The organism is Streptoverticillium olivoreticuli subsp. olivoreticuli, from assembly GCF_003391135.1.
GTDB lineage: Bacteria > Actinomycetota > Actinomycetes > Streptomycetales > Streptomycetaceae > Streptomyces > Streptomyces blastmyceticus.
This window is the reverse complement of sequence record NZ_CP031455.1, coordinates 741,821-857,163: the sequence shown is the minus strand read 5'-3', so window position 1 is coordinate 857,163 and position 115,343 is coordinate 741,821. Positions and strand designations below refer to the sequence as shown.

The 115,343-nt window shown below is 70.2% G+C and carries 90 protein-coding genes and 2 pseudogenes (2 of these 92 running past the window's edge); 45 read left to right on the top strand and 47 right to left on the bottom strand.

The annotated features are described in order from the left end of the window. The 6 genes from DXZ73_RS03780 to DXZ73_RS03760 all read left to right on the top strand — a co-directional run. A protein-coding gene (locus DXZ73_RS03780; RefSeq protein ID WP_116209611.1) for a cytochrome P450 crosses the window boundary here: on the top strand, positions 1-52 show its 3' end. It extends 1,274 nt beyond the left edge of the window; only the last 52 of its 1,326 coding nucleotides appear in the window; its start codon lies beyond the left edge, outside the window; its stop codon occupies positions 50-52. Then, the gene (locus DXZ73_RS03775; RefSeq protein ID WP_116209610.1) at positions 49-1,689 is read left to right on the top strand and encodes a PfaD family polyunsaturated fatty acid/polyketide biosynthesis protein; all 1,641 of its coding nucleotides are present in this window, start codon (positions 49-51) and stop codon (positions 1,687-1,689) included. The genes DXZ73_RS03780 and DXZ73_RS03775 overlap by 4 nt, the downstream gene beginning before the upstream one ends. 71 nt (positions 1,690-1,760) lie before the next feature. After that, on the top strand, positions 1,761-7,904 hold the full coding sequence (locus tag DXZ73_RS40025; RefSeq protein ID WP_116209609.1) for a type I polyketide synthase: 6,144 nt from the start codon (positions 1,761-1,763) through the stop codon (positions 7,902-7,904). After that, positions 7,894-14,052 carry a beta-ketoacyl synthase N-terminal-like domain-containing protein gene (locus DXZ73_RS03765; RefSeq protein ID WP_116209608.1) on the top strand — a complete coding sequence of 2,053 codons (6,159 nt, stop codon included), beginning with the start codon at positions 7,894-7,896 and terminating at the stop codon, positions 14,050-14,052. Before DXZ73_RS40025 ends, DXZ73_RS03765 begins: the two co-directional genes overlap by 11 nt. A 106-nt stretch (positions 14,053-14,158) precedes the next feature. Continuing rightward, positions 14,159-14,362: a hypothetical protein gene (locus DXZ73_RS37870; protein WP_162890011.1), complete on the top strand. Its 204-nt coding sequence runs from the start codon at positions 14,159-14,161 to the stop codon at positions 14,360-14,362. A 378-nt stretch (positions 14,363-14,740) separates the two neighbouring features. Next, positions 14,741-15,484: a hypothetical protein gene (locus DXZ73_RS03760; protein ID WP_116209607.1), complete on the top strand. Its 744-nt coding sequence runs from the start codon at positions 14,741-14,743 to the stop codon at positions 15,482-15,484. A gap of 116 nt (positions 15,485-15,600) precedes the next feature. Here the strand turns inward: DXZ73_RS03760 and DXZ73_RS03755 are convergent, their stop codons facing one another. The 8 genes from DXZ73_RS03755 to nadE all read right to left on the bottom strand — a co-directional run bounded on the left by DXZ73_RS03755 (position 15,601) and on the right by nadE (position 21,489). After that, positions 15,601-16,107, bottom strand: a complete 507-nt coding sequence (locus DXZ73_RS03755) for a carboxymuconolactone decarboxylase family protein (protein ID WP_116209606.1) — start codon at positions 16,105-16,107, stop codon at positions 15,601-15,603. 163 nt (positions 16,108-16,270) lie between these two features. Beyond that, entirely contained in the window at positions 16,271-16,675 is a 405-nt protein-coding gene (locus DXZ73_RS03750; RefSeq protein ID WP_116209605.1) for a septal ring lytic transglycosylase RlpA family protein, read from the bottom strand. A gap of 67 nt (positions 16,676-16,742) precedes the next feature. Beyond that, positions 16,743-17,450 (bottom strand): polysaccharide deacetylase family protein, encoded by a 708-nt coding sequence (locus tag DXZ73_RS03745; RefSeq protein ID WP_116209604.1) that lies wholly within the window; start codon positions 17,448-17,450, stop codon positions 16,743-16,745. A gap of 197 nt (positions 17,451-17,647) precedes the next feature. After that, a complete protein-coding gene (locus DXZ73_RS03740) occupies positions 17,648-18,817 on the bottom strand; it encodes a serine hydrolase domain-containing protein (RefSeq protein WP_116209603.1) in 1,170 nt (389 codons plus the stop codon). Between the two features lie 220 nt (positions 18,818-19,037). Then, a complete protein-coding gene (locus DXZ73_RS03735; RefSeq protein WP_116209602.1) occupies positions 19,038-19,382 on the bottom strand; it encodes a hypothetical protein in 345 nt (114 codons plus the stop codon). Further along, positions 19,379-19,993, bottom strand: coding sequence for an RNA polymerase sigma factor (locus DXZ73_RS03730; RefSeq protein WP_116209601.1), 615 nt, complete (start codon positions 19,991-19,993; stop codon positions 19,379-19,381). The genes DXZ73_RS03735 and DXZ73_RS03730 overlap by 4 nt, the downstream gene beginning before the upstream one ends. Positions 19,994-20,068: 75 nt before the next feature. Then, positions 20,069-20,380, bottom strand: coding sequence for a hypothetical protein (locus DXZ73_RS03725; RefSeq protein WP_116209600.1), 312 nt, complete (start codon positions 20,378-20,380; stop codon positions 20,069-20,071). A gap of 278 nt (positions 20,381-20,658) precedes the next feature. Beyond that, on the bottom strand, positions 20,659-21,489 hold the full coding sequence (gene nadE / locus DXZ73_RS03720) for an ammonia-dependent NAD(+) synthetase (RefSeq protein ID WP_116209599.1): 831 nt from the start codon (positions 21,487-21,489) through the stop codon (positions 20,659-20,661). Positions 21,490-21,674: 185 nt separating this feature from the next. Here nadE and DXZ73_RS03715 point away from each other — a divergent pair, with 185 nt between their 5' ends. Both DXZ73_RS03715 and DXZ73_RS03710 read left to right on the top strand, forming a co-directional pair. Further along, positions 21,675-21,911, top strand: coding sequence for a hypothetical protein (locus DXZ73_RS03715; RefSeq protein ID WP_162890010.1), 237 nt, complete (start codon positions 21,675-21,677; stop codon positions 21,909-21,911). A 30-nt stretch (positions 21,912-21,941) separates the two neighbouring features. After that, a pseudogene (locus tag DXZ73_RS03710) lies at positions 21,942-22,295 on the top strand (DNA polymerase beta superfamily protein); the annotation flags it as partial. 92 nt (positions 22,296-22,387) lie between these two features. Here DXZ73_RS03710 and DXZ73_RS03705 read toward each other — a convergent pair. Next, positions 22,388-22,699: a putative quinol monooxygenase gene (locus DXZ73_RS03705; protein WP_116209597.1), complete on the bottom strand. Its 312-nt coding sequence runs from the start codon at positions 22,697-22,699 to the stop codon at positions 22,388-22,390. A gap of 292 nt (positions 22,700-22,991) precedes the next feature. Between DXZ73_RS03705 and DXZ73_RS03700 the strand changes: the two genes are divergently transcribed. Together DXZ73_RS03700 and DXZ73_RS03695 are read left to right on the top strand one after the other, a co-directional pair. Then, entirely contained in the window at positions 22,992-24,497 is a 1,506-nt protein-coding gene (locus DXZ73_RS03700; protein ID WP_116209596.1) for an RICIN domain-containing protein, read from the top strand. 240 nt (positions 24,498-24,737) lie between these two features. Further along, the gene (locus tag DXZ73_RS03695; RefSeq protein WP_116209595.1) at positions 24,738-25,955 is read left to right on the top strand and encodes a basic secretory protein-like protein; all 1,218 of its coding nucleotides are present in this window, start codon (positions 24,738-24,740) and stop codon (positions 25,953-25,955) included. Positions 25,956-26,108: 153 nt separating this feature from the next. On the opposite strand, the gene DXZ73_RS03690 is transcribed toward DXZ73_RS03695, so the two are convergent. From DXZ73_RS03690 to DXZ73_RS03680, 3 genes are read right to left on the bottom strand one after another with little or no spacing between them, the layout of a single operon-like run. Further along, positions 26,109-27,173 (bottom strand): FecCD family ABC transporter permease, encoded by a 1,065-nt coding sequence (locus DXZ73_RS03690; RefSeq protein ID WP_116209594.1) that lies wholly within the window; start codon positions 27,171-27,173, stop codon positions 26,109-26,111. Continuing rightward, positions 27,170-28,228, bottom strand: a complete 1,059-nt coding sequence (locus DXZ73_RS03685; RefSeq protein WP_116215394.1) for an iron ABC transporter permease — start codon at positions 28,226-28,228, stop codon at positions 27,170-27,172. Before DXZ73_RS03685 ends, DXZ73_RS03690 begins: the two co-directional genes overlap by 4 nt. Before the next feature lie 11 nt (positions 28,229-28,239). Further along, a complete protein-coding gene (locus DXZ73_RS03680; RefSeq protein ID WP_116209593.1) occupies positions 28,240-29,313 on the bottom strand; it encodes an iron-siderophore ABC transporter substrate-binding protein in 1,074 nt (357 codons plus the stop codon). A 187-nt stretch (positions 29,314-29,500) separates the two neighbouring features. Here DXZ73_RS03680 and DXZ73_RS03675 point away from each other — a divergent pair, with 187 nt between their 5' ends. The 3 genes from DXZ73_RS03675 to DXZ73_RS03665 are packed head-to-tail and all read left to right on the top strand — an operon-like array spanning position 29,501 to position 30,826. Then, entirely contained in the window at positions 29,501-29,947 is a 447-nt protein-coding gene (locus tag DXZ73_RS03675) for an SRPBCC domain-containing protein (protein ID WP_116209592.1), read from the top strand. Beyond that, on the top strand, positions 29,944-30,297 hold the full coding sequence (locus tag DXZ73_RS03670; RefSeq protein ID WP_116209591.1) for an ArsR/SmtB family transcription factor: 354 nt from the start codon (positions 29,944-29,946) through the stop codon (positions 30,295-30,297). The genes DXZ73_RS03675 and DXZ73_RS03670 overlap by 4 nt, the downstream gene beginning before the upstream one ends. A gap of 58 nt (positions 30,298-30,355) precedes the next feature. Then, entirely contained in the window at positions 30,356-30,826 is a 471-nt protein-coding gene (locus tag DXZ73_RS03665; protein ID WP_116209590.1) for an SRPBCC domain-containing protein, read from the top strand. Positions 30,827-30,872: 46 nt separating this feature from the next. On the opposite strand, the gene efeB is transcribed toward DXZ73_RS03665, so the two are convergent. Both efeB and efeU read right to left on the bottom strand, forming a co-directional pair. Next, positions 30,873-32,150 carry an iron uptake transporter deferrochelatase/peroxidase subunit gene (efeB, locus tag DXZ73_RS03660; protein ID WP_116209589.1) on the bottom strand — a complete coding sequence of 426 codons (1,278 nt, stop codon included), beginning with the start codon at positions 32,148-32,150 and terminating at the stop codon, positions 30,873-30,875. A gap of 41 nt (positions 32,151-32,191) precedes the next feature. Continuing rightward, positions 32,192-34,264 (bottom strand): iron uptake transporter permease EfeU, encoded by a 2,073-nt coding sequence (gene efeU / locus DXZ73_RS03655; RefSeq protein WP_116209588.1) that lies wholly within the window; start codon positions 34,262-34,264, stop codon positions 32,192-32,194. 748 nt (positions 34,265-35,012) lie between these two features. On the opposite strand from efeU, the gene DXZ73_RS03650 reads away from it, so the two are divergent. Further along, entirely contained in the window at positions 35,013-36,230 is a 1,218-nt protein-coding gene (locus DXZ73_RS03650) for an MFS transporter (protein WP_162890009.1), read from the top strand. A gap of 370 nt (positions 36,231-36,600) precedes the next feature. Here DXZ73_RS03650 and DXZ73_RS03640 read toward each other — a convergent pair whose 3' ends face one another. The 9 genes from DXZ73_RS03640 to DXZ73_RS03600 all read right to left on the bottom strand — a co-directional run bounded on the left by DXZ73_RS03640 (position 36,601) and on the right by DXZ73_RS03600 (position 47,478). Next, positions 36,601-37,218, bottom strand: coding sequence for a class I SAM-dependent methyltransferase (locus DXZ73_RS03640; protein WP_116209586.1), 618 nt, complete (start codon positions 37,216-37,218; stop codon positions 36,601-36,603). A 57-nt stretch (positions 37,219-37,275) separates the two neighbouring features. Then, complete coding sequence (locus tag DXZ73_RS03635) at positions 37,276-39,165, bottom strand: hypothetical protein (protein WP_116209585.1); 1,890 nt, start codon at positions 39,163-39,165, stop codon at positions 37,276-37,278. Positions 39,166-39,318: 153 nt separating this feature from the next. Further along, positions 39,319-40,563: an MFS transporter gene (locus tag DXZ73_RS03630; RefSeq protein ID WP_116209584.1), complete on the bottom strand. Its 1,245-nt coding sequence runs from the start codon at positions 40,561-40,563 to the stop codon at positions 39,319-39,321. Between the two features lie 63 nt (positions 40,564-40,626). Further along, positions 40,627-41,910 (bottom strand): ATP-grasp domain-containing protein, encoded by a 1,284-nt coding sequence (locus DXZ73_RS03625; RefSeq protein WP_240351141.1) that lies wholly within the window; start codon positions 41,908-41,910, stop codon positions 40,627-40,629. After that, positions 41,907-43,085, bottom strand: a complete 1,179-nt coding sequence (locus tag DXZ73_RS03620) for a DegT/DnrJ/EryC1/StrS family aminotransferase (protein WP_116209583.1) — start codon at positions 43,083-43,085, stop codon at positions 41,907-41,909. The genes DXZ73_RS03625 and DXZ73_RS03620 overlap by 4 nt, the downstream gene beginning before the upstream one ends. Further along, positions 43,082-44,239 (bottom strand): arginine 2,3-aminomutase, encoded by a 1,158-nt coding sequence (gene blsG / locus DXZ73_RS03615; RefSeq protein WP_116209582.1) that lies wholly within the window; start codon positions 44,237-44,239, stop codon positions 43,082-43,084. The genes DXZ73_RS03620 and blsG overlap by 4 nt, the downstream gene beginning before the upstream one ends. Positions 44,240-44,295: 56 nt before the next feature. Then, positions 44,296-45,201, bottom strand: coding sequence for a CGA synthase-related protein (gene blsF / locus DXZ73_RS03610; protein ID WP_240351139.1), 906 nt, complete (start codon positions 45,199-45,201; stop codon positions 44,296-44,298). Positions 45,202-45,221: 20 nt separating this feature from the next. After that, the gene (blsE, locus tag DXZ73_RS03605) at positions 45,222-46,211 is read right to left on the bottom strand and encodes a cytosylglucuronate decarboxylase (RefSeq protein WP_116209580.1); all 990 of its coding nucleotides are present in this window, start codon (positions 46,209-46,211) and stop codon (positions 45,222-45,224) included. Between the two features lie 73 nt (positions 46,212-46,284). Further along, the gene (locus DXZ73_RS03600) at positions 46,285-47,478 is read right to left on the bottom strand and encodes a hydroxymethylcytosylglucuronate/cytosylglucuronate synthase (protein WP_240351137.1); all 1,194 of its coding nucleotides are present in this window, start codon (positions 47,476-47,478) and stop codon (positions 46,285-46,287) included. Between the two features lie 570 nt (positions 47,479-48,048). On the opposite strand from DXZ73_RS03600, the gene DXZ73_RS03595 reads away from it, so the two are divergent. The 3 genes from DXZ73_RS03595 to DXZ73_RS03585 all read left to right on the top strand — a co-directional run bounded on the left by DXZ73_RS03595 (position 48,049) and on the right by DXZ73_RS03585 (position 52,268). After that, positions 48,049-49,671 carry a M48 family metalloprotease gene (locus tag DXZ73_RS03595; protein ID WP_116209578.1) on the top strand — a complete coding sequence of 541 codons (1,623 nt, stop codon included), beginning with the start codon at positions 48,049-48,051 and terminating at the stop codon, positions 49,669-49,671. A 54-nt stretch (positions 49,672-49,725) separates the two neighbouring features. Next, positions 49,726-50,787 (top strand): DUF4034 domain-containing protein, encoded by a 1,062-nt coding sequence (locus DXZ73_RS03590; RefSeq protein WP_116209577.1) that lies wholly within the window; start codon positions 49,726-49,728, stop codon positions 50,785-50,787. Positions 50,788-50,981: 194 nt separating this feature from the next. Beyond that, on the top strand, positions 50,982-52,268 hold the full coding sequence (locus tag DXZ73_RS03585) for a condensation domain-containing protein (protein ID WP_116215392.1): 1,287 nt from the start codon (positions 50,982-50,984) through the stop codon (positions 52,266-52,268). Between the two features lie 28 nt (positions 52,269-52,296). Here the strand turns inward: DXZ73_RS03585 and DXZ73_RS03580 are convergent, their stop codons facing one another. After that, entirely contained in the window at positions 52,297-53,316 is a 1,020-nt protein-coding gene (locus DXZ73_RS03580) for a helix-turn-helix domain-containing protein (protein WP_162890008.1), read from the bottom strand. Positions 53,317-53,472: 156 nt separating this feature from the next. Between DXZ73_RS03580 and DXZ73_RS03575 the strand changes: the two genes are divergently transcribed. From DXZ73_RS03575 to DXZ73_RS03550, 6 genes are all read left to right on the top strand, one after another. Beyond that, complete coding sequence (locus DXZ73_RS03575; RefSeq protein WP_116209576.1) at positions 53,473-54,744, top strand: MFS transporter; 1,272 nt, start codon at positions 53,473-53,475, stop codon at positions 54,742-54,744. 309 nt (positions 54,745-55,053) lie between these two features. Beyond that, positions 55,054-56,088, top strand: coding sequence for a TauD/TfdA family dioxygenase (locus DXZ73_RS03570; RefSeq protein ID WP_116209575.1), 1,035 nt, complete (start codon positions 55,054-55,056; stop codon positions 56,086-56,088). Further along, complete coding sequence (locus tag DXZ73_RS03565) at positions 56,085-57,950, top strand: non-ribosomal peptide synthetase (RefSeq protein ID WP_116209574.1); 1,866 nt, start codon at positions 56,085-56,087, stop codon at positions 57,948-57,950. The genes DXZ73_RS03570 and DXZ73_RS03565 overlap by 4 nt, the downstream gene beginning before the upstream one ends. 87 nt (positions 57,951-58,037) lie before the next feature. Beyond that, complete coding sequence (locus DXZ73_RS03560) at positions 58,038-58,814, top strand: thioesterase II family protein (protein WP_116209573.1); 777 nt, start codon at positions 58,038-58,040, stop codon at positions 58,812-58,814. A 57-nt stretch (positions 58,815-58,871) separates the two neighbouring features. Beyond that, entirely contained in the window at positions 58,872-59,072 is a 201-nt protein-coding gene (locus DXZ73_RS03555) for an MbtH family protein (RefSeq protein ID WP_116209572.1), read from the top strand. 28 nt (positions 59,073-59,100) lie between these two features. Beyond that, complete coding sequence (locus DXZ73_RS03550) at positions 59,101-66,774, top strand: non-ribosomal peptide synthetase (protein WP_116209571.1); 7,674 nt, start codon at positions 59,101-59,103, stop codon at positions 66,772-66,774. Between the two features lie 561 nt (positions 66,775-67,335). Here the strand turns inward: DXZ73_RS03550 and DXZ73_RS03545 are convergent. After that, positions 67,336-68,715, bottom strand: coding sequence for a hypothetical protein (locus DXZ73_RS03545; RefSeq protein WP_116209570.1), 1,380 nt, complete (start codon positions 68,713-68,715; stop codon positions 67,336-67,338). Between the two features lie 191 nt (positions 68,716-68,906). Between DXZ73_RS03545 and DXZ73_RS40020 the strand changes: the two genes are divergently transcribed. From DXZ73_RS40020 to DXZ73_RS40015, 6 genes are all read left to right on the top strand, one after another. After that, positions 68,907-69,032: a hypothetical protein gene (locus tag DXZ73_RS40020; RefSeq protein WP_275898567.1), complete on the top strand. Its 126-nt coding sequence runs from the start codon at positions 68,907-68,909 to the stop codon at positions 69,030-69,032. A 94-nt stretch (positions 69,033-69,126) separates the two neighbouring features. Then, positions 69,127-70,953, top strand: coding sequence for an albusnodin/ikarugamycin family macrolactam cyclase (locus tag DXZ73_RS03540; protein WP_116209569.1), 1,827 nt, complete (start codon positions 69,127-69,129; stop codon positions 70,951-70,953). Next, positions 70,940-71,224, top strand: coding sequence for a PqqD family peptide modification chaperone (locus DXZ73_RS03535; protein ID WP_116209568.1), 285 nt, complete (start codon positions 70,940-70,942; stop codon positions 71,222-71,224). Before DXZ73_RS03540 ends, DXZ73_RS03535 begins: the two co-directional genes overlap by 14 nt. Then, the gene (locus DXZ73_RS03530) at positions 71,221-71,643 is read left to right on the top strand and encodes a lasso peptide biosynthesis B2 protein (protein ID WP_240351134.1); all 423 of its coding nucleotides are present in this window, start codon (positions 71,221-71,223) and stop codon (positions 71,641-71,643) included. Before DXZ73_RS03535 ends, DXZ73_RS03530 begins: the two co-directional genes overlap by 4 nt. A 92-nt stretch (positions 71,644-71,735) precedes the next feature. Then, a complete protein-coding gene (locus tag DXZ73_RS03525; protein ID WP_116209567.1) occupies positions 71,736-72,773 on the top strand; it encodes a protein-L-isoaspartate O-methyltransferase family protein in 1,038 nt (345 codons plus the stop codon). A gap of 76 nt (positions 72,774-72,849) precedes the next feature. Continuing rightward, entirely contained in the window at positions 72,850-72,975 is a 126-nt protein-coding gene (locus DXZ73_RS40015; protein ID WP_275898566.1) for a hypothetical protein, read from the top strand. Positions 72,976-73,027: 52 nt separating this feature from the next. On the opposite strand, the gene DXZ73_RS03520 is transcribed toward DXZ73_RS40015, so the two are convergent. The 6 genes from DXZ73_RS03520 to DXZ73_RS03500 all read right to left on the bottom strand — a co-directional run bounded on the left by DXZ73_RS03520 (position 73,028) and on the right by DXZ73_RS03500 (position 79,888). Then, positions 73,028-74,374 carry a cytochrome P450 gene (locus tag DXZ73_RS03520; protein ID WP_116209566.1) on the bottom strand — a complete coding sequence of 449 codons (1,347 nt, stop codon included), beginning with the start codon at positions 74,372-74,374 and terminating at the stop codon, positions 73,028-73,030. Then, entirely contained in the window at positions 74,358-75,554 is a 1,197-nt protein-coding gene (locus DXZ73_RS03515; RefSeq protein WP_162890006.1) for an acyltransferase family protein, read from the bottom strand. Before DXZ73_RS03515 ends, DXZ73_RS03520 begins: the two co-directional genes overlap by 17 nt. A 29-nt stretch (positions 75,555-75,583) precedes the next feature. Then, positions 75,584-76,582 (bottom strand): terpene synthase family protein, encoded by a 999-nt coding sequence (locus DXZ73_RS37865; RefSeq protein WP_162890005.1) that lies wholly within the window; start codon positions 76,580-76,582, stop codon positions 75,584-75,586. Between the two features lie 36 nt (positions 76,583-76,618). Next, the gene (locus DXZ73_RS03510) at positions 76,619-78,007 is read right to left on the bottom strand and encodes an FAD-dependent oxidoreductase (protein WP_116209565.1); all 1,389 of its coding nucleotides are present in this window, start codon (positions 78,005-78,007) and stop codon (positions 76,619-76,621) included. Positions 78,008-78,026: 19 nt separating this feature from the next. Continuing rightward, positions 78,027-78,779, bottom strand: a complete 753-nt coding sequence (locus DXZ73_RS39185) for a hypothetical protein (RefSeq protein ID WP_240351683.1) — start codon at positions 78,777-78,779, stop codon at positions 78,027-78,029. A 200-nt stretch (positions 78,780-78,979) separates the two neighbouring features. Next, positions 78,980-79,888 carry a hypothetical protein gene (locus DXZ73_RS03500; RefSeq protein ID WP_116209564.1) on the bottom strand — a complete coding sequence of 303 codons (909 nt, stop codon included), beginning with the start codon at positions 79,886-79,888 and terminating at the stop codon, positions 78,980-78,982. Positions 79,889-80,051: 163 nt separating this feature from the next. Here DXZ73_RS03500 and DXZ73_RS03495 point away from each other — a divergent pair, with 163 nt between their 5' ends. Further along, positions 80,052-80,435 (top strand): VOC family protein, encoded by a 384-nt coding sequence (locus DXZ73_RS03495; protein ID WP_116209563.1) that lies wholly within the window; start codon positions 80,052-80,054, stop codon positions 80,433-80,435. 59 nt (positions 80,436-80,494) lie between these two features. On the opposite strand, the gene DXZ73_RS03490 is transcribed toward DXZ73_RS03495, so the two are convergent. From DXZ73_RS03490 to DXZ73_RS03470, 5 genes are all read right to left on the bottom strand, one after another. Then, entirely contained in the window at positions 80,495-81,688 is a 1,194-nt protein-coding gene (locus DXZ73_RS03490; protein ID WP_116209562.1) for an FAD-dependent monooxygenase, read from the bottom strand. Continuing rightward, positions 81,685-82,542 carry an SDR family NAD(P)-dependent oxidoreductase gene (locus DXZ73_RS03485; RefSeq protein ID WP_162890004.1) on the bottom strand — a complete coding sequence of 286 codons (858 nt, stop codon included), beginning with the start codon at positions 82,540-82,542 and terminating at the stop codon, positions 81,685-81,687. Before DXZ73_RS03485 ends, DXZ73_RS03490 begins: the two co-directional genes overlap by 4 nt. Beyond that, positions 82,539-84,104 (bottom strand): class I adenylate-forming enzyme family protein, encoded by a 1,566-nt coding sequence (locus DXZ73_RS03480; RefSeq protein WP_116209560.1) that lies wholly within the window; start codon positions 84,102-84,104, stop codon positions 82,539-82,541. The genes DXZ73_RS03485 and DXZ73_RS03480 overlap by 4 nt, the downstream gene beginning before the upstream one ends. Before the next feature lie 217 nt (positions 84,105-84,321). After that, complete coding sequence (locus DXZ73_RS03475) at positions 84,322-87,258, bottom strand: FAD-binding and (Fe-S)-binding domain-containing protein (RefSeq protein WP_116209559.1); 2,937 nt, start codon at positions 87,256-87,258, stop codon at positions 84,322-84,324. 57 nt (positions 87,259-87,315) lie between these two features. Then, positions 87,316-88,482 carry a pyridoxal-phosphate-dependent aminotransferase family protein gene (locus DXZ73_RS03470; protein ID WP_116209558.1) on the bottom strand — a complete coding sequence of 389 codons (1,167 nt, stop codon included), beginning with the start codon at positions 88,480-88,482 and terminating at the stop codon, positions 87,316-87,318. A gap of 97 nt (positions 88,483-88,579) precedes the next feature. On the opposite strand from DXZ73_RS03470, the gene DXZ73_RS03465 reads away from it, so the two are divergent. Further along, the gene (locus DXZ73_RS03465; RefSeq protein WP_116209557.1) at positions 88,580-89,353 is read left to right on the top strand and encodes an IclR family transcriptional regulator; all 774 of its coding nucleotides are present in this window, start codon (positions 88,580-88,582) and stop codon (positions 89,351-89,353) included. Between the two features lie 197 nt (positions 89,354-89,550). Further along, a complete protein-coding gene (locus DXZ73_RS03460) occupies positions 89,551-91,341 on the top strand; it encodes an L-lactate permease (protein ID WP_116209556.1) in 1,791 nt (596 codons plus the stop codon). A 212-nt stretch (positions 91,342-91,553) separates the two neighbouring features. On the opposite strand, the gene DXZ73_RS03455 is transcribed toward DXZ73_RS03460, so the two are convergent. After that, a complete protein-coding gene (locus DXZ73_RS03455; protein ID WP_116209555.1) occupies positions 91,554-92,417 on the bottom strand; it encodes an SDR family NAD(P)-dependent oxidoreductase in 864 nt (287 codons plus the stop codon). Between the two features lie 58 nt (positions 92,418-92,475). Between DXZ73_RS03455 and DXZ73_RS03450 the strand changes: the two genes are divergently transcribed. Continuing rightward, positions 92,476-93,195, top strand: a complete 720-nt coding sequence (locus DXZ73_RS03450; RefSeq protein ID WP_116209554.1) for a TetR/AcrR family transcriptional regulator — start codon at positions 92,476-92,478, stop codon at positions 93,193-93,195. A gap of 141 nt (positions 93,196-93,336) precedes the next feature. Here DXZ73_RS03450 and DXZ73_RS03445 read toward each other — a convergent pair whose 3' ends face one another. Further along, positions 93,337-94,137, bottom strand: a complete 801-nt coding sequence (locus tag DXZ73_RS03445) for a hypothetical protein (protein ID WP_116209553.1) — start codon at positions 94,135-94,137, stop codon at positions 93,337-93,339. Positions 94,138-94,285: 148 nt separating this feature from the next. Between DXZ73_RS03445 and DXZ73_RS40250 the strand changes: the two genes are divergently transcribed. The 4 genes from DXZ73_RS40250 (at position 94,286) to DXZ73_RS03425 (ending at position 99,513) form a co-directional block, all read left to right on the top strand. After that, positions 94,286-95,776, top strand: a complete 1,491-nt coding sequence (locus tag DXZ73_RS40250; RefSeq protein ID WP_116209552.1) for a methyltransferase domain-containing protein — start codon at positions 94,286-94,288, stop codon at positions 95,774-95,776. Positions 95,777-95,787: 11 nt separating this feature from the next. Continuing rightward, positions 95,788-96,657, top strand: coding sequence for an SAM-dependent methyltransferase (locus DXZ73_RS03435; RefSeq protein ID WP_116209551.1), 870 nt, complete (start codon positions 95,788-95,790; stop codon positions 96,655-96,657). Between the two features lie 31 nt (positions 96,658-96,688). Continuing rightward, the gene (locus tag DXZ73_RS03430; protein WP_116209550.1) at positions 96,689-97,945 is read left to right on the top strand and encodes a cytochrome P450; all 1,257 of its coding nucleotides are present in this window, start codon (positions 96,689-96,691) and stop codon (positions 97,943-97,945) included. 344 nt (positions 97,946-98,289) lie between these two features. Beyond that, positions 98,290-99,513, top strand: a complete 1,224-nt coding sequence (locus tag DXZ73_RS03425; protein WP_162890003.1) for a glycosyltransferase — start codon at positions 98,290-98,292, stop codon at positions 99,511-99,513. A 147-nt stretch (positions 99,514-99,660) separates the two neighbouring features. Here DXZ73_RS03425 and DXZ73_RS03420 read toward each other — a convergent pair whose 3' ends face one another. Then, positions 99,661-100,041 carry a YybH family protein gene (locus tag DXZ73_RS03420; RefSeq protein ID WP_116209548.1) on the bottom strand — a complete coding sequence of 127 codons (381 nt, stop codon included), beginning with the start codon at positions 100,039-100,041 and terminating at the stop codon, positions 99,661-99,663. 138 nt (positions 100,042-100,179) lie between these two features. Between DXZ73_RS03420 and DXZ73_RS03415 the strand changes: the two genes are divergently transcribed. Further along, positions 100,180-101,103, top strand: coding sequence for a helix-turn-helix domain-containing protein (locus DXZ73_RS03415; RefSeq protein WP_116209547.1), 924 nt, complete (start codon positions 100,180-100,182; stop codon positions 101,101-101,103). Positions 101,104-101,189: 86 nt separating this feature from the next. Here DXZ73_RS03415 and DXZ73_RS03410 read toward each other — a convergent pair whose 3' ends face one another. From DXZ73_RS03410 to DXZ73_RS03390, 5 genes are all read right to left on the bottom strand, one after another. Further along, the gene (locus tag DXZ73_RS03410; RefSeq protein WP_116209546.1) at positions 101,190-102,050 is read right to left on the bottom strand and encodes a geranyl diphosphate 2-C-methyltransferase; all 861 of its coding nucleotides are present in this window, start codon (positions 102,048-102,050) and stop codon (positions 101,190-101,192) included. 27 nt (positions 102,051-102,077) lie between these two features. Next, entirely contained in the window at positions 102,078-103,265 is a 1,188-nt protein-coding gene (locus DXZ73_RS03405; protein WP_116209545.1) for a family 2 encapsulin nanocompartment cargo protein terpene cyclase, read from the bottom strand. Positions 103,266-103,315: 50 nt separating this feature from the next. Next, positions 103,316-104,731, bottom strand: coding sequence for a family 2B encapsulin nanocompartment shell protein (locus tag DXZ73_RS03400; RefSeq protein WP_116209544.1), 1,416 nt, complete (start codon positions 104,729-104,731; stop codon positions 103,316-103,318). 426 nt (positions 104,732-105,157) lie between these two features. After that, a complete protein-coding gene (locus tag DXZ73_RS03395; RefSeq protein ID WP_116209543.1) occupies positions 105,158-105,598 on the bottom strand; it encodes a nuclear transport factor 2 family protein in 441 nt (146 codons plus the stop codon). 2 nt (positions 105,599-105,600) lie between these two features. Further along, on the bottom strand, positions 105,601-106,455 hold the full coding sequence (locus DXZ73_RS03390) for an NmrA family NAD(P)-binding protein (protein ID WP_116209542.1): 855 nt from the start codon (positions 106,453-106,455) through the stop codon (positions 105,601-105,603). A gap of 111 nt (positions 106,456-106,566) precedes the next feature. On the opposite strand from DXZ73_RS03390, the gene DXZ73_RS03385 reads away from it, so the two are divergent. The 3 genes and pseudogenes from DXZ73_RS03385 to DXZ73_RS40505 all read left to right on the top strand — a co-directional run. Further along, positions 106,567-107,505: an AraC family transcriptional regulator gene (locus tag DXZ73_RS03385; protein WP_116209541.1), complete on the top strand. Its 939-nt coding sequence runs from the start codon at positions 106,567-106,569 to the stop codon at positions 107,503-107,505. A 123-nt stretch (positions 107,506-107,628) separates the two neighbouring features. Continuing rightward, entirely contained in the window at positions 107,629-108,390 is a 762-nt protein-coding gene (locus DXZ73_RS03380) for a hypothetical protein (protein WP_240351131.1), read from the top strand. A gap of 71 nt (positions 108,391-108,461) precedes the next feature. Continuing rightward, positions 108,462-108,615, top strand: a pseudogene (locus DXZ73_RS40505) (IS982 family transposase); the annotation flags it as partial. A 21-nt stretch (positions 108,616-108,636) separates the two neighbouring features. On the opposite strand, the gene DXZ73_RS03370 reads toward DXZ73_RS40505, so the two are convergent. Continuing rightward, entirely contained in the window at positions 108,637-109,014 is a 378-nt protein-coding gene (locus DXZ73_RS03370) for an Imm32 family immunity protein (protein WP_116209540.1), read from the bottom strand. A 253-nt stretch (positions 109,015-109,267) separates the two neighbouring features. Here DXZ73_RS03370 and DXZ73_RS03365 point away from each other — a divergent pair, with 253 nt between their 5' ends. Genes DXZ73_RS03365 through DXZ73_RS03355 form a run of 3 tightly spaced genes read left to right on the top strand, consistent with a single transcriptional unit; the run spans position 109,268 to position 112,917 of the window. After that, a complete protein-coding gene (locus tag DXZ73_RS03365; RefSeq protein ID WP_116209539.1) occupies positions 109,268-110,809 on the top strand; it encodes an alpha/beta fold hydrolase in 1,542 nt (513 codons plus the stop codon). A 45-nt stretch (positions 110,810-110,854) separates the two neighbouring features. Then, positions 110,855-111,553 carry a response regulator transcription factor gene (locus DXZ73_RS03360; RefSeq protein WP_116209538.1) on the top strand — a complete coding sequence of 233 codons (699 nt, stop codon included), beginning with the start codon at positions 110,855-110,857 and terminating at the stop codon, positions 111,551-111,553. Then, the gene (locus DXZ73_RS03355; RefSeq protein ID WP_116209537.1) at positions 111,550-112,917 is read left to right on the top strand and encodes a HAMP domain-containing sensor histidine kinase; all 1,368 of its coding nucleotides are present in this window, start codon (positions 111,550-111,552) and stop codon (positions 112,915-112,917) included. Before DXZ73_RS03360 ends, DXZ73_RS03355 begins: the two co-directional genes overlap by 4 nt. Before the next feature lie 109 nt (positions 112,918-113,026). Here the strand turns inward: DXZ73_RS03355 and DXZ73_RS03350 are convergent, their stop codons facing one another. Continuing rightward, positions 113,027-113,479, bottom strand: a complete 453-nt coding sequence (locus DXZ73_RS03350) for a winged helix-turn-helix transcriptional regulator (RefSeq protein ID WP_116209536.1) — start codon at positions 113,477-113,479, stop codon at positions 113,027-113,029. Between the two features lie 96 nt (positions 113,480-113,575). On the opposite strand from DXZ73_RS03350, the gene DXZ73_RS03345 reads away from it, so the two are divergent. Then, complete coding sequence (locus tag DXZ73_RS03345) at positions 113,576-114,820, top strand: MFS transporter (protein WP_205519095.1); 1,245 nt, start codon at positions 113,576-113,578, stop codon at positions 114,818-114,820. A 125-nt stretch (positions 114,821-114,945) separates the two neighbouring features. Here DXZ73_RS03345 and DXZ73_RS03340 read toward each other — a convergent pair whose 3' ends face one another. After that, positions 114,946-115,343, bottom strand: the final stretch of a protein-coding gene (locus tag DXZ73_RS03340; protein WP_116209535.1) for a cytochrome P450. The gene runs 808 nt beyond the window's last position; 398 of the gene's 1,206 nt are visible here — the last part of the coding sequence; its start codon lies beyond the right edge, outside the window; its stop codon occupies positions 114,946-114,948.

Sequence of the window (115,343 nt, the reverse complement as noted above, 5' to 3'; positions counted from 1 at the left end):
GGGATCGCCGGTCGCAGTCCCCGCTCCGCCCGTCGCGCAGGACACGGCATGACGACCGTCGGCCCGTCCAGGGCCGCCCTCGCTGCCGTCCCCCTCGCGCGGTGGTACGCGGGCGACCGTCCCGCCGCCTGGTCACCGGAAGAGATCCTGGGGGTGGCGGCCCGCGTCAGGGAAACCGTCCACCTTGTGAGCGCCCCGGCCGCGCCGGGTGTCGGAGTCGCCGTCGGTGGTTCCACGGCCCCGGCCGTCGGCGGACAGCAGGGGCTGCCTCTGCTGGGCACCTTGCCACCGCTCTACCCGGAGTGGCTCGGCGACCGCTCCTTCGGCGAGGCGCACGGTGTGCGATTCCCCTACGTCGCAGGGGAGATGGCCAACGGCATCGCCACCGTGGCCATGGTGTCCGCCATGGCCCGGGCCGGCATGCTCGGTTTCTTCGGCGCGGCCGGACTGGATCCGGCACGCGTGGAACAGGCGGTGGCCGACCTGGCCGCCGGGCTCGCGGGGCACACCAACTGGGGCATCAACCTGATCCACTCACCGGGCGAACCCGCGCTGGAGGAACGGGTCGCCGACATCGCGTTGCGCCACCGCGTGCCGGCCGTCTCCGCCTCGGCGTTCATGGGCCTCACCCCCGCGGTGGTCCGTGTCGCCGCCAGCGGGCTGCGCCGTGGTCCGCAGGGCCGGATCCTGCGCGGGGCGCGCCTGTTCGCCAAGGTGTCGCGGCCCGAGGTCGCGGGGCCCTTCATGTCACCCGCCCCCGCCCACCTGCTGCGCGCTCTCCTGGACCGGGGACAGCTGACCGCGTCCGAGGCCGAGCTGGCGGCCCGGGTGCCGGTCGCGGAGGACGTCACCGTCGAGGCGGACAGCGGCGGGCACACCGACAACCGGCCGCTGGCGGTCCTCCTGCCGGCCATGCTGGCCCTGCGGGACGAACTCACCGTCGCGCACGGCTACGACCGCGGCATCAGGGTCGGGGCGGCGGGTGGGCTGGGCACACCCACCGCGGTGGCCGCGGCCTTCGCACTGGGCGCGGCGTACGTGGTCACCGGCTCCGTCAACCAGGCCACGCGAGAGGCGGGCCTGTCGGACGACGCCAAGCGGATGCTCGCACGGGCCGACGTCGCCGACGTGACCATGGCACCGGCCGCCGACATGTTCGAGCTGGGGGTGAAGCTCCAGGTCCTCAGCCGGGGCACGTTCTTCGCCCCGCGCTCGGCCCGGCTCTACGAGCTCTACAGGGACTACGAGAGCTGGGACGACGTCCCTCCCTCGCAACGGGCCAAGGTCGAACAGGACGTCCTGCGCACCTCTTTCGGGACCGTGTGGGACGAGACCCGGAGGTTCTGGGAAGAACGGGACCCATCCCAGGTGACACGGGCCGAGCGCGACGCCCGGCACCGCATGGCCCTGGTCTTCCGCTGGTACCTGGGCATGTCGAGCCGCTGGGCGGTCTCGGGACGGACCGAGCGCCGCGCCGACTACCAGATCTGGTGCGGGCCGGCCATGGGCGCCTTCAACCGCTGGGCGGCGCACAGCTTCCTGGCCGAACCCGGCCGACGCGACGTGGTCCAGATCGCACTGAACTTCCTCGAGGGCGCGGCCGTCATCACCCGGGCCCACCAACTGCGCAGCTACGGCGTCCCCGTCCCCGCGGCCGCCTTCGTCCCCCGGCCCCGACGGCTCGCCTAGACCTGCCCGGCGCAGCAGAGCCCGCCGTGTGCCCCGACTGTCCGCCCCGCTCCGCAACGGAAGGACGTACCATGCCAGATGAGCCACTTCCGGGCGGCAGAGTGCCTGTCGCGGTCGTCGGCCTCGGCGCCCTGCTGCCGGACGCCCGCGACGTCGAGCAGAGCTGGCGGCTGATTCTCGACCGCCGCGACCTCATGCGGGACATCCCCCCGACCCGATGGCTGATCGACGACTACTACCACCCCGTACCGGGCACACCGGAGAAGGTCTACACCCGGCGAGGAGCGTTCCTCCCCAAGGTGGACTTCGACCCCTTGGCCTATGGCATCCCACCGCAGACCCTCGCCTCGACGGACACCGCCCAACTGCTGGCGCTGCTGGTGGCCGACCAGGTCCTGCGGGATGCCGCCGACGGCCGTGCCGTCCGTCCGCCCGGCGACCGGGTCGCCGTGATCCTCGGCGCGGCCGCACTGAACCTGCTCGTGGAGTCCAACGCCCGCGCCCAGCGCCCGGTCTGGCTCAAGGCCCTGCGCGAGCACGGCCTGCCGGAGGCGGAGGCCCAGGCGGTGAGCGACCGGATCGCGGCGCACTACCGAGACCAGGACGAGGACACCTTTCCCGGCCTGCTCGGAAACGTCGTCGCCGGGCGCATCGCGAGCCACTTCGACCTGCACGGCACGAACCACACCACGGACGCGGCATGCGCCAGCTCGCTGGCCGCCCTGTCCACGGCACTGGACGAACTCTCTCTCGGCCGCGCCGACCTGGTGATCGGCGGGGGCGTCGACGTGTCGAACGACATCGGCATGTTCAGCTGCTTCACCGCGACCCCGGCACTGTCCCCGACACAGGAATGCCGCCCCTTCTCGGAGGACGCCGACGGCACCATGCTCGGCGAAGCAGTCGTGATGTTCGCGCTCAAGCGGCTGGCGGACGCCGAACGCGACAGGGATGGCGTGTACGCGGTCATCCGCGGCCTGGGCAGCTCCTCGGACGGACGCGGCGCCGCGATCTACGCACCGAGGGCGCAAGGACAGGTCATGGCCCTGCGCCGGGCCTACGAGGAGGCGGGCTACACACCCGACAGCGTGGAACTCGTCGAGGCCCACGGAACCGGCACCAAGGCGGGTGACCTGGCAGAGTTCACCGCCCTGCGGGAGGTTTTCGAGACGCCCGGCCGCGCCGACCGGCAATGGTGCGCGCTGGGATCGATCAAGTCCCAGATCGGTCATACCAAATGCGCGGCAGGGGCGGTCGGACTGCTCAAGGCCGTCCTCGCCCTGCACCACAAGGTACTGCCGCCGACCATCAAGGCCGAGCGCCCCCATTCCGGCCTGGAGATGGAGAACAGCCCGTTCTATCTCAACAGCGTCACCCGCCCCTGGGTCCGCGCGGCCGCCGGGGCGCCACGGCGTGCGGCCGTCTCCAGCTTCGGATTCGGCGGCAGCAACTTCCACGTCACGCTCGAGGAACACCTGCCGTCCGGGAACGGCCGGGACGGCGCCGAAGCCCGGCCCCGGCTGCGCACCGCCCCGACCGAACTCTTCCTCCTCGGCGCCGACACCGCCGACGGCCTGCGCGAGAGTATCGAGGAGCTGCGGCGGGCCGCGGACGCCGACAGCGCGTCCGCGGAGCGCGGATTCGCCGCCCTGGCCCGCCGCAGCCAGGAAGGCTTCCGGCCCGGCGCCGACCGGCGGCTCGCGGTGATCGCCGCCGATGCCCCGGCACTCGCCGAGCGCCTCGACCGGGCCGCGGACGCGCTGCGTGCGGGGGAGAGCCCCTCCTCGCCGCAACTGCACTTCGGCAAGGGGTCGGCCGAGCCGGGCCGTCTCGCCCTCCTGTTCCCCGGCCAGGGGTCCCAGTACGTGGGCATGGGCGGCGACTTGGCGGCACACCACCCCGAGGCACTGGCGGTCTGGGACGCGCACGGTGGCCCCGGCCATGACGGGACGCCCCTGCACCGCGTGGTCTTCCCGCCGCCCGTGCCCCGGCAACAACGCGCCGCGCAGCAGGAGCTGCTCACCGCCACTGAGTGGGCACAACCGGCCATCGCCGCGCACAGCGTCGCGCTCCTGGCCCTGCTGGACGACTTCGGCCTCCGACCGGACTGCGTCGCAGGCCACAGCCTCGGCGAGCTCACCGCCCTGCACGCGGCAGGCGCCTACGACGCGGAAACGCTCATGCACCTGGCCCGATGCCGGGGCGAGGCGATGCGCGCCGCCGCAGCGGTGACCCCAGGCGCGATGCTGATGGTCCAGGCGGGGGAGCACGAGACCCGTGACGCCCTGGAGAAGGCCGATGTGCCGGACGTGTGGATCGCCAACCTCAACACCCCCCGGCAGACGGTCGTCTCCGGCACGGCCGGAGCGATCGCGGCGGTGGCCGGCCGGATGGCCGCGTCCGGCATCGCCACCATGCCGCTGGCCACGTCAGCCGCCTTCCACAGCCCCCTCGTCGCGGCCGCCCGCGACCCCTTCGCCGGGACCCTGACCGGCATCGGTGTCACGGCGCCCCACCTGGAGGTCTTCTCCAACACCGATGCCGCCCCCTACCCCGACGACCCCGAGCGGATCCGTACCCGTCTGGCCCGTCATCTGGCCGAACCCGTGCGGTTCGTGGACCAGATCGAGGCCATGTACGCGGCAGGGGTACGGACCTTCGTCGAGACGGGACCGGACTCCACCCTCACCGGCCTCGTGAACCGGATCCTCGGCGACCGCCCCCACCTGGCCGTCCCCCTCGACCGCCGTGGCACTCACGGGGTGACGGCGTTCCAGGAGGCTCTGGCCCGCCTCGCCGTCCATGGGATCGCTCTGGACTTCGATCCCTACTGGCGGCACTACGCCCTGCCCCGGCCCCCGGAGGAGAAGCGACGGCGCGGCATGACCGTACAGATCGACGGCGGCAACCTCGGGCGGCGCTACCCGCCGCAGGCGGCAGCCGGGCTGGAGGGGGCAGCCTGGCTGACACGCCCGCACGCACCCGCCCGAGCCGACTCGGCCGCGATGTTTCCCGGGGGCGATATCACAGCCCCGCCGCGGACAGTGCCACCTGCACCGCCCGCGTCGGCGGTTCCGCCTGAACCGGCCGTACCACCCGGACCATCCGTATCCTCCGTGCCACCCACACCCCCACTGCTGATGCCACCCGCGTCACCCATGCCGCCCGCACCGACCGTGCCGCCACCCTTGATGCCCGCCCCGGCCGGGTACGGCCTCCCCGCGGACGCCGGGCAGGACGGCCGGGTGGCCGAGATCGAGGAGGCCCAGCGTCAGACCGTCGACGCCCATGCCGTCTATCTGCGGTCGGTGAGCGAGGCCCACATGGCCTTTCTGAAGATGTCCGAGATGTCCTTCGCGGCTCTCGTCGGCTCTCCCGATGCCGTGATGCCGCAACAGACCGGTGACGTCGGCCATGTGTCCGGCACCGAGGCACCAGTCCTTCGGCAGCCGGAGAACATCATGGTTCCGGCACCCTCCGCAGCCGAACTCGTGACCGCTCCCGCCGGTGCGTACGCCCCCGCACCGTCTCCGGTGGAGCTCGACCTCGCCCGGCTCGAGGAGACCTTGCTGGAGGTGGTGGCCGAACGGACGGGTTATCCGGTCGATATGCTCGATCTGGACATGGAGCTGGAGTCCGAGCTGGGCATCGACTCCATCAAACGCGTGGAAATCCTCTCTCTGCTGCGCCAGCGCGTGGGGGAGTTGCCCGAGGCTCAGGGAGATCCCGCGGAACTGGTCTCCCTACGGACGCTCCGGCAGGTCGTCGACAAACTGAGGTCCCTGGCTGACGGCCCGGAGCCGGCCCTGCCGCAGGCACAGGAGTCGGCATCCGGCCGCCCTGCCCTGACGGCAGGGCCGGCTTCCTCCACTCTCGGGCGTTACACGCTGCGCACCGTGCCCGTACCGCCGAGCGGGCTGGGAATGCCCGGGTTGGGAGAAGCGCCTCTGCAGGTGGTCGACGGAGGATCCGGTCTCGCCGCCCTCGTGGCCGAGCGTCTGAACGCGCGGGGAGTACCGGCCGAAACGGTCGATGCTCCCACTCCTCGGACGCGGGCGGTACTGCTTCTGGGCGGTCTCGCCGAGGACCTCACCCGCGATGCCATGCTGGACGTCCAGCGCAAGGCCTTCATCGCTGCGCGCCTGGTGGCCCCGTGCTTCACGGAAGAGGGCGGCGTCTTCGTCACCGTGCAGGACACCGGGGGCGACTTCGGTGTGGGGGGAAGCCACGGTGAACGGGCCTGGCTCGGCGGCCTGGTGGCCCTTGTCCGGACGCTCGCCGGGGAATGGCCCAAGGCCGTGCTCAAGGCCGTCGACTGCGCCCGTTCCGGGCGTTCACCGCAGGCCGTGGCCGATGCCGTAGTCGATGAACTGCTCCATGGGGGGCCGCTGTTGGAAGTGGGGCTGCCCGCGGACGGCAGCAGGGTGACCACGCTGGCTGTCCCGGCCGCAGCGTTCCCGGTGCCGGGCCCCGAGGCCGATGGCCCGGGCCCGGACGACGTCCTCGTCGTCACTGGCGGGGCTCGCGGTGTGACCGCCGCCGCGGTGACCGCGCTCGCCCGGGCCCGCAAGCCGCACCTCGCCCTGCTGGGCCGCACCGAACTGGCGGAAGAACCACCGGGACTGCCGTCCGAAGCGGACGAACCCGGCCTCGTACGGGCCCTCGCCGAGCGGAACACGGCCGACGCGCCTGCCGCCCTCGCACAGCAGGCCCGCCGTATTCTCGCCGTCCGTGAGATCAGGGCGACCCTCGCCGCGATCGAGGAGGCCGGCGCACCCGTGCGCTACATCCCGGCCGACACCCGCGACCCCGATGCCGTCCGCGCCGCACTGGACTCCGTCCGCACCGAGTGGGGACCGGTGACCGGCATCGTCCACGGCGCCGGCGTGCTGGCGGACAAGCGCGTCGCCGACAAGACCGACCAACAATTCGACGAGGTCTTCGGCACCAAGACAGCTGGGCTGCGCACCCTCCTGGACGCGACAATGGCCGACCCCCTGCGGTTCATCTGCCTGTTCTCGTCCGTGGCGGGCCGTTTCGGCAACCCGGGGCAGAGCGACTACGCGATGGCCAACGAGACGCTCGACCACGTGGCCGCCGCCGAGGCGGCCGCCCGCCCCGGCTGCCGGGTCAGTGCCCTGGCATGGGGCCCCTGGCAGGGCGGCATGGTCACCCCCGTACTGGCGGACCACTTCGCGTCGGCCGGAGTGCCCCTGCTGAGCATTCCGGCCGGAGCACAGGCCTTCGTCGAGGAGATGACCCACTCGGGCGAGGACAGCCGCGTTCTCCTCATGGCTGCGCCTGCTCCGGGCTCCGCACATGAGAAACACCCCACCGCACTTCCACCACCCGGCCTGCGGCACGCTCAGCCCGCCCGGGCCCGTATCACCCCGGCGATCCACCCACAGCTGGCCCACCACAGCATCCACGGCAGGACGGTCCTGCCCCTGGCCCAGACCCTGGAATGGATCCTCGCGGCCGCTCACAACTGGATCCCCGGGGCCGCTGCCCTGACGCTGCGAGACGTCCGGGTGCTGCAACCCGCCACCTGGGACGGAGCGGGGAATCAGGACAAGGAGTTCACCCTCCACGGCACGAGCCACGCACACAGGCACGACTCGCTGGACGTGGAGGTGCGCTGGGCCACGGACCGTCTGCACTGCGGCGCACGCGCCGAGGCGGACGACAACCCGGTGGGCGAAACCTGGATCGCTGCTACGGACGTGCCCATCGACCTGCCGACCTGGGAGCAGGGCGGGATCTACGGCGACCACCTGCTCTTCCACGGCCCGATGATGCGCGCGCTCGCGAGCATCGAGGGGATGGGCCCGGCCGGCGCCCGGGGCACCCTCGCCGGCGTGACCGCGCTGGGCTGGCCAGGAGACAGCTGGCAGACCGACCCGGCCGCCCTCGACGGTGCCCTGCAACTCGCCGCGCTCTGGGCACGTGAAGTCCACGGAGACGCCGCCTTCCCGATGGCCGTCGGCGCTTTTCACCGCCACCGCCGGGGCCCCGCGCAGTCCCCCCTCACCTGCACCGTCCTGCCCGTCCGTACCGAGGGCACCCGCGCTCGGTGTCATCTGCGGCTGACGTACCAGGACGGCACTCCGTTCGCCGACCTGCTCGATGTCGAGTTGATCCAACGACCGGACAAACCGCCCACGTTCCAGGGAGAGGACGAGGACGACGGGAGGCGGGACACGGATGTCCTTTGAACCCATCGCCGTCGTGGGGCGGGGCTGCGTCCTGCCCGACGCGCTGAGCCCGGAGGCGTTCTGGCGGAACGTCACCGCCCGCCGGGTCAGCCTCGGCCCGGTCCCGCAGGACCGCTGGGGGGTGCCCACGATCTCCGCGCCCGACAACCCGGGGCGCGCCAACCCCGGCATCGGCGGGGTCGTCCGCGGCTTCGAGGAAGCCTTCGACCCCACCGGATACACCCTCGCCCCCTCGGAGATCCTGAGGCTGGACCCCCTCTTCCAGTGGGTCCTGCACGCAGGACGGCAGGCCCTGGTCGAGGCCGGGCACCCCGCCACCGCAACGCCCCGTGTCGGCCTGGTGCTCGGCAATCTCTCCTACCCCTCGACCGCCGCCGCCCGCCACACCGAGCACGTGTGGCTCTCGGCCCAGGAGCCCCCGGTACGCGACGCCCTGCTGGCATCGGTTCCGCCCCGTCCGCACGCCTTCAACCGCTTCAACTCCGGACTGCCGTCCCTGCTCGCCGCCCGCGCACTGGGGCTGGAGGGCGGCGCGTACGCCCTGGACGCGGCGTGTGCCACATCGTTGTACGCCATCAAGCTCGCCTGCGACCGGCTCCACGACGGGTCGGCGGACCTGATGCTGGCGGGCGCGGTGAGCCGTTGCGATATCCCGCTCATCCACGGTGGGTTCGCGGTGATGGGCGCACTCAGCCCGACCGGGCGCAGCCGGCCGTTCCATCGGGAAGCCGACGGACTGGTCCCGGCCGAGGGCGCCGCCCTGATCGCGCTCATGCGGCTCTCCGATGCCCTGGCCCAGGGGCGGCAGGTGCTCGCGGTGGTGCGCGGCATCGGGCTCGGCAACGACGGCCGTTCCTCCGGGCTGATCGCCCCTGACGCCGACGGTCAGGAACGCGCCATGCGCGCGGCCTACGCCTCGGCGGGCGTTCCGCCGGAGTCCGTGGGGCTGCTGGAGTGCCACGCCACCGGAACGACCGTCGGCGACGCCGTCGAGGTCCGCTCGACCGGGAGGGTCTTCGCCGCCCGCCGCGCCCTGCCGGCCGGTTCGGTGAAGGCCAACGTCGGCCATCTGCTGACCGCGGCGGGTGCGGCGGCGGTGCTCAAAGCGATCGCCGCGCTCGGAGCGGGCGTGCGGCCGGCACCCCCGCACGACGGTACCCCCACGACACTCGAGGGCGGGCCCCTCCGGTTGCTCACGGAACACGAGGACTGGCCCGGACCGCGCAGGGCCGCGGTGAGCGCGTTCGGGTTCGGCGGCACCAACGCCCACCTCGTCCTCGACGCCTGGGACGCACACGCCGCGCCGCCCCCTCCCGTTCCGGCCGTGCGGGCGCAGGAGGTTCCCGTCGCCGTGGTCGCGCTCGCCGTGCGGGTCGGGCGGGACGGTGGCACCGAGGACTTCGTCACCGCGGTGTGCACGGGGCGGTCGGCTCGGGAGCAGCGCGACACCGTCGAACTCGCCCTGGAGGGACTGCGGTTCCCGCCCGTGGACCTGCGGGAGACCCTGCCCCAGCAACTGCTGATCCTCGACGCCGCGCGCGAGGCAGCCCGTGGGGTGACCCTGCCGCCGTTGCGTACGGCCGTCGTCATCGGGGCAGGTGTCGACCCGCAGGTGGGCCGACACGTCGCGCGGCGGCGCATCGACACCCTCTGGGAGCGCTCCGGACTGCCCCTGCCGCCCGGCCCGCCGACCGGGCTCTCGGACGCCTTCACCCCTCCGGGCACCGCGGCCGGGGTGTTGGGCGCGATGATGAACATCGTAGCCAACCGCATCAACAGCCAACTCGACCTGGGCGGACCAGGCTTCACCGTATCGGCCGAGGAGGATTCCGGCACCGCTGCCCTCGGCCTGGCTGCCCGCTTCCTGCGGGCGGACGAGGCGGACGCCGTGATCGTCGGAGCGGCCGACCTCGCGCACGACCCCGTGCACCGGGCAGCCCTGCGGGACCTCGGCGTGGACCGGGAACCGGGAGACGCCGCGGTCGTCCTCGTCCTCAAACGCCTGCCGGACGCACAGCGGGCGGGGGAACCGGTCCTGGCGCTCCTGGACGAAACCGGCGGTGGCCCGTCGGACCTGCGGGTGAGCACAGTTCCCCCGGACGGCGCGACGGACTGCTGCGACAACTCCGCGCTGTTCGGCACCCCCCACGCCGCCGGCGGCCTGCTGGCCGTCGCGACCGCCGTCACCGCCCTGCGTTACGACGTCCGACCACGGCCGGGGCGGTTCGCCGACCTCGCGGCAGGGCTGCGCACGGCCGAGGCCGTCGTCCCGGTCCTGGAGAGCCCGCAACGGCGCGTCCGGCTGCGCACCGCCCGCCTGGTCGCCGCGCCCGCCCGGCGCGACGGCCAGGTCGCCTTCGTGTACACCAACGGCTCGGCCGCCTACCCGAATATGGGCAGGGAGCTGACGCTCGCCCTCCCGGACCTCGCCGAAGCCGCCCGACGGCGCTGCGACACCGGTGGTACCCCCTGGCCGCCACCGGACTTCGCGGACACCGATGTGCTCGGAAGGATCTGGGCCACCACTCGGCTCGCCGCCCTGCACACGATCATCACCCGGTACGTGCTCGGCCTGCGACCCGACGCGGCCATCGGCTACTCCTCGGGGGAAACCTCCGCGCTGGTCGCCCTGGAAGCATGGCCCGACGCCGCGGCCCTGGCCGAGGACGCCCGGCGCAGCACGCTGTTCACCCACGAGGTGGCGGGTGAGTTCCGGGCGATCCGCCGGGCCTGGCAGGACAAGGGCATCACCGGGCGCCGCTGGCGCAACTACCTTGTCACCGCACAGGTGGAGCGGGTTCGGGAGGTTGTCGCCGACGAGCCGGCCGTGCACCTGATGGCGATCAACGCCCCCGGTGTCTGCGTCATCGGCGGAGAGGAGCGCGCCTGTGCCGCCGTCGTGCGGGACCACTTCCCCCACGACTCGATCCGGCTCGACTACGACATCGCCGCTCATGCCCCGGAACTTGAGATGGTCCGCGAAGCGTGGCACAGGTTGCACTGTCGGCCCACCGCGCCGGTCCCGGGCGTCCGCTTCTACCGCGGCGACACCGCCGAACCGTACCTCCCGACCCAGGAGAGCGCAGCTGACGCTGTCACCGGACAGGCCTTGGGGACCGTCGATTTCCCGGCGGTGATCGAACGGGCCTATGCCGACGGCGTCCGCGTCTTCATCGAGCACGGCCCCCGCTCCCTGTGCACCGAATGGATCAGCCGCATCCTCGACGGGCGGGAACACCTGGCGGTGGCGCTCGACGAACCCGGCGGGCGCGCCGAGCACCGCCTGCGCCGGTCGGTGGAGCGCCTGGCGGCAGCCGGGCTCTGCGACCCCGCACCGCTACTGCGCCGGCTCGGCCCGGTGGACACCGACGCGCCGTCGGTAATGCGGGTGTTGCGTGTGCCCGCACATCCCCCCGCCGTCCGGCTGCCCGTGCCGGGCCGTCTCGTCACCGTGCTGGAGCCGGCACCGGCCTTGTCTTCGGTGGGCCACGAGCCTCCCTCGACCGGGCAGCAGTCAGCCGCGCCGCTGACCGTCCCGCCGGTGGATGCCCGCGCCGCAGCCATCGCACGGCACCGGACCAGGGTCACCGTTCTCCACACGCAGTACCTCACGGAGCAGGCCACCTTGCACCAGCGCTACCTCCACGGACGGCAGCTGATGACGGGCGGCCCGACGTGCACCGCGCCCGACCAGCCCGGCACACCACCCCCGTCTCGGCAACCCGGGCTGCCCGGACCGAAGTTCGACCGGGCCCAGCTGGAACGGCTGGCGGACGGCCCCGTCTCCGCGCTCCTCGGACCGCTGTTCACGCCCCAAGACAACTACCGCCGTCAGACCAGGCTCCCGGGACCGCCGCTCCTGCTGGTCGACCGCGTCACGGGAATCGACGCCCAACCGGGGTCGATGGGAACGGGCACCATCTGGACCGAGACCGACCTCACTCCCGACCGCTGGTTCCTCGACGCCACCGGGCGCATCCCGGGCGCCCTCCTGATGGAAGCCGGACAAGCCGACCTGCTCCTGATCAGCTGGCTCGGCATCGATCTGCTCAACCGGGGCGAACGTGTCTACCGCCTGCTCGGCTGCGAAGCCACCTACCACGGCACCGCGCCCGGCCTGGGACAGACCCTGCGCTACGCGATCCATGTCGATGGCCACGCCGAACACCTCGGCACCCGGCTCTTCTTCTTCCACTACGACTGCTTCGTCGGTGACCGGCTCATCGTCAGCCTCCGCAATGGACAGGCGGGATTCTTCACCGACGCCGAGCTCGCCGCGGCCGACGGCATCCGATGGGCCCCGGGCGAGACCATTTCCCCGGACCTGCCCTTCGACCCCGTAGACCCTCCCCCCACCGCTCGGCGGTTCGACGCCGAGGCCGTCCGGGCCTTCGCCGACGGAAGGCCCTACGACTGCTTCGGGCCCGCCTGGAAGGCCACCCGCTCCCACGTGCGGACACCCCGCATCGACAGCGGCCGACTCCTGTTCATCGACGAAGTCACCGCCTTCGAACCGACCGGAGGAGCAAAAGGCCGCGGATACCTGCGAGCGGAAATCCGCATCCACCCCGACTCCTGGTACTTCGAGGGCCACTTCAAGAACGACCCCGTCCTGCCCGGCACCCTGATGATGCACGGCGCCCAGCAGGCCATGGCCTTCCACCTGGCCGCGCTCGGACTGACCATCCACCACGACGGAGCACGCTTCGAGCCGGTACCCGGCATCACCGGCCGGTCCCGCTGCCGCGGCCAGGCCACCCCCACCAGCCGGCACATGGTCTACGAGGTCCACGTCGGCGGCCTGCGCGCCGGACCCGAGCCCGAACTCCACGCCGAGGTCATGGTCAGCGTGGACGGCGTCCACGCCTTCCACGGCCAGAACCTGGCACTGCGCCTGGTGCGCGACGCCCCGCTGGAGCACTGGCAGCACCTGGGACCACACCGCGAACAGACCACCGGCGTACACCTCGAACCCCGGCAGCTCGGCGGCCTCGCAGGCCACCGCGAACCCCGCCCGGTGGCCACGGAGAACGGCTTCGCCTTCGGCTACCCCTCCCTGCTCGCCTGCGCGTGGGGAAGCCCCAGCCAGGCATTCGGTCCCCCGGCCTCCGTCCTGGACAAGGCCGCTACCGTCATCCGCCTGCCGAGCCCGCCTTACCACTTCATGAGCCGGATCGCGTCCATCGACGCGACCCTGGACGACCCACGGCCGGGCAGCACGATCGTCGCCGAGTACGACGTACCGCAGGACGTCTGGTACTTCGAGCAGAACGGCACCCCCGTGATGCCCTACGCCGTCCTGATGGAAGTGGCACTGCAGCCCTGCGGCTGGCTCGCCGTCCGCACCACCGACCGCTCCATCGCCGCCGGCCCCCGGCTCGTCTTCCGCAACCTCGACGGCACTTGCAGGCTGCACACCAACGTACGACCGGGCGTACGAACGCTGCGCACCAGAGTCGAGCTGACCGGCTCAGCACGACACGGGGACACCACGATCGTCTCCTTCACCGTCGACTGCACCGCCGACGGGGCGCCCTTGATGACCCTGACCTCGACCTTCGGCTTCTTCCCGCAGACCGCGCTCGCCCGGCAGACCGGGATTCCCTCCGAGGACGAGGAACGCGCTCAGTGGAGTCGGCCCAGTGAATACCGCGCCGACCTCACGGTGGACCGCGACCCTGGCGGCCCTCGACTGCCCGGCCGGATGCTGCGGATGCTGGACCGCGTCACCGGCTACTGGCCCGGCGCCGGCCCGGCCGGACTGGGCAGACTGCGAGCGGAGAAGCCGGTCGACCCCGGCGCGTGGTTCTTCAAGGCCCACTTCTTCATGGACCCGGTCCAGCCCGGCTCCCTGGGCGTGGAGGCCATGGCCCAGCTCCTGCAGTTCCACCTCCTGAACACGGCCTCCGACGCCCCGGCCGCGAGTGCCACCCTCGAACCGCTGACGGCGGGGGAGTTCACCTGGCGCTATCGGGGCCAGGTCGTGCCCACTGACGGCCTGGTCACCGTCGGCATCGACATCGTTGAGGAGGGCGAGGACGCACAGGGGCGGTATGCGCTGGCCGACGGCTGGCTTTGGGTGGACGACCGCCGCATCTACCGGGTACGACGGTTGGGCATGCGCCTGGGGCGTGGGCACCCGGCGTGAGCCGGGGCGCGCATGGCGGAGCACTCCCCTCCAAGCGCCCGTACAGCCCCTGGGCAGGCGTTTCGATGACCAGTCGGCCGGAGAGCCTCTCTCCGAGCATCTCCAGGTGGCAATCGCCGTCATCACTCTCAGGAGGCCCGCCATCAACAACATCCGTCGCGTCATCGCTGCAGTAGCAGCAGGCATCATGTTCTCCCTCGGGAGCGTGGTCGCGGCCGCGCCCGCCCATGCCGACAACGAACTGCCGAGCTTTGTCTGCGCGGTTGTAGGAACGATCTATGTCCCGGCAAAACCCCAAGGATGCCCATAAAGAGCTGACCGCCTTGCCCTGATGCCTGCAGCTGTGCACAGTGCGGCGGGGCCCGTCGGCCGGGAGCCGGCGGGCCCCGCCGCACTGTGCTGCCGGGACCCGGATGGGCAGACGACCGTTACGCACTCCTGTCTCCGCAGCCTTCCGAATGATCGACCGGCCTCCTCGACGTGTGCGAGTCGGGCTCTCGTACGGCTTGGCCGGAACCGCACTCCGACCGCTCGGCCCAGCGGCACAAGGATGCTTCCCAGTACAACAAAATGCGAGCGGGTGCGTTAATCGCCAAGGGAAGGGCGGTTGTTGGTCATGGGGAGATCACTGAGACGTGCTGTACGCGGCGCCGTGGTGCTGGCGTTCACATGTGCGGGAGCGCTGGTGATGTCGCCGACCGGGGCGTCGGCGGTGGCGGCGCCGAGTGGCTGCAGCATGGACTACGGGGTGCAGGGGGTGGCGAGCGTTCCGTTGGGCAGTCCGCTCTCCGTGCCCCGCGCCGATGGCCGGGTCGATCAGTTCCAGATGTTCCTCGACGCGACCGCGACACAGGGCCTGTCCTTCGTGTGGCACCGTGCGCAGGACGAGCCCGGTGGCGCCTACGGGGAATGGGAGCGGGTCAGCGCAGGGACTGTCGGCCCCAAGGCCGACTATGTCAACGCGATCGAGAACGCCGCGGGCGGGCTTGAGCTGTTCTGGCTCGATCACGGCGGATTCTGCCACTCCGTGCAGGGCCCGGAGGGTGGCGAGTGGTCCACGCCCGAGGGTTTCGGTTTGCACCCTGCCCCGTACCACGGCTTCCTGACGCTCTTCAAGAGGTCGAACGGGACGCTCATCGCCATGGCGTCCTCCACCCTGTGGGACCGCAGTATGGAATCGCGGACCCAGCTGAGCTCCGACGGCGTCTGGAAGCCCGCGGAGTCCATGGGCAAGGTGCCCGAAGCAAGCGTCGGACTGAGCCAGCCGAACACCGTCACCGAACTGGCCGACAAACGGCTGAAGGTGACCGCACACGAGTGGAATCGCAGTGACCGTACGTGGCAGACCACCGAGGTGGCGCCCAATGACGGGTTTCCGAGCGGGTGGTGGTCGGGGCGGTGGCAGCTGTGCGCCACCGCTCAGTGCGACTGACCGCGCCCATCGCGCCATGGGGACGGCCGGGGACTCGACGGAACGCCAAGTCTCCCGGCCACCGCTCCTGACCTACTGCCTGGGCAAGCCCTGAGGACCGGCTTGCCCAGGTGGTCCTACTTCCAGGGATCGGTGAACGACCGGCCGGGGACCGGCTTGGCGATGAGCGCGATGGGGATGAAGAAGTTGACCTGCCCGATCGCGATCATCAAAGTGGCGAGCGCCTTGTCGTCATAGTGCTCGGCGACCAGGGCGTACAGCTCGTCGGAAACCCTCTCGCCGTGTGCGGACGGCTGGAGCACGGCTTCCACCAGTGCCAGCGCGGCACGCTCGGCACCGGTGAAGTACGGCGCGTCCTGCCAGGACGAGACCGCCGTGATCCGGTCTTCCGTCTCCCCGGCCTTGCGCAGGAAACCCGTGTGCAGAACGGTCAGGTAGGTGCTGCCGACGATCTGGCCGGCCCGCAGTTGGACCAGGCTGATCGTGGCCCGCGGCACCGACCGGTTGCCGGTGGCCTTGAACAGTGCCGCCGACACCTCCGCCAGCTCGGGCACGAGCTCCAGCGGGTCATCGGCCATCCGCGGCGCCATCGGAATCTCAGCAGTGATCGAACGTGCTTCCATCGTCATCTCCCTATGGGCTTGCATGTTGCTGTCACTGCAATGACGGATGGCGACGCAGAAGTGTGACCGCTGCACGACAATCACTGGAAAGAGTGAGCATCGGTGCAACCGGCAGGCCTCAGGCCCGGCGGTCATGGACCGCCGGGCCTGTCCGCTACGGGCGTCAGTCGTCGAGGACTTCGAGGGTCACGGCGGCGAGCCCCCGGTCGGTGTCCGCGATCCGGCTGAACGCGCCCCTGGTCAGATCGATACAGCGGCTCGTGTCCGTCGGGCCCCGGTCGTTGACTCTCACGGTGACCGATTCCCCGTTGTCGGTGTTGGTGACGCGGACCTCGGTGCCGAACGGCAGGTCACGGCTGGCCGCGGCCATCGCCTCGGGGTCGAACGGCTCCCCGCTGGCGGTGGGCCAGTTGTCGGGGATCTCGCCGGGGGCCCCGTACCAGGAGGCGGTGCAGCTCTGCGGGTCACTGCTGCTGTTCGCGTGTGCCGGGACGGCGACGGCGGACGCCAGGCCCGCGGCGAGCGCGACGGTGGCAAGAGCGCGGCTGAGCTTCTTCTTGGAATGCATCACGGAATTCACCTATCTCGAAGTGTCGGGAAATGCGGATCGGTTGGACCGCTGTGGAGCGGCCTGATCAGCCGAGCACGGCCGGGAGATCATCGGTGTAGCCGTTGTTGGCGAGATCGGACAGGATATTGCCCATCGCCTCGACACTCTGACTGCGGTCGTTCTCCTCGGAGCCGTCGTGCATGAGGATCACGCCGCCGCCCTGGAATTCCTTCTTGTAGTTCTGGAAAATCCCGTCGACACCCGGCAGCCTCCAGTCCTCGGTGTCCACGGACCAGCCGACCGGCTGCATGCCCTGGCTCGCGGCGTACTGCGTGGCGTCCTGGGTGAAACCGCCTTCCGGCGCCCGGTAGTAGTTGATCGGCGCGCCGGGCGCCGCCGCGTGGATCGCGTCCGAGGCCTCCTGGATGGCGGCACGCTGCTGGTCCGGGCTCTGCGTGCTGGGATTCACGTGGTGCATGGAGTGGTTGCAGAGGCTGTGGCCCTCGTCGACGATCCGCTTGATCAGGTCCGGATACTGGCGCGCGTGGTCGCCGATGACACAGAACGTGGCCTTCACCTCGCGGTCCTTCAGCAGATCGAGGACCTGATTCGTCCATGTGGGACTGGGCCCGTCATCGATCGTGAGGGCGAACGTCTGGCTCCCCGCTCCCGCGGAGGTGGCCTTCACCACATCGGGCGTCGCCGCCGAGGCGGTTCCGGGCGCCGCCACGAATATGGCGCCCACGGCGGCCGCGATGCTCAGGCCCTTGAGCGCTGCACTGATCGTTCTCATGCTTTTCTCCCTTTGCGGCGTGGAATGCGGACGGGATCGCGAACCGGGTGCCGACGGAATTTCCGGCCGCGCTCTTCACGGCTCGCAACTTCCGCAGCAGGAACGCCCGTCCGACCGACAGGGAGACAATGCAAGAGGCGGATCAACGGCCCATGAACTCCGGATTGATGGGATCAATTCCCACGTCGCACCCGGGTTCAGCGGCACAAGGCGGTGTCCACAGCCTCCTCCAAGTGCTGCGCGGCCGCGCCGGTCGGGACGGTGGTCACCGCGATGTCGACGGCGCGGCCGTCCTCGGTGGCGCCTCCGCGGGTCCGGTATCCCGGAATGGTTCCGCCGTGACCCCAGTACACACCGCCGCACGACAGCGGCCTGCTCTCCAGGCCCAGGCCGTAGCGGGTGCCGTGACCCAGAGCGTCGGCGGGGACGGTGGCGCGCATCTGGGCGAGCTGCGCCGGGGCGAGGAGGCGGCCTGCGAGGAGCGCGCCGTAGAACTGGTTGAGGTCGGTGTTGGTGGAGACCATCGCACCGGCGGCCCAGGCCGAGGACGGGTCTATCTCGGTGAAATTACGCAGGGGCCCGCCGGTCTTCTCCGGGAAGTAGCCCTGGGGGTGGGGGCCTTGGATGGTCATGTCCCCGGGGGAGGGGAAGTAGGTGTGGCGCAGTCCGATGCGGTTGATGACGCGCCGGGTGATCGCCTCACCGACCGGTCGCCCCGTGACCTTCTGGATGATCAGGCCGGCGACCAGGTAGTTCGTGTTGCTGTACGCCCATTTCGTGCCCGGGGGGAACTCGGCCTTGCGCGCGAGGGCCAGGTCGAGGAGTTCGCGGGGTTCGAAGTACTGGCGTCGCGTGGCGACGAGATCGAGGGCCTCGGCGAAGTCGGGCAGGCCGCTGGTGTGCTGGAGCAGTTGGTGGACGGTGACGGTGCGCCCGTCGATGCCGTCCCCGCGCAGAAGTCCCGGCAGGTAGGTGTCGACGGGAGCCTCGAGGTCGACCTTTCCCTCGGCGACCAGTTGCAGCATGACCACGGCGGTGAACGCCTTGGTGTTGCTGCCGATGCGGACCTGTCCGTCGACGGGCACCTTGGCCTTGGTGTCCAGATCGCCCACGCCCGCCGTGTAGGTACGGGTCCGACCGTCGCGGCCCTTGACGCTCGCCAGCGCGGCGGGAAGACCGTCGTCGCGCACCAACGCGTTCAGGCTCTGCTGGACGCCATCCGGCGTGGAGCCGGCGACCGCCGGGGGCGCCGCCAGCGCACCGATCGCCACGATGCCGGCGGCCACGGCGACTGCTGTCGAGACCGCCCCGCGTCGGTAGCCCCGCCGCTTGGAGGAACGGAACTTGTCCCCTGCACGCTCGTACACGAAAGAACTCCTGTGGGGTCGGTGGGAAGCAACTGGCCTGTGGATCCAGCATCCCCGGGCAAGATCACGAAAGGGATCCCGCTGTCCGCCCACTGTGGGTGGGGCTACCCCCCTGTGCCGATTGACTGGGTGTCGCGTCCTCGGGCAGCCCGTCGCACGGAGCTGTCGGTCGATGTGAGCCGGGCGTGCGCGTCGGGATCGCCGACTACGCCGCCGTGATCTATGGCTTGCCGATCACATGGGGGTCCGCGGCGGACGGGTCGACCGGGCGTGTAGGTGTGGACGGCGGCGGTTCGCTGATGCCCGGGGTGCCGGCGGGCGGCACCGGAGCCGGGTCCCGCGGGCTGCTCGGCAGCAGCACCAGCAGACATACGGCTACCACGGCAGCAGCCACACCGAGCGCGGCGAAGGCAACCCTGCGCACCCGGTGCACGCCCCAGGTGCGTCCCTGCGGGGGTGCGTCGCGGCGCAGATCGCGGTGCGTGACGAGCGCGGCGCGGGCGGCCAGCGCGGTGCGCAGCCGGTCCTCGGTCGTAGACCGGCGGTCTTCGGTATTCGGCTTCATCGGCCCGCCCCCAGCTTCTTCTCCAGGGCGTCCAGCGCGCGGCTCGCGGTGGACTTCACCGCGCCGCGCGACAGCCCGAGCGCATGCGCGATCTGCGCCTCGGTCAGCTCCGACCAGTAGCGCAGCACCAGCACCTCGCGCTGACGCTGCGTCAATTGTGCTAGTGCGTCGAGAACTTGACGGTGCTCCTCGGCGAGCAGCAGTCCCTCGTCGACAGGTGGCCCGTAACCCTGATGGGGCGGGGTGTAGGCGCGGGCGGTGCGACGTCTGCGCAGTACGGAGCGGGACGCGTTGACCACGGCGGTGTGCAGGTAGGCCCCGGGGTCCTGGAGTCCGTCCAGCGAGGTGCCGTGTGTGCGGCAGATGGCGGCGAAGGCGTCCTGGACGACGTCCTCGGCGGTGTGCAGATCGTCCACCAGGAAGAGCGCGAGCCGCACCATGTCGAGTCGCCGTGCCCGGTACAGATCGGTCAGTGTGGGCGGCAGCTCGTCGTCGTACGGCGTACCAAGTGCCCGCAGACGATGTCCCCGTACCGGCGCACCCCCGGTCCGGGGCATGCGGAAGAGCAGACGGGACCACCAGGGCGGCGCTGCGGGAATGGCGTACTGCATGGGCCTCGATCCGTTGCGGGAGGGGCGGGCGGGCCTGCGGAAAGGCCGGCCCGCCCCGTGGTGCTGTCGCTGCTGCTACTTCTGGACCCCGCTGCCCGGCTTGATCACCCGGGGCGCGTTCTCGGCCGGGGCGGCTCCGGCGCCGGGCTTGCCCGCGTCGACGACCTTCGGGGTACCGGCGGACTTCGAGACGTCGGGCTTCGAAGCGGCCTGCGGGGCTGCCGCGTCCCCGGTCGTGATGACCTTCGGTGCGGCGGGGGCCGGCTTCGGGCTCGAATCGGCGACGGCCTGCGCGGCGAAGCCGCCGCCCAGCAGCAGCGCGACCCCGGTGACGGCACCCAGGACACGGGGGCGGGGACGGTAGTTCCACTTGGCGTGCAAAGACATGAGGTTCTCCCGAGCGAGTGACGGAAACACGGTCTGGAACAACGGTTGAAGGGCGCCTTCAACCCACCAGACGTGCGACACCCCTCGAGGTTGCGGCCGCATCCGAGAAACTTCACCGCGGCCTGCTCTTCGGGGAGAGAGCGTGCTCAGGCCGACCCTGATCTGCCGTGCGGGTGCCGGCCCGGCCGGCCCCGGCCAGGCTGGCGCCCGCAGGGACACCATCCGACTCGCCGCACCGCGGCAGTAAGCCGTGTACGGCGCCAAGCAAGAGCAGGCAGCTAGGGAGCGGCGGGCAGCCGGCGCTTGTGGTCGGTGAGGCGGTAGCGGCGGACGATCGTCTCGAAGGCGCGCTCGTCCACCGGCTTGCCCTCCAGGAAGTCGTCGATGTCGTCGTAGGTGACCCCGAGCGCGTCCTCGTCGGCCTTGCCCGGGTCGAGAGTCTCCAGGTCGGCCGTCGGGATCTTCCACACCAGCTCGGCGGGCGCGCCCAGCGCGTCCGCGACGGCGCGCACCCGGCGCTTGGTCAGACCGGTCAGCGGGACCAGGTCGGCGGCGCCGTCGCCGAACTTGGTGAAGAAGCCGGAGACCGCCTCGGCGGCGTGGTCGGTGCCGACGACCAGGCCGTCGTGCGCGCCGGCCACCGCGTACTGGGCGATCATGCGCTGCCGGGCCTTGATGTTGCCGTGCACGAAGTCCTGGTGGTGGGCGTCGCGGAAGCTCACGTCGGCGGCCAGCGAGGCCGCGAGCGCGGCGTCGCTCGCGGGCTTGATGTCCACGGTCAGCACGTGGTCGGCCCGGATGAAGGAGAGCGCGAGCTGGGCGTCGTGCTCGTCGGCCTGGACCCCGTAGGGCAGCCGCATCGCGTAGAACCGCGCCTCGTGCCCGGCGGCCCGGGCCCGCTCGACGGCGAGCTGGCACAGCCGGCCGGTGGTGGTGGAGTCGACGCCGCCGCTGATGCCGAGCACGAGGGAGCGCAGACCGGTGGAGGTCAGCCGCTCGGCCAGGAAGGCCACCCGGCGTTCGATCTCCCGCTCGGCCTCGAAGGTCTCGGCGACCTGGAGCTCCCGGGCGATCTCCTGCTGCAGGGCGATGGACGCCGACGCGCTCACGTCTGCTCCTTGTTCCGGTTCACGATGTGCTGTCGCGCCCACCTTACCTGGTGCTCGATTCGTCACACTATGGGTATATATCGGCGTTGCGGTTGGCGGGTTGGGGGGTTGGGAGGTGGGAGCTTGCCCAGCGCCCGTGGGAGGGCGAGCCGCGCTGGGAGCGCATTATGCACATGCTCCGCCTGATGATCAGCGGTATCTTGCCGCAGGGGAGCGGCGCCGTGTACATCGATGCCGGCCCGTACCGTGAACGCCTGCCGGCCGTACGCCGTGGCGAACTGCTCCGGGACGAGGTCCGCACCTGGTGCGACGAGCTGTCCGCACGTCCGGGCCGGGCGCTGGCCACGAGCCCGCTCCCGGAACACCCCGACACCACCTGCGCGGCGTCCACCTGCTGCCCCTGCGCGACGTCCTGGGGCTGACGCCGGCGCAGGAGACCCGCACCCGGGAAGACCGGCGAACTCAAACCGCTCCTCTACACGTTCCGCGTTCTGCTCACGGGCATTCACCTGATGCGCGCCCACGAGATCCAGGCGGACCTGCCGACGCTGCTGGACAGCGTGCGGGCACCGGACTACGTCCGGGACCTCGTGGCGGCGAAGGCAGCGGCCGAGCACGGCCACCTGTCCACGCTCGACGGCGCGCCCTCGCACGAACGGCTGACGGCCGATGTCGAAGCCCTCCACGCGGCTCTGGGCGAGGCCGAGCAGTCGACGACGCTGCCGAACCAAACAGATGCCGGAGACGACCTGAACAAGCTGGTGGTCCAGACCCGCCTGCGCTCAGGTGGCGTATTGGTCGGCTGAGGAGTCGGCGCCCCTTTTGAAATGGCCCTGACCGCGGTTGGGCGCTCCTGGACACGGGCGCCCGCCAAGGTCGCTCGAACGACGTTACAGGCTCACCCGGTCACCCCTTCATGCCTGCCGCGAACGCGCACGCTTGGATGCACTTCGCGCTCGATGCGCGGCATGATCTCCGGGATGTAGATCTTCTGGATGGCGTCACCGGCGTCGTGGGCCTCCCAGTGGGCGCGGCTGGCCCAGTGCTCGACCAGGACGAAGCGGCCTGGTTCCTCGTGTGACTGGTAGGCCTCCCAGCTGACGCAGCCGTCCTCTGCCAGACACAAAGGGCGCATCTGGCTCAAAGCGTCGGCAACCAGGCCGATATCTGGGGTCTTGGAGACCCGGATGATGACGATGAGATCGAACAACGTGCTCCTCAGGGTGGGTTGAGCCTCCGTCGCCGGTGCGGAGGCTCGGACAGTCGGTCAGGCTAAACGATCTTGCATCGCTGAACATCTCCTCCGGGCGCAGGAGCACCTCCGGACCCGCAGCCGGATCACCACCCGGTGGGGTCCCACCGGCCGTTCGGACAACCGGCGCCGGTACGAGCTGTGCGCCTCGTGCCGCGGGCCGGTCATTTATCGGCTGTCGAACGGATGGCGATCCCAGGCGCCTACGGTCCGGGGACCATCCGCACCCGCGCATGAAATGGAGTTTCCGTTGCGCAGACATGCCATCACCCTGACGCTCGCCGCCGCGAGTCTGGCCGTCGCTCTCCCCACCGTCCAGGCGTACGCCGCCACTCCGGCCGCTCCCGCCTCGTCCGCACCGCACACGGCGGACGGCGGCGCCTACGCCCGGGCCGGGGCCACCGACGCCCAGCAGCGTGACCTCTGGAGCCGGCACGAGAAGGACGGCACCTTCCGCGAGTTCAAGGGGAAGCTGCAGGACTGGAAGCCGAAGGCCGAGCAGCCGAAGGAGAAGGCGCCGGGCGCCGGGCAGACCGTGAAGGCACCCGCCGTCGCACCTCAGCAGAAGAAGGGCAAGAGCCGACTCGCGGCCGGCTCCCCGGGTGACACCCGGCTGCGTGCCACCAGCGGTCGCATCCGCATGGCCTGGCCCGACGAGAACAACCCCGGCATGTGGTGGACCAACGGGTGCACCGGCAACGTGATCACCAGCGACAGCAAGGACATGATTGTCACCGCGCGGCACTGCATCATCCATGACGACCAGGGCCGGATCAATCCCAAGGCGACGTACGAGTTCACCCCGGGCTACTCCAAGGACGCCGACGGCACCGAGCACGCCCCGTACGGGAAGTGGACGTTCCGGGCCCTCGGCGTCGTCGGTGACTTCACCAACGCCCCGCAGAACAGCGACACCGCGTTCCTGACGCTCAACACCCAGAACGGCACCCACGTCCAGGACGCCGTCGGCGCCTCCGGCTACCAGTTCGGCACCACCTCTCTGCCGAACCAGGTGGTGCTCGCGGGCATACCCGCCAATTCCAACCAGTTCCACACCTGTGTGAAGCAGCCCTACTGGGGCCCGGACAACCCGCCGCAGATCCTGGGCAGGGGCGGCCCCTGCACCGGTGACAGCGACCTGTCCGGCGGCGCGAGCGGCGGCCCCGTCCTCAACGGTGACACCTTCGACAGCAGCCAGACCCAGATCGGCAACTTCTCCGGAAGCCTCGGGGAGGACCCCGCAGCAGCGGTCTGGCGCGACGCGGCCCTGGCCGTGTTCCGCTCCCTGGACGGCTCCGGCAACGGCCAGCCGGCCCACGACAAGGTCACGACCCTGACCAACTGGAACAACAACCTGGCCGACCTCTACGCGTACCGGACGGACAGCGGCACGTCCGTCTACAGCTACCACGCCACCGGAACCCAGAACCAGCAGTGGCACCTGTGGGACAAGGGCAACGGCTACTTCCTCATCGAGAACCGCTACACCGAGGGGCAGGGCTTCAAGGGCGCCGACGCCCGGGTCCTGGACTACAACTTCTCCAACGGCACCGCCTGGTCGCACCAGGTGAACGGCACCGGATCCGACAACCAGCTCTGGAAGTTCCGCGCCACCCCCAGCCACCCCGGCTGGTACACGATCCGCAGCAAGCAGGGCGACCTGTGCCTGGGTGCCCCCGGCGGTGAGGGCCAGCTGACGGTGGCCTCCTGCGGCACCACGGACGGCCTCGACTCCATGCAGTGGAAGCTCCAGTAGCAGACCGGAACGCCGGGCAGGCCCGGGACGCGTCGAGGACGTCGCGATCGCCTCGCCGTGCGGTCTCCGGCCCGCCCGGGGTCACAAGTGCGGGTCCGGTTCCAGCCGGACCCGCCTCCGGCGGCCGGTCCGGACCGCGGCACGCACCCCGCCCCCGTTTCCCTGGCCGGCCCCGGCACAACACCGACCAACGCCAATGGCCTTCATCCGTGATGGAGTGCCCCGCTGAAAGGCCCATTCATGCGCATCCGCTACTCATCGATCACGATGACCGTGCTGGCAGCCGCCACCGTCCTCACCAGTGGTCTCACCGCCACGGCGGCCCACGCCGCCGAACCCCTCCCCGAATCCGGCGGCACCTACCGGATCTCCAGCTACGCAGGCGGAGCCCTGCAGTGGGACAGCCCCAACAACGGCGCAGGCGTGCGTGTCAAGGACTGGAACGAGAACCTGACCGAACAGACCTGGACCGTCACCGACGACGGCACCGGGAACTGGAGCATCAAGATCCCCCGCACCAACTACGCCGTCGACCGCGACCTGGGCAACAACTCCGTCGCCGCCTGGAACTACATAAGCAGACCCAACCAGCAGTGGTGGCTGAAGAACCTCTCCAACAGCCGCGGCTGGCTGCTCCACAACACCGACCGCTCCGGCGGCGACACCTGTTTGACCCGCCTCACCGACCTGGGCACCGCGGCCCGCCCCTGCAACGCCGCCGACCCGGCCCAGCAGTGGAACCTCGACAAGGCCACCGCCCCGACCCCCACCCCCAACGTCCCCGTCACGCTGCAGATGGTCAACGCCGGCGGCTACGACCCGAACGACCTGCGCTCCTGGTTCGACAGGAACAAGGGTGTGCTCCAGGACCAGTACGCGAAGATCCAGCAGTTCATGACCGGCGGTGCGTACCAGGTGAAGCCCGGCATCAACGTCGTCTACGACGCCGGACACGACAGCTTCAAGAACCCGGGCGTCGCGGCCGTGTTCGAGCCGAACGCCAAGCCCCAGTACAACAACGAGAAGTCGATCATTCTCCGTCCCAGCTATGTGATGAACAATCCGGGCGACATCGGATCGCTCATCCACGAACTCACCCACCAGGTCCAGGACGCCGCCAACGGAGGGTGGCTGAACGAGGGCCAGGCGGACTACTACCGCAAGTACGTCTACAACCTGAAGGAGAAGCCGGGCCTCGACCAGATCCGCGGCACCAACTACAACAACGGCTACAACTCCACCGCCTACATGCTCAACTACATCGCCCACAAGCACCCCCTGGGCGAAAGCGTCATCCAGAAGATCAACAACGAGGTGCGCCGGCAGGGCTTCGGCGCCGACGGCGACCGCGTGCTGACCGCGATCACGGGCAAGAGCGGCCAGCAGTGGTGGACCGACATGTGGAACGACATCCAGGCCACCCCGACCAAGTGGACCAACCCTGCCTTCCGCGACTAGGGAGTGCATCGCCGGCGCGGCTGGAGCAGGCCTTGTCGTCGCGGCCCGCAGGCCGGCGGGGGAGTGCTGTTCCCGGACGGGCTGCGTCACCGGCCGGGAACGGCAACCAGCCACCCGGCCGCTGAGGCGTGGCGTGGAGGGATGAACTCCCGATCAGCGCCCGGAGCCCGACCGTCCGAGCAGCCAGAGCAGATACGGCCCGCCGACCAGCGCGGTCAGGGCCCCGACCGGGATCTCCAATGGCGTGAGCAGCGTGCGGGCCGCGAGGTCGGCGGCGACCACGATGACCGACCCCGTCAACGCGGAGCACAACAGCGGGAGTTGTGGCGTGCGCGCGACGCGTTTGGCCAGTTGGGGGCTGGTGAGTGCGACGAAACCGATCGGGCCCGCGGCGCCGGTGGCGCTCGCCGCGAGGACCACGCCGAGTGCGGTCAGGCCCAGCTGCGTTCGTCGGACACGGACGCCGAGCGCGGCGGCGGTGTCCGGGTCGAGGCCGAGCGGGCGGAGTGCGCGGCTCGCCCAGAGCAGGGCGGGCAGGCAGAGCAGCAGGACGCAGCCGAGTGGTCCCGCTTGGGCCCAGCCGCGTCCGTTGAGGCTTCCTGTCAGCCACAGCTTGAGCTGCTCGGCGGCGTCCAGTTCGGAATCGGTGAGGTAGAGGTGGACGACGGCGGAGAGCGCGACGCCGATTCCCACCCCGGCCAGCACGAACCGGCTCGGCTGCATGCCGCGCCGCCAGGCCAGCGCGTACACCAGGCCCGCGGCGGCCAGCCCGCCCACCACCGACACGGCCGGCAGCGCACCCGGCGAGGCGACCGTTCCGGTGGCCAGGGCCAGTACCGTCGCGGCCGCCGCGCCGTGCCCGACGCCGATCACGTCGGGGCTGGCGAGCGGATTGCGGGTCACGCTCTGCACGAGCGCCCCGGCGGCCCCGAGTGCGGCGCCCACCAGCGCCCCGAGCACGATGCGCGGCACGCGCAGCTCACCGACGACGAGCGCGTACGGGCTGTCGCCGCCACGCAGCACATGCCAGACGTCGGACGGCGTCGCGACGGTCTGCCCGAGGCAGGCGGAAGCGAGCATGAGGGCCGCGAGCACGGCGAGGAGCACGCAGGAGACGGCAGCCGAACGTCGGTGCAGAAGGAGGGAGACGGGACGTCGGACGAGCCGGAGGCGCAGGGCGGTGAGCCCCGCCGATCGAGGGTAGGCCGTGGCGGTCATGTCGGCATCCCCTTGCGGCGTATGAGAACGATCAGTACGGGCGCTCCGACGAGCGCCGTCATCACCCCGGCCGGGACCTCCGCCGGAGCCCGGACCACCCGGCCCGCCACGTCCGCGGCGAGCAGCACGGCCGCACCGAGCAGGGCGGAGAGGGGGATCAGCCGGCGATGGGCGCCGCCTACCAGGCGGCGGGCCAGGTGCGGGGCGGCGAGGCCGATGAACGCGATCGGGCCGGCGGCGGAGACCGCCGCCGCCGTGAGCACGGTCGCGCCGAGCGCCGCGCAACCCCGTACGAGGTGGACCCGGTGGCCGAGGGCGCGGGCCGTGTCGTCGCCGAGGGCGAGCGCGTCCAGGCTGCGCGCGCAGGCCAGGACCAGGAGCGCGCCCCCGATCAGGAACGGCAGCATCCGTACGACGGTCTGCGCGTCGCGCCCGCTCAGCGAGCCCGCCTGCCAGAACCGGAACTGGTCGAGAGCCGAGGAACTCGATGTCAGGACGACAGTGGTGGCCCCGGTCGTCATCGCCGCGAACGCCGTTCCGGCGAGCGCCAGCTTGACGGGCGTGGCCCCGCCCCGGCCGCGCGAGGCGATCGCGTAGACGACGCACGCGGCGACGCAGGCCCCGGCGAAGGCGTACCAGACATAGCCGTCGAAGCTGCTCGCCAGGCCGAGGGCGATGGCGAGCACCACCCCGGCCGCCGCGCCCTGGCTGAGCCCGAGAATGCCCGGATCGGCGAGTGGATTGCGACTGACGGCCTGCAGGGCCGCCCCGGCGATGCCGAGCGCGGCGCCCGCCGCGAGGCCGGTTTCGGTGCGCGGTACGCGCAGCGACCGCACCACCATCACGTTCGGGTCCGTCGAACTCCCGCCGTGCAGCAGGGCGTCGAGGACGGCGGAGAGCGGGACGGGGCGGGTGCCGACGGTGAGGCTGAGCGCGATTGCCACCGCGGTGAGGGCGAGGGCGACGATGATCCAGCCTGCGTGTGAGGCGGCCGTACGCCGGGGTGGAGGAGCGGGCGCCGCCGACAGGGGAGCCGGGGAGGTCCGGGAGAGCATGGTCCGGAAGGTCACTTGCCGAGGTTCTCGGCCAGTTCGCCGATGACCAGGCGCGCCGCGGCCGGGCCGGCGTTGAGGTACCACGGGTCGTCGTCGACCCGCACGGCGTGCCCGGACTTGACCGCCTTCATCGACTGCCACAGCGGCCCGGTGAGCACCTTGCCGGCATCGGTCTTCGCCTCCTTCCCCTGCACCGAGTAGAAGATCCAGTCCCCGTCGGCGCCGTCGATGCTCTCCGCCCCGATGTCCTGCGAGATCGCCTTGAACTGCTGCGACTTGGGCCGCGCGAGTCCCATGTCGGCGGCGATGGACCCGGTGAACGAGGACACTCCGAACATCCGCGTGCGGTCGGGTGTGAAGCGCACCATGGACACCGTCGTGTCCGCTCCCTTGGCTTCCTTGACCTTCTTGCCGCGCGCCGTGGCGTCGCCGGTGAGGTCGTCGAGGAGCTTCTGTGCCTGCTCGCCCTTGCCGACGGCGGCGCCGACGAGGAGCAGGTCCCGCTTCCAGTTGATGCCCTGGCCCTTCGTCACGACGGTGGGCGCGATCTTCGCCAGCTTCGGGTACAGCTCGCCGAGCGAGTCGTTGGCCAGGATCAGATCCGGCTTGGCGGCGGACAAGGACTCCAGGTTGGGCGCGGTCCGCGTGCCGACGTCGGTCATCTCGGCGAGCTGCTGCTTGTACTGCGGGAAGGCGTCGCGCAGATAGTCGGGCACGAGCCCGGCGTTCTGGGCCCGGGTGGAAGCAGTGGGGACGAGCCCCAGGGACAGGAGGTCGTCCAGCTGTCCGGTGCTCAGCACGGCGATGCGTACGGGCGCGGCGTCGATCTTCGTCTTGCCCTTGTAGTGGCTGACCGTGCGGGAGAACTGTCCGTCCTTCGCGGTGCCGGCCCCCATCCCTTCGGCGAGGGCGCTCGGCGCGGCGGACGGCCCTTCGGTCGCGCCCGCCACGTGGTTCCTGGAGCCGCCGGCGGAGCGCTCGTTCTTCGGCGAGGCGCTGTCGGCCTCCGATCCGGACGAACACCCGGCCAGCAGGCCACCGACGACGGACACGGCCAGTACGGCCTTCAATCCCGACACACGCACAACGACTCCGATCACTTGCAAAGGTAAGCCTTACCTTAGTGCGTGGATTGGTGTGTGCATAAATGGGGCCTCTGACTGCTAATGGCAGCCTCTGGCCCAATCGGCGCGCAACCGCCAGGTTGCACTTCCGGAATCGACGTGCAACCCTGAAGTTGCAATCGATGCTCGGCAATGAAGGAGGCACGTCATGATGGAAGACCGGATCGAACGCGAAACGCTGATCGAGGCACCCCTGGATCGGGTCTGGTCGCTCGTGGCCGAGCCGGGGTTCTGGGTGGGCGACAAGGCAAGCCTGCCCGGCACCGTGGCCAGAGAAGGCGAATCGATGGTGGCCAGGAACCCCGAGTACGGCGACTTCCCGGTACACGTGGAGAAGGTCGAGCCGCCGACGTACCTGGCGTACCGCTGGGCCAGCGCGTTCCCCGGGCAAGAGCTGCGCGAGGACAACAGCACCCTCGTGGAGTTCACGCTGACCCCCGAAGGCGACAAGACGAGGCTCCGTGTCGTGGAGAGTGGCTTCGCGTCGCTGGCCGGATCCGAGGAACTGCGCCGCAAGGCGGTGCGGGACAACACAGGCGGTTGGCCCCAGGAGCTCGATGCCCTCAAGGTGCGCGCCGAACGGCTGTCCGTATGACAGACGAGCACCGCGACGCCACAGAGGCGGTCAACAGCGTCTTCGCCGCACTGGCCGACCCGACGCGACGTCAGCTGCTGGATCTGCTCGCCGCACAAGGCGAGGCCACCGCGACCACGCTCGCCGAAGAGCTGCCCGTCTCACGGCAGGCGGTCGTCAAACACCTCGCTGTCCTGGACGCCGCCGGACTGGTCTCCGGCAGAAAGGTCGGGCGCGAGGTGCGGTACGCGGTGCGGCCCGCGTCACTCGACGCGACCGCGCGGTGGATGGCCGCGCTCGCCTCCGACTGGGACCGGCGGCTGGCGAACATCAAGCGCGCCGCTGAGGGGCAGGGCCGTGCCGAACGCTGACCATCCGCCCGGATCCCGGATCCCAACCGGTACTCATCACGACATCGGAGTCACTCCCATGAAGAACGGCACCATCACCTACACCACCTGCATCAATGTCACACCCGAGCGCGTCTGGCAGGGTCTGACCGACCCCGAAATCACCGTCCAGTACTGGGGCACGCGCTTCGACACCGACTGGAAGCCGGGCTCGGAAATGGTGTGGGACGAGCGCGGCGGCCGCTCGGCCGACCCGGAACAGGTCGTTCTCGACAGCACCCCGCACCGGCGCCTCGCCTATACCTGGCACACCTTCACCCCGGAGTGGGCCAAGGCCCTCGGCGTCAGTGAGAACCTGCGCGCCGAACTCGCCACAGAGCCCCGCACCCGGGTCGCCTTCGACATCGAGCCGACCGGCGACATGACACGGCTGACCGTGGTACACGACGGCTTCGACCCGGACGGCGTCATGATCGGCATGTGCAGCGGCACCTGGCCCCTGCTCCTCTCCAGCCTCAAAACCCTGCTGGAGAACTCCTCCACGAGCTGACAGGCCCCCCTGTCCCAGTCGGCGGAAAGGAGGGCCCAGGATCGGCTCAGCCTTCCAGAAGCGTTCTGCCCAGCCAGTCCTTCGCATCCCTGACCCCGGGCAGGGCGAAGAAGTAGCCGCCCCCGGTCGGCGAGATGTAGTCGACGAGCGGCTCGTCCTTCAGACGTTCCTGGTTGGCCTCGAACTGCCGCTGCACATCCTGCTGGTAGCAGCAGAACACCAACCCCATGTCGAGGTTGCCGACCTGGTCGATACCGCGGTCGTAGTTGTAACCGCGGCGCAGAATACGGGAGTCGTCCGTCTTGGCCGTACGGGGATTGGCCATGCGGATATGGGCGGTGAGCGGAATGGCCTCGCCCTTGGGGTCCTTCGCGTAATTGGGGCTGTCGGTCTCCTTCGCCCCGTCGAGCGGCGCACCCGTGTCCTTGCGGCGGCCGAACATCTTCTCCTGCTCGGTGAGCGAGACCCGGTCCCAGAATTCGACGAGCATGCGGATGATGCGGATCACCTGATAGCTGCCACCGACCGTCCAGGCCGGCTCGCCCAGCTGGTCCGTCACCCACACCAGACGCTTCATCTCCCGCGCGGACTCCGTGTCCGGGTTGACGATGCCGTCCTTGAACCCGAGCAGATTGCGCTGCGCACCCGTAGGACGCGGCGCGTTCTGGAACCCGTCGATGCGCCACTTGACCTGCATCGCGCCGCGTGTGTGGCGGGCGATGTCGCGCAGCGCGTGGAGGACGACGTCCTGCCGGGCCCCGCAGATCTGCAGCGAGAGGTCGCCGTGGCACTCGGCGGCCTGCAGATCGTCGTTGGGGAAGGTACGCATCGGGGTGAGCTTGCGCGGCTTGGAGCGGGCGAGCCCGTACCGGTCGTCGAAGAGCGAGGCGCCGACGCCGAGGGTGACGGTGAGGTCGTCCGCGGGGACCGTCGGACCGAGGATGCCGCTGTCCGAAGGCGGTGCGCCGACGCCCAGGTCGGCCGGGGTGCCACCGGCGGTCAGCAGGCGGGCCCGCTCGGTGACGGTCCGGAAGAGATCCGCGAGGTCCTTGCGGTTGTCGGCTATGAGGTTGAAGGACACGAAGCTCGCGGCGGCGGGCTGCGGGGTGGTGACGCCCGCCTGGTGCACTCCGTGGAAGTCGACCTTCCGGCCTGCTCCGTCCTCGTTCCCGGCGGCGTGGGCCTGCCCGGCACCGGCCTGGCCGAGCGCGAAGCCGCCGCCCGCCAGGGCGGCTCCGGCCGCGCCCGCGCCCAGTGCCGTCCTGACGAAACCCCGGCGGCTGGCGGCGAAGCCGTCCTGTGGGCGTGCGGAGTCGGCGGTCATGTCGTGGTTCCTTTCGGGGGCGTGCAACTGCGAAGCGCGGGTCAGGCGGACTTACGGATCTCGAGGAGGTCGGGGATCGGGGCGAGGTCCTCCAGCAGTTGCCCCGTGGCCCCGTTGAGCCGGGCCCGGCCGTCCGCGTCGAGCCGGTCGACCGGCGTCCACTGGCTGTCGTGGTGCGCGCTGTCGAGGAGCTTCTGCACCCGGGCGATGTCGCTGTTCACCGTGGCGACCAGCTTCGGGTCGCGCCGGACGAGCAGGGGGTGCAGGACGTCGAGGAGCTCACGGGTGCCCGCGAGGTTGGCGTCGGCGGTGGCCAGGGTGGAGCCGCTGCCCTGGTCGGCGGCCCCGGTGAGCTCGAACTGGAGGGTGTTCTCCAGGATCTCGTGCGTACGCAGCGGAAGGTCGGCGGGGTCGAAGTCCTGGCCGGGGAACGCCTTCTGCAAGCCCTTGGCGTCCTCGGTCAGCTGCTGAGCCGGTGCGCGCAGGTCGTCGGCGGACTGGCCGTGCCACAGTCCGTACTCGACGCGGTGGAAACCCGTGAAGTCCTTGTCCCGCACCCCGTCCGGGAGTCCTGCGGTGCGCCCGTTGATCTTCTTGTCGAAGTCCTGGAAGGTGCCGTAGGCCGCGCCGAGGGAGGAATAGGTGCGGTGGGCGGTGAGCCAGTCCGTACGGGCGGCGTCGAGGTCGTTGTTGCGGATGTCCTCGTTGAGCTTGTCGGTCTGCTCGATCAGCGTGGTCAGGCCCTTGCCGACGTACTCCTTGTAGGAGCGCAGCGGGGCCTCCAGGTCCGCCTCGGAAACGGGCACGACGGCCTTGGCGTTGCCGCCGCCGCTGACCCGGACCGGCGCGGAGGTGACGGCCTTGCCGCCGGTGGGGACGCAGCGCCAGGCGTACTGGCCGCCGCCGACGGTGGCCACCAGGTCGCGGGTGGTGCCGGGGGCCAGGCCCTCGATCTCGCCGTAGACGGCGTTGGAGGCCGGGTCGACGAGATAGACCTCGGAGGCCTTGTCGCCGGTGTTGTGCATGCGGAACGTCTGGCGGCCGGGCTCGGGTGCGGAGAAGCCCTTGCCGCACTCCTTCTCGGAGACCGCGATGGTCTGCCCGTCGGAAGGCTTCGAACCGCTGAAGGCGACGACGGCACCGGCGACCACGGCGGGCACGGCGACGACGGTCGCGGGCACCACCCACGCGGGGCGGCGGCGCGGGGCCTTGCCCGGCGCGGCGGCCGGACCGTCCTGGGGGGACCCGCCCTGCTCGGTGTCGCCTTCCGCCGCGGCCGCCTTGGCCGCGCGCTTGGGCTGCACGCCTCGTACGCCCCGTACGAAGAGGGTCAGCACCACGGCCAGGTAGGCAACGTAGGCGACCACCTGCAGCCACGTCATGGCCGGGGTCAGGTTGAACACGCCCTGCACGAGGGTGCTGTACCAGGAGCCGGCGTCGATGCTCTGGCTCACGTCGAACGCGAAGGCTGCCTTGCCGGGCAGCACCCCGCCCTCCTGCAGATCGCGCAGGCCGTAGCCGAGCACGCCCGCGGCGATGACGACGAGGACGATGCCGGTGGCGGTGAAGAACTTCGTCAGGTTGATCTTCAGTACGCGACGGTAGAGCCCCCAGCAGAGGGCCGCCGCGATCACGAGCCCGGCGCCGGCGCCGATCATCGGGCCCGCCGACTCCCCGGCGGCCCGCGCGGTCGTCCACAGGAACAGAGCCGTCTCCAGCCCCTCGCGCCCCACCGCGAGGAACGAGGTGACGATCAGCATCCCGGCGCCCATGGCGAGCGCGCCGGTGACCTTCTCCCGGATCTCCCCGGAGAGATTGCGGGCCGAGCGCCGCATCCAGAAGACCATGGCGGTGACGAAGGCGACGGCGACGACACTGAGGCTGCCGCCGAAGGCTTCCTGCGCGGTCGCGGAGAGCGTGGCGGCGGTGAACGTGAGCACCGCCCCGAAACTCAGGGACAGCGCTATCGCGGCCAGCACGCCCGTCCACACCTGCGGCAACCGGGACTTCGCTCCCGCGCGCACCAGGGTGGCGACGAGAACGGAGACGATGAGCCCGGCCTCAAGCCCTTCTCTGAGACCTATCAAGAAGCTGGGAAACGCGTCGTCCCACATACCTGTCCTTCCCGGCGCGGAGCCGGTTCACTCTGGTTAGCGAAGGCATACCTTAGCCAGGCTGACCTTGGGTGATGACAAAGGAGTGGTCAAAAGGTCGTGTTATTCCAGCATGGTCGCTTGACGGTCTGATTGTTGATCATGAATTCATTACCGGGCCATGGGAAACGCCGCTGCCGCGTCCAGTGCGGCATCACCGGCCTCTCCGGGGCCGGCTGTCCCTGTGGGGAGAAAGCGCATCGGCTGCCTATCGCAAGGCTCGTCCATCAGGTCGCCAAGTCGGCCCATCCGTCAAGGTCGCCGCGGAGCGACAGGCCCAAGCGCTGTTTCGGCGGCGCGTTCGCACGCTGTACGGGACCGCCACCACGCCATACAGCCGACCGCCGATCCGAGTCCGCGTGCTCGGGACAGGCCCGCCCGGCGAGTGCTCCCCTCTGCTGGATACCCCGTCGGAGGGGCTGGCGTTGCTGTGCGCTTCCCCGGACCCCCGGCGTCGACGGAATTCGTAGTGCGCGCATGCCGCAGGCGGTTATGCTGCCGATCATGTACATCTCCGATCCGGACTGACAGATCGCCCTTCCGCTCCCCGCACTGCCCCTCATGGCGAGCAGTGACCGGTGGAGCGGTACATCGATCCGTCATGTCCGCGCGTGCCCCGGCCGAGCCATGGCCAGGTTCTGGCACGCCCAGTTCGGAGATCCTCATGCCAAGCCCCGACAGGGGCAGCGCGTCCTATCGCGCTGTCCTCATGCTTCCCCATGCCCGCAGCCTGTTCGCCGCCGCCATGCTCGCGCGGCTCTGCTACGGATTGCTCGCCCTCCCGCTGCTGCTCTCGCTGCGGGAGGGGGCCGGTTCCTATGGCGTAGCCGGCACCGTAATCGGCTTGTTCGGACTGGTCACCGCCCTGCTCGGGCCTGCCAGGGCCCGACTGGTCGAGCGGCACCATGCCGCGCTGGTGTTCTTGGCCGTCAGCTACACCCTGCTCCTGTCCGCTCTGGCCGCCGCCTGCGCCCTCCACCTGCCCGTCCCGATCCTCGCCTGTCTCGCGGTGCTGACGGGTGTGTTCCCGCCCCCCGTCGGTCCGCTCATGCGCACCCTGTGGGGAAAGCTGGCCACGGACGAGGCGCAGCGGCAGTGCGCGCTGAGCCTGGACACCGCCGCCGAGTCCACCGTCTTCGCGCTCAGTCCCGTCCTCGGCGTCTTCCTGATCGCGGTCTCCAGCGCCCCTGCCGCACTTGGGGCCATCGCAGCGCTGGTGCTGCTCGGCTTCGGCCTACTGACAGCGGCCCTGCGTCGGACGCCTGCGAGCGTGCGCCCGGCACCCCCCGCGGGGGTCCGCCTCCGAAGTCCCTTGCGTACAGCGGGGTTCGCGTCCTTGCTGCTGCCCGTGCTGGGTACGGCAGCGGCGCTGTCCATCTTCGAGATCGCGGTTGTCGCGGCTTGGGGCGCCATGACGGCAGGAGTGCTGACGACGTTCTTCTCGGTCGGTGGAATCCTGGGCGGTCTGGCGTACGGGAGATACCGCCTGCGCGGTGCCCTCGCCCGCCGACCGCTCGTACTGGTCGCTGTATCCGCCTTCTGCTACGCGGTTCCCGCGCTGGTGCACAGCGTTCCGACCGCGGGAATGGCCCTGTTGATCGCCGGCGCTTGCACCGATGTCCTCCTGATCACGGCCTACCAGCTCGTCGACGTACTTGTACCTGAGGGTTCTCGCACCGAAGCCGGAGCCTGGATCAACACCGCCTACAACTTGGGGGCTGCCCTCGGCCCGGCCGTCGGTGGCGTCCTGGTAGACCGCACTGGCCCGATGTCAGCCCTTGGCTGTACGGCCGGGTTGCTCGGTACTTGCGCGGTGATCAATATGCTGGGCGCAATTCGGCGCAACGGGAAAGATGCTGGGGAAACTTCGAGTCTGGGTCAAGAACGCGCGGGCGTAAAAGAGTTGACCGCGGTGAGGGTGCGGTGATCAGGGCGGAGGGACCGGGCCGGGCAACGGATCAGTGTCCGGGGACGGTCGCCAGAACTTTCCGTTGGGAAGGTCCTGGCGCGCGCCGAGAAAGTACTCCAGGCCCTTTTAGAAGTCGACGGATCCAAGGATGGCGTGCATCAGGCCCCAGGCGAGGTTGTTGCCGTCGGCGAAGGGATAGTCGTTGGTCATCGGACCAGCCTAGACCGGCCCCATAACGTTGGTGGGCGAGGCCAGTGAGCCCGTCAGTTCCGGCAGGGAGGTAGGCGCGCAGGTCCGTGGGGAGTGCGTCCACGCCGAGCAGTCTTGCGGATCTCTCTGTGCGGTGGGCATGGCGGATATCTCCACGACGGCGCCGTCGGCAGGTCCGTCAGTCCTTGCGGAAGCACTGGATATAGGCGGCACCGCTGGTGCCGTGGGTGTACTCGGTGGTGTCGTAGGCCACGTAAGGGTGACGTTCGACGCGGATGGTGCGGAAGTGCGTCACGTACTGCCACCGGAGTTCCGGTTTGGTGCTGAAGAAGGGGATGAAGACTCCTCCGGGCCGCAGCACTCGGACGACTTCGGGCATGGTCCTGGCCCACAGCTCTTCGTCCGTCCAGACGTCCATGTCGAGGGCGGGGTCGAAGAACATGCCGTCGTAGCTCTCGGAAGGCAGTTCGAAGACGCGCTGGAAGAAGTCGCCGCGCTCGATGGTGAGGTTGTCCGGCACCTCGGGGTGCCGGGCGCGGAAGAGCTCTTCGACCTCGTCGAAGAGCTCCAGTACGGAGTGGCTGCGGGTGGCGGGGTTCCGGGCGATGCGCAGGGCCGACAGGCCCAGGCCGAGGCCCACTTCGTAGAAGTCGTGGCCGTGCTCGCACAGCATGTCGGCGCTGGCCCACATCAGGTCGCGCTCCCATGCCTGCATGGCCTGTTCGCCGTCGATGCTCAGGGTCACTTCGCCGTCGTGCTCGATGAGTTCGATCGCGGGCCTGGTCCGGTTCTTCATGGCAACCGTCCTTCCGTCCGTCGGGTGAGCAGCTGGACCGGTGGTGCCGGGGCCGTGTCATGTGCGACGCGGTACGACCCCGAAGTGGCGTCTGGCGGTGGAGACGGCCAGATCCTGTACGGCGAAGACCGTGAAGTAGTACGCCTGCGGCGCGGTGGCGGCGGCGAACCGCACCTGGAAGTGCACGTCACGGGGTTGCCCGCCCGTCCCCTTGACCTTGACCGTGGTGGGTTCGGTGACGGTGTCCTCGCGCAGGTACGTCGGAACGAACAGGCCGAGCCGTACAGGTCCCGTCCGGGACGCCGTGAGCGAGGCACGAACCTCCAGCACGCCGCCCTGCTCGACCTCGTCGGCGGCGAACGCGAGCACCTCCGGCGCGTCCGGGACGCGGAAGGTGACGTCCCCGCAGCGCATGCAGACCGCGCAGGTGGTGTCCAGGATGTGAGGCAGCAGCCCGCGGCGGGTGAACTCCTGGGCCGGGCGGCCGCAGTGGCAGGTGACCTGGCCGACGCGCGGATCGAGGGAACTGCGGTCGCCGAAGTGCGCCGGATAGTTCATGATCTCGTCTTCCGGGTGGCGGGAGACCTGTTCGGCGATCGCGTGGTCGAGGGACTGCAGGTCCGCCGCGAGCGAGGACCTGATCTCGTCGGGTGACTGATCGGCCTGGTGGGTGGGGCGGGCCACCCACAGGTCGACCTTGCGCGCGAGCTTGGCCAGCCGGGCGTGCAGCGGGTGCCGTTCCGGCAGCAGGCCGGAGGCGAGCAGGGCGGTGAGCCGGCGGCCCGTGGTGAGGACCAGGGGATCGGGCCGGTGGTCGGACGGGCCCGGCGCCGCGGGTGTGCGGTCGGGGTCGCCCGGCATGCCGAAGCGCATGAACGCCGGATACGGGTGGGAGCCCGTCAGGCTGGCGTTGAGGGTGTCCACGGAGTCTGCACCGGTGAGCGCGGCCCGCATCCAGGCGACGTTCTCCGGCCGGTCGGAGTCGTGGACGGAGACGGCGGAGACGACGGTACGGGCGGGACCGTCGAGGGCGTTGAGGAGCAGCTGGTACTTGGGGTCGTAGAGCGCCAGATCGGCGAGCGGCCCGCTGTTGCAGGCGCTCAGCACCACCTCGACGGCCTCGACACGGTGGAGGGGGACCAGCTTGTCCTCGGGCTTGTAGCAGGGCAGCCCGTAGGCACAGCGCGGGCCGAGCAGCCCCGGTACGGCGGGCACGGCCGGATTGAGGCCGCAGATGGTGAATTCGCCGAGATTGACGCTGTCGTCCTTGCCGTGGCCCTGGAACACCACACTGCGCCACCGCGTCCCGAGGATCTCGGCCTGGATGTCGGCCTGTTCGAAGTCGCGGTCGTCGAAGACGCGCACCCCCGGCAGATGCGGCGGCCGGTCCGTGTCGGTGAACAGGCCGAGCGCCTCGACACCCGCGTCCGGGCACGCGTACTGCTTGGCCACGTGCCAGGCGACCGAGATGCCGTCACGCCCGCTCAGCAGCGTCAACGCCCGCTCGCCGCCCCGGTGGCCCGCCAGGAGCAGCGCCCGCACCGGGGAGAGGTTGAGCCGGTCGTAGCAGCCGACGATCAGCAGGGTGCCGGGGTGCCGGTGGTGGAATCCCGTGCCGTCGCCGAGCTCCTCCTCCGCCACCCACCGGCGGGCCAGTGGCCGGGCGAGGAGCGCCACGCCGTCGGGCAGCTCGTCGGCGCCCAGGACGACGCCCACGTCCAGCGGCTGTGGGGTGCGAGTGGCGTCGTACAGCTTGTTCGCGGCGGCCAGTGCGAGCAGCAGGTCCGTGCGGCCTTCGACCGGTACGGGAACGGGCGCCGTCCCGGAGGCCGCCAGGAACTCCCCGACTGCGGAGGGGAACGCGTCGAGGGCGACAGGTCGGAACGGGGCGGTGTCCGCCATGGCGGGTGGCTGTTCGTACTGCTGTCCGGTGACGGCAGGATTCATGGAGGGGTACCTCGTTGTTCGTGCGCCGGCCTGGAGTTCTGGCGGCGCTGGTGACGGTGGCGGCGGCGTTCGGCACTGATCGGCGAGCTCGGTTGCACGGATGAGTGAAGGGCAGCGGGCGGAACGGCGGGGCGCGGCCCGCCCCGGTCCCGGTCACGCCGCGCACCCGGCTGTCGCGGCCGGGCCGCGGCCCAACTGGCCGCGGCAGGCGAAGGCCAGGGCGGCCCCCGCCAGTGCCATCACCGAGGCCGCGGCGAACACCCCGCGCGGGCCGACGGGGTCCATCAGCAGCCCGCCGACCTGCTGGCCCACGGCATCGCCGACGACAGTCGCCAGGGACGCCCACGTGAATGCCTCCGTCAGCAGACGGGTGTCCACGACCATGCTCACGAGCTTCATCTCGGTCGCCGACACCAGGGCGATGGGTGCGCTGCCCACAGCCAAGGCCACTGCGAGAGCGAGCGGTGAGGAGGCGAACAGCGGCAGTGCCGTCCCCGCGGCAAAGGCGAGCACCAGCCACGGGAAGCGCCGGTGTGCTGCCACCTCGGACTGCGACCGCCCCAGCCACAGCGCTCCGGCAGCGCTGCCCACGCCCCAGCAGGCGTAGACCACGCCGGTGCTGCCGACCGTCCCGTGCTCGTCGACGAAGGCCGGGATGGCCAGCGTCATCAGACCGATGGGCATGGAGCACACGGCCATGACCGTGGCGAGCGACAGCATCGCCGGGGCCCTGAGCGGTCCCAGCAGACCGGACGGACCCGCGCCGTTCCCGTCCTGGTCTCCCTCCTCGCGAATGCCCTGCGTCCCAGGAGGCAACGGGGTGAGTGCGAGCCCCAGCGCACCGACGCCGCCGACGACGGCCACCCCCGTCAGCGCGCGCCCGGCGGATCCGGAGAGCATCAGGCCGGCCAGCATCAACGGCGCCCCGATCACCAGCACTTCGGTGAGCAGGGCCTCCCACAGATAGGCGGTCTCGCGCTCCTCGTCGGAGAGCGGCAGGCGCGCCCACAGCGACCGCATGCACGCGTTGGCCGGCGGCAGCACGGTCCCGGCGGCGAAGGCCACGGCCGGCTGCGCCCAGCTCCGCGGGCCGGTCGCCCACACCAGCGCCGCGAGCGCCGACGGGTGGAGCAGACCGGTGGCGAGGAGCACCGGACGCTGCCCCACGCGGTCGACGCACCGGGCGACGAGCGGCCCGCCCAGCGCCATGCCCGCCGTGTACAGGGCGGCCACCAGCCCTGCCCGCGCGTATCCACCGCCCTGTTCCCGGACCGCCAGCACCATCGCCAGCGACATCAGATACACAGGCAGCCGGGCGGTCACGCTCCACCAGGCCGGTCCGGCCACATGACGGCGCGTCAGCAGAGCGAGGAAGCGGCTGGGCAACCCGTTCGTCACGGTATGGGTCTCCGTTCGGTGGCCGGCGGCGGACGGGGCCGAGGCATCCTCGGATGCGGCGGGTCAGCGGTGCACGGTGCCGGCCTCCCGCGTCCGCCGGTCCGTATCCGTACCCGCCCCGGGAGCCACTTCGATCGTGAACGTATCGAGAACTTCCCGCATACGGCTCTCCACCTCGCGGATCGTCGCTCCCGCCACGTGGACGTACCCCGAGGCGTTGTGGGAGGCACGGCGCGCCGTGACCGGATCGCCCGCTTCCATCTTGAGAACGGCGTCGATGACCCCGGGGATACGCAGCAGTTCCTCACGAGGGGTGATGCGGCGGACGACACCCGACCCCGGCAGGGGCAGCAGCAGGTCGCCCACGCAGCGGCGCGTACCGTAGCGGAGCGCGGGGCGACGGCCGAGGTAGACGTCGAGCGTCGCGCCGAAGACGTCGAACCCGTAGGCGTGCCCGTGGTTGGCGGTGATCTCGCAGCCCGCCGGCCGCACGCCGATCTCGCCCGCCCGGATCTCCCCGCCGGTCTCGAAGAACTCCATGTGGAGATAGCCGTGGTCGATGCCCATGCCGGTGGTGACGCACTGGAGCAGGGCCCGCAGGTCCGCGGGAGGGCCCTCGCCGGTCGCGACGCTGATGTTGGCGTTCATCGCACCGTCGACGATGTCCAGCGGGCGGCACGGCATCGCGCTGGGCCAGGCGTCCAGGACCTCTCCCGCGTGGACGAGCCCGCACACCTCCCATTCGGTGCCGCCCAGATGCTCCTCCACCATCCACTCCCGCGCCCCGAAATCGACCTCCGTCAGGGATTCGGGCCCGGTCAGCCGGAAGGTGTCCACGCAGGCGAACGAGTCGACGGGCTTGAGCACCAGCGGCCAGCCGCACAGGGCGGCGAACCGATCGACGTCCCCCGCGTCCGCGACCCGGGCGTACCGCGCGGTACGCAGCCCGATCTCCCGGAACCGGTCCTTCATGGCGGCCTTGTCCCGCACCCACCGCACCTGCTGCTCCGTCAGGTGCGGCAGGCCGGCCAGCCGGGCGAACCGCTGGGCAACGGCCTGCCGGGGCTCGGAGGGGTTGCAGAAGCGGCCGGGCCGCTCGGGAAGCCCGTCCGCCCACGCGCGGTAGCGCGCGGCCTCGTCCTCCAGCGGCACCCCTTCGCGTACCCAGAACGCGGGCAGGTGCGCGGTCGCGCGCAGGTAGTCGTCCGACAGGTCCCGGCGGAGCCCGGCGAAGCGCAGCAGGACGAGCCGGCCGGCCAGGGCCTCGGCCGCGTACCGGGTGAAGGTGCAGGCACGGTCGTCCGCCATCAGCAGGACGGGCCCGTCGTCGCTCATGGAGGTGCTCATACGGTCTCCAGGACCTGGCGCAGGGTCTTGACGGCGAGGATCCGGTCCTGCTCGGACAGTTCGGGCGACAGCGGTACGCACAGGGTGCGGCCCAGCAGGTCGCGGGTACGGGCGAAGCCGTCGCGGCTGAGCGCCAGGGGCCCGTCGGGGGCGAGGGTCCAGGGGAAGCCGTCGGCGTAGAGGGACCGTCGTCCGGTGAGCACGGGGTGTTCCGGCAACAAGTACTTGCCGAGGGTCCAGTTGGCGATGCCGTGTGCGGTGAGCGCTGCCACTGCCGCGTCGCGCAGTTCCCGGCTCTCGCACCGGAACCGCAGGCTGATCTTCACGTCCCCCGCGGCGCGCGGCAGGACCTGCAGGTCCGTGCGGGCGGGCAGGGCGCCCATCGCGAGTTCATGGTGGCGCTCCAGTCCGTCGAGGAGTTCGTCGAGGTGGCGGAACTGCTGGAGCTGAACGGCCGCCACGCCCTCGCTGGTGACGAGGTTCTCCCCGTAGTGGGCGTCCGGGTTCCAGGTCGGGTAGCGGCCGGGGACCCGCGCCGAGCCGTGGTCGTGGTAGTCGCGCATGGTCGCCCACGCGGCGGGGTCGCCGGTGACGAGCAGTCCGCCCTCGCCGGAGGTGAGCACCTTGTTGTGGTGGAAACTGAACGTCCCCGCGTAGCCGGCGGTGCCCACGTGACGGCCGTCGGGGAGGAGCGCGCCGAGCGCCTGGGCGCAGTCCTCGACGACGTACGGAATCCCCTGCGGGACCGGCGCCGCCGCGCCCTCCATGTGCGCGACGATCACCCGCTCGGTGTCCGGGGGCAGCAGCGTGGCGTCCAGGGCGAGGGATTCGTCGACGTCGACGAGCACCGGGATCAGCCCGCTGGAGAGGACCGCGCCCGCGACGGCCACGAAGGTGACGGCCGGGATGTGGACGAGGGCTCCGGTGCGCGGGCGGCTGGAGATCAGGGCGAGGCGCAGGGCCTCCGTGCAGTTGTGCACGGCCAGGACGTGGGCGGCGCCCAGGCGTTGGGCGACGCGGCGCTCCAGCCGGGAGGCGAGGCTCTCGTCCTCCGTCTGGTAGCGGAAGAGCACGCCGTGCCCGATCGCCTCGCGCAGCTCGTGCATGTCGTGCCAGTCGAGGTAGTTGGCCCCGTAGGGCAGGAAGCGCTGTCCGAGCCTGTTGTGGAGGGTCATCGCGCATCGGTCTCCGTGATCGGGTACACGGCGGGGTCGACGGTCATCTCCCGGCCCTGGTGGTTGCGGAGCAGCAGGCCGTCGGCGGTGCGGGTGAAGTACGGCCGGGCGACGGGGATCTTGCCGAGCTTCGTGGTCAGGACGTACTGGGGCACGCCGAAGCCGGTGATGTGGCCCTGGAGGCCCTCCATGATCTCCCAGCCCTTCTCGACGGAGGTCATGAAGTGCGATACACCGGTGACGTTGTCGCAGTGGTAGAGGTAGTAGGGGCGCACCCTGATGCGCAGCAGCTCGGTCATGAGCCTGCGCATGGTGGTGACGTCGTCATTGATCCCGCGCAGCAGCACGGTCTGGTTGCCCACCGGGATGCCGTGCCGCAGCAGGCGGTCGACCGCCGCGGCGGCCTCCGGTGTGATCTCCTTGGGGTGGTTGAAGTGCGTGTTCAGCCACACCGGGTGGTACCGCTCGAGCATGGCGCACAGTTCGTCGGTGATGCGCTGCGGCAGCAGCACCGGGAACCGGCTGCCGATACGGATGATCTCCACGCTGGGAATCGCCCGCAGGGCCGAGACGATCTCCTCCAGCTTGCCGTCCCGGTACGACAGCGGGTCGCCGCCGGTGAGCAGCACGTCCCGGATCTCGGGGTGGTCGGCGATGTACCGCAGGTCCTCGTCGTACGAGCCGCCTTCGTCGTCGCGGAAGTAGGTCCCGTCGACGTCGGTGGTGTGGAACTTGCGGGTGCAGTGCCGGCAGTAGACCGGGCACGCCTCGGTGACCAGCAGGATGACGCGGTCCGGGTACTTGTGCACCACCCGGTTGGTGCGGCGGTAGTACGTGTCGCCGACCGGGTCGGTCTCGGCGCCGTGGAACTCGGTCAGTTCGCCGGGTGCGGGGACGGCCTGCAGGCGGACGGGGCAGGCGGGGTCGTCGGGGTCCATGAGGGACGCGTAGTACGGGGTGATGCTCCACCGGTACTTCCCGGCCGTCCCGGTGATGGCCTTCTCCTCTTCCGGGCTGAGCCGGATCCACTGCCGGGCCTTGAGCGCGGTGGTGATGCGCTTGCGCATGTGCCAGTGCCAGTCGTCCCACTGCGCGGCCGGCACCCGGGGGCGGAAGCCGGTGGGGTCGGGTGTCGTCTCGGGCGTCCCGGACATGGCGGCTCCAGGGTCGAAGGTGCCCGGTGGTGCCGTCGGGCACCGGGGCGGGGCGCTCACCGCGGGGCGAGCGAGAGCTGTCGCAGGGTGCGGGCGACGCGCTGGGCGCCCCGCAGATCGTCCAGGGCCGGGTCGAGCGCGGTCCATGGCCCGTCGTCGGTGTGCGCCGCCCACGCACCGGGGCCGTCCGCCGACGGCAGCGGAACCACGCGCGCGACGCGCCCGGCCAGGTCATGCTGGGCGTCCCCGAGCGGCGGGAGGAGGGTCAGGGGCGAGCGCCGGGCGTGAGCGAGCGTCAGGGCGGTCAGCGTGGGGGAGGCCAGGAACACTTCGGACGAGGCGTGCAGCGCGTCCACGTCCGCCTCGGCGGCTCGTACCGCTCGTACGACACCGTCGTGGCGGCCGTCGAGCGCACGGCGGACCGTGGCGAGCCGTGTGTCGCACACCACGGTGCAGTGCCCCGTGCGGCGGACCGCCTCCCGTACCAGTGCCTGCAGTGGTCCGCCGGTGAAAGCGGCCGTCTGCTCGTCGGGCACTCCCCACAGGGACATCAGCAGCAGGGTGCCCGAGCGGACCCGGTTCCGAGCCGACCGGGCCGGGGCGACCGTTCCCGTGGGCCGGCCGTCGTCCTGCGGCCAGGGCCCGGGCAGCCAGCCCGGACGGTGCACGCGGAACTCCCGGTGCGCGCGGAACGCAGAGTGCTCCGGCGGGCGAGGGTCCTCCGCGCCCGGATGCCCCGAACGCAACTGAACCACCACGACGCCCTTCTCCAGCAGCCGGACGGCGGTCGCCGTGTCGTCGCAGACCAGGGCGACGTCCGGTGGACCGGCGTCCGGGCACATGCCCGCCATGGACAGGTCGCCCAGGTGGGCGGCGATGCGTCTGCGGACCAGCAGCGAGTCCAGCTCGTCGTCGCGCGAGACCAGCAGCACCCGGCGGCGCGGGGCCGCGGGCGGGAGCACGCGGGCTCCCTCTCCGGGGGTCAGTACTGCCATGGCGCCACCGATCCGAGCCGGGCGACGTCGTCGCTGTACCCGGCGGCCGTCGTGGAACAGCCACTGCACATCTCGGGACCGCGTTCGCGGAAGAGGACGGCGTGCTCGCGGAACGCCGGAGTGTCCAGACGGATCGCCCCGCCCTCACGCAGCGGGGCACCGCCCGGTCCGCCGTCGCCCTCCCGGTGCGGCAGACAACTGCACGCGTACATCCGCCCGTACTTGCCGTCGACATAGATGACGTCGTCCACGACATGGCACAGCGGGCGGGATGCGCGCGGGGTCATCGAGTGGACGAAGTAGCGCTCCTGCTCCTCGGGCGTGTCCCCGTAGAACCGCTTGCCCATGGGAACCAGCAGCCGAACGGGGTCGGCGTCGTAGACCGCGTCACACACCGCCCGCACATGGCCGGGGTCGGGATAGGTGATCGACCGGTCCAGCTTCAGCGCGGACAGCTCCCACTGCCGGACGCCCGCTTCCGTCAGCACCTTCTGCAGCCGCGGCATCTCGGTGTAATTATGGGGCCCCACCACGGTGTTGACCCTGGGCAGGACACCGAGCCCGGCGGCGATGCGCAGCCCGCACAGTGCCTTGTCGAACATGCCGGGGGAGCGCCGGTAGACGTCATGGGTCGCACCCGACGCGCCGTCCAGGCTCACGATGACCTGGGCGAGCCCCGCCCCGGCCAGGGGCTCCGCCATCTTCGGCAGCATCGCCCCGTTGGTGATGAGGGACATCTTCATCCCGGCCGCGGCGCCGGCCCGTACCAGTTCGACGATCTCCCGGTGCATGAGGGGCTCCCCGCCGGTGAACCGCACGTACCCCACCCCGGCTTCCCATGCCTTGGGCAGCAGATCGGCGAAGTCCCCGACGGAGAAGCGGAAGGCGTCGCGGGAGAGCGCGAACTCGCACATGAAGCAGTCGGCGTTGCAGGCTTCCAGGATCCGGATGAAGAGATAACGAGCGCGTTCGTGCATGCGGGACGAACCCTCCGGGCCGTTCACGGGCAGGGGCGGTACGGGTCGCGGGCGGGGAGTACGCGGGCGGGGGTCAGGCGGGCAGGGACGCCCGCCGGAGTATGCCGAGCAGCTCACCGGCCACCTGGGCCGCGCCGCCCGTGCCGACGGCGGACGTGAGCGCACCCCAGTCGGCGCCCGCCTCGGACCGCCGCAAGGCGGTCAGGAGACGGCTGTTGAGGGCGGCGGTGGTCCGCGGGCCGTGCGCCTCCCCGGCCGACCGGGCGATTCCGCCGTAGATCAGCTCCAGGGCGCTGTCCTCGCCGCCCAGTGCACGCATGGCCAGGATCTGGTCCTCGCGGAAGACGTCGTCGGGCCAGGTGACGCGGACGGTGGCACCGACGGCCCGGCTGTGGAAGCGGCCGTTGAAGATCTGGCTGAGGTTCTGGGGCGGCAGACAGACCGTGGGAACCCCCATACCGCCCGCCTCCAGCAGAGTCGTGAGACCCGGAGAGGCGACGAGGACGTCGCAGTCGGCCAGCACGCCGAGAAACTCGCCGTGGGCCAGCGGCCCTGCCGTGACCCGCAGTGGCACGGGCCGTTCGGCCAGGAGCTGCGTGACCGGGCCCGCGGGCAGATTGCCCGCGACGTGCGCCTCGCGCACCCCGTACGAGGCGAGAGCCGCCAGCGCCGCGGGGAGGACGACGCGCGGGTAGACCGTCCAGTCCGCGAGCCGCGGCGCGCGCAGACCGCCCAGGCTGACCAGGGCCCTGCGGTAGGGAACGCCTTCTCCGCCCGGGCGCCGGGCGCCGGCCGCGCCGTCGTCGATGACCGCTTCCACCCAGCGCAGGGTCCGTACGTCCTTCAGGACTTTCCGGGACTCGTCCGGAAGCTCCACGCAGCGCTGGGCGCAGTAGACGCTGGCTTCCAGCGGCAGGGAGGCACGGTCGGCGTCGGTCCACAGGAAGGGCAGACTGTCCACGAAGACGGTGGGGATCCCGGACGATTCCAGAGCCTTCGCGACGTCCCCGTCGAGAACGACCACCGCGGCCCGCACCCCTTGCGAGCGGACGATGTCCCGGACAGCCCGCGGGACTTCAACGGGAGATGCCGGCAGGTCGTACCAGCGCTCTATCGCGTGCCCGGCGAGCACCGTCCGCCCGATCCCCGAGGCGAGGCCGACGAACCGCAGGGGGATGGAGGCCCGTTGCCGCAGAGCGGCCAGCACGGCACTCAGCTTTCCCGAACTTCCCCAGCCGAACTCGACTCCTGAGACTGCAACGGTCACGGGTGAGTCGTGCCCGGCATCGGATCGTGTGCCGGGAGCGGATCGCATCACGGAGGTCTCGACTTCCTGAGCTGCCGGGTGTCGCCGAACAGGCTTCACTGTCGCGGCAGTTGGGACAAGGTCGCTCACCTTCGCATTCCAGCCAGGAAATAATGATCGGTGCGGTATCAACGCATTGTATGACCATGCGACCTGTCTGGCCGGGTCGGAAAATGGGAGAAAGGTTTGTCCCGAAGGGCTGCTGTGGACCGAAAAGGGGGCGTCACGCTGCCGCGAGCAACGGGCGCGCGCCGGAGTGTGTGTCCGCCACGAAAAACGCCATGTGACGAAAAACTGATGCAGGGGCGGCGTCGGTGGGCAAGACCACCCTCCTGTGCATGGTGCTCTCCGGAGAACTCCCCTTCCGGCAGGGCTCGGTGATCCTCCGGGGTTGTGCCCAGCGCCAGGACGGTGGCTGCCGCTGCGATGGCGTTGGGGTTCGGCGTCTGGCGAAAATGATCCGGTCCGTGCGTGATTCGCACATATGATCCTCCCGCTCTGATTTTTCTTGATGTGGGGGGACTCTGCTCTGTGGGCGCATCTCCGCGCGCGGTGCGCGCATTCGTCCTGTTGGCCGGCTTCTATCTGGTTGCCCTCTGTGTGCTCGGCGTGCTCGCCGGGGCCGTCGCCGCGGCCTGGGTCTGGGCTCCGCACCTGGCCGCGATCAAGGTGACCGTCATCTCCGCCCTGCTGGGACTCCCGGTCCTGCGGGGCGTCTTCACGCTGGGCACGGGCGCGGGGGACAGGGAAGAGGCGCTGCCGGTCACCGAGGCCGATCAGCCCGAACTGTGGTACACCGTGCGCTCGTTGGCCGACCGCTCCGGGACCCGTGCGCCCGACGAGATCCTCCTCACCGGGGAGGTGAACGCGGCGGTCTCCGAGGACGCCCGGCTGCTGGGCATGTTGCCCGGCCGGCGTCGCCTGTACCTCGGCGTGCCGCTGCTGACCGGCCTGACCGAGCCGCAGCTGCACTCCGTCATCGCCCATGAGCTGGGTCACTACGGCAACGCGGACACCCGCCTCGCAGGCATCACCCGGCGGGGCCGCGACTGTGTGATACGGACCGTGGCGGCCTTCCAGGAGCAGGAGCGCAAGCGGATCGGCAAGGAGCGGTCCCGGCAGGAGGAGGCGGCCGCCAGGCGTCTGCGCAAGGGCCGGAAGGCCAAGCGCGTGGACACCCGGGGTGCCGGTTTCGGGTACCGGATGATGGCCAAGCCGTTCCAGGCGTACGCGCGGTTCTACCTGCGGGCCACCAGCAGCGTGGGCCGGCAGCAGGAGCTCGCCGCCGACCGGATGGCGGTCCGGGTCGCGGGCCGCGACGCCACGGCCTCGGCACTGAGGGAGATCGCGGCGCTGGACACCGCCCACGACTTCTACCAGAGCCGGTACGCCCTGCTGGGCGTCGAGGCGGGCCTCCTTCCGCCGCGCGGTGAGGTCTTCGGCGGTTTGCGCCACCTGCTCGCCGACCCGCGGCGCCGGTCCGGTCTGGCGGAGCTGCGCTACGAACTGCCGCCCGGCGAGGAGTCCCCGTACGACTCGCACCCCCCGGTGGCCGAGCGGGTACGGCTGATCGAGGCGCTGCCCGACGACGGCCTTGCGGCGGCCCCGGCGCGGCCCGCGCTGACACTGCTGCGCGATGCCCAACGGGTGCTGGCACAGCTGGAGGACGTCCTCCTCACATCGGAGGCGCTGGCCATGGAGCGGGTGGACTGGCCGGAACTGACGCACCGGGGGATGCACGCCCTGGCGGTGGCGGCCGCCGAGCCGCTGCGGACGGCACTGGCCACGGCGGGTGTTGCCCCGGGCAGCGCCTCGGGGGACCTCATTGCCCTGCTGGACCGTGCCGATGCGGGACAACTATGGCTGACCGCAGGCCACTTGCCCAAGTCGCCGGAGGCGGCGCAGGCGACCGGCCGGGCGGCGCGGGAGTTCCTGCGGCCGGCACTGGAGTCCGGGACGCGACGGCTGGCGGAGCTGGCCCTGGTGGAGAAGGCCGGGGCGTACTGGGAGCTGTCCTGGTCCGAGCAGGCGCGGCTACGGCTGCCGGGGGCCGCGTACGCCGGTGGGACGGAAGAGACGGTGGCGGCCGCGGTACGGGCGGCCGTCGCGGACGTTCCGGACACCGCGCCGCTGCGAACACTCCTCGGTCACTGAACCCCGCGAATCCACAGATCCACGAACTCACAACTGATCGGACCGTAGAAGCCCATGTCCGGGATCTTCCCGCTCGTCGTCATCGCAGCCGGCCTCTTCTTCTGGTTGCGCTCCAGGAAGCGCGCCAAGCGCACGGAGGAATTCGCGGCCGAACTCGGTGCGGGTCTGCTGCCGCCGGAGCGTCAGAACACGGACCGGGCGTACCCGGACCCCGAAGCGGAGGCCGTGCTGGCGGCCCTCTCCCGGGGCGAGTGGCAGCCCGCCGCACAGGCGCTCGCCGCTGCGGGCACCGACTGGGAACGCCGCTCCTACCTCGTCGGTGTCGTCGCGCGACAGGCGGCCGAGGACGACACCTGGCTGCGGGCCTGGCAGGCCACGCGCCCCGACGACCCGGACGCGGCCGTGGTCCACGCGGACGCGAAGGTGGCGCTGGCCTGGCGGATCCGCGGCTCGGGCTGGGCCAAGGACACCACCACCGAGCAGGCCGCCGGCTTCCACCGGGTGCTGCGGGAGGCCAGGGAGGACTTCGCCAGGGCCGTGTCCCTGGCCCAGCCGGGCGACCCCACCCCGTACCTCCTGCAGATCCCGTTGTACAAGGGCCTGAGCGCCCCGCACGAGGCGCTGCACCAGCTGTGGGCCGAGGTCACCGCCCGTGCCCCGTACCACTACGAGGCGCACTGGCACGCGCTGCAGTACTGGAGCGCGAAGTGGTGCGGCTCCGCCGAACTCGCCCGCAACTTCGCCGCGCAGGCGGCGGCGACGGCTCCGCGCGGCAGCCTGCTGACCATGTTCCCGCTGGTCAGCTGGTACGAGCACAACGACGACGAAGCGCCGCGGGAGGCCTACGGCTGGCCGGAGATGATGGCGCTGACCGATGCCGCCCTGGCGGATGTCGCCGCGGCGCGGCCGGACCACCCCAGGGTCGCGGAGGTCCGGCACCTGCTGGCCTACTGCCTGACCAAGCAGGACCGCCATGAGGCGGCCCTGGGACACTTCCGGCTGGTGGACGGCTACGTGGGAGCCCTGCCGTGGCACTACTACAGCGACCCGGCCGAGATCTACTGCCACGTCAGGGACAGCGCGCTCAAGGGTGCGGCAGCGAGGGCCGATGGCTGAGCCCGAACCGGCAGGGCGCGGCGGGACATCCGGCCAGTGCTTCACGCACGAGCCGCCCGCCGCGCTCTGCCCCTCGGGTGCACGACAGACGCGAACACCACCCCCGCTCGGGCCTGTGCCCCGGCCGGTGTGGCTGCCAGGGTGGGCTCACGACGGATTCCGAGACGTCTGGAGCGACGAACGTGCATGTCCCCTTGACCGCATTCCAACTGGAGATCTGGATATCCCAGATCCTGGAACCGAGCAGCACGGTCTACAACGTCGGTGACTACTACGAGATCACCGGTGCCGTCGACGCGGCGCTCCTGGAACGCGCCGCCCGTATCGCCGTGGACGAAGCCGGGTCGCTGGGCGCGCGGTTCGTCATGGGGTCCGACGGGGCGCCGGTCCAGGAGCTGGCGCCGGCGGAATGGGACTTCGACGTCCTCGACCTGAGTGACGCACCTGATCCCGAGGCAGCGGCCCTGGCCTGGATGCGTGCGCAATTCGACCGGCCGGTCGACCTCACCCGTGGCCCGTTGCTCACAGCGGCCCTGATCAAGGTGTCGGCCGACCGCCACTTCTGGTACCGGCGCTTCCACCACATCCTGATCGACGCCCACAGCTTCGCCGCCCTTGCCCGCAGGACGGCTGATCTGTACAACTCCTTGCAGAGCGGGGAGCCCTCGACCCCGAATCCCTTCGCGCCCGTGACGGTCGCGGTCGAGCACGATCGGGCCTACGCGGCGGGCCGCCTGTGCCGGGCCGACCGGGACTTCTGGGAGAAGGAGCTTGCCGAATGGCCGGTCACGGGGCGCCTGAAGGCGGCCGCGCCGCCCGCGCCCGTGGCCCGGCACGGCGGCCATCATCTGCCGCGGCCCGTGGTCGACGCGATCAACGAGCAGAGCGAGCGGATCGGAGTGTCCCCGGCGCACTTCCAGATCACGGCGGCCGCCCTGTACCTGGGGCAGGCCACCGGAGCGGACGAGGTGACCTTCGGTTGTTCCGTATCGGGCCGCACCACCCGCAAGCTGCGGGACGTCGTCGCGCCGATGTCGAACATCCTGCCGATGAGGGTGACCGTGGAGCCGGACCGGTCCGTACTGGACACTTTCCGGCAGGCAGACGTCCGGATCCGGCAGGCGCTGCGCCACCACCGTTACCGCTACGAGGAGTTCCGGCGCGCGCTGTCCGCCAGACCGGGCCCCCGGGAGCAGCACGGTGTCGGACCGCTGGTCAACATCTTGAATTTCGACCGTGATCTCCGCTTCGGAGCGGCCAAGGGCGTGGTGCACACACTGGTCACCGGACCCATCCCGGACCTGAGCTTCTTCTTCGACGCACGCGGCGGGAGCGAGGGTGCCGCCATCGGAGTGGAGGCCAATCCCGCCAACTACTCGGTGGAGGAGGCACAGCGCCACGCCGACGGCCTCGGCCTCCTCGTGAGGGAACTGGCCTCGGCCGAACCGGCGGCGGCCATACGCACTCTGGGCCGGGGCTGACGGGCCGGTGCCGACGGAGCACCAGGGCTCACTCCGGGTCCCGGACGGCCCCGCCGGCACGGAGCTGTCCGAGGAGGTAGCCGGCCTGGAAGCGGCTCGTGGCGCCGACGGCCTTCATGATCTCCGAGACATGGCGCTGGCAGCTGCGTACCGACATGCCCAGACGCCGTGCGATGGACTTGTCCTCCAGGCCCTCGGAGAGCATGGCGGCGATCGACTCCTGGATCTCACCGGAGATGCGCAGAGCGGACGCCGAGTCGAAGGTGACGGGGAACGGTGAGGCACGACGCCAGCAGCAGTCGAAGAAGGCCCGCATGCAGTGGATGAGATGGGGCTCGCGCACCACCAGAGCCGCGTGCGGATCGTCCGGCAGCCCCAGCAATGCCACCCGGTGGTCGAAGATCAGCATGCGGCAGAGGCCCTCGGCCTGTGTGCGGACCTCCGCTCCCAGACTCGTCGTCCGCCGCACGTGTTCCACGGTCGGCTGATGGTAGCGGGCGGTGTGCTGGTAGAGCGTGCGCATGGCGACGCCGCGCGCCAGTCCTCGGCGGTCCCGTTCCGTGGCTTCTTCCAGGGCATGGGGCGAGCGGGGGCCGCCCGGTTGTGCGGCCAGTACCTCCTCGTCGCAGGAGAGCATCAGTTCCTCGATGGTCTCCTGGACGACACAGAGGTCGGTGATCAGCTCCAACGGTTCCGCGTCGGATCGGTGTGCCCATCCCGACTCGTAGACCGGGAGCAGTGAATCGAAAGCCCATCGGAGCTGCTCGATTTCTTCGTGCTGTTCCCGGATATAGCGTTCCATCGGGCGCAGCAGCCGGTTGGCGGCGACCCGCGGCGGCACGGCGGTGAAGTGGCCGGGCTCCTTTTCGGCGCGGGACAGCAATCGCATTTCCAGAAGTTCTTTGAGCACCCGTTCCGCGGTGTCGTAGTCAAGTCCGAGAGTGTCGAGGTCGTTTGGGCCGCATACGGCCCTCTGTGCCGCGAATTCGAATACACCCAGAGCTTCCTGGCTCAGCTCGATATGGCCGAACGGCCTTGAGATATTCATGGTTCTCCTGTTGTGCCGGCGCTGTACGCCGATGAGGAGAAGCCTAGGCACGAGTGGTCAACAACGAGTCAACGTCGAGCAGAGGGGGATGTTCACGTGAAAGTGAGAGGCCGGGCAGAAAGGCAGGCCGAGGGAGGCACGGACGGCGCCGGCCGGATGGCGGGGCGGTCGGGTCGCGGCGGACTGCTGCGCCGGCACAAGGATTTCCGGATGCTGTGGTGCGGTGAGTCCGCCGGTAAATTCGGTGCCTCGGTCACGAGTGTGCTGCTGCCCCTGGCCGCGGTCTCCGTCCTGGACGCCGGCACCTTCGAGGTGAGCCTGCTCAACGCCGCCACATGGGTGCCCTGGCTGCTGATCGGACTCCCCGCCGGCGTCTGGGTGGACCGGCTGCGCCGCAGAACGGTCATGCTGGTCAGCGACGCCGTCTCCGGGACCCTGTTCCTGAGCGTACCGATCGCCGCCTGGCTCGGATTGCTCGGCTTCGGCCAGCTCCTGGTTGTCGCCCTGCTGGCCGGGTCGGCGGCGGTCTTCTTCCAGACCGCTTACACCGCCTATCTCCCCACGATCGTCAGCGCGGCCGACCAGGCGGAGGGGAACGCGAAGCTGCACGGCAGCGCCTCCGCCGCGCAGATCGCCGGATTCGGATCCGGCGGACTGATCGCCCAGTCCGCCGGAGCGGTCAACGGGATGCTGACCAACGCGGCGACCTTCCTTATCTCCCTGGTATGCGTGGCCCGTATCCGGCACCGGGAACCGCCTCCTGCGGCCGTCGCGGCCAAGCGGGCGCGCGGCGCGCTGCTCAGAGAGGTGAAGGAGGGCGTGGACCTGGTCGTACACGATCCGTACCTGCGAAGTCTCACGCTCTTCGGGGCCACCTCCAACCTCGTCCTGGGCGGCTGCAACTCGCTTCTCGTGGTGTTCCTGGTGCGGGAGGTCGGCCTGTCCTCCGGTGCGGTGGGGGCCCTGGCGGCGGTCGGCGGAGCCGGTGGGGTTCTGGGCGCGTTGCTGGTGCGACGCTGCGTGGCTCGCTTCGGGACCGCCCGCTCCCTGCTGCTGTTCGAGCTCGGAGTCCCCGCGCTCGCCCCCCTCACGGCGCTCACGACGCGGGGCGCCGGACTGCTGTTCTTCGTCGTGGGCTACGCGGCGGTCTCGCTGGGCGTGGTGGCGGGCAACGTCATCAAGGCAGGCTTCATCCAGGGTTATTGCGCTTCAGGGGTACTCGGCCGGGTCACCGCGTGTTCGGCGTTCCTCAACTACGGGACGCTGCCGCTCGGTGCTCTGGCCGCCGGAGGGCTGGGGACCTGGCTCGGGTTGCGCACGACGATGTGGCTGCTGACCGTGGGCATGCCGCTGGCCGCGCTGATCCTGTACTGCTCACCGATCCGCGCCCGCCGGGATCTCCCGGTGCGGGCGGCCGGGACGGACTGAGCGATCCGTACACCGCCGTTTCGCATACACCGCCCGCCCCTCTCGTATATGTGACAGGCGCGAATATCATCCCCGAACACCCCTGGGACGCGGCGCTTCTTGCTGACAACGTGAAACCCATCGGACCCGGCCGAGGGATCGCCATCGCATCCGGATGGGGGAGGAAGTACACCATGAATCATCCCGAGGGCTCTGCGCAGAACACGCCCCACCTTTTGACGAAGCAGTGCGACACCGGATGGGGATGAACTCTCCGGAACAGCACATGAGGAATTTCCCCAGCAACGGCACGAAAGGAAACGCACCACGATGAGTTCTGCCCAGTCCGGCAGCGTCGGCATACCCACCTGGACCGTCGAGCCCGGAAAACCGGCGATGACACAAGTACCCAGGTTCGCGCAGGCCGACGAGGCGTGCCAGTGGCTCACCTCGATCCACTCGGAGCTGCGCGCGGCACTCCACCGGTACGGCGCGCTCTACCTCCGTGGCCTCCCGGTCAACGATGTCGACGACTTCGCGAAGGTGCGGGATGCCCTGGTACCCCGCCGCACGGCCTACCGGGAGAAGGCCACCCCGCGCAGCAGCTACGGCAACGACGTCTACTCCTCCACCGACCTCCCACCGAACCAGCCCATCCGGATGCACAACGAGAACAGCTACACCCTCACCTTCCCGGGGCTGCTGCTGTTCTCCTGCCTCACCGCGCCGGAGGAGGGCGGGGCGACACCGGTCGCGGACTGCCGCGAGGTGCTGCGCCGCATTCCCGCCGACCTGGCCGCACGGATGCGCTCCGCCGGCTGGCTGCTGATGCGCACCTACTCGGAGCACATCTCCCTGGACTGGCGGACCGCCTTCGCGACCGACAGCCGGGAAGGCGTCGAGGAGTACTGCGCGGACAGCCTCATCTCCTGCGAGTGGGACGCGTCGGACGGCCTGAGCACACGGCAGCTTCGGCCCGGCATCATCCGGCACCCGGAGACGGGCGAGGAAGTCTGGTTCAACCACATGGCCTTCTGGAACTCCTGGTCCCTGGACGAGGAGCTCCGGGAGGCCCTGCTCGACGAGTTCGGGCCCGACCGGCTGCCCTTCGAGACCGCCCTCGGCGACGGAGCGCCCTTGACCCGGGAGGACATCGACACGATCAACGCCGCATACGAGGCCGCGACGGTACGTGAGACCTGGCAGCCGGGCGACGTGCTGCTCGTCGACAACATCCTGACCACCCACGGCCGTGACCCCTTCCTGGGCGACCGGCGCATCGTCGTCGCCATGGGCGACCCCGTGGAACTCGCGGACTGCCGGCCCACGGTGGCCCCCGCCGCACGAGAGGAGCAGGCCGCGTGACCGCCATTTCCGAAAGGCCCTACGACAGCGCGCCGGCCCCGGAGCCCCGCCGGGACCACCCACTTGACCTGCTGACCCGCTTTCAGCAGGCGGTGGCGGCCACACCGGACCGGACGGCGGTGCACGACGGAGCCGGCAGCCTGACCTTCGCCGAACTCGACCGACGAACGGCCCAGGTGGCCGAGGCGCTGACCGCACGAGGTGCCGCCCCCGGTGAGCGGGTCGGCGTCAGCCTTCCTCGCAGCACGGACCTCGTCGTCGCACTGCTCGCCGTATGGCGGGTCGGCGCCGCGTACGTCCCGCTCGACCCGGCGTATCCGTCGGAGCGCCTCCACACGATGGTCCGTGACGCGGGCATCAGGACCCTGCTGACGGGCGACGACGACCGGACGTGGCCGACGGACGTGCACCCCCTCTCCGTCACGGAGCTCCCCGCTCCGGCGGACGGGCACCCGGCACCGCCGGTCCGGACCTCCGCCCACGCCCCGGCGTACGTGATCTACACCTCCGGCTCGACGGGCACCCCGAAGGGCGTCGAGACCACCCGGGGCGGCGTGGCATCCCTGGTGTCCGGCCTGGAGCAGGCGGGCATGTACGCCGAGCAGCCCCGCGTCGTCGCCTGGAACGCCAGTGTCTCCTTCGACGCCTCCGTTCAGCAGTGGGCGCGGGTGTGCCGGGGCGACACCGTGATCGTGCTCGGCGAGGACGAGCGCACCGACCCCGGCCGGCTGAGCGAGGTCCTGGACAGGCACGGCGTGCACGACCTGGACCTGACCCCGTCGCACTGGCATCTGCTCCGCGACGACTTGCTGGTGCGCGCCGCCGAGGGACGGCGACTGAGGCTGTTCATGGGCGGCGAGCCGGTGCCCGAGCGCATCTGGCGGGAGCTCTCGGCCGAATGCGCCGGCGGGCGGCTCGAAGCGCTCAACCTGTACGGTCCCACCGAGTGCACGGTGGACGCCACCGCCACCTGGATCGAAGGAGACTTCCCGCACATCGGCCACCCGCTGCCGGGTGTCCGCGCCCACGTCCTGGACGCCGCACTGCTGCCGGTGGCGGAGGGCGAGGAGGGCGAACTCTACCTGGCGGGCGCCGGAGTGGCCGCGGGGTACGTGAGCCGGCCCGCGCTCACCGCGACGCGGTTCGTCGCCGACCCGTTCGCGGCCGACGGCACCCGGATGTACCGCACCGGGGACAAGGTGCGCCGCCGCGCCGACAAGGCCCTGGAGTACCTGGGACGAATCGACCGGCAGGTGAAGATTCGCGGCTACCGCGTCGAGCTGGGGGAGATCGAGGCCGCGCTGGCCACCCACCCCGGTGTGGCGACCGCCGTGGTCACGCTGCACAACAGCCCGACCGCCGGAGAGCAACTGGCCGCGTACCTCGTCGCGGCGGACGGGACCGAGGGTTGCGCAGCGGCTGCCGCGCCGACCCCGGACGCCCTGCGGGAGCACCTGGCCGGAATCCTGCCCCAGTACATGCTCCCGACCGCGTATGTCGCCCTCGACGTCCTGCCGCTGACGGTGAACGGCAAGGTCGACCTCGCCGCCCTGCCCGTCCCCGAACAGGCCGCGGACGGGGAGCCGGTCGCACAGGCGGAGGAGAGCACGGCGCAGCACCACGCCCCGGAAGGCGAGGTCGAGACGCTCATAGCGGATGTGTGGTCCGAGGTACTGGGCCGTGCGCACATCCGGGCCGACGACGACTTCTTCGCCATGGGCGGCCATTCGCTGATCGCGCTGCGCGTTGTCGCCCGGCTGAAGAAACAGCTCGGTATCGCCCTGTCCACGCGCGAGGTCTACCGGCACCCCCGGCTGAGGGACCTGGCGCAGCACGTCGAGACCGTGCGCGCCGGTCGCTGACCGGCGAACAGCAGTCCCGTCGCCCCCGGCCGGTCACCGCGGCGGCAACGCCCCGGCCGGGATCCGTTCGAGAAAGAGAGGGCCACGATGGCCGCACGACAGGACACCACCGTCATCCGGATCAAACAGCCGGACCACACCACCCGGCGCACACTCCTCTGCCTGGGCTTCTGCGGCGGAGGCACCGGGCCCTACCACGCGTGGAGCGAGAAGGTCCCCGCGGACGTGGCCCTCTCCGCCATCTGCTACCCCGGCAGGGAAGGCCGTTTCCTGGAGCCGTGCGCGACCGACTGGGAGGAGCTCGCGGCCGACACCACGGCGGCCGTGCTCTCGGCCGTCGACGGGCCGTACGTGCTGTTCGGCCACAGCATGGGCGGTTGGATGGCGTTCGACGTGGCAGCCCGTATCGAGAGCTCCGGCGGTCCACTGCCCGAGGCGCTGGTCGTCTCCTCGTGCAACGCGCCCGACCGCGGCCTGACGCCCCGTGACATGTTCCCCGCGCGCCAGGACAGCGATGCGGAACTGCTGGACTGGATGCTGAGCAACGGCTTGATGCCCGCACACGTCCTGGAGGATCCCGACCTCCAGGAGATGGCGGTCGAGCTCATGCGCGACGACATCCGCGTGCGTGACACCTTCCGCTACAGGGCGGGGACCTCCGTGAGCGTCCCGGTGCAGATGCTCTCCGCGACCGACGACGACGTCATCGAGAAGGACGCCGGAGACCAGTGGCGCAGGGTCGCGCTCGGCCCCTACCGCCACGACGTACTGCCCGGCGGGCACTTCTACACCCCGGACATCTGGCGTGAGCTGCCCGTCCGGATCACCGCGCTCACCACTCCCACGGCCCCGACCCCCGCCTGATCCCGCCTGTCCTCCCGCTCGTCCCCACCCCGCTCCTGGTCAGAAAGGACCCCTCTCGTGACGAACCCCTTCGAGAACCCTGACGGCACCTACCTGGTCCTGGTCAACGAACGCAACCAGCACTCCTTGTGGCCGTCGCACCTGGTACCCCCCATGGGCTGGACCGTGACGCGCGGCGCGGCCGATTACCAGACGTGCCTCGACCACATCGAGGCGAACTGGACCGACCTGTCGCCGAAGTCCTCCGTGGGTCAGTGAACCGTTCCCGGATCTCCAAGGAAGTGTCATGACTGAAGTGCAGAACCTGCCTGTGGAACAGACCACCGACGGGGGGTACGGCAACAGCGGCTCCGGACGCGGCCGTGGCCCGCGTTCGGTGCAGGAGGAGTTGCTGTGCGGACTGTTCGCCCAGGTGCTCAACGTTCCCAGCGTGGGGGTGGATGACAACTTCTTCGCTCTGGGCGGCCACTCACTGAGGGCCGCTCAGCTGCTGAGCCGCATCCGTTCGGTGCTGGGTGTGGAGTTGGGGGTTCGTGAGCTGTTTTCCGCGCCGACGGTGGCGGGTTTGGCGGGGCGGTTGGTGGAGGGGGCGGTTGTTCGTCCTGGGGTGGTGGTGCGGTCGCGGCCGGAGGTGTTGCCGTTGTCGTTTGCTCAGCAGCGGTTGTGGTTTCTTGATCGCCTTGAGCAGAGTCCGACGTACAATGCGCCGTTTGCTTTCCAGGTGCGGGGTGTTGTCGATGTGGGGGTGTTGCAGGCGGCGGTGGGTGATGTGGTGGCTCGTCATGAGGCGCTGCGTACGGTTTTTCCCGCGGTTGACGGTGAGCCTTTCCAGCGGGTGCTCGATGCCGACCGGGCGCATGTCGGTATCGAGGTAGTGCGGTGCTCTGCCGAAGAGTTGTCCGTGCGGCTTCATGCTGCTGCTTTCAGGTCTTTTGATCTCGCTGTTGAGTTGCCGTTCCGGGTGTTTTTGTTCTCGGTTGGCGCTGATGAGCATGTGTTGTTGTTGGCGTTGCATCACATTGCGAGTGATGGGTGGTCGGAGGCTCCGCTGTTGCGGGATCTGTCGACGGCCTATCGGGCTCGTCTTGGTGGTCAGGCGACTGTGTGGCAGCCGTTGCCGGTGCAGTATGCCGATTACGCGCTGTGGCAGCGTGAGCTTCTTGAGGGTGCAGGGGCGGAGCAGGCGGAGTTCTGGACCCGTGCTCTGGCCGGTCTTCCTCAGGAGCTTGCTCTTCCCACCGACCATCCCCGTCCCGCGCAGGCCACCCACACCGGCGGCCTCGTCCACTTCCACATCCCCACCGAACTCCACGCTCGCCTGGAGTCCGTGGCCCTCAACCATGGAGCAACCCTCTTCATGGTCCTGCAGGCCGGCCTGGCGACTCTCCTGACGCGTCTGGGTGCGGGCACGGATGTGCCACTGGGCACGGCCACGGCCGGGCGGGGAGATGAAGCACTCGACGAACTCGTGGGGTTCTTCGTCAATACGTTGGTGCTGCGTACTGATACTTCGGGAGATCCGACGTTTTCAGAGTTGCTGCAGCGGGTGCGGGAGAGTGATCTGGCGGCGTTCGCTCATCAGGATCTTCCTTTCGAGCAGTTGGTGAAGGAGCTCAACCCGGAGCGCACCGCTGCGCGGCATCCGTTGTTCCAGACCATGTTGGTCCTTCAGAACAACGCGGAGGGGACCCTCGACCTCCCGGGCGCCACCGCAACCCCTCGGCAGTTCGACGCCGCACCCACCAAATTCGACCTCGGCTGGAGCCTTGCGGAACAGCGGGATGCGGACGAGAGACCTGCGGGGATCGCGGGAATTCTCCAGTTCGCCACCGACCTGTTCGACCACTCCACGGCCGAGTCTCTGTCGCGCTGCCTTGTACGCCTCCTCGACTCCGTCACCGCCGCTCCGGACGTTGCTGTTGGTGTGCTGGAGGTTTTTGAGTCGGTTGAGCAGGAGCGGGTGTTTCTGGGGCGTGCGGGTGAGCGCCGTCGTGTGATCGAGGCTGTGGAGGAGGTGGAGGAGGAGCACGGTGATGAGCGTGGTCCGCGTTCGGTGCAGGAGGAGTTGCTGTGTGGTCTGTTCGCCGAGGTTCTGAAGGTGCCCGGTGTAGGCGTCCACGATAATTTCTTTGCTCTGGGTGGTCACTCGCTGCTCGCTACCCGGTTGCTCGGGCGTATTCGTTCGGTGCTGGGTGTGGAGTTGGGGGTTCGTGAGCTGTTTTCCGCGCCGACGGTGGCGGGTTTGGCGGGGCGGTTGGTGGAGGGGGCGGTTGTTCGTCCTGAGGTGGTGGTGCGGTCGCGGCCGGAGGTGTTGCCGTTGTCGTTTGCTCAGCAGCGGTTGTGGTTTCTTGACCGTTTGGAGCAGAGTCCGACGTACAACGCGCCGTTTGCTTTCCGGGTGCGGGGTGTTGTTGATGTGGGGGTGTTGCAGGCGGCGGTGGGTGATGTGGTGGCTCGTCATGAGGCGCTGCGTACGGTGTTCCCTGCGGTTGACGGCGAGCCTTTCCAGCGGGTGCTTGGCACCGACCGGGCGTGTGTTGATCTGAAGGTGGTGCAGTGCTCCGCCGAGGAGTTGTCGGTGCAGCTCCATGCCGCCGCTTTCAGTCCTTTTGATCTGGCCGCTGAGTTGCCGTTCCGGGTGTTTTTGTTCTCGGTTGGCGCTGATGAGCATGTGTTGTTGTTGGCGTTGCATCACATTGCAAGTGATGGGTGGTCGGAGGCTCCGCTGTTGCGGGATCTGTCGACGGCCTATCGGGCTCGTCTTGGTGGCCAGGCACCTGTGTGGCAGCCGTTGCCGGTGCAGTATGCCGACTACGCACTATGGCAGCGCGAGCTCCTGAACAACGTGGAGACAGAACAGAACAAATTCTGGACCCATGCTCTGGCCGGCCTCCCCCAGGAGCTTGCTCTTCCCACCGACCGTCCCCGTCCCGCGCAGGCCACCCACACCGGCGGCCTCGTCCACTTCCACATCCCCGCCGAACTCCACGCACAACTCGTATCGATGGCTCGCGACAACGGTGCGACGACCTTCATGGTCTTGCAGGCCGGTCTGGCGACGCTTCTGACCCGTCTCGGTGCGGGCACCGACATCCCCCTTGGCACGGCCACGGCCGGCCGCACCGACCAGGCGCTCGACGATCTCGTAGGGTTCTTTGTCAATACGTTGGTGTTGCGTACCGACATCTCGGGGGATCCGACGTTTTCGGAGTTGCTCCGGCGGGTGCGGGAGAGTGATCTGGCGGCGTTCGCTCATCAGGATTTGCCTTTCGAGCAGTTGGTGAGGGAGCTCAATCCGGAGCGTGCTGCGGCGCGGCATCCGTTGTTCCAGACCATGTTGGTCCTTCAGAACAACGCGGAGGGGACCCTCGACCTCCCGGGCGCCACCGCCACCCCCCAGCAGCTCGACACCGCACCCACCAAATTCGACCTCAGCTGGGGCTTTGTGGAGCATCACGGCGAGGACGGGGCGCCGTGCGGAATGGCCGGCTTGCTGCACTACGCCGCCGACCTCTTCGACCACTCCACGGCGGAGACCCTCGCCCAGCGCCTGCTGCATCTCTTCAGCGTCATCACCGAGAATCCGGATGCTGCTGTTGGTATGCTGGAGGTTTTTGAGTCGGTTGAGCAGGAGCGGGTGTTTCTGGGGCGTGCGGGTGAGCGCCGTCGTGCGATTGAGGCTGAGGAGGTGGTGGAGGGGGAGTGCGGTGATGAGCGTGGTCCGCGGTCGGTGCAGGAGGAGTTGCTGTGCGGATTGTTCGCCGAGGTTCTGAAGGTGCCTGGTGTAGGCGTCCACGACAACTTCTTCGCTCTGGGGGGCCATTCGCTGCTCGCTACTCGGTTGCTCGGGCGTATTCGTTCGGTGCTGGGTGTGGAGTTGGGGGTTCGGCAGTTGTTCTCCGCGCCGACGGTGGCGGGTTTGGCGGGGCGGTTGGTGGAGGGGGCGGTTGTTCGTCCTGAGGTGGTGGTCCGGTCGAGGCCGGAGGTGTTGCCGTTGTCGTTTGCTCAGCAGCGGTTGTGGTTTCTTGACCGCCTGGAGTGGAGTCCGACCTATAACGCGCCGTTCGCCTTCCGGGTGCGGGGTGCTGTCGATACGGGAGCGTTGCAGGCGGCGGTGGGTGACGTGGTGGCCCGTCATGAGGCGCTGCGTACGGTATTCCCCGCTACAGGTGGTGAGGCCTGCCAGGTGGTCCTGTCGCCTGCCGATGCGGTGGTGAAGGTGGCAGTGGTGGAGTGCGCTGCCGAGGACCTGCCTTCCATGGTCCAGGCGTCGGCGTTCGCCTCGTTTGATCTTGCTGTTGAGCTGCCGTTCCGGGTGTTTTTGTTCTCGGTTGATGCTGATGAGCATGTGTTGTTGTTGGCGTTGCATCACATTGCGAGTGATGGGTGGTCGCAGGCTCCGTTGCTGCGGGATCTGTCGACGGCCTATCGGGCTCGTCTTGGTGGCCAGGCGCCTGCGTGGCAGCCGTTGCCGGTGCAGTATGCCGACTATGCGCTGTGGCAGCGTGAGCTTCTTGAGGGTGTAGGGGCGGAGCAGGCGGAGTTCTGGACCCGTGCCCTGGCCGGTCTTCCTCAGGAGCTTGCTCTTCCCATTGACCGTCCCCGTCCCGCGCAGGCCACCCACACCGGCGGCCTCGTCCACTTCCACATACCCACCGAACTCCACGCACAACTCGATACCCTCGCCCGCAGCCACGGCGCGACCCTGTTCATGGCCCTCCAAGCCGCCCTGGCCGGACTGCTGACCCGACTCGGTGCGGGCACCGACATCCCCCTCGGCACGGCCACGGCCGGCCGCACCGACCAGGCGCTCGACGATCTCGTGGGGTTCTTCGTCAATACGTTGGTGTTGCGTACGGATACTTCGGGGGATCCGACGTTTTCGGAGTTGCTCCGGCGGGTGCGGGAGAGTGATCTGGCGGCGTTCGCTCATCAGGATTTGCCTTTTGAGCAGTTGGTGAGGGAGCTCAATCCGGAGCGTGCTGCGGCGCGGCATCCGTTGTTCCAGACCATGTTGGTCCTTCAGAACAACGCGGAGGGGACTCTCGACCTCCCGGGCGCCACCGCCACTCCCCAGCAGCTCGACACCGCACCCACCAAATTCGACCTGGACTTCACCTTCGCCGAGGGCCGCGGCGAGAAGGGCGAGCCCCGTGGCATCGACGGTCTGCTGCACTATGCCGCCGACCTCTTCGACCACTCCACCGCCGAGTCCCTGACCCGACACCTCATCCGCGTCCTCAACGCCGCCATCACGAACCCCGAGGCCACCATCGGGTCGCCGGAGCTGCTCTCTCCGCCGGAGCGGGAGCGCATCCTGGTGCAGTGGAACGACACCGCTCGCCCACTGCCCGACGACCGGTTGCTGCACGAGATCTTCGAAGAGCAGGCGCGGCGTACCCCCGATGCCACGGCGCTCGTGGACGCGCAGGGTGCGCTGACGTTCCGAGAGCTGAACAACCGGGCGAACCAGATGGCCCGGATGCTGGTAGCGCAGGGCGTGGGATCGGAACAGCACGTGGCCACCCTGCTCCCGCGTACCGGAGAGCACCTCATCGCCCTGCTGGCCGTGCTCAAGGCAGGCGCCTGCTACGTGCCGCTGGACCCGGAGTATCCGGTGGACCGGCTGGTTCTCATGCTGGAGGATGCCGCACCGGCGGTGTTGCTGACGGACGCGGACCACGCTGCCCGGCTCCAGCCGCACTGCGGGACGACACTGCCGCTGCTGGCCCTCGACGACCCCGCCCTGCGCGCCACCCTCGGCCGGTATGCGTCCGTGGATCCCGGCCCCGGCGACCGGTCCGTCCGGCCGAGCCCGGACCATCTCGCCTACGTGATCTATACATCCGGTTCGACCGGTCGGCCGAAGGGCGTGGCGGTCGAACACCGCAGCCTGGTCAACCTGTTCCACGGCCACCTCGGCGAGGTCTACGCGTCCCAGCAGGCGGACGGTCGCCGGATCCGGGCCGCACTGACCGGGCCGTTGACGTTCGACTCCTCCTGGTGCCCGGTGCTGTGGATGATGGGCGGCCATGAGCTGCACCTGATCGACGACGAGACCCGCCGCGACCCGCAGGCGCTGGTCGAGTACGTCGCTGCTCAGGCCATCGACTACCTGGAGGTGTCCCCCACGTTCTGCCGCCAGCTGATGGCGGCGGGACTGCTGTCCGACGGACAGGCGTCGCGCCCGCGCATCATCGAACTCGGCGGTGAGGGCTGTGACCAGGCCCTGTGGACCGACCTGCGCGCTGTGTCCGGCACGCGGACCGTCAACGGCTACGGCCCGACGGAGGGAACGGTGTATGTCTCGTATGCGACCATCGCGGACCACGATCGGCCGACGATCGGCCGTCCCATGGGGAACAACCGTGTGTATGTGCTCGACGAGGGACTGCGGCCGGCTCCGGTCGGGGTGATCGGCGAGCTGTACCTGGCGGGCACGGGCGTGGCACGCGGCTACGTGGGCCGTCCGGCCCTGTCGGCGCAACGGTTCGTGGCCTGCCCGTTCGGGGAGCCGGGCGAGCGGATGTACCGGACCGGGGATCTGGTCAAATGGCGCGCCGACGGGGTGCTGGAGTACGTGGGCCGCGCCGACGACCAGGTGAAGATCCGGGGGTTCCGCATCGAACCGGGCGAGGTGGAGGCGGTCCTCGCCGGGCACGGCGCGGTCGGCCAAGTGGCCGTGACCGTTCGCGAGGACCGGCCGGGCGACCGCCGCTTGGTGGCCTACGTGGTCGCCGGGCGCGACGGTGAGGCGGGCCCGGACCTGGACCCGGGCGCACTGCGCCGGTTCGCGACGGAGCGGCTGCCGCGGCACATGGTGCCGTCGGCGTTCGTCCTCCTTGACGCCTTGCCGCTGACCTCTCGTGGAAAGCTGGACCGGCGGGCACTGCCCGCGCCGGGCGACGGAGCGGCGGTGAGCCGCCGCGGTCCGCGGACGGTGCGGGAGGAGTTGCTGTGCGGGCTGTTCGGGCAGGTGCTCGGGGTGCCCGCGGTGGGTATCGACGACGACTTCTTCGCGCTCGGCGGCCACTCGATGCTCGCCACGCAGCTGATCAGCCGGGTGCGCTCGGTGCTGGGAGCCGATCTGGACATCAGGACCCTGTTCGACGCCCCCACCGTCGCCGACCTCACCGAGCGGCTCGACGAGGCCGAAGGCCGAAAAGAGGACTCCCTCGCCGTTCTGTTGCCGCTCCGCAGAGTCCGTCGGCCGTCCGGCACATCTCTCCCGGGCGATGACTCCTCGCCCCGGCCGCTCTTCTGCGTCCACCCGGCGGCGGGCGTCAGCTGGGTGTACTCCGGGCTGCTCCGTCATCTGCCCGCGGACCAGCCCTTGTACGGTCTCCAGGCGCACGGGCTCACGCGACCGGATGCCGCTCCGGCGAGCCTGGCCGAGATGGTGGAGGCGTATCTGGCACAGATCCGGTCCGTCCAGCCGGAGGGCCCGTACTTCCTGCTCGGCTGGTCCTTCGGCGGTGTCGTGGCCCACGAGATGGCGGTGCGACTCCAGGAGGAAGGGCAGCGGGTCGACTCCCTGGTGCTGATGGACGGCTACCCGTCTGCCGGCGGCATGTCGGCGGAGCGAGCCGAGGACGAGGCGGAGCTCACGCACGCCCTGTTCGCGTCACTGGGACATCAGCCGGAGTCGTCCTCCGAAGCCACCAGCCCGCTCGCTCTGCTCGGGGACCAGGGCCTCGCGGCCATGATCCGGGTGTTCGCCCACAATGCCCGCTTGCAGGATGACTTTGTGTCGAGGACGTTCCAAGGGGACGTGCTGGTCTTCGAGGCGACCGAGGACAAGGCGCCGGGCTCGGCCCGCCCGGACAGCTGGCGGCCCCATGTGACGGGCCGGATCGATGTCACCCCCGTACGGGGAGCACACGGCGAGCTGACCCGGCCGGACCAACTCGCCCAGATCGGCCCCGCACTGGCCGACTGGTTGGGCCGACACGGGCAGTGAGGCCCTCGCCGAGGTGACCAGGTCCCGTCCGGGTGCTGCGGCAGCGCACCCGGGCGGGACCTTCGCCATGACATCTCTCTGCGGCTCTGCTCAGCCTCCGGCGAGCTGGACCACGGCTTCGGAGCGAGCCGGCCGCGGCGTCTGGCAGGGCATCGCCCTCACGACGCGCCCTGTGTGCAGAGCGCGACCCCGCTCTGCTTCGCGCTCAACGACATGGACACACGCGCAGTTCGCCAGCCTGCGCGACAGACTCGCCGACGCCACCGGGACACGGTCCGCCACGATTGCCATCGCCTCCGCGGGCATCGCCCCGCTCTGTGTGTCCGAAGCCTTCGGTAATCACTGGGTCGTGTGATCTTTGAAGGTCTTTGAGTTCTGTCCGTTGTCCGATCTTCGACGGGCAACGGGGGTGCCCGTCAAACCTGGCGTCTCGACATCCGACGGTCCGCCCCGGCCGAATAGCCCGCAAGGCGGTACGGCGTCGATCTGGCCAGGCGCCCGCGGAAGGTGCTCGGCGTCACCTCGCCGACGCCCGTGTCGACGGTCACCTCTCAGTGTGGTTCAGCGGTGGGTGCTGAGGAAGTCACGTGCTCGTTCGTCGAGCTCGGCCGCACATCGGGCCCCGCGTGTCCGGAAGCGGGACAGGTCGCGGCGCATGTTCTTGACGGCTTTGCGGGTGCGGACGGAGGCGATGCCTTCCATGTGGTCCATGGCCCGGCCCCAGGTGGAGCATGCCTGCTCGATGCCCCCTTGGGCGACTTCGAGTTCGGCCTGGGCGACGAGGTCGAGGGCGATGATGCGGGCGTAGGTGCCCGGTGGGCGGTTGGCGGCGGCGCTGGCGTACTGCTGGGCGGCGTTGCGGGTGTCGCCGAGGGTGTCGAAGACTTTCGCGGTTCGGGACCGGACAGTGGCTTCGACAGGGCCCCAGGCGATTGCCCAGAACGGTGTCGGATCGCCCTTGTCCCTGGCGACGTCCACGAGCCTGCGGGCGCGCTCGACGGTGTGGACGGCTTGTTGCCGTTGGCCGGTCTTGGCGAGTGCGTGGGCGTACGTGATGTGGAAGAGCGCTTCGGTAGCGGGGTCGACGTGGCCCTTGACTCTGCCGAGTCCGGTCTCGGCCAAGCCGAGGCAGTGTTCGGCGCGATGGATCTTCATGCCCTGCTGGGACATGGTCCGCATGACGAAGCCGTCGTGGCCGGGGACGCCGGACTCGGAGGCAAGCGCGTAGGACTGAAGGTAATAGCGCTGGGCGAGGCCCTGTTCCCCCGCGTCGTAGCTCTTCCACCCGGCCAAGTGGATGCCTGATGCGGCTGCGGAGAGCATCTGGCGGCGGGCGTCTTCGGTGCGGAAGCGGCCTCGGCACAGGGTGGCGACGTCGGACATGAGGTACTGGGCGAGGGCTGAGCGGCCGTGCTGGCCGCCGTGGAGTTCGTCCATGTCTGTGAAGACGCGGACCATGTCGCGGACGGCGGCGACTTCGGCGTCTCCGACGATGGCGCCGCTGCGGGCGGCGGCGGCTCGGTCGGCGATGTCGCGGACGTAGTCGAGGGGCAGGGCGGCGGCTGCTACGGAGTAGGCGGAGGCGGCGAGGAAGCGTCGTCGGTTCACGTCTGCCTTCCCGATCAGGGTCAGGGTCTCGACCGGGTCGGGACCAAGGGACAGTCCGATGCTGTCATCCTCCCCAGCGGCCAGGGAAAGGCCCAGGTGGTCCGCAGTCACCAGGCGTCCGAGCAGCCGTGAAAGGGCTTCGGCCAGGTACCGGGGCGTGTTCCCGGCGGGCTGCGCTCCGCAGATCCAGTGCTCGACGGTGGAACGGTTGGTTCGTAAGACCTCGCCGGATTCGGCCGCGACGACTCGGACGGCGTTGGCGACAGTTTCGTACGGCAGCCGCTTTTCTTCGATGAGGGCTTTGAGCTGCAAGTTCGGTGTGCGCTTGGTCATGGCCAGCCTCGGTATACGCGATATACGTCTCCGCCAGCTCCACACGCTACCGCCCAAGCCTGCCTGCGAGTTGACTGTTTGCCGCACCCCAAGAACGCGGCTCTTCCAGGCCGTTGGAAGGGGTTCGTGCGACCCGTAGCCGTGTGCCCATTCGAGAGCGCGCGGGCGGAAAAGGAACGAAGGAGGCAACGATGGAGACGACCCAGTCCCCGGACTACACCATGCCGGTCGTGCTCGACGCCGGTGACGTGAAGCAGGTGACTCTGGGCACCAACACCTTCGACACGGCGGACGACACCGAGTACAAGGACAACTGATCCATGGTCCTGGGGCCGGGCACGGCAATCGCGCCGTGCCCGGCCCCGTGCCTTTTCCGTGTGTGGCCGAATAACGGTTTCAGGAGGATCAACGATGCGGTGGTGTGCGGGGTGGGAAGGCGGACCAGCGGCATGGCAGCCTCGGGCGGGCCGGGTGGTCGGGCAGCTGGGTGGGGTGTGGTCGGTCGGCTGGCCCGACGCCCGGGTGCAGGTGGCCGGATCTGGTGCGGTTGCCCTGGCCGTGGTCGGGGTGTGCGGGGCGAGTTCGTATCAGCTTGAGGATGCGCTTTCACTGGTCCGAGGTCGGCGGTGGCGGGAGCTGACCCGGTGGCCGGGGTCGTACCTGGTGATCGCGCGCAGTGGCCCGGTGCTGGCCGTGACCGGTGACCTGTCGGGGCAGCATCCGGTGTTCTACCGGCGCGAGGCGGCCGGGACGTGGTGGGCGACCTCCGCCACCGCCCTGGCCCGCCTGGACGGGGCGCCGGTCGACCCCGTCGCCCTGGCTGGCCATCTGGCCTTCGGGCAGCCAGACGTGCCGGCTGGTCGGTCGTTGTTCCGCGCCGTGTGCCGGGTGCAGACCGGGCACGTTCTGGAGATCACACCTGGGGCGGTCCGGACGGTGCCCTATGAGCCGGTGGAGTACGTACCGACGGGCTTACGCGAAGCGGCGCCCATGGTGCGGGCGGCGATCGCCGAGGCCGTGGCCGTTCGCATCGAGGACCGGCCCGTGAGTGCGGACCTGGCGGGTCTGGACTCCACGACGCTCGCGTGCCTGGCCGCCCGCCACGAGGCGGTGACGGCGGTGACGTTCGCCGACGAACGCCTCCGCGATGACGACCTGGCCTTCGCCCAGCGGGCGGCGCAGGCTGTTCCGCAGCTGTACCACCACGCGGTTCCCGGCAGCCCCGCGACCGTGTATTACGCGGCCGTCGAAGATCTTGCGGGGCTGCCGGTGACGGACGTCCCGAACGTGTTCGCGGTCACCGCCACGATCAAGCGGGCCGTCCTCAACACGGTCATCGACCAACAGGCCCCTGGCGTCCACTTCACCGGTGCGGGCGGCGACGCGGTGCTGTCCGCTTCCTCCCTCTACCTGGCCGACCTGATCCGGGGCCGGAACCGGCGGCGGACGTGGAGCCATGCCCAGGCTCACGCCCGGCTGCGGAACACCACCATGCGGGACGTCCTCGCCCGCAACTGGCCCGCTGCCCGTACGACCCTAGCCGGGCACTGGCGGCAGATGGCCACTGAACTCCGGGATGTGCCACGGGAGTGGGTGCCGCAGGCCCGGCGCCCGGCCGCGTGGACACCGCTGCTGGCCACGGCCGACTGGATGAGCCCCGATGTCCGTCACCAGCTTGCCGCCGCGATCACCGAGGCGGCCGACGAACTGACCGAGCCACCCGGGCACCTTGCGGCGTGGGCCGAGCAGCAGGACCTCGCCCGGGTCGGGGCGAACACGGGCGGCTGGCGGACCCTGGCCCTGGATGAGTACGGCATCGAGCTGGCCGCCCCGTTCCTCGACAACGAAGTGCGAAGGGCCTGCCTCACAGTGCCGGCCGAGGTGCGCGGAGCACCTTCGCGGTACAAGCCCTTGCTGGCCGAAGCGTTCGCCGGAACCGGGATCGTGCCCGCCTTTGTGCTCAACCGGACCACGAAAGGCGGCTTCAACGCCCTGGCCTACGCCGGGCTCGTCCAGCACGCCCCGGCCCTGCGGGACCTGTTCGGCTCCGCGTCCCGGCTGCAGGCCCTTGGGCTGGTCTCGCCTGCCCCGGTGAACGCGATGCTGGAGCGGGCGGCGGCCGGGCAGCCGACCGCACAGGGTGCAGTGCATCTGGTGGTGGCCGCCGAGATCTGGCTGCGGCAGCTCGAACGGCCCGTCACGTGGTGGGAGGAGGTTCCCGCCCATGCGGCTGCGTGAAGGTGTCCACCCGGTCCTGACGGACGAAGGCGGCGCCGTCTTGGACGAGAGCACCGGCCGGTGGACCTACCTGACCCCCACCGCCGCATCCGCGGTTCTCCTGCTGGTGGCCACCGAGGACCAGGAGCAGGCTGCCCGCCAGTACGCGGAGCACTACGGGCTGAGCCCGGATCACGCCGCTGCCGACGTCGCCACCGTCGCCACCGGGCTCGCCGCGCAGGGCTTGACCTGCACTCAGACGTCTCGCCGCCGACGGGGGTGGCGGCGATGACCAGCATGGAGTCCTACTCCACCGTCCGCGCCGGGAGCTTCGGGGACCGCTTCGCAGCCGTCCTGGGCCTCGCCCTCGCCCTGGCCGTGCTGGGCCTGTCGTTCCGCTGTGCGGTTGGGGCCGCGTGCCTGGCCCGACGCCGGGGCACGGCCCCGCTCGCACCGGAGCGGGCCGAAGCGCTGGTCGCTGCCGTACGGCACACCGGCCGCATGTGGCCCTTCAGGGTCGCGTGCGCCGAGACCAGCCTCGCCTCCGTGCTGGCTGCCGCTCTCCTCGGGCGCCGCCTCGACTGGTGCCTGGGCGTCCAGTTCTCCCCGCCGCCGACCGCCTACCACGCCTGGGCCGCCCTCCCTGAAGGCCAGCCCGTTGGCGAATACACCGAGGGCGGGTGGCACTACCGCGCCGCTCTCGTCATCTGAGCGCGTCAACATCGCGCCTCGCCTACTTGTGCCCCTCACCCACTCGGAGCAGTTGAGGAACACGCCCGACCTGTCCACCAAGGGAGTGACCGATGGCCACTGAAACGATCTCCGCAGCCGTAGCTGCCGCCGCCGAAAAAGTGCCCGAGCGGCACTACACCCACAACGAGAGCCGGGGGAACACTCCCCACCGCACGAACCCCACCTTTGTCCGCCGGGACCTGAGCTTCCTCGACGTGGGCGCGGGCATGTCCGTCGCCGAGGTCGGGACCGGGTCCGGCCTGACCGGGGGCCTCCTCGCCGAACTCGTCGGCCCCGCGGGCAAGATCACCAGTTTGGACATCGACCCGTTCCTGACCGCCTGGACCAACCGCATCCACCATGAGCGCGGCGTCACCAACGTCCGCTGCTTCACCGTGGACGGCACCGCCGGATACCCCGAGCGTGCTCCCTACGACCGGCTCGGGGCCTGGTGCACGCCACCTTGCCTGCCTCGGGCATGGGTGGAGCAGATGACTGAGGGCGGCCTGATCGTCGCCACGCTGCCGATCGCGTTCCTGCCGAAGATGGTCATCGGAGCAACGATCCGGATCAACGGCGGCGAGCCGGTCGTCGAGTCCCTGTTCCCCGGCGGCTATATCGAAACCGCCGCCTCCCCCCGTAGCAACTTCGATGTCCCGGCCCGCTGGGTGGACTGGGAAGCCCGTGTTCCTTCCACATCGTGGATCTCGGTCGCCTGGCGCGAGCAGGATGACTGGCTACACACCGGTGCTCGCACCGCCCTGGACCGGCTCCGCGAGCCCGGCCACACCGAGCAGTACCAGGGTGGCGAACTCGACTGGTCCAGCTGGCGAACCTGGGCTTCGACCACCGGAACCCGGCTGACCATGACGGAACTGACCATCGACAATCTCGCGCTCGGGCACTCCACCCGCGAGACGGCGGCTGTGATCCACAAGGATGGCACGATCGTTGCGGACTCCCCCGACTCGGGTTCCCTCACGGTCCTGCGCGGCTGGCTCGCCGCCTGGGAAGACGCCGGACGCCCCGCCAATGACACCTACACCCCCACCCTCGTCCCCGCCATGGACAGCAATATCCCCGGGTGGGACCTCCGGCTCACCCGATGATTTACAACACCTGGCCGACGAAGGTGACTGCGGACACCTCCGCCGGCCGGGTGGCGGGTACCACCCGCCTACCGCTTTGCTGCGCATCGACCCCGACCTGATCGCCGCTGCGGCCCAACCGCTCCCCGGCACCGCGCCCCGGCGCACCGTGGCAGAACTCCGCGGGGCCGTCACCGACCAGGCAGCCCTGCGCACCGAGTGAGCACGCGGCGGGGAGCAGGTACTGAAAGCACAGGAACGCCGGATCGCCGCCCTCAGGCCACCACCCGCGGCTCCACGATCATGGTGAGCCCCTTCGGGTGGGTGGTGGCCGCTGCCACCTCGGGGATCGGGCGGAGGGAGCGGGAACGCAGGCGCAGGCGGGAGCAGATGACGGCCAGGGCGATGGTGATCTCGGTGGTGGCGAAGACGTCGCCTACGCACTTGTGGACTCCGGCGCCGAAGGGGACGTGGGCGCCGCGCGGACGGTCCGCGGCCCGGTCGTCCAGCCAGCGGTCGGGGTCGAACCGGCCGGGGCCGGTGAAGAACCTCGGGTCGTGCTGGAGGGCGTACGGGCTGTAGATGACCTCGGCGCCTTCGGGGAGCGTCGCCTCGCCCAGCCGCACTTCGCGCAGGGTGCGGCGGAGGATGAGCCAGGGGGCGTGCAGGCGCAGGGTCTCGCTGATGACGCGGCTGGCGTAGCGCAGCTCGCAGAGGTCCTTCCAGGTCGGGGGGCGGCCGGCGAGGACGCGGTCGAGCTCCTCGTGCAGCTGCTTCTCGACCGCGGGGTGCCGTGCGATCTCGTAGAGGGCCCAGGCGATGGTCGCGCCCGTCGTCTCCACGCCGGCGAAGAGGAAGGTGATCACCTGGTCGCGGACCTGCTTGTCGGTGAGGCCGTCGCCGTCGTCGTCCCGGGCGGCCAGCAGCAGGGACAGCATGTCGTCGCGCTCGTGGCCCGGAGTGCGGTACGTGCTGATCGTCTCGTCGATGATCCTGTTGGCCGTGGTGATGGCCCGCCGGTAGCGGTGGTTCCCGGGTGTGGGGACCTTCTCCCACGCGGTGGGCAGCAGGGTGCGCAGCACCGCGCCGTGGAAGAGGGTCAGGATGCTCTCGCGGAATTCCGCCGAGGCGCGCGGGCCCATCTCCGTGTCGAAGAGGCAGGCGGTGACGGCGGTCAAGGCCATGTCGTTCATGGCGCTGTCGACGGCGATCTCCTGGCCGGGCCGCCAGTCGGCCACCATGTTCTCGGCCGCGGTCCGCATCGTGTCGGCGTACTCCGCTATGCGGTCGCGGTGGAAGGCGGGCTGGATCAGGCGGCGCAGCTTGCGGTGCTTGCGGCCGGAGGTGGTGCCGACGCCCTCGCCCAGGAACTGGCTCAGCTTGTCGTAGACACGGCCCTGGGTGAAGTCGTGGTCGCTGGTGACGAGGACCCGCCGGACGAGCTCCGGGTCCGTGACCACGTACGCGGGCATGCGGGCGACGTCGATGCGCACCACGTCGCCGATGGCGGACAGCGAGGTCATGAACGACAGGGGGTCGCGGAGCAGCGGAAGGATGTGGCCGATGCCCGGGAGGGAGCCGGGGGCGGTGGGTGGGGAGAGGGTCTCAGTGCGAGGGGGCATGGGTTTCTCCTGCTGTCGCGGGGGCGGGGAGGGGAGCGGAGCGGGGCCGTGCGTAGCGGCGCATGAGCGGCACCTCGCAGTACCGGTGGAGCAGGTGCGCGACGGCGAGGGACGCCGCCATGATGCCGAGGACGAGCAGGGTGGCCGTACCCACGCCGAATTTCCGGTCGGTCCCGGCGACTTGACGGACTGTCATGATGATCGGGTAGTGGATGATGTACAGCGCGTAGGAGGAGTGCCCGAGGGCGACGAAGCGCCGGTGTCGGAGCGCGGACCCGCGCCGCTCGATGTCCTTGAGGGCGAGGGCCGGGATGACCAGCGCGAGGGGTACGCACAGGGCCGCGCCGAAGACGAAGGTCGGGGGCAGCACCGGGACGAGGAGGAAGGCGGCCACGGGCAGCCCGATGAGCACCGGGCGGCGCACCCTGATCCAGCGGCCCTCCTGGACCAGGCGGGCGGTGAGGATTCCCAGGGTGAATTCGAGGAGCCGCACCGGGGGGAAGGCGTAGATGAACCAGAGCCGGGTGCCGTTGAGCGGCAGCCAGTCGTAGAGCGTGGGCCCGCCGACGAGGAGGCTCACCAGCGCCATGAGCGGGATCGCCGTGGCGACGGCGATCCACCATCGCCACAGGTTCCCGGCGGCGATGCGGCGCAGGCCCCGCAGGAGGAAGGGGAAGAGCAGATAGAAGAACGCCTCGCACGAGATCGACCAGGCCGGCACGTTGGGGCCGACGAAGTAGTGCGCGTCCGGTACCCAGTTCTGGACGAGGAACAGGTTCGCCAGGGCCGGACCCAGGGGGACGTCCGTCGGAGTGGCCAGCATGGGCGACGGCGTGGTGGTCGCGAGGAGGAAGAGCACGGTGGCGGCCCAGGCGACCACGTGGTTCGGCACGATCTTCCAGAACCTGCGCCGCCAGAACCCGCGCGTGGTGTCGTTCCGGGGTGCCGACCAGGTCAGGATGAAGCCGCTGAGCATGAAGAAGGAGGCGACGGCCCCCGTGGCCAGCGGCAGGGTCAGGCCGAGGAGGTCGTGCAGCGCCTTGTCGCGGTACACGGAGGAGATGAAGGCCGCGTGGCACAAGAGCACCACGAAGGCCAGGACGAAGCGGTAGCCGGTGAGGGTCGGCAGGTCCATCGGACGGGAGTCCGGCGCTGCCGGTGCGGGGGATGCGGTGCGCACGAGGGGTTCCCTTCGGTGTCCGTCGGCCGTCATTCGCCGAAGTGCTGCGGACCGGTCACCCCGAGGTCGGGGTTGTCCACGTGGTAGCGGCCGCAGGTCAGGCTCCAGTCCTGGTTGCCACGGGTCCACGCGGCCAGCCCGTCGAGGTAGCGCGCGACCCGCGGGTCGTCGGACGTGTGCCGGAGCCGCTCGGTCAGGTCCAGGAACGCGTCGAGCTCCTGGTCGTGGTACGCGACGGCCATCCCGATCGCCTCCGTGGGAGCGCAGCCGTGGTGCTGCGCGAGGACGGTGATCAGGTTGATGGCGCCGGGCCAGTGCAGCTCGCGCAGGCCGGAGAGGATGTCGTTGATCCAGGAGTTGACGCGGCTCGCCGCGAGGGCGAGCGACTGGATCTCCGCGCTGCCCCAACGGTCGCCCGGCAGCGGGCAGTTCATACCGCTCTCCAGGAGGACGAACATCACCGAGCGCAGGGCGATGCTCGACTCGCGGAGCGCGATGTACTCCTCCAGGGACGGGATCTCCCGGTTGCAGAGGTAGATGACCTCCGCCCCGGCGCCGGTGAAGTACTCGTGCAGTCCGGCGACGAACCGCTGGAAGTGCTCGGGGCCGATCTGCCGCCTGGTCCGCGCGCATAGCTCGTGCAGGGCGAGGATGTACGGGTCCTCGCCCGGCGGGGCGTCGGGGTCGTGCAGGACCCGCAGGCAGCGGAGCGTGTGACGCGCGTAGTCCATGGGCCGGCCGGCCTCGGCGGCGCGCTCCATGTACTCGTCGTCCTGCAGGAACAGCCAGATCATCCAGTCGCAGGCCAGCTGAGCGCCCTCGGCGCTCGCGTGCGGGTAGGTCAGGGCCGCGAGTCTGCCGAACTGGGCGGCGCGTGCCGCCTCTTCCTCGACGGCGTCGCGGATGAAGCCGAACCGCCGCATCCAGGCGATCGCGGACTCCTCCAGGCGTGCGGCGGCCGGGTGGACCGCGGACGGGAACGGACAGCGCAACTGCGGTACGCGTACCGGTGCGGACTGATCGAGCATGGTGGGGGTCCTCACTGAGGGGGGCCTACGTGGGTCCTACGGGGTGCCGGACGTTGCCGGTGCCGGGCGGCCCTGCCCCGCTCCCCGTCCGGCCAGGGCGCGGAGGGCGATGCCCGGTGCGAGCAGGCTCGACGGCGGGCGCAGGGAGTGGAGAACTTCAAGAAAGGTCAGGTGGACCCGGGGGTCGCGGGTGCAGGCGGCCTGCACCCGGTCCATGTAGCGCGAGGCCAGGCGCTGGGACCAGGACGGCGGGGTGCCCTCGGTGTCGGGCAGGACGTTGTCGGCCGCCGCGGCCATGTCCCAGAAGCTGTTGGTGAGCGTGGTGAGCCGGGTGTGGTAGCGCGGTGAGATCCCGGACAGCTCCGGACGCTCGGTCAGGCACTCTCCGAGCAGGGCCGCGCCGAGGGCGGCCGCGGTCATGCCCTGTCCGTACACCGGGTTGAAGCAACACAGGGCGTCACCGGTGAGCAGGAGATTGCCGGGCATCCGTGCCGAGGGACGGATCAGCCGACGGCGGTTGCTGGTCGCGTGACTGCCCGTGATGCCGGTCAGCGGTTCCGCGTGGGCGATGGAGTCCGCGATGAGCGGGTCGGCCAGGCCGCGTGCGTACGGCAGGAAGTCCCGCTCCCGGGTGGAGGGCCGGTCGGCGCCGCTCCCGATGAGGGTGACGATCCACCGGCCGCCCTCGAGGGGCGCCAGCACACCACCTCGGTGCGGACCGGGCGGCCCGCCCTGGATGTAGCACGCCTGCCACGCGGCGCGGTGCCCCTCGGGGACGCGGTAGATACGGCTCGCGTAACCGATGTGCGGGTCGATGACCTCTTTCGGCGGCGGTACACAGCCGAGTTGCTCCAGCCAGGTGTCCACGTGGGAGCCCCGGCCGGTGGCGTCGACCACGAGGTCCGCGGTGAGTGTCGGTCTGTCGTGATCCGGGCCTTCGGCGGTGTGCAGCCGCACTCCGGTGACAGCTGATGCGTTCCCGGTGAGGTCGGTGACCCGGGTCCCCTCGTGGAACACGATGTTGGGTGCCGTGCGGACCATGCGCCGGACCGTCCACTCCACCAGGGGGCGGCTGGCACACACGAAGCCCAGCCCGGAGGGGAAGACCGCGGCCCACCCATGCGGATTGCGCATCGCGAGATCCCCGGCGAGGTCCAGCATGGGCGCCCCGGCACCGGTCAACTCACCGGTGAAACCGGGCAGCAGCCGCTCCAGCGTCCGCAGCCCACGCACCCCGAGGCCGTGCACATGAGTGGACTGCGGCACCCCGCGCCGCGGTACCGGCCCTTCCGGCAATCGGTCCTGCTCCACCACGACCACGCGCGCAACGCGCTCGGCGAGCACCCACGCCGTGAGCAGCCCGGCGAGGCCACCACCGATCACCACGGCCTGGGCATCCCCAAGGCCGGCCTTGAGAGTAGTCATGATCCTCCTTGGAGGCGGATCATTTCCCTTTCGTCACTTGAGTCACAAGGGTCACATCAGGCCACGGTTGTTTGAAGAGAAGGGCCTGGTGGGCGGGGGTTGGCGAGTGCTCGGTGTGTGCCTGGAGCCGGTGCGGGAGAAGGCGAACGGGGGTGTTGGGGAGTGAGCGGCCGCATGGGGGCTGGACGGTGGGTAACCCGGTGTTTTCGGCCAACAAGAGCGGGGCTGGGCGCCCGCCCGCGCTGAGGTTGGCCGCTTTAGGCCAACGTGCCGAAAGGTGATCGCGGTGCCGGTGGTGTCCATCGGCAGCAGGGCGGAGACCGCCCGTCGGCCTCTGGCGCTCAGTCGCGGTAGACGGCGGTCGCGATGACGACCGCCTGACGGGGGCGGTGCCGTCCGGGAGCCAGAAGCAGCGCTGGCCGGCCGGTTCCAGACGATCGCGGCGGGCCGGCGGATCGTCGGCGCGCATCACCGCGCCCACCGCGTCGACGCGCAGCTCGCGTACCGTCGGACCGGTCTCGTCGAACGGCCCGAGGGCCAGGGCGACGTCGCAGGTTGGATCGGTCAGGTTGGTCTCGCGGACGCGGACCTCGACGCCCGAGGGGCGTCGGTGGCACGCGGCCGCCAGCCGCGTCGCGCCCCGGTCGGAGCTGTCGGCCAGGATGCCGACGGTGATGGTCGCCGCACCGGCCGCCGCGGCCACGCGCTCGCGTGCTCGGCCGAGCAGGGTGCGCGCCTCGTCAGCACCTTCACGCCCGACCTGTACGTCCAGTACTTCCGCGACCTGCGGGACATGATCACCGCCGACCAGCAACTGACCGCGCAGGCGACCATTCGGACAATGAGCCGCTACGCCACCGAGTTCGCCCCGAGACCGGAAGGACGACGCCCGCCCGGGTGGCCCCTCAAGCGTTGTTCACGTCACTGGACGCAGGGCGCACTGTCCACGTCGCGCCCTGCGTCCCTCTCATCTCAGCCGTGCGTCCGGTAGTTCTTGCCGGCCGATGCCACGTATTCCGACCACGTCGCGACATCCTTGCGGTCGGGTGCCTTGATCTTGGGGTCGACGCCGTAGTCCGAGAACTCCTCGGTGATCCGCTCGTCGCCCTTGGGAGACCTGCCCTTCTCCTCCTCCTTGGCGATGAGGCCTTCCTCGTCGACCCAGACGTCGATCTGCGTCTTGTCCATGCCGGATTTCTTGGTCTGCAGCAGGTACAGGTCCCGATAGTCCTTCGTCATGGCCGGGCCTTCGTAGTGCTCCAGGTCGGCGAGGACGACCGTACCCCGGTAGTGGTCGGTGGCACGGCCACTCACCGTCTCACGGCCGTCGTGCCGGAGATCCTTGGAAGCGGCCAGCAGCGCGCTGACCCACTTCTTCATGGAGCCCTGGACGCGCCGCCCGGGGTTCTCCTCAGGCTTTTCCCCGGACTTCCCCTGGGGCGGTGCCGGCGTCTTCGGGGCGGAGTCGAGATCGTCCATGGTGTACCAGGACTTGCCCGGTACGTCGCTCGTGGCCATGTACATCACCCCGCCGATGGACAGGAGATGGGTGCCACCGGAAGCGGTGCCCTTCGACTTCTCCCCGGAGGTCTTGGTCTCGGTGGCCTCGGGCTCGTTCTGGAACGTCATCTCGGCACGGGACTCGGACTCGTTACCGGTCTTCGCCGTCTCGACGGTCCGGTACGAGTTCTGCTGCGCCATCTTCTCCAGCGCTGCCTTCAGTACGGCGGGGGCGTCGGCCCGCTTGCCGGTCGTGTCGCCGGGACGGCCGGAGGAACCGCCCTTGCCCTCCGACGACTTGGTGTCGCTGCCGCACGCCGCCAGGCCCATGATCAGAGCGGCGCTGGTCACCGCCATGGCGGTCTTCCGGATCGTCTTCACAGCTTTTGCTGTCCTTTGTCAGGCATGAAGGAAACGGATGGATGCTACACGTTTTCACCGTGCGTGTTCGATTTATTTACCCATTGGGCCGATTGACCGCGGCGCAGGGGATCGTGCCGCTCGGACGGGGACAGGGCCGGGCCGCCGCACCTATGCTCGCGGGATGGCATGCCGAATCAGTGAACTCGTCATCGACGCGGAAGACCCTGACCGACTGGCCGCATTTTGGTGCGACGTCCTCGGCTACGTCGAGCTGTCCCGAGAAAGTGACGGCAGCGTCGAAATCGGCCCGCCCGGCATCGGATTCGGCGGAGCACAGCCAACCCTCGTCTTCGGCGCGGGCCGCAACCCCCGGCTCGGGAAGCTCCCGCTGCACATCGATGTCAACGCCACCGACCGCGACCAGGAAGCCGAGCTGGCAAGGTTGCTCGCGCTGGGCGCCGTACCTGTCGACATCGGCCAGACCGGAGAAGAGAGCTGGCATGTCCTGGCCGACCCCGAGGGTAACGAGTTCTGCCTCTTGCGCACGCAGCTGAAGCCCATCTGACGTCCCGTCGCATCGAGGTAGGTGCGGCGGAGGCGGACGGGCGAGTGCTGTGTACTGCGTCAGTAGCCGGTGGTGGGAGCGTGGTTGAGACGGGGGCCGTAGGGGGCGCCGTCGAGCCATTGGCCGGCGCGTGGCCAGCGGGGGGCGAGGAGGGCCGCAGCGTACTGGCGGGCGCGGATGGCGAGTCGGTCGGCTTCGAGGTGGGCCAGGGCGGTGGCAGCGGCGGTGGAGTTGTGCAGAGCTGCGGTACGCCGCCGGTCCGCGTAGTGGCGCACGGCATCGTGGGCGGTGCGGGGAATGGGAGCGGTGAGGGCGGTGTGGATGGCGGTGGCGGCGGCGTGGGCGTCGGCGATGCCGGAGTTCATACCGCGTGCGCCGAAGGGCGGGAACTGGTGGGCGGCCTCGCCGGCCAGCAGGACACGCTGGTGGGGGTCGGTGAACTGTTCGGCGACGCGTTGGCGGAAATGGTAGGAGGAGGCCCAGGTGACGCGGTCACGGTAGGCGGGCCCGAGCAGCGCGTGGGCGAATCGGGGAGCCCGGTCGGTGAGGTGTGCCGGGTCGTCGTCGGGGCGGCACTGGATGTCCATGCGCCAGCCGCCCCGGAACGGGACGAGCAGGACATTGCGCTTGTGGGCTGCGGGATGGCGGTAGTGGAAGACCCGGGCGGGCGGGAGCGGGAGGCCGGGATCCTCGGCGACGTCGGCGATGACGAACGCCTTGCGGGAGGTGCCGCCACTCAGGCGGATGCCCAGGCTCGTGCGGATGGTGGACCGGGCGCCGTCGGCGGCGATCAGGTACGGGGTGTGCAGGACGGTGCTGTCCGCGGTGTGGAGGGTGACGGTGTCGCCGGTGATCCGTACGGCGGTGACGGGGGTGTCCCAGCGGATATCGACGCCGACGGTGCGACAGGCGTCCAGGAGATGCTGCTCGATGGCGGGTTGGGGAAGGCTCGCGAAGGGAGCGCGGCGCACCTGGTCGGCGGTGTAGGCACGTTCGAAGACTTTGCGGCCGGCCCAGAAGGTCTGTTTGACCGGCCAGACCAGGCCGTCCGCGGCGATGCGCGGACCCAGGCCGGGGTGGGCGGCATCGAGCAGGTCCAGGGTACGCCGATGGATGAAGATGGCGCGGCTGCCGCGCCGGTCGCGTCCGGCGCTCTCGGCCTCCAGGAGCAGGGGGTGGTGTCCCAGGGCCTTGGCGTGCAGGGCGGCGGCCAGACCGGCCGGGCCGGCTCCGACGATGATCAGGTCGGTCATGCGGTGGGGTCCAGTTGGGCGCGCAGGTGGGCGGGCATGCCGACCGAGCTTCCGCCGTCCAGGGGGATGACCGCGCCGGTGACGAACCGTGAGGCATTGGAGGCCAGCCACACGGTGGTGCCCAGGACGTCGCCGGGCGGGGCCCAGCCGCCGAGCGGTACGGCGGCGGCGCCGGTGGCCCGGCGGCGGGCGGGGTCGGCGGTGTAGGCGCGGTTGACGTCGGTGTCGATCCAGCCGGGGCAGATCGCGTTGACGCGGACCCCGCGCGGGGCCCAGTCCGCGGCCAGCGAGCGGGTGAGGCTGAGCAGGGCGGCCTTGGCCGCGCAGTAGTGGGAGATCTCCGGCCACTCCTGCAGTGCGCCGATGGAGGAGATGTTGATCACCGAGCCGCTCCCGCGCTCGACCATGTCGCGGCCCAGGAGCTGGGTGATGCGCACCACGCTGGTCAGGTTGAGGTCGAAGACCTTGTCCCAGCCTTCCTCGCGTACATCGAGGAACTTGGCCTGGAACAGCGGCCCGCCGGCGTTGTTGACCAGGATGTCCACGCCGCCGGTGCGCTCCAGGACCTCCCGGCAGGCCTGCGCCGCCTGGCTGCGGTCGGTCAGGTCGCAGGCCACGGGAAAGGCGGTTCCCCCGGCGGACCGGATCCGGTCGGCGACCTGCTCCAACCCCTGGGCGGAGCGGGCGATCAGGACCACCGATGCGTGGGCAGCGGCCAGTCCCTCGGCCAGGACCGCGCCGATGCCCCGGGAGGCCCCGGTGACCACGGCGGTGCGCCCGTGCAGCCCGAACAGGGAATTGATTCCCAGCTCGGCGGCAGCGTCGCGGGTGGCAGGGGTGTCGGTGAGGGTCACGGTTGCTCCAGGACGGTGGGTGCGGCCGGGGCCGCCATGACGGAAGGGGCGGCCAGCCGCCGCAGGGCGGCTCGGTCGAGCTTGCCGACCGCGGTGAGCGGCAACACGGGGACGAAGCCGATGGTGCGGGGGACTTTGTAGCGGGCGAGGACGTTGCGGCAGTGCGCGATCAGGTCGTCCACGGGCACCGGATCGGTTCCGTGCGGCACCACCAGAGCGTGGGGGGCTTCGCCGCGTTCGGGGCAGGTGCGTCCCAGCACGGCGGCGTCGTGCACCGCGGGGTGTGCGCGCAGGACATCCTCGACCTCGGCCGGCTGGACGGTGTAACCGCCGGTCATGATCACGTCCTTGCACCGGCCGGCGATGGTTACGCAGCCGTGCTCGTCCCGGGTGACCAGGTCGCCGGTGTGCAGCCACCCGTCGCCGTCCGTGGCGGGGGTGACCTGCCGGGAGTCGACCCGGTAGCCGGGGGTGACCTGTGGTCCGCGCACCCACAGCTCCCCGGTACCGCCGGAGCGCACCTCGGCGCCGGGGTCGGCCGGATCGGCCAGCCGGACCTCCAGGCCGGGCAGCGGGACCCCGACGCTGTCCAGGCACTCGGGACGGCCCGTATCGGCACACAGACCCGGCCCGGACAGTTCGGTCATGCCCCAGTTCTGCACCAGCGCCACTCCGGTGCGCCGCTGCCACTCCTCGCGCAGGACGCGCGGGGCCCCCTGTCCTCCGGTGATGCAGCTGCGCAGACCGGGCAGCGCCCCGGGGGCCAGGGCGGGCTGCCGGAGCAGGCGGGTGTACATGGTGGGTACGGCCTCGACCACCGTGACACGGCGGTCGGCCAGCAGATCCGCCCAGCGGGCCGGCCCGTTCGAGGACGACACGACCAGCGTCGCCCCGGCCAGCAGTGTCGCGGCGGCGGCCACATGGCCGTAGGTGTGCGCCAGCGGCAGCGGTACGGCCACCACATCGGTGGGCAGACGGTGCTGTTGGCGCCATTGGTCCGCCACCAGGTGCAGGGCCGTACCGGTCTGCACCACACCCTTGCAGGCCCCGGTGCTGCCCGAGGTGTGCATGATCAGACACGCGGCGCCCGGATCGCTGACGGCCTTGCCCCGCCCCTCCTGCGGCACCGTCCTCATGGACGGCTCCGTCCCATCCGCTCGTGGCGCGGGCACGGGGCCCGGGGTTTGAACGCGGGTGGCCAGGCTCAACTGTTCGCACAGCGCGGTGATCTCGTCGGCACGCTCCACCGTGGTCAGCACGGTGCGCGGACGCGCGGTCACCAGGATCCGGGCGACCTCCGCGCCGGTCAGCGCCGCGTTCAACGGCGCCACCGTGCCTCCTGTCTTCAGCACACCGAGGTAACCCGCCACCCAGGCCGCGCTGTTGGGCAGCAGCAGCACCGTGCAGTGCGGCTCGTGCCCGCAGGCCGCCACGTCGAGATCATGCGCGATGCGGTCGGACCACCGGTCCAGGTCACGGTAGGAGGCCGTGCCGTAGTCGTCGACCACAGCCGGGTGTTCTCCCGCTCCGCGTACGGCGGTCAGGAGGGTCGGGCGGAACATGGACGGCCTTCCGGGAGCAGGACGAGAGGGGTGCGCCGCCCGCCGCGATCGGCGGACTGCCCCGCCGGGGCCGGCGCGGCGGAGATGAACGAAGGGTTGAAGAGCTCCTGGATGCACAGCACTGGCACCATCGGCGTCCGCGCGGTCTGATCCACGGCCCTCTGGGCGTGACCACACGGAGGATAAGCGGACGGTGAGTGGATAGTCACATACGGCATCACCCGTTCGGGTAACGCGCCTCCTGGATCAGCTGCACGGGATGCCAGGCATCACGCCGGGCGCCGTGGAAGATCTGCTGTCGGCATGATGCCCCGGAGGCGACGATGACGGTGGAACGGGGTTCTGCCTCGATGGCGGGGAAGAGCCGGTCGTCGCCCACGGCCATGGACACGGCGTAGTGCTCGGACTCGAAGCCGAAGGATCCCGCCATGCCGCAGCATCCGGCGTCGAGTTCCTCCACCTGGGCTCCGGGGATCAGCTTGAGCAGCTCGACGGTCGCCGCGGTGCCCACCTCGGCCTTTTGATGGCAGTGGCCGTGATACAGCAGCCTGCGGCCCGCCGGCCACGAGTCCTCGCGCAGGTGCAGCCGCCCCTCTTTGACGGCCGCGTACAGCAGCTCTTCGACCTGCTGTACGCGGCCTGCGATGTCCTTCACCTTCGGATCACCGGGGAGCAGCGCCAGGTGTTCATCGCGCAGTGTCATGAGGCAGGACGGTTCACAGCCGACGATCGGTGACCCCGGTTGTGTGGTGGCGAAGAGCGAATGTGCCATGTCGCGGGCGCTCGACTTCGCCTTGTCCACCAGCCCCTTGGACAGACTGGACCTGCCGCAGCAGCCCGTACTGGCCAGCCGGACCTGCCAGCCCGCCTGTTCGAGCAGCTCGATCGCGGCCTGCCCGATGCCCGGCTCGGTGTAGGTCGTGAAGGAATCCGCGAGGAACGTGACCTGTCCCTGGGCGGCGGGGGCCGGAGCGGGATTCCCGCCTCGGCGCCGGAACCACCGTATGAGGTTGCGTCGTTCGAACCGTGGCAACGGGCGGGCCGGCGTGATGCCCAGCAGGCTGTCCGCCAGGCGCCGCAGAGGGGTGATCCGTCCTGGCAGGTTGGAAAGCGGGGCTGCGGCCGAGCCCACTTTGTTGAGGAACCTGATGGATCCGAAGATCCTGGAGCGCAGCGGCACCCCGTGGATGTCGTGGTGGTGCGAGAGCGTTTCGCTCTTGAGGGTGGCGATGTCCACCCCGAGGGGGCATTCGCTCTTGCACGCTTTGCACATCAGGCACAGGTCCAGCACCTCGTGGAGGCGCTCGTCACCGAGTGCCTCCCTTGGGTTCGGTTCCGAGAGAGCCTTGACGAGGGCATTGGCGCGCCCGCGGGTCGAGTGCTCCTCCTGCCGCGTCGCCATGTACGACGGGCACATGGCGCCGGTATCGGTCTTGCGGCAGACGCCGATGTTCATGCAGCGGTCCGCGGCACCGCGCATTCCGCCGACGACTTCGAAGTCCAGCCGGGTGCGGAACCGCTCGGCGGGTGGCAGCGCCGCGTCCCGGAGATTGTCCGTCATCGGCCGAGCGTCCACGATCTTGCCGGGGTTCATCCGGTTGTCGGGGTCGAAGAGGTGCTTCACCTGGCGCATGGCCTCGTACAGCTCGTCGCCGAACAGTTCCCGGTTGAACTCGCTGCGTGCCAGACCGTCCCCGTGCTCGCTGGAATTGGCCCCGCCGTACTCCTTGACCAGATCCTTGATCTCCTCGGCCACCGCGCGCATCTTCGTCACTTCCGCCGGGTCGCTGAGGTCCACGAAGGGCCGGATGTGCAGACAGCCGACGGAGCAGTGCCCGTAGAACCCGGCGGTGAGTTCGTGCCGGTCCAGTACTTCCTGGAAGCGCCGGGTGTATTCGGGCAGGTGGGCGGGGTCCACCGCGGTGTCCTCGACGAAGGCCAGCGGGCGCCTGGTTCCCTCGCTCGCGGCCATGAGCAGGCCCAGGCTCGACTTCCGCACCTTCATCAGAGCGCTCTGCTGCTGAGGGGTGACCGCGTGCAGTGTGTGATAGCCGTGGCCGTGTTTCCTCCACAGCGTCGTGAGCTGTTCCAACTGGCCGAGCAGGGCCGCTTCGTCGTCGCCGGAGAAGGTCACGAACAGCAGGGCGCCCGGGTTCCCGGCCAGGATCCGGCCGAGCGACGCGTACTCGATCTTCTTGCGCGACAGGTCCAGGATGGTGCGGTCCATCAGTTCGACGGCTGCCGGATCGCACGCCATGGCGTCCTCGGTGGCCGCGATCGCGGTGGCGGTCGAGGTGAAGTGCCCGACGGCGCTCACTGTCCTGTGGGGTCTGGGGACGAGGCCGACCAGAGCGCGCATGACCACCACGAGGGTGCCCTCGGACCCCACGACGAGCTTGGACAGGTCGGGCCGCTCCTCCTGGGCGATACGGTCCAACCGGTAGCCGCCGGCCCGGCGCCAGAACCGTGGGAACCCGTCGGCGATGGCGGTGGAGTTCGCCCGTACGATCTCCGGGAGCCGCCGGTGGATCTCGCCTTCCAATGTGGACAGGGACGCACGCCGTGCCCATTCGGTCGCGTCGAGCGGGCCCAGACGCGTCCGGCCGCCATCGGCCAGGACCACGTCGAGCTCGCGGACGTGGTCGATCGTCATGCCGTAACGGATCGATCCGCTGCCCGCCGAGTTGTTTCCGATCATCCCGCCGAGCGTGGCGCGATTGCTCGTCGAGGTATCGGGGCCGAACATCAGGCCCAGAGGCGCGGCCGCACGGTTCAACTGGTCCTGGACGACACCGGCTTCGACCAGTGCCGTGCACCCTCCGGGATCGATCTCCATGATGCGGTTCATATGGCGTGACAGGTCCACCACCAGGCCCGGTCCCACCGTCTGGCCGGCCAGGCTCGTGGCCGCGCCGCGGGGAGTCAGCGGGACTCCGTGCTCGGCGGCGGCCTTGACCGCGGCGGCCACATCGTCGGCGTGGCGCGGGAAGACCACACCGGCCGGGGTGATGGAGTACATGCTGGCGTCCCGCGAGAACAGGTGCCGTGTGTAGTCGTCGAAGGCGACCTCGCCTTCGAGGTCACGCCGCAGCCTGAGTTCCAGGTCCGGGTGCGATGTGCCCCTGCCGGGCAAGGACTTGCTGGTCACGCTCATGATCCGGTCTCCTTGCGGAAGGTCGGGGGAGGGGCGGGACTCGGCGAGCGGCGCGCATCACCGGGAACGCAGCACGTCCAGGGCCGCGTTGACACCGGAAGGGTCGATGGGCACCCCGGCCAGTTCGAGCCCCATCTGGACGCCCGCGAGGGTGCCGGCCAGGCTCAGGTCGTTGAGGTGGCCGAGGTGGCCGATACGGAAGACGCGGCCGGTGAACTTGCCGAGGCCGGCTCCGAGGGACATGTCGAACCGCTCCAAGATGATCTTGCGTACTTCGTCGGCGTCGTGCCCTTCCGGCATCAGCACCGCGGTGAGCGAGCCCGAATGCTCCCGTTCGTCGGCGCAGAGCACCTCCAGGCCCCACGCCCGCACGGCCGCGCGGGTCGCCCTGGCATGGCGGGCATGGCGGTGGAAGACCTGCGCAAGCCCCTCTGCCAGGAGCATCTGCAGCGCCGTGTCGAGTCCGTACAGCAGGTTCGTAGCCGGTGTGTACGGGAAGAATCCGCGCTCGTTCGCCTCGATGACGGGTTTCCAGTCCCAGAAGGACTTCGGGCGCGAGGTGGCCCTTGACGCTTCGAGTGCCTTGGCGCTGACGGCGTTGAAGCCCAGTCCCGGCGGAAGCATCAGACCCTTCTGGGATCCGGCCACCGTCACATCGACGCCCCACTCGTCATGGCGGTAGTCGATCGAGCCGAGCGAGGAGACGGTGTCGACCAGCAGCAGCGCCGGGTGACCCGCCGCGTCGATCGCCCGCCGGATGTCGGCGATGCGGCTGGTGACGCCGGTCGACGTCTCGTTGTGCACGACGCAGACGGCCTTGACGGTGTGGGAGGTATCAGCGGCGAGCCTGTCCTGGACGGACCCCGGGTCGGCCCCGTGCCGCCAGTCGCCGGGCACGAAGTCGACAGTGAGGCCGAGCGATCGGGCCATGTCCTGCCACAGGGTGGCGAAGTGGCCGGTCTCGAAGCACAGCACGCGGTCCCCCGGGTCCAGGGTGTTCACCAGAGCCGCTTCCCAGGCGCCCGTGCCTGACGCGGGATAGATCACCACGGGTCCCGTGGTCGCGAATACGGTCTTGACCGCTTCCAGCACGCGGAGCGTGAGGGCCGAGAACTCAGGTCCGCGGTGGTCGATCGTCGGCGCCGACATCGCGCGAAGTACACGGTCGGGGACGTTGGTCGGGCCGGGGATCTGTAAGAAGTGACGGCCGGTGTGTGTGGTCATGAGGGTCGACCCCCATCCTGTTGTGCCGCATCGTGGCACGGCGTACCGTGTGGCGACACGATGGAGCTTAGGCACCGGCCGGGGGAGGGGTCAACGGATGCAGAGCGTCCTCAACGCGCTGCGCGTCCTGGAGGAGGTGGCCGCGCGTCAGCCGATCGGCGTCGGGGAGCTGGCGCGGGCGCTGGAGCTCCCGAAGAGCTCGGCGCAGCGCGCGCTGGTCACCCTCCAGGCCGCCGGGTGGATCCGGCAGGCCGGCGGGGGCAACGCCCGCTGGGTGGTCACCACCAAGGCGCTGCACGTGGGCCGACGGGCCAGTGGCGAACTGGGCCTGCGCGATGTCGCCGTACCGGTGATGGAGGAGCTGCGCCGTCGCACCGACGAGACGGTTCACCTGACGGTGCCCGATGGAGCCGACGGGGTGGTCCTGATCGAACGGCTCGAGACGTCCAAACCGGTGCGCATCTTCCTGCAGCTCGGGATGCATCTGCCGCTGCACGCCTCCGCCAACGGCAAGGCGGTGCTGGCCGCCGGCCCTGCCACCGCGGTCGAGCGGTACATCGCCGAGGGCCTGGCGCGCTTCACCGGGACGACCATCGACGATCCGGGCCTGCTGCGGGCCGAGTTGATGGCCACCCAGGTCCGGGGTTTCGCGGTCAACGGCGGCGAGTGGCGTTCCGATGTCTCCGCGGTCGCGGCGGCCGTGATCGGCGAGGCCGGGCTGCCCGTGGCGAGCATCAGCGTCAACATGCCGACCAGCCGGATGACCGACGAACTCAGTGCCGAGTACGGCGCTCTCGTGCGCGGCGCCGCGCGGCAGGTCAGTGACGCGATCGGGGGCTCCGGGGCGCCGGGCGGCGCCATGAGCGGATGAACGCGGCGGAAGTCCCGCGAGCCGGCGATCTGTTGGGCGTCGGCTGCCGGACCTCTTGACGACAGGTTCCGCCACTCTCATGCTGACGACTGCTGGAATTCACCTTCCGTATCGTGAAATCCGGCGGTCGTATGCTCGCGGAGGATCGAGCGTTCTTGCCACACGGTCATCGACGACCGAGAAAGCGAGACTCATCCGTGTACCGCCAAGTCACAGACCCCCTGGGACATCCGGCTCTCACCGCCCTTGTCGCCGCCGCACCGCTCGTGGCCCTGCTCGTCCTGCTCGGCGTCCTGCGCATGAGGTCGCACCGGGCCGCACTCATCGGCCTCGCGACCGCGCTCCTGATCGCCGTCGCCGTGTACCGCATGCCACTGAGGCAGGCCGGGGGCAGCGCCCTGGAAGGAGCCGCCTTCGGACTGTTTCCCATCGCCTGGATCGTGCTCAACGCGGTATGGATCAACAAACTGCAGCGCGCCAGCGGTCACTTCGACATCATCGGACGCACCCTCACCTCCCTGTCCGGGGACAGACGAATCCAGGCCGTCCTCATCGCCTACTGTTTCGGCGCGATGATCGAATCGCTCTCCGGATTCGGCACCCCCATCGCGATCACCTCGCTCATCCTGCTCACCCTGGGGCTGAAGCCGCTCAAGGCGGCAGTCGTCGCCACATTCGCCAACACCGCCCCCGCGGCCTTCGGATCAGTGGGCAACCCCATCCAGGCGCTGGCCAAGGCGACATCGCTCCCCGAACACAGTCTCGGCATGATGGTCGGCCGCCAGTCCGCGATCATCGCCGCAATGGTCCCGCTGGTGCTGCTGCTGATACTTGACGGACGCCGCGGTCTGCGCGAAGTCTGGCCCGCCGCACTGACCGCGGGGATCGGCTTCGGCACAGGCCAGTACCTGTGCTCCAACTTCTTCGCCTACCAACTCACCGACCTCGTAGGAGCGGTTGTCTCGACCCTCGCCCTCGCCGCACTTCTGCGGTTCTGGTCACCGGACCGGCGGCGTACACCAGCCGATACCGGGGCGATTCTCGGCGGGGCCGCGCTGGAGGTGACCGTCGGCGGACCCGTACCACTTGCCACGGCATACGACGCGGGAGGTGCGGTGCCCGGCGGTACCGGCGCTCACCCCGCCGCGACAGCACAGGACACCCGCGAACCCACCGCAGGTTCGATGACCACGGACAGCGGCGGGCCGCCCGGCAGCGCCGGCGCGACGGCACCCCCGCCCAAGGCCTCCCGCTGTGACGTGCTCAAGGCATTCTCCCCGTACGTCCTGCTCACCGCGTTCTTCGGACTGGTCTCCGTCCACGGCCCGGCCCAGCGATTCGTCCGGGGCCAAGGAACCTCCTTCTCCTGGCCCGGCCTGCACGTCGCCACCGCGGCCGGGCGGCCGGTGCGAGCGGCCACTTTCGACTTCGAGTGGCTCGGCGCCGCGGGAACCGTGCTCCTGCTGACGGGGGCGCTGACCGCGCTCGTCCTGCACGTACCACCGGCGCGCGCCATACGCTGCTACGGCCAGGCGTTCCACCAGATCCGCTGGGCCATCCTCACCATCTCCTGCGTGCTGGCCCTGTCGTACGTGATGAACCTCTCCGGCATGGCCAACTCCCTGGGGGCCTGGCTCGCCGGAATCGGCAGCGCCTTCGCTCTGCTGTCCGGCTTTCTCGGCTGGTTCGGCGTCGCCCTCACCGGATCCGATACTTCCTCCAACGCCCTGTTCGGAGCCATGCAGACGGCCGCCGCGCACCGCATCGGCATCGCTCCACTGCTCATGGCCTCCAGCAACAGCACCGGCGGTGTGCAGGGCAAGGCGGTCGCCATGCAGAACCTGGCAATCGCTGCCAGCGCCGTCGGACTCCCAGGAAGAGAAGGCGACATCCTGCGCAAGGTGGTCGGCTGGAGCGTCGCGCTGCTCATCGTGTTCTGTGTCCTCGCCTGGCTCCAGACATCCGTCCTGTCCTGGATGGTGGTGTGACCCCGGCGCCACGGCCGGGATCCGTGGCGCCGGAACCTCTGACGGCGCAGGCGAAAGCCGGCACCACATGTGTGCCACCCGTGTCGGCGGTCACCACGCGCGGTGCCGGAACGCCGGTCAGTCACCCGTGACGAACGCTGAGCCGGCTTCCATCAAGCCGGCTCGCCCGACCCGTCGGACACCCCTTTCTGCCGGTTCGGTCGATCGTCGGCCTACTCGGCGTCCGCCGGGAGCTCGACGGGGTACTCCGCGCCGAAGTCGGCGGAGACGGAGACGGCCTGCCAGGCTCCGGCCTCGGCTGTCTGCTGCTGTGAGTAGTCGAGCGCCATCTGCGCCGCGTTTGCGCCCAGGAGCAGGTGGGTGGGGAGGTGGTCGCGCTTGACCACGCGTACCAGGATCCCGGCGGCGCGGTCCGGGTCGCCGGCCGTCCGGCTGCCGCGGACCCGGTCGGTGAAGGCGCCGACGGTCGCCTGGTACTCCGGCAGGACGTCCTGGATGTCCATGGAGGCGCCGGCCCAGTCGGTGGCGAAGCCGCTGGGCTCGACGACCAGGTAACGGATGCCGAACGGCGCGGTCTCGGTGGCGAGCACACGGGTGAGGCCGTCGATGGCGAACTTGGCCGCCTGGTAGGAGCCCAGGCCGGCACTGCCGCCCACCCGGCCGCCGATGGAGGAGAACTGGACGACGATGCCGCCACCCTGTGCCTTCAGCAGGGGCAGGGCCGCCTTGGAGACGTTGTACACGCCCCAGAAGTTCGTCTCGAACTGGCGGCGGAAGTCGTCCTCCGGAGCCGTCTCGACCGGGGCGACGTTCGCATAGCCGGCGTTGTTGACGATCACGTCGATGCGGCCGAAGCGGTCACGGGCGGCGTCGAGCGCGGCAGCGGCCGCGGCGGCGTCGGTCACGTCGAGCGCGACCGGGAGGACCTTGTCGCCGAACCGCTCGACCAGGTCGGTGAGCTGTTCCGGCCTGCGGGCAGTGGCGACGACCTGGTCGCCCTCCTCCAGGGCGGCGACCGCGAGGGAGCGGCCGAAGCCGCGGGAGGAACCGGTGATGAACCACGTCTGGGTTGCCATACAGATAGCGAAACACGGTTGCGGTAATAGCGCAACATGGTTGCGTTAGCATGCGTGTATGGCCAGCCGCAGTCAGTCCACAAGAGCCCGGAGCCCCGAGGCCAAGCGCGCCCGCGAGGCCACGATCCTCGCCGCGGCGGCCCGTCTGGCCACGGTGAGCGGCATCCGATCGGTGACCTTGACCGATATCGCCACGGAGGTCGGCATGCACAAGTCGGCGATGCTCCGCTATTTCGAGACCCGGGAAGAGATCTTCCTCCGCCTGGCTGCCGCCGGGTGGGTGGAGTGGTCGCAGGCGGTGCGCGGGCAGCTCGCCGACGCGGCGCCCGGCACGGACGACGAGAACTCCGCGGACGCCGTGAACGGCGTGGACCGGGAGCCTCGCCTGCAGGCGGTCGCCGGCCTGCTGGCCGAGTCGCTGGTGGCGCGGCCCCTGTTCTGCGACCTGCTCGCCCACACGCCGATGAACCTGGAGCGCAACGTCTCGCTGGAGAGCGTCCGGTCCTTCAAGCTGACCGCCATCGCCGAGGTCGCGGCCGTGGGCGAGGCGCTGCGCCGGGTTGCCGCGCTGAGCCCGGCGCAGGCCGGCGACGTCGTCGCCACGGCCACGGCGATGGCCGGAGCGCTGTGGCAGATGGCCGCCCCGGGAACCGAGCTGCGCCGCCTTTACGAGTCGGACCCGGGTCTCGCCCATGCCGTCGTCGATGTCGCCCCCCGGCTGACCGACATCCTGAGCGCACTGCTCCGGGGCTACAGCGCCGGCGGTGAAGCCGAGTAGTTCACCTCGCAGCCGAGGTCGAGGGCGGTGAGCATCTGCCGCGAAGACGAGGAAAGGTTGGTACTCGCCTGACGGGGCCGCGACCCACCGGGCAGGCCCTGCATCCGCGCGGATGCGGGTTCGGAGTGCGGACAACCGTTGTCACATGCCGCAGCTGTCGGCGCCTTGCTCCAGCCGGTAGAGGTGGAAGTCCATGTTGGCGCCGTGAGGCAGCACAGGCCGCGGTGTGATGCTGCGCAGGTGTCGGGCGCCGACGAAGGATCTGGCCAGGGAGTTGTCGGCGATCTGGTCGTTGGTCTTGATCGCGACCAGGCAGGGGCGGCCGTTTCGGGAACGGCGGATGTCGTCGAGGATCCGTGGGACGGGAGGCGCGGTGCGGGTGAGGTCGAGACCGGCGGGGGTGAAGGCCGGCCCCCAAGGGGGTTCGACGAAGTAGGTGTCGCGCGGGCCGCGGGGAAGGAGTTTGCCGAGCAGATCGCCGTAGTCGCCGAGGTGGAGGCGGGTGTCGGCTTCGATGCGCTCAAGGTTGTGCCGGGTGGCGTCGTGGACGCCCGGATCGAGTTCGGCGGCGTGCACGACGGTGCCGAGGCGGATGCCGAGGTGGTGACTGAAGTTCCCCGAACCGCAGAAGAGGTCCACGATCAGCGGCTCTTCGCCCTCGTCGGGGATGGTGGCGTGCACGTCGGCCAGGGCGTCGGCGACGGCGGAGGCATAGTCGTCGACGCAGCACTCGATCGCGGTGCGCCCCAGCAGCTGGATGCCGGCCGACTCCATTCGAGGGGCGGGGATCCCGAACAGCGAAAGCCCTTCGGCGCGGCCGTAGATGAGGCGCCCGGCCTCGCACAGCTGCTCGCCGGTCAGGACGGTGGTGCGCAGTTCGCCCAGGAGCCGGTCACGGAAGGCGAAGTAGGCGGCGTGGCTGTCGGGGATGGTGGTGGTCATGCGAGAGGTCAGCTCCTGGTAAAGGCACCTGATGGCAGAGGGAAGAGATCAGCACGGATTGACCACCGTGCGCGACGGATCGATTCCGCAGTGTAGTGTCTCGCCGGGTGCGGTGGTCACACCCGTCAGGAACAGGAGCTCTCGTACGATGACCTTGGAAGCAACAGCTCTTCCCGCTACGGTCCCGCAGCCGGGTTCGGGGCAGTGCGCGGCCCGCCCCTTCGATGTCCTGGGCAAGACCTATGAAGACACCTACGCCCACCTGCCCGAGCAACTCGCGGCGATCGACTGGCTGTTGGCCCGGCTGCCCGCGAGGGCGAAGATGATGGACATCGGCTCCGGTACCGGCCGACCGACCGCCGATCTGATCGCCGCACAAGGGCACCAGGTCACGGGGTACGACGTGTCGCAGACCATGGTCGACCTCGCCCGCACACAGGTCCCCGGGGCCCGGTTCGAGCTAGCCGATGTCCGGGAGCTGCCCGAGACGCCCGGCCAATGGGACGCGATCACCGCGTTCTTCCCGCTGCTGCAGATGCCGCGCGCCGACCTGGACGCCACTCTCGCCCGCATCGCCGACTGGCTCGCCCCCGGTGGCCTGTTCGTCCTCGCGACGGTGCCTTTCGACGCGGAGGACGAGGAGATCCAGTGGATGGGCCAGACTGTCCGCTGCACCAGCTACCCGTCCGAGACGTTCGGGCGGCTGCTGCGCACGGCCGGCCTGGACATCGCCCACGAACAACTCAGCGTATTCCACCCCGACTTCCCCGGCATGGGTCCCGAAGAGCACCTGTTCGTGTACGCCACCAAGCCCGGAGGCCCCGCCGCCCCGGCCCACACGCTGGCCGGCCCCTACCCGCTGCCCGCGTCCTACCGTGGACCGCACGAGCTGAGCGAGCAGGGCTGGCTGGGCATGGAGGCCCGCTTCGAACGCCAGGACATCAAGCTGGTCGTGGACGCACTCGCGGCCAACACCCGGGTGCTGGACGTCGGGGGCGGCACCGGCGCGGTCGTCCGCGAGATCGCCGCCCGCCTGGGGTCGGTGACCACCGTCGAGCCGCACGCGGCACGCGAGGAGAGCATGCGGCCACTGGCCGCACACGGAGTGACCGTGCTGTCGGGCCGTTCCGAACAACTCCCCCTGCCCGATGCACAGTTCGACGCCGCCGTGGCGACCTGGGTACTGCACTACACCGATGACCCCGAGGCGTCGGTCGCGGAGATGGCCCGGACCGTCGACCGCGCGCACCCCGAAGCGAAGATCGTTCTGGTCCAGGGCGCCCCCGACAACGAGCTGATCGAGCTGTGGAACCGCACTTGCGCGCCCCTGATCGGCGAGCCCCGTGACCACCAGGGTTACCTGCTCACCCTCGCTGCCCGCGTCCTGGCCGAGCACGGCTTCGACGACATCAGCTTCACCCGCGCCCGCGTGGACGTGGTCTTCCCCGAAGAGGGCCCCGAGAACAAGGCCAACGCCGCGGCGGAGGTGCTGGCCGACTTCTGGAACACCGGACACCCCCGCCTGGGACAACTGCGCGAGGCCCTGCTGCCCGCCCTGCGCGAGCACTTCGCCGGTGGCACCGACCGGTTCAACGACGACGCCGTGATGCTCACCGCCCGCCCCCGCACCGCCCGTTAGGACTCGTACGCATGACCTCCACGCCTGTCGTACCCGCCGCCCTCCTCACCTCGGCGGAGGTCGCCGCCTGGTACGAAGCCTCCGACGAGTTGTGCAAGATGATCAGCGGCGACAGCTTCCACTACGGCCTGTGGCAGCCCGGCGACCTCGACGAGCCGCTGCCTGCGCGGCAGCTCGCCACCCGGGCCCAGAACCGGATGACCGACTTCTTCTGCGACCTGCTCGCGATCGAGCCGGGCGAGCATCTGCTGGACGTGGGCTGCGGCCACGGCAGCCCCGCCCTCCACGCCGCCCACGAGCGCCGCATCCAGGTCACCGGCTGCAGCATCAGCCAAGCCCAGCTCACCGAGGCTGCCCGCCGCGCCACCGCGGCAGGGATGGCCGACCGCGTCCGCTTCGGCCTCGGCGACGCCATGGATCTGCCCCACGAGACCGGCAGCTTCGACGCCGTGTGGGCACTCGACAGCTTCCCCCACCTCAACGACCCGGTGAAGGGGCTTCGCGAACTCGCCCGGACAGCCCGGCCCGGCGCGTCGATGCTCGTCACCTTCTACACCCAGCGCGTGCCCGCCACCGACGCCGAGCTGACGATGTGTCGGGACGCCTTCGCCTTCTGCCCCCTGCCCACCCACGACCAGGTTCTCGGCCAGATCCGCGCCGCCGGGCTCACCCTCGAACAGACCCACGACCTGAGCGAGCACATCGCCCCCACCTGCCAGGCATACGGGCGGATCTACCAGGACAACCGCGCCCTGATCGCGGAGAAGTTCGGCACCCCCTACGCCGACACCATGGACACCGCCCTCGCCGACACACTCACGTTCCTCACCGACAAGACGGGCTACCTGGCCTGCCTGCTGCGCCACCCCGCCCACAGCTGACCCACCGCCCCGCCCGCTCATTGAGGAATCCGTGACCACCACCACGACCACGCACAGCGGATGCCCGGCCCACACCCCTGGCGCCATCGCCCGACACGCAGCCGACGACCTCCACGCCGCCTACGCGCACCTGCGCCGCGAGCACCCCGTCTACCACGACCCCGACCTCGATCTTTGGGTCGTATCCCGCCACCGCGACATCGACGAAGTCCTGCGCGACCGGCACCGCGCCTTCACCCCTGCCCACAGCTACGACCCCATTCAGCCCACCGACCCCGAAGCCGCCCGCATCTACACCGCCGTCCACGACGTCCCCGTCGCCGCCTCCACCGACCCCCCGACCCACACCCGCTACCGCGACGCACTCACCGCGGTATGGCCCACCAGCGCGAACCAGCTCGCCCCCTGGCACTCCCACATCGAAAAGCGCGCCCTGCAAGCCGCGCAAGCCCTCGCCGCCCGCCCCGACCACACCGGCGAACTCACCGCCCACTACGCACGCCCACTGACCGCACGCATCATGAGCGACCTCATCGGCATCGCCCCCGAGGACGAACAGTGCGTCATCGCCGGCTCGTCCGGCATGGCCGACCTCCTGTGGTCCTTCCAGCCCCTCGCCGATCAACAGCGCTGCGCCCAAGCGGTCGTGGACCTGTGGAACCTGTGCACCGGCCTCGTCGCCCAGCGGCGCAGCCGACCGCAAGACGACCTCACCACCACGTGGATCTCCTACCGCGACGACGCCGGTGCCCCCCTGACCGACGCCGAGATCGCCTCCACCCTCATGGAGGTCCTCACCACCAACGCCGAAACCCTCGCCCTGCTCACCACCACCGCCCTCCAGCACCTCCTCACCGGCGACGGCTACGGCCACCTCACCCAGCACCCCGAACAGGCCCCGGCAGCCGTCGAGGAAACCCTGCGCCTGGACCCGCCCCTGATCGGCTGGCTCCGCACCACCACCCGACCCGTCGCCCTCTCCGGCACCGACCTCCCCCAAGGCGCCCGCATCCTCCTCCTCATGCACTCCGCCGCCCACGACGAAGCCCACAGCGTCCACGCCACCCACACCTTCGACCACCGTCGCGAGGACACACCCCCTACGCTCAACTTCGGCGCCGGCATCCACTACTGCCCCGGTGCCCAGTACACCCGCCTCGTCGCTCACCACGCCCTCGCAGTCCTCACCCGAACCCTGCCCGGCCTCACCCTCACTTGCCGGACCCCGGCACCCCGCCCCGCCAACCTCATCCTGCGCCGACCCACTCAGCTCCACGTCACCTGGTAACGCCCGGGCACTATCCGGCCACCGCGCCGGGCTGGGACGCGTTCGTGGTCGCGCATGCAGCCGCGCCGTTGGTGGAGCCGGTAGCGGCAACACCGGGCGCCTGCCCCGCTACGAGGCGGGCGCCCTGGACGGGGCACTCTTGTGAGTTCGGTCAGGCCCCGGTTTCATTGGGGTTTCATCGACCGCTGCCACTGTCGTCAGGTGACCTTGGCCGATCACAGCTTCAAGCCGGTACCGCCCCGAACGTCGGCACGGTCGAGGACCCGCTGGACAACGCGCTCATGGAGAGCCCTAATCCTGATGGAGAGGTCGTTCAGTTGCTTCCGCGTGCCGAGTCAGCCCCGATGACCGTAGCCTGGATCACCGCAAGCTTTCCACCTGAGGTCAGCGGCATCTCGCTGGGAAATGTGGCGCGAGCCCAGTGGTTCGCCGCGCAGCAGGACGTACGTTTATGCCTGCTGGTCCCCGAACCCACCGACGGCAGCTCCCTGGCCGTGGCGGGCACGCCCGGTCTGGAGCTGTTCCCCTACGCCGCCAAGCCGTGGCTGCCCTATCCGATGCTGCGCGTCCCGCGTCGAGCCGCACTCGCGCAGATCGACAGCGCGCTGGAAAAGATCGCGCCGGACCTGGTCGTTGTCATCGACCCTGAACGATCCTTCGTATTCGGCTCGTGGGGGATACCGGGGCACGCCTACGCACGGCGGCACGGCGTGCCTTACGTGGCCCAGTACCAAGGTGACCACTTCAACTTCGCCCGCAGCTATCCGGTCTGGCGGCACCTGGCGACCTCGATGTTCCCGCCCATCATGCGTTACGTGTACCGGCACTTCGACACCGCCATCTGCGCGACCCCCTACGCTGAAGAAACCTTGGGCGGCCTCAGCGACGTGCGGATCGAGCAAGTTCCCTTCGACAGCGTCGACATCGACTCTTTCGGCGCCGACCGTGCCGACCCTGCCGTCCTTTACAAGCTGGCGCCTCGTTACGACGGCCGCGGCAAACGCGTGCTCTACCTGGGCCGACTTGCCCGTGAAAAGCGCCTGGACCTTGTCATCGGGGCCTTTCTCAGGCTGAGCGCCATGCCCGGCAACGAAGACCTCTCGCTCTTCATCGCCGGCGACGGCCCGTCCGACATCACCGCCCAGATCACACAACTGGCCGCGGCCTCACCCCGGATCCACCTCCTCGGCTTCGTCCGTGGCGCCGACCGCAGCGCCCTCTACGCCTCCTGCGATGCGTTCTGCACAGCCTGCCCCTACGAGACCTTCGGCTGCACCGTCGTCGAAGCGATGGCCTCCGGAATCCCTGTGGTCAACCCCTCCAGCGGAGGCATCACCAGCGTCCTCTCCAACGGCCACAACGCCTACCTCTTCCAACCCGACAACCCCGACGCACTACTCAGCGCCCTCCGCGCAGCTCTCGACGACAACGGTCACGTCACCGGCCAAGCACGCATCGACGCGGCCCAATTCACCACAGAAAAGTGCTGTACACATCTCCTCACCAGCTACCAACGCCTCACCGCCATGACCACCCGTCAACGCGAGAAGTGCGACTACTGCCGATGAGGAGGCAGGCCCGTCCGCGACGAGCTGTAGAAAAACGTGCCGTTGGCGGCGCGAACCAGGAAGCAGAAGGGGCGGTGCGCGCCCCCGCTGCGCTTCGCGCGCCTGCTCAGGCTCCCCGGCAGCGGCAGCGCGTCGCACGACTCAGGCTCAGGCGGTGCCGAGCGGGTTGAGGACGGTGAAGCGCCAGCCGCCGTCGGCGTATTGGCGGGCGATGTTGGCGGTGGTGCCGGTCGGGGCGATCCGTTCGCCGCCGGGGCCATCGATCTCCATGGTCCAGTCGGTGACCAGGAGAGCCGTTTCCGCGCCGACGAGCGTGTGCCGCCTGACGTTCGTCAGCCTGCCGCGGGCGGCAACGGTTCCACTGATCTCCGCACGCAGTGCCTCGGCGCCGGCGATGTGCTCGCCGGTCACCGTGCGCATGCCCGCATCCGGGGCGAACAGGGCCAGCACGCCGTCGACGTCGCCGGCGTTCAGGGCGTCCTGGAACAGGATCGGCAGCTTTGCGGGGTCGGTGACGACAGGGAACATGATGAGAGGTCCTTACTTCACGAAGGGAAGGTGGTGACGGCTTTCCGGCGCGGTGCCCGGTGTGGCGCCCGCCGTCCGGCCGTGACTCCACGATGCCCCCGCGGCCGCCCTCCGGACGAGGTAGGGTCAGGACCCGTGATGGTCGAAAGTGGACAGCGCGAAGTCATCGACATCGCCTACGACAACCCCGACCGGTTGCACACCGGCGTCGAGGTACTGACCTTCGACACGTTGAAGCTGCGCCTCAAGAGCTCGGTCGCGCGCCGACCGAGCCGCCTCGACTTCCACCAGGTCATGCTCGTGCGCGGCGGCGAGGGCACCACGATGGTCGATTTCGTCACGCACCCGTGCGCCCGTGGCACGCTGCTGCACCTGCGGCCCGGACAGGTGCAGCGCCTGCCTTCCGGTACGAACGGCCGCCCCGCGGACCTCGACGCCGTCCTGCTGCTGTTCACCGCGGACTTTCCGCCACCTCTGCCCGCGACGCACGAGGTGCTCCACGGATTCGGCCCGGCCGCATGGCGTCTGCCGCCCGACGAGTTCGACGCCTTCGACCGCACCGTGACGGAGATGGAAACGGAATACAGGACACTGCGAGACGGGCAGCCCCCCGACACAACAGCGCCCGCCGGCACCGACGCCGAACTGACCGGAGCGTTGCTGCGCCAACTCCTCGGCGCGCTGCTGATCCGCATGGCGCGCCTCACCGACCCGGCCGGACGCCCCGTCCCCGCCGCGCCCGGCACCGAGGTCCACCTCGCCTTCCGACGCGAGCTGGAACACTCCTTCACCACCACCCGCAACGTCGAGGACTACGCGGCGCGGCTCGGCTGCTCCCCCCGGACCCTGACACGCGCGTGCCTGGCCGCCACCGGCCGCAGCGCCAAGCAGCTCGCCGACGCCCGCGTCGCCCTGCAAGCGCAGCGGCTGCTCGCCCACACCGATCTGCCCGTGGCCGCGATCGGCCGCGCACTGGGCTTCACCGAAGCCACCAACTTCGGCAAGTTCTTCGCCCGCGAGACCGGCCGCCCCCCGGGCGACTTCCGCCGCGCCCAGCGGTGAGAGAGGACTCGAAGCAGCCTCTCCAGCGTCCCGTAGGGCCCCGGTACCGGGGGAGGAGTCCGGCGCCGGGGCCTCGTGAGGGGAGGTCAGATGCGGTCCGCCGCGATCAGGAGGTAATGGAAGCTGCCCTCCTTGTACGCCGTCAGGAAGGGGTCCTCGATCCCGGTCGCCACCGAGGACCGCGCCCGTAGCTCCCAGTACGGAATGGTCTGGGCGGTCAGATCGACGACGTTGATGGGGACGAGACCGTTGGCGGCGAGGGCCTTGAAGTAGGCGCTGCGGGGATGGACGTTGCAGGTGTAGTGCTCGTCGATGCGGCTGACGGCCTTGGAGCGGCCGCCGGTGACGTCGTTGTAGCAGCCGGTGATGCAGACGTACCGGCCGCCGTACTCCAGCAGGCGGGAGAACTCGCCGAAGAGCTCGGTGAGATCGACGTACATCGTGGTCTCGTTGGTCCAGATGGCCCGGCGGGAGCCGGTTGCGAGGCCGGTGTCGAGCATGTTGCGGAAGTGGAAGCGGACCCGGTCGGCCACTCCCCGTTCCTCGGCCTGGGAGTTGGCGAAGCCGACCTGGTGCTCGGAGATCGTCACGCCGTCCACCGCGCAGCCGAAGCGCTGGTGTGCCATGAAGCTGGTGCCGCCGCGGCCGGACCCGGCGTCGAGGAGCCGGTCCTGGGCCGTGATGCCGTCGAGGTGGTCGAGAAGGACCTCGGCCTGGGCGGTCTCCAGCCGGTGGAGTTCCTCGATGACCCGCCGGTCCCGGGTGTTCTCGGGGCCTTCGAGCACGGACGGGTCGTAGTCCCCGATGCCGTAGTGGTGGTGGTAGAGGCCGTCGACCTCGCCGAGGCGGAGGTTGACGGGGGCCCGCTCACTGTCCCAGTACGCCGCGACCGACTTCTGGTAGGAGGTGCGGAGGACCTTGGCGGTGTGTTCGATCATCGAGGCCATGGGGAACTCCTCTGTTCTGCGCGGCGATCATGCCGCGTTGTAGCGTGGGGTGGTGCTGTGCCATTCGCGGTTGCCGCCGAGCCAGGCCCAGGTGCCGGCCAGGAAGCGGCGCAGCTCGGGCGAGCCGTCGGCGGCGAGGACGGCGGCCTCGGCCTCGAAGGTGTGGACGAGCTCGTCATGGACGAGGACGCTGCGGCGTACGGCCTCTTCGAGCGCGCACTTCTCCTCGGTGGCGATCACCGTCGGGAGGTTGAACTCCAGCCCGGGGCCGGCGCTCTCGCGTGCCATGGAGTAGAGGTCGTTGACGAGTGTGGCGGCGGTGCAGGCCATGCTGAAGGCGCGGCGCACCCGGGGGGCGTAGTACTCGGCGGCGGGGACCTCGTAGCCGCCGACGGCGTCGACGAGGGTGACCATCGGCAGAAAGCTGTTGCACTGGCGGTTGACGAGGTACTCCCAGACCGGGGGCACGCGTTCGGCGGTGCGCCAGCCGGCCTCGGCGTTGAAGCCGGCGAAGAGGCCGGATATCTCGTGGGCGAGCCGCCCGAGCTGGGCGGGGGCGGCATAGCGGGCGATGTGGTCGAGGGCCGAGCGCAGGGCGGTCAGGACGGGGTCGGCGCGCATGGCGCGTTCCAGTTCCGGGGCGTAGCGGAGCGGGAGGTGGGCGGGGTCCACGGCGGCGTTGGCGACGCACAGCCGGGGGCCGAGCGCCCGCGGATCGGCTCCCGCGGATTCGTCGTCGCAGTAGTGGTCGTCGGCCGCCCATTCCGCGAGCCCGCACTTGGCGGCGGCCAGCAGCCGGTCGGGATCGTCGGTGTCGGGGTGGGTGAGCATCAGCAGGCGTCCGAAGTCGGTGGCTCGCAACTCATCCGAGCGGCCCTGGTAGATGCCCACGCCGGCGGCCCAGGAGACCAGGCGGTCGTTCACCTCCTTCGCGAGGGCGGGGTCGTCTCGGACGGCGGGTGGGCAGTACAGCGGGGGTACCGGCCCGCTCGATGCCGGTCGTACGGGCTGTGTCCGGGGCGGCTCGGCCGCCGGTGCTATTCGGGCGGCGGCCGTCCCCAGCCCGGTGGGACCGGTGGGGAAGCGGGCCGGCACCCGGCGCGGTGAGGACGGCAGGGTGGGGCTGGCGTTCCCCTGGTGGGCCAGCAGCGCGGTCACCAGGCCGGCAAGCTCGTGGGTGGCCGCAGTGGAGAAGGCGCGGGACAGCAGTGACAACCGGGTCTCCTTACGTTCTCGCTCGCCGGAACCGTGAGGCGGCGGACGGTTCAGTCGCGGTGACGGGAGACCTCGACGTTCTCGAGCAGGCCGATGGCATCGGGGACCAGGACGGCTGCCGAGTAGTAGGTGCTGACGAGGTAGGAGATGACGGCCTGGTCGTTGATGCCCATGAACCGTACGTTGAGACCGGGTTCGTACTCGTCGGGGAGCCCGGTCTTGCGGAGGCCGATGACGCCCTGGTCCTCCTCGCCGGTGCGCAGGGCGAGGATGGAGGAGATGTTGTGGCCTCCGCCGTTGATGGGGATCTTGCCGCAGGGGAAGATCGGCACGCCCCGCCAGGCGGGCAGCAGGTGTCCGTTGACCTCGACACCGTCGGGGTAGATCCCGCGCTTGTTGCACTCGCGGCCGAACGCGGCGATGGCGCGTGGGTGGGCGAGCATCATCCGGGTGCTGCGGCGCATGCACAGCAGATCGTCGAGGTCGTCAGGGGTGGGCGGGCCGGAGCGGGTGGAGATGCGCTGGTCGTAGTCGGCGTTGTGGAGCAGCCCGAACTCGCGGTTGTTGACGAGCTCGTGCTCCTGGCGCTCGCGGAGCGCCTCGATGGTGAGCCGCAGCTGTTGTTCGACCTGGTCCATCGGGTCGTTGTAGAGGTCGGCGACCCTGCTGTGAACGCGGAGCACGGTCTGCGCGACGCTCAGCTCGAACTCGCGGGGCGTGAGGTCGTAGTTGACGAAGGTGCCGGGGAGTTCGGGCTCGCCCACGTGGCCCGAGGCCAGCTCGACGTCGGCCTCGCCCTTCTTGTTGACCGACTGCTGGTGGGTGGTGAGGTAGCTGTCGATGTGGCCGCGCAGCGCCTCGGAGCGGTAGAGGAGTTGCCGGAAGGCCGCCCAGGGCAGGGCAAGGACAGTGCCGTTGGTGGTGGCCTTGACCGTGTGTCCCCAGACCGGCTCGTCCTGCCGGAGGGCCTCTTCGCCGAGGTGGTCACCGTCGGCGACGGTACCGAGCACCGTGGGTTCGCCGTACTTGCCGGAACCGATCCTGCTGAGTTTGCCGTGGGCGACGAGGAAGACCTCTTCGATCGGCTGCCCGGCCTCGACGAGTACGTCGCCCTGTTCGAAGTCCCGCTGGGTGAAACGCGAGGCCAGTTCCGTCAGGAGGCTCTCCTCCTGGAAGCCGCGCAGTGGAGGCACTTCGGTGAGCGTGGACGCCACGACGCGGACTTCTGCGCCGGTCTTGACGAAACTCACCCGTCCTCGCCCCACGGTGTAGGTCAGCCGCCGGTTGACCCGGTATGTACCGGCGGTGACTTCGTTCCAGGGCAGCATGCGGGTCACCCAGCGCGAGCTGATGCCCTGCATCTGCGGTACGGACTTGGTGGTTGTCGCCAGATTGCGGGCGGCTGCCGTGCTGAGGCTCAACTGTGCTTGCTGTTCTGCCTGTTGCTGTTCTGTTGGTGTCGTCATGGGTTTCCTTTCGCCATGAACATCTCGGCGATAAGTATGAAAACCCGATGAGGTGAGCCTCGGCTACGGCGTGCCGGAAGTGGAACACAACCCGGCAAGACAACTGCGCCTGCTGAAAACACGGTTGAGGTTGTTCGCCTGGGGGTTTGCGGCGGCGCGTGTGTCGTACCTGGGTATCCGTTGAACTTTCCGAGGAGTGGTGGAGACGAGGGATTCGAATGCGCGCTCCCGTGGAATCGTAAGCTCGATCGGTCTGTTTCCTGTCGGCGTCCGACGCGTGTTCCGGGCCGTGCGAGTGCAGCGTGGGTGACGTCTGCGTCTGCGCCTCCCGGCGCACATCGAGTTCTCGGACATTGGCCTGGCGCAGCGCAGCCCCACCCGGGAAGCTTCACTGGTTTGTTCGGCAGGTTCGAGCTCTTCTCTCCTTCAGCGCTCCTCCGTCGGCCATCCGATGGCCTGGAAGACGGCAACGGGGTTCATGTAGTCCCGCCAGTGCGTCACCTTGCGGTTCTTGACGGTGATCACGGAGACGAAGTGGTTGTCGTAGGCCCGTCCGGTGTGGACTGCCCGTCCGTGCACCGCGTACTCCAGTACGACCACGGATGTCTCGGGATCGCGGTGGACGGCCAGTTCGCCCGCGCTGTGCAGGACCATGATGTCGCCGTAGCCGCGGTACAGGTCGGCAACCGCCCGGCGTCCCTGGACCCGGTGCGGATAGCCGGGTACGGAGATCACGTATTCGACGACCACGTCCTCGGCCAGGAGGTCGAAGAAGTGCTCACCGTCGACGAGGCCCGCCAGACCCTCGCCGATGATCCGGAAGAACGGGTCCAGTGCCGCGAAGTCCTTGATGTTGTTGGTGGGCATGGTCACCGGGCCGCCGGGGAGGTCCAGGCGCGGACGTTGCGCCGGGCGAAGTCGTGGAAGGCGGCCGGTGGCCGGCCGGTGACCTTCTCGATGTCATCGTTGGGCGTGGAGCCGTTACCGGAGATGATGCTGCCGGTCAGCCAGCTGAGCATCACCGCGTAGTCGGCGGGAACGAGGCCGGCCGCGACCGCACCGCCGATCCACGCGCCGGGTTCGATGTCGTGGTGCCTGACGGGCCGGTTGGTCACGGAGGCGATGGCGTCGGCGACTTCGCCGACCGTGAGAGCCTGCGGGCCGGTGGGTGCGTACTGCGCGCCGGCGTGGGCCTCGGGGGTGAGCAGCGTCTCGACCGCGACTGCGGCGATGTCGGCCGCGTCGACGAAGGCTTCCGTGCCGCCGCCGGTCGGTACCGTGATCACCCCGTCGACGACCGGCAGATGCGGGTCGCTGAAGTTCTGCATCACCCATGCCGGGCGCAGGATGGAATGCGTGATGGCCCCTCGGACGGCGAGGCCGACTTCTACGGACTTGATGTCGACCTCCGGTGGCGCCTGGTCGCCGCCGTAGGTGCTGAGGTACGTGACGTGGTGCACCCCTGCGGCTTCGGCGAGGTCGAGGAAGGCGGCCACCCGGTCGGCGTAGGTGACCTGCAGGACGGGTGTGACGAGGTAGAGCCGGTCGACGCCGACGAGGGCACCGGGGTGGGTGGTCGGGTCGTCCCAGTCGAACAGCACGTCGGCGCCGTGGCGCGCCGCGGTGCGGGCACCCAGTCCCCGCTCGGCGAGCTTCCTCGCCACGAGCGAGCCGGTCCGCCCGGTGCCGCCGAGGACGAGTGCGGTCTGCGGTGATCCAGTCATGGATCAATCGTGAGAGCGCTCCATGAGTGAATCAATGCGCGCATCGCTCATTCTTTTACGTCAAACGCTCGGACCTGTGCCCAGCGTGGTTGTCTCGCTGATACTGATCGCGTGGACATACTGCAGGATCACCTTGCGCGGGCACGGGCCTCCGGCGCCGTCTTCGCCCGGACGGTGGCCGAGCCGCCGTGGGGGCTGCGGCTGGCCGGTTCGATCCAACTGGCCGTGCACACCGTCGTCCGGGGCAGGGGATGGCTGTGGCTCGACGACCCCGGCAGCGCGGTGGAACTCGTGCCGGGGGAGGTGACGCTCGTCCGCGGCGGCCCCGATCACCACATCGGGCACGAGCCGGGCGCCGCCTGCCTCGAACCGGAGGAATTCCGGGCCCGGCACGCCCACGACGGGGAGTCCGAGGACCCTCGGGCGACGGTCTTCCTCTGCGGTGCCTACCGGTTCTCGGGCGACATCGGCAGCGGGCTGCTGGAGGCACTGCCGCAGGTACTGACCCTGTCGGCGGCGGTCGGCGATCCGCTGCGGGACGTGATCGCGCTGCTGTCGCACGAGCTGGCCACCCCTGAACCCGGCCGGTCCATCGTGCTGGACCGGCTCCTCGACGTCCTCCTGGTGCTCGCCATCCGCAACGACTTCCGCCGCAGCCCGACCGCACCCCGCTGGTACCAGGCGTCCACGGACCCCCGGTTGAAGGCTGCTCTGCAGGCGATGCACGAGAACGCCGGCCATCCCTGGTCGGTTCCCGAACTCGCCGCGATCAGCGGCCTGTCCCGGGCGGCCTTCGCACGCACCTTCCGCGACGCCCTCGGCCGGACGCCCATGCAGTACTTGACCGACTGGCGGATGACTCTCGCCCGCGACCACCTGCGCACCGGCGACATCGGCATGACGGCCATCGCCCGCACCGTCGGCTACACGTCGCCCTACGCGTTCGCGGCCGCTTTCCGACGCCACCACGGCGAGCCGCCCGGGACCTGGCGGCAACGGCAGTCGCTCCGAGCGGAGGCACACCCCGGGAACGATCCCCACGCCCACTGACACTGCCCGACTCTCCCACGCCAGAGCCAAGGCCGGCGTAGGGTGGATGGCCTTGTCGGTGGTGAGGCGAATCAGAACACAGCTGCTGGCCCGTCTAGGGGCCCACATGGTGGGGGAACGGTCATGGTGGGAATCGATTGGCGCAGGTTATGCGGGCGTGGGCGTTGCGGGCAGGCATGCGGGTTGCTGCTCTCGCTGACAATGCTGGTGTCGATCACGGCCTGTTCACAGGAGACCGATGACCAGAAACTGCGCTTCCTGGCCGCATCGGAGAAGGCCCAGTCCAGAAGGGCGCAGGAAGAGCGGAAGATACGGGAGTCGATAGGCCGCCTGGGCTCCGTGACCGGCGTTCATCATGTGCTGACCCGCTTCATGGACACGTGTGCCGGACCTGCCTCACAAGCTCTCTGGGGCTCGGACGATCCTCAGCACACCCTCGTCTGTGACATGGAGGCCGCCGCCTACTTCGGCGTCCGGGGCGACATCGTCGAAGTGCTCCCCAGGATCCGCGCTGCTGCCATCGCGAACTGGGGTCACCAGGACGAGCATGGTGAAGACGTGCCGTATGCCGGCGGATCGGTGCGTTACGCGCTGGACTACTACCGCAACCATGGCCGGTACCCGGACGGAGCTCTGATGTCCATACCGGAACTCGAATCCCCTGGCCTGCGGATCAACTGGGACCTTGCGCCCCACCAGCTGGTCGATGAAGCACGCCCGTGCCCACCGGCCGGATACGCTTACTTCCGCTGCGAACTCACCCCAAGTCCGGCAGCGACTGTCCATGCAACGCGCACCGAGTACGGTGTCGTGCTGGTCTTCGAGATCGGCACGCGGATGGGCTCATCCGCGCACCATTACTACACCGTGCCTCGCCGCCCGTAGAGTACCGGCGGGTTCAGCGGGCGGTGAGCCCCTGGGCGTTGTGCGTTCGATCTCGGCGGCCCAGCCCGAGCTCTTTCAAGGGCCGACTCGACCTGGAGGAACACGGCGGTCGAACCTTCGGGGGTCGTCGCCATCCAGGTGGCCCAGCGGGTCCTGGCGATGGCCGCCGGGATCTGGCGCAACAACAAGACCGGTCATCCGGTAGCTGGTTGCCTGCGTCACTGATCGCATCGAGCAGCCACCAGCTCACCGGGTTGGCATGCCCCCGTGCGGGCTGTTGACCACCAACGGCACCGACCCCTCAACGAGGTAGTCGTGCCCGGGGTACTCGACGTGGAGGTGACCGCCGTCCTCGGCAGAGGCCATGCCGCGCAGATTGTCCGCGAGCACCGACCTGCCGGTGGAGTCACCGCTGATCACAAGGAACTGCCGCTCGGAGTCCAGGTGGACAAGGACCCCGGGGCCGGGAGCGTTCTTGACCTCGACCCCCGCCAGGCCATCGCCGCCCGGCGAAGAGGTGAGCAGCCCCTCGCCCTGGGCCACCGCGTCTGCCAGGCGGTTCAGTTCTTCCGCCGACGCGGAGAGATCCACTTCGTCGTATGCGGGGTCGCAGACCAGTCTCACGGGCGTCACTCCTTCAAGATCGGACTCCCATGATGCCCGCAAGATCGTCCGTCACGCGTCCGGGTCGGCAAGGCCGGCCAGCGGAGCTGACGGTCCACCACCGAACGACCTCTGACGCACCGCTCCGGTTTCTTACACGCTTTTGCCGTCGCTCTGCCGTGCCTGCGAAGTACGCCCGGCAACGTTGTGCCCGCAACCGAGGAACACCGGGGGATCCGGGAAGTCCGAGGAACCCGAGGCAGAGGAGAGGGCAATGACGTACAAGAGAACGGCGCGGCGTGCGGGGCTGGCTGTGAGCATGATGGCGGTGACGGCCTCGGTGCTGCCGACCGCGACCGCCGCCGCGGTGCCCGCGAAGGGGCCCGCGGCCACGGTGGCACCCGCCTGGTGCCCGACCGTGGGCGGGTACCAGGTCGACTGCGGCCGGCTGGACCGCCCGCTCGTCGCGGGGAAGCCGGAGCTCGGCAAGGTCAAGGTGAGTTACGCGGTCGTACGCCACAGCGCGCCCGGCCCCGCCAAGGGCACCGTCGCCGTCAATCCGGGCGGCCCGGGCGAGACCTCGATCGACAAGGCCGAGGGGTTCGCCTGGGGCCTGGAGGGCATGCTGAAGGACCACGACCTGCTGCTCGTCGACCCGCGCGGCACCGGGAAGTCGCAGCCGGTCCCGTGCGGGGTCACCGACGCCGAGTACCGCTTCGGCACGCGGGCCCAGCAGCGGGCCGCGGTCGAACGGTGCGCCAAGAACCTCGGGCCCAAGGCCGCCGGATACACCTCGGCGGCCACCGCCGACGACATCGACGCGATCCGCGCCCACCTCGGCGTACCGAAGCTCAGCCTGTACGGGCTGTCCTACGGCACGTACCTGATGCCGGTGTACGCCTCCCGCCACCCCGAGCGCGTGCGCTCCATCGTCCTGTCCGGCGCCTACCCCCTCGAGCTCGACCCGCTGGGGCGGCCCAGCGCCCAGGCGGTCTCGTCGAACCTGCACCGGGTGTGCGAGCGCAGCGTCCCCGTCGCATGTGACGGCAAGCAGGCCGTGCGGGACCTGGCCACCACGGCCGCGCGGCTGCGCGCCGAGCCCATGACGGTGCCGATCACCACCGGACACGGCGTCTACAAGAAGCGGTTCACCGAGGACAAGCTCGCCAACCTGATGTTCGAGGCGGCCAGCAGCCAGGTCGGCCTCGAGCCGGACAAGCCCTCGCTGCTCGGCCAACTGCCCCACGCCCTCGACCGCTTCGTGAAGGGCGATGCCGCGCCGCTGCGGACGTTGGTCCAGGAGGAGGGGAAGACGGGCAGCACGGTGGACCAGGCGCCGTACATCGCGGTCACCTGCAACGACTACCGCAAGGCCTGGTCGAAGGACGCGCCGCTGTCCGAGCGGTGGAGCCAGTACAACGCCGCGCTGGCCGCCGTACGCCCCGGTGAGCACGGGGCGTTCAGCGCCAAGGGCTTCACCGAGGGCACCACGGACGCCGGCGACGTGTGCATCGGCTGGCCGCGTGAGAACACCCCTGACCCGCAGCCCACGAAGCTCGAGCTGCCGGACGTCCCGGTCCTCGTCCTCTCCGGCGACCTCGACGCCAACACGCCCGAGGTGAGCGGGAAGAAGGCTGCCGAGCAGTTCCGCAACAGCCGGTACTTCTCGGTCCGCAACATGGGGCACGTGCCCGAGCTGGAGCTGAGCCGCTGCGTCACCGGGGTCTCCTCGCACTTCCTCCGCACCGGCGAGCCGGGCGACACCTCCTGCCTGCGCACCCTCCCGCCGATCGCCGTCACTCCGGTCCGCGGCTGACGGGCCGGTGCCCTGACCGCTTCCACCACCGACGAAGATGATCACATGACCGATGAAACGGGGCACCGCCGGACGGTGATGGTCGTCGAGGACGACCCGGGAGTGCGCAGCACCCTGGACCAGCTGCTGCGCTTCGAGGGCTACCGGGTGCTGATGGCCTCCGACGGCCTGGAGGCCCTCGGCCTCCTGGGACAGGAGCGGCCCGACCTGGCGGTGGTGGACGTGGTCATGCCGGGCCTCGACGGCCTCGGCCTGTGCCGGATGCTGCGCAGGCGCGGCGACCGGCTGCCCGTCCTGGTCCTGACGGCCCGGCACGAGGTGGGCGACCGGGTCGCGGGACTCGACGCGGGCGCCGACGACTACCTCGCCAAGCCGTTCGCGACCGAGGAGCTCTTCGCCCGCATACGCGCGCTGCTGCGGCGCACCGAGCCGCCCGAGGACAGCGGGGCCCTGACAGTCGGGGACCTCACCCTGGACCCCGCGTCCCGGCAGGCGTTCCGCGGGGAGCGGCAGCTGGACCTGACGAAGACCGAGTTCGACGTACTGGAACTGCTGCTGTGCCATCCGGGCGTGGTCCTCAGCCGGTCGCAGATGTACGAGCGCATCTGGGGCTTCGACTTCGACACCACGTCCCGCTCCCTCGACGTCTACATCGGCTACCTGCGCCAGAAGACCGAGCAGGGAGGCGAGCCCCGGCTGATCCACACCGTCCGCAACGTCGGCTACACGATCCGGCCCGCATGATGCTCCGTACGAAGATCACCGCCGTCGTCGCCGCGGCCGCCGCGCTCGCCATCTCCCTCGCCGCCTTCATGTCGTACCGGGGCGTGAGCAACCTGGTCGCCGACGAGCTCGAGCGAGGGCTCGACGACCGTACCAACACCGTCATCACCCTCCTGGCCGCCGGCCGGACCCCGCCCACCCGGCCGGACACGTTCGAGCAGGTCGTGTCCGCCCAGGGGGCGGTAAGACCGCTGGCACCCGGCCGGGACGCCCTGCCGGTCACGCCGGACGCGCTGCGCGTGGCCCGGACGGGGAAGGGAGAGAGCCGCGCGGACGTCGTCGTCTCCGGCACCGAGTACGGCACCCTGACCAGACCCCTGCCCGGCGGCGGGGCGGTCATGGCCGGCCAGAGCTACGAGGGCGCCGCGCGCGTCGACGACCAGTTCCTGTGGCGGATCTCCTGGACCACCGCGGCCGCCATCGGCTTCGCGGCGCTCCTCGGCTGGCTCGTCCTGGGACGGATCCTGCGGCCGGTCCGCCGACTGGCCGTCACCACCCAGCGCATCACCACCACGCAGGACCTCGCCACGCCGCTGCCGCCCGCCGGATCCGACGAGATCGGCCAACTGACGTACAGCTTCGAGCACATGCTCGCCGCGCTGCGCCGCTCCCGCGCCCAGCAGCAGCAACTGGTCCAGGACGCCAGCCACGAGCTGCGTACGCCGCTCACCTCGGTGCGCGGGAGCGCCGAGTTGCTGCAGCGGGCGCGCGGCAGGCTCGACCCCAAGGACGAGGAGCAGATCCTCACCACCCTGGTCACCGAGACCGCCGCCCTCGATGACCTGGTGCGCGAGCTCGTCGAGCTGGCCACCGACCGCTACACGGAAGAGGAGCCCGAGGCCGTCGACCTTGCCGTCGCCGCGGAGGACAGCGCGCAGCGCTTCCGCCTGCGGACCGGGCGCGTCGTCCTCGTCATCGAGGACGGTGCGAACCCGCCGGTGCCGGTGCGTGCCCGGCCGCGCGCGCTCCAGCGGTGCATCGACAACCTGCTGAGCAACGCGGTGAAGTTCAGTCCCGAGGGCACCCCGGTCGCCGTGCACATCGGCGGGGGCAAGCTGGCCGTACGGGATCAGGGCCCGGGCATCGCGCCCGGCGAGCAGCACGCCGTCTTCGACCGCTTCTACCGCGGCCCCCGGACCCAGGCGACGCCCGGTTCCGGTCTCGGTCTGGCCATCGTGTACGACATCATCGCGGCCGACGCCGGAACCGTCTTCGCCGCCACGGCGGACGGCGGCGGCGCGGAGGTCGGCTTCGACCTCCCGCCCCACGACCAGGGCGGTTCGAATGGGCCGACGGCACGGAGGCGTTCCCGGAGAACACCTTGAACCGGCGGGCGGGGCCCAGGGCTTGGCCAAGGGCCCCTGGGAGGCGACACCGCAGGCGATCGGGTACCGGCTGAGGACGTGTGAGCCATCACCGGGTCTCCGGCTCGGGTCACTGGGTGGAGATCTTGTGGACGGTGGTGTCGTCGGGGTCCAGCCGTCGCCCGTCCGAGGACAGCACTTCCAGTGCGCGGAGGCGATGTCCCTGTCGGCGGTCGACCAACTCCGAGTGTGATTCGCCGGGGGTGAAGAAGTTCTGTTCGCCCCACTGTCGCAGTGCCACGATGACGGGGAAGAGCGCCTTGCCCTTCGGAGTCAGTACGTACTCGCGGTAGGCGCTGCCGTCCGAGGCGGGGACGGATTCGAGGACACCGCCGGCGACCAGGGTGCGCAGACGTGCGGTGAGGATGTTCTTCGCCACGCCGAGGCTGCGCTGGAACTCCCCGAAGCGTCGGCTTCCGTCGAAGGCGTCCCGCACGATCAGCAGGGACCACCAGTCGCCGATCGCGTCCACCGACCGGGCGACGGGACATTCGCTGTCGTCGAAGCGAGTCCTGGCCACCATGGCGTCCCCCACTCTCACAACGGTTGCAACATGCTACCAAAGAAGTTACCGTCGCCACTGGTGGCAAGATGAAACCAGATGCGCGGGGGAGTGCTGATGCCCGGTAACTGTGAGGCTGTGACACGGCGGACCGAGGCCCGAAAGGGGGAAGTTTCCGAGTTCGTCCCGTCCCGTGGTGTCGTCATACTGTTCGCCGTCGCCTGCGGGGCCGCGGTGGCCAACGTCTACTTCTCCCAGCCGCTCCTGGTGACCATGGGCCGTGACCTCGCCATGAGCCCGGCACTTGTCGGCAGCGTGGTCACCCTCACGCACGTCGGGTACGGGCTGGGACTCTTCTTCCTCGTGCCGCTGGGTGACGTGGCCGACCGCAGACGGCTCATCGTGGCCCAGTTACTGTTCCTGGTGGTGGCGTTGGCCGTGGTGGCCACCGCCCGCACGGCGGCGATCCTGCTCGCGGGCATGGCCGCGACGGGGCTTCTCGCGGTCGTCACCCAGACGTTGGTGGCCTTCGCGGCATCGCTGGCCCCTCCCGCCGGGCGCGGCCGGGTCGTCGGTCTGGTCACCAGCGGCGTGGTCATCGGAATCCTGCTCGCCCGCACCGCATCCGGCCTCATGGCCGATCTCGCGGGCTGGCGCTCCGTCTACCTCGCCTCGGCGTCGCTCACCGCTCTGCTCGCCCTGGTCCTGTACCGAGTGCTGCCGCGTCACAGCGACGCTCCGCCGACGACCCTGCGCTACGGACAGCTCCTGCGCTCCACGATCACCCTCTTCGCACGGGAACGACTGCTGCGGCTCCGGGCCCTGTTCGGTCTGCTGATCTTCGCCGCCTTCAGCACCCTGTGGAGCAGCGTCGCGTTGCCGCTCAGCGAGGCCCCGTACTTCCTGTCCCACAGCGCGATCGGGGCGCTGGGGCTGATCGGTGCCGCCGGAGCCCTGGCCGCGACCGTGGCGGGCCGCCTGAACGACCGCGGACTCTCCCGGCGGACCACCGGCATCGCCCTGGCACTCCTCGCTGTCTCGTGGCTGCCCCTGGCCTTCACCCGCAGCTCGCTCTGGGCCCTGGTCGTCGGGGTGATCCTCCTCGACCTCGCCGTACAGGCGGTCCATGTCACCAACCAGACCCTGATCTACGCGCTGCACCCGGCCGCGGGCAGCCGGCTGATCGGCGGATACATGGTCTTCTACTCGATCGGCAGCGCCACCGGCGCCATCGCCGCGACCTCCCTCTACACGGTGGCCGGCTGGGGCGCCGTATGCGCACTGGGTGCCGCGTTCAGCTGCCTCGGGCTCGTACTGTGGGCGTTCACGCGACACAGCACCCCCGACCCCGCCGCCAAATGACCTCTCGCAGCGAAGCGTGAGCATGGACCGGGGGAACACGGTGGCCGGGGTGTTCGGGGGCGACCTGTTCGTACGGACGGCGACGCGGGTGGCCGTACGCGATCTCACCCGTCACCGGCTCGCGGTCACACGTCCCAGGTGACCGGGAGGCTCTTCACCCCGTAGATGTCCGCGGTCTCCGGGCGCAAGGCGATCTCCTCGGCCGGTACGGCCAGGCGCAGCGTGGGGAAGCGGTTGACCAGTGCGGGTAAGGCGGCCCGCATCTCGACGCGGGCAAGCTGCTGGCCCAGACACTGGTGGATGCCGTGGCCGAAGGCCAAGTGCCCGCCGTCCTGTCTGCGGAGATCGAGCACGTGGGGATCGGCGAAGCGCTCGGGATCGCGGTTGGCGGTGTGGTACGACAGGATGGCCGTCGTGCCGGCCTTGATGATCTGGCCGCCCAGCTCGACGTCCTCCAGCGCTGTCCTCATGAAGGTCTTGGCGACGCTCAGATACCGCAGCAGCTCCTCTGCGGCCTGGTCGG

Bases quoted from the DNA above. Each gene is read 5' to 3' on its own strand.
- DXZ73_RS03775 (WP_116209610.1), top strand. From the start codon at position 49: ATGACGACCGTCGGCCCGTCCAGGGCCGCCCTCGCTGCCGTCCCCCTC.
- DXZ73_RS40025 (WP_116209609.1), top strand. From the start codon at position 1,761: ATGCCAGATGAGCCACTTCCGGGCGGCAGAGTGCCTGTCGCGGTCGTC.
- DXZ73_RS03765 (WP_116209608.1), top strand. From the start codon at position 7,894: ATGTCCTTTGAACCCATCGCCGTCGTGGGGCGGGGCTGCGTCCTGCCC.
- DXZ73_RS03760 (WP_116209607.1), top strand. From the start codon at position 14,741: ATGTCGCCGACCGGGGCGTCGGCGGTGGCGGCGCCGAGTGGCTGCAGC.
- DXZ73_RS03755 (WP_116209606.1), bottom strand. From the start codon at position 16,107: ATGGAAGCACGTTCGATCACTGCTGAGATTCCGATGGCGCCGCGGATG.
- DXZ73_RS03750 (WP_116209605.1), bottom strand. From the start codon at position 16,675: ATGCATTCCAAGAAGAAGCTCAGCCGCGCTCTTGCCACCGTCGCGCTC.
- DXZ73_RS03745 (WP_116209604.1), bottom strand. From the start codon at position 17,450: ATGAGAACGATCAGTGCAGCGCTCAAGGGCCTGAGCATCGCGGCCGCC.
- DXZ73_RS03735 (WP_116209602.1), bottom strand. From the start codon at position 19,382: ATGAAGCCGAATACCGAAGACCGCCGGTCTACGACCGAGGACCGGCTG.
- DXZ73_RS03730 (WP_116209601.1), bottom strand. From the start codon at position 19,993: ATGCAGTACGCCATTCCCGCAGCGCCGCCCTGGTGGTCCCGTCTGCTC.
- DXZ73_RS03725 (WP_116209600.1), bottom strand. From the start codon at position 20,380: ATGTCTTTGCACGCCAAGTGGAACTACCGTCCCCGCCCCCGTGTCCTG.
- DXZ73_RS03715 (WP_162890010.1), top strand. From the start codon at position 21,675: ATGATCAGCGGTATCTTGCCGCAGGGGAGCGGCGCCGTGTACATCGAT.
- DXZ73_RS03695 (WP_116209595.1), top strand. From the start codon at position 24,738: ATGCGCATCCGCTACTCATCGATCACGATGACCGTGCTGGCAGCCGCC.
- DXZ73_RS03690 (WP_116209594.1), bottom strand. From the start codon at position 27,173: ATGACCGCCACGGCCTACCCTCGATCGGCGGGGCTCACCGCCCTGCGC.
- DXZ73_RS03685 (WP_116215394.1), bottom strand. From the start codon at position 28,228: ATGCTCTCCCGGACCTCCCCGGCTCCCCTGTCGGCGGCGCCCGCTCCT.
- DXZ73_RS03675 (WP_116209592.1), top strand. From the start codon at position 29,501: ATGATGGAAGACCGGATCGAACGCGAAACGCTGATCGAGGCACCCCTG.
- DXZ73_RS03670 (WP_116209591.1), top strand. From the start codon at position 29,944: ATGACAGACGAGCACCGCGACGCCACAGAGGCGGTCAACAGCGTCTTC.
- DXZ73_RS03665 (WP_116209590.1), top strand. From the start codon at position 30,356: ATGAAGAACGGCACCATCACCTACACCACCTGCATCAATGTCACACCC.
- efeB (WP_116209589.1), bottom strand. From the start codon at position 32,150: ATGACCGCCGACTCCGCACGCCCACAGGACGGCTTCGCCGCCAGCCGC.
- efeU (WP_116209588.1), bottom strand. From the start codon at position 34,264: ATGTGGGACGACGCGTTTCCCAGCTTCTTGATAGGTCTCAGAGAAGGG.
- DXZ73_RS03650 (WP_162890009.1), top strand. From the start codon at position 35,013: ATGCTTCCCCATGCCCGCAGCCTGTTCGCCGCCGCCATGCTCGCGCGG.
- DXZ73_RS03640 (WP_116209586.1), bottom strand. From the start codon at position 37,218: ATGAAGAACCGGACCAGGCCCGCGATCGAACTCATCGAGCACGACGGC.
- DXZ73_RS03635 (WP_116209585.1), bottom strand. From the start codon at position 39,165: ATGAATCCTGCCGTCACCGGACAGCAGTACGAACAGCCACCCGCCATG.
- DXZ73_RS03625 (WP_240351141.1), bottom strand. From the start codon at position 41,910: ATGAGCACCTCCATGAGCGACGACGGGCCCGTCCTGCTGATGGCGGAC.
- DXZ73_RS03620 (WP_116209583.1), bottom strand. From the start codon at position 43,085: ATGACCCTCCACAACAGGCTCGGACAGCGCTTCCTGCCCTACGGGGCC.
- blsG (WP_116209582.1), bottom strand. From the start codon at position 44,239: ATGTCCGGGACGCCCGAGACGACACCCGACCCCACCGGCTTCCGCCCC.
- blsE (WP_116209580.1), bottom strand. From the start codon at position 46,211: ATGCACGAACGCGCTCGTTATCTCTTCATCCGGATCCTGGAAGCCTGC.
- DXZ73_RS03590 (WP_116209577.1), top strand. From the start codon at position 49,726: ATGTCCGGGATCTTCCCGCTCGTCGTCATCGCAGCCGGCCTCTTCTTC.
- DXZ73_RS03580 (WP_162890008.1), bottom strand. From the start codon at position 53,316: ATGAATATCTCAAGGCCGTTCGGCCATATCGAGCTGAGCCAGGAAGCT.
- DXZ73_RS03575 (WP_116209576.1), top strand. From the start codon at position 53,473: ATGGCGGGGCGGTCGGGTCGCGGCGGACTGCTGCGCCGGCACAAGGAT.
- DXZ73_RS03570 (WP_116209575.1), top strand. From the start codon at position 55,054: ATGAGTTCTGCCCAGTCCGGCAGCGTCGGCATACCCACCTGGACCGTC.
- DXZ73_RS03560 (WP_116209573.1), top strand. From the start codon at position 58,038: ATGGCCGCACGACAGGACACCACCGTCATCCGGATCAAACAGCCGGAC.
- DXZ73_RS03550 (WP_116209571.1), top strand. From the start codon at position 59,101: ATGACTGAAGTGCAGAACCTGCCTGTGGAACAGACCACCGACGGGGGG.
- DXZ73_RS03545 (WP_116209570.1), bottom strand. From the start codon at position 68,715: ATGACCAAGCGCACACCGAACTTGCAGCTCAAAGCCCTCATCGAAGAA.
- DXZ73_RS40020 (WP_275898567.1), top strand. From the start codon at position 68,907: ATGGAGACGACCCAGTCCCCGGACTACACCATGCCGGTCGTGCTCGAC.
- DXZ73_RS03540 (WP_116209569.1), top strand. From the start codon at position 69,127: ATGCGGTGGTGTGCGGGGTGGGAAGGCGGACCAGCGGCATGGCAGCCT.
- DXZ73_RS03535 (WP_116209568.1), top strand. From the start codon at position 70,940: ATGCGGCTGCGTGAAGGTGTCCACCCGGTCCTGACGGACGAAGGCGGC.
- DXZ73_RS03530 (WP_240351134.1), top strand. From the start codon at position 71,221: ATGACCAGCATGGAGTCCTACTCCACCGTCCGCGCCGGGAGCTTCGGG.
- DXZ73_RS03525 (WP_116209567.1), top strand. From the start codon at position 71,736: ATGGCCACTGAAACGATCTCCGCAGCCGTAGCTGCCGCCGCCGAAAAA.
- DXZ73_RS03520 (WP_116209566.1), bottom strand. From the start codon at position 74,374: ATGCCCCCTCGCACTGAGACCCTCTCCCCACCCACCGCCCCCGGCTCC.
- DXZ73_RS37865 (WP_162890005.1), bottom strand. From the start codon at position 76,582: ATGCTCGATCAGTCCGCACCGGTACGCGTACCGCAGTTGCGCTGTCCG.
- DXZ73_RS03510 (WP_116209565.1), bottom strand. From the start codon at position 78,007: ATGACTACTCTCAAGGCCGGCCTTGGGGATGCCCAGGCCGTGGTGATC.
- DXZ73_RS03495 (WP_116209563.1), top strand. From the start codon at position 80,052: ATGGCATGCCGAATCAGTGAACTCGTCATCGACGCGGAAGACCCTGAC.
- DXZ73_RS03490 (WP_116209562.1), bottom strand. From the start codon at position 81,688: ATGACCGACCTGATCATCGTCGGAGCCGGCCCGGCCGGTCTGGCCGCC.
- DXZ73_RS03480 (WP_116209560.1), bottom strand. From the start codon at position 84,104: ATGTTCCGCCCGACCCTCCTGACCGCCGTACGCGGAGCGGGAGAACAC.
- DXZ73_RS03475 (WP_116209559.1), bottom strand. From the start codon at position 87,258: ATGAGCGTGACCAGCAAGTCCTTGCCCGGCAGGGGCACATCGCACCCG.
- DXZ73_RS03470 (WP_116209558.1), bottom strand. From the start codon at position 88,482: ATGACCACACACACCGGCCGTCACTTCTTACAGATCCCCGGCCCGACC.
- DXZ73_RS03465 (WP_116209557.1), top strand. From the start codon at position 88,580: ATGCAGAGCGTCCTCAACGCGCTGCGCGTCCTGGAGGAGGTGGCCGCG.
- DXZ73_RS03455 (WP_116209555.1), bottom strand. From the start codon at position 92,417: ATGGCAACCCAGACGTGGTTCATCACCGGTTCCTCCCGCGGCTTCGGC.
- DXZ73_RS03450 (WP_116209554.1), top strand. From the start codon at position 92,476: ATGGCCAGCCGCAGTCAGTCCACAAGAGCCCGGAGCCCCGAGGCCAAG.
- DXZ73_RS03445 (WP_116209553.1), bottom strand. From the start codon at position 94,137: ATGACCACCACCATCCCCGACAGCCACGCCGCCTACTTCGCCTTCCGT.
- DXZ73_RS40250 (WP_116209552.1), top strand. From the start codon at position 94,286: ATGACCTTGGAAGCAACAGCTCTTCCCGCTACGGTCCCGCAGCCGGGT.
- DXZ73_RS03435 (WP_116209551.1), top strand. From the start codon at position 95,788: ATGACCTCCACGCCTGTCGTACCCGCCGCCCTCCTCACCTCGGCGGAG.
- DXZ73_RS03425 (WP_162890003.1), top strand. From the start codon at position 98,290: ATGACCGTAGCCTGGATCACCGCAAGCTTTCCACCTGAGGTCAGCGGC.
- DXZ73_RS03420 (WP_116209548.1), bottom strand. From the start codon at position 100,041: ATGTTCCCTGTCGTCACCGACCCCGCAAAGCTGCCGATCCTGTTCCAG.
- DXZ73_RS03415 (WP_116209547.1), top strand. From the start codon at position 100,180: ATGGTCGAAAGTGGACAGCGCGAAGTCATCGACATCGCCTACGACAAC.
- DXZ73_RS03410 (WP_116209546.1), bottom strand. From the start codon at position 102,050: ATGGCCTCGATGATCGAACACACCGCCAAGGTCCTCCGCACCTCCTAC.
- DXZ73_RS03400 (WP_116209544.1), bottom strand. From the start codon at position 104,731: ATGACGACACCAACAGAACAGCAACAGGCAGAACAGCAAGCACAGTTG.
- DXZ73_RS03395 (WP_116209543.1), bottom strand. From the start codon at position 105,598: ATGCCCACCAACAACATCAAGGACTTCGCGGCACTGGACCCGTTCTTC.
- DXZ73_RS03390 (WP_116209542.1), bottom strand. From the start codon at position 106,455: ATGACTGGATCACCGCAGACCGCACTCGTCCTCGGCGGCACCGGGCGG.
- DXZ73_RS03380 (WP_240351131.1), top strand. From the start codon at position 107,629: ATGGTGGGAATCGATTGGCGCAGGTTATGCGGGCGTGGGCGTTGCGGG.
- DXZ73_RS03365 (WP_116209539.1), top strand. From the start codon at position 109,268: ATGACGTACAAGAGAACGGCGCGGCGTGCGGGGCTGGCTGTGAGCATG.
- DXZ73_RS03360 (WP_116209538.1), top strand. From the start codon at position 110,855: ATGACCGATGAAACGGGGCACCGCCGGACGGTGATGGTCGTCGAGGAC.
- DXZ73_RS03355 (WP_116209537.1), top strand. From the start codon at position 111,550: ATGATGCTCCGTACGAAGATCACCGCCGTCGTCGCCGCGGCCGCCGCG.
- DXZ73_RS03350 (WP_116209536.1), bottom strand. From the start codon at position 113,479: ATGGTGGCCAGGACTCGCTTCGACGACAGCGAATGTCCCGTCGCCCGG.
- DXZ73_RS03345 (WP_205519095.1), top strand. From the start codon at position 113,576: ATGCCCGGTAACTGTGAGGCTGTGACACGGCGGACCGAGGCCCGAAAG.